The 115343-nt window shown below is 75.5% G+C and carries 47 protein-coding genes, 1 tRNA gene and 1 pseudogene (1 of these 49 cut by a window edge); 22 read left to right on the top strand and 27 right to left on the bottom strand.

Annotated elements, in window-relative coordinates:
* The 4 genes from AC27L3_RS02245 to AC27L3_RS02230 all read right to left on the bottom strand — a co-directional run.
* A protein-coding gene (locus AC27L3_RS02245; protein WP_487232305.1) for an SDR family NAD(P)-dependent oxidoreductase crosses the window boundary here: on the bottom strand, positions 1-2553 show its 5' end (the start). The gene continues 8166 nt to the left of window position 1, outside the view; only the first 2553 of its 10719 coding nucleotides appear in the window; it begins with the start codon at positions 2551-2553; the stop codon falls past the left edge of the window.
* Positions 2554-2588: 35 nt separating this feature from the next.
* A complete protein-coding gene (locus AC27L3_RS02240; protein WP_487232250.1) occupies positions 2589-19022 on the bottom strand; it encodes a type I polyketide synthase in 16434 nt (5477 codons plus the stop codon).
* Between the two features lie 122 nt (positions 19023-19144).
* Positions 19145-19780 carry a TetR/AcrR family transcriptional regulator gene (locus AC27L3_RS02235; protein WP_487232249.1) on the bottom strand — a complete coding sequence of 212 codons (636 nt, stop codon included), beginning with the start codon at positions 19778-19780 and terminating at the stop codon, positions 19145-19147.
* The gene (locus tag AC27L3_RS02230; RefSeq protein WP_487232248.1) at positions 19777-20832 is read right to left on the bottom strand and encodes a saccharopine dehydrogenase family protein; all 1056 of its coding nucleotides are present in this window, start codon (positions 20830-20832) and stop codon (positions 19777-19779) included. The genes AC27L3_RS02235 and AC27L3_RS02230 overlap by 4 nt, the downstream gene beginning before the upstream one ends.
* A gap of 128 nt (positions 20833-20960) precedes the next feature.
* On the opposite strand from AC27L3_RS02230, the gene AC27L3_RS02225 reads away from it, so the two are divergent.
* Entirely contained in the window at positions 20961-21707 is a 747-nt protein-coding gene (locus AC27L3_RS02225) for an HNH endonuclease family protein (RefSeq protein ID WP_487232247.1), read from the top strand.
* Positions 21704-21982, top strand: a complete 279-nt coding sequence (locus AC27L3_RS02220) for a hypothetical protein (RefSeq protein ID WP_487232246.1) — start codon at positions 21704-21706, stop codon at positions 21980-21982. Before AC27L3_RS02225 ends, AC27L3_RS02220 begins: the two co-directional genes overlap by 4 nt.
* Before the next feature lie 90 nt (positions 21983-22072).
* Here AC27L3_RS02220 and AC27L3_RS02215 read toward each other — a convergent pair.
* From AC27L3_RS02215 to AC27L3_RS02200, 4 genes and pseudogenes are all read right to left on the bottom strand, one after another.
* A pseudogene (locus AC27L3_RS02215) lies at positions 22073-38860 on the bottom strand (type I polyketide synthase); the annotation flags it as partial.
* Between the two features lie 55 nt (positions 38861-38915).
* The gene (locus AC27L3_RS02210; RefSeq protein ID WP_487232304.1) at positions 38916-49379 is read right to left on the bottom strand and encodes an SDR family NAD(P)-dependent oxidoreductase; all 10464 of its coding nucleotides are present in this window, start codon (positions 49377-49379) and stop codon (positions 38916-38918) included.
* The gene (locus AC27L3_RS02205; RefSeq protein WP_487232245.1) at positions 49376-77740 is read right to left on the bottom strand and encodes a type I polyketide synthase; all 28365 of its coding nucleotides are present in this window, start codon (positions 77738-77740) and stop codon (positions 49376-49378) included. Before AC27L3_RS02205 ends, AC27L3_RS02210 begins: the two co-directional genes overlap by 4 nt.
* Before the next feature lie 243 nt (positions 77741-77983).
* A complete protein-coding gene (locus AC27L3_RS02200) occupies positions 77984-79021 on the bottom strand; it encodes a GDP-mannose 4,6-dehydratase (protein WP_487232244.1) in 1038 nt (345 codons plus the stop codon).
* 159 nt (positions 79022-79180) lie between these two features.
* Between AC27L3_RS02200 and AC27L3_RS02195 the strand changes: the two genes are divergently transcribed.
* Positions 79181-79630 (top strand): RICIN domain-containing protein, encoded by a 450-nt coding sequence (locus AC27L3_RS02195; protein ID WP_487232243.1) that lies wholly within the window; start codon positions 79181-79183, stop codon positions 79628-79630.
* Between the two features lie 43 nt (positions 79631-79673).
* Here AC27L3_RS02195 and AC27L3_RS02190 read toward each other — a convergent pair whose 3' ends face one another.
* A complete protein-coding gene (locus AC27L3_RS02190) occupies positions 79674-80450 on the bottom strand; it encodes a TetR/AcrR family transcriptional regulator (protein WP_487232242.1) in 777 nt (258 codons plus the stop codon).
* A gap of 197 nt (positions 80451-80647) precedes the next feature.
* Here AC27L3_RS02190 and AC27L3_RS02185 point away from each other — a divergent pair, with 197 nt between their 5' ends.
* A complete protein-coding gene (locus tag AC27L3_RS02185; RefSeq protein WP_487232241.1) occupies positions 80648-81667 on the top strand; it encodes an alcohol dehydrogenase in 1020 nt (339 codons plus the stop codon).
* 4 nt (positions 81668-81671) lie between these two features.
* Here AC27L3_RS02185 and AC27L3_RS02180 read toward each other — a convergent pair whose 3' ends face one another.
* On the bottom strand, positions 81672-81950 hold the full coding sequence (locus tag AC27L3_RS02180; RefSeq protein ID WP_487232303.1) for a DUF1540 domain-containing protein: 279 nt from the start codon (positions 81948-81950) through the stop codon (positions 81672-81674).
* A 249-nt stretch (positions 81951-82199) separates the two neighbouring features.
* Here AC27L3_RS02180 and AC27L3_RS02175 point away from each other — a divergent pair, with 249 nt between their 5' ends.
* Complete coding sequence (locus AC27L3_RS02175) at positions 82200-82898, top strand: esterase/lipase family protein (RefSeq protein WP_487232240.1); 699 nt, start codon at positions 82200-82202, stop codon at positions 82896-82898.
* 96 nt (positions 82899-82994) lie between these two features.
* Positions 82995-83429 (top strand): SRPBCC family protein, encoded by a 435-nt coding sequence (locus AC27L3_RS02170; protein WP_487232239.1) that lies wholly within the window; start codon positions 82995-82997, stop codon positions 83427-83429.
* 71 nt (positions 83430-83500) lie between these two features.
* Here AC27L3_RS02170 and AC27L3_RS02165 read toward each other — a convergent pair whose 3' ends face one another.
* A complete protein-coding gene (locus AC27L3_RS02165; RefSeq protein ID WP_487232238.1) occupies positions 83501-84061 on the bottom strand; it encodes a hypothetical protein in 561 nt (186 codons plus the stop codon).
* Positions 84062-84167: 106 nt separating this feature from the next.
* Here AC27L3_RS02165 and AC27L3_RS02160 point away from each other — a divergent pair, with 106 nt between their 5' ends.
* Complete coding sequence (locus tag AC27L3_RS02160) at positions 84168-85319, top strand: AAA family ATPase (RefSeq protein ID WP_487232237.1); 1152 nt, start codon at positions 84168-84170, stop codon at positions 85317-85319.
* A 99-nt stretch (positions 85320-85418) separates the two neighbouring features.
* Complete coding sequence (locus AC27L3_RS02155) at positions 85419-86366, top strand: PrsW family intramembrane metalloprotease (protein ID WP_487232236.1); 948 nt, start codon at positions 85419-85421, stop codon at positions 86364-86366.
* Positions 86367-86382: 16 nt separating this feature from the next.
* On the opposite strand, the gene AC27L3_RS02150 is transcribed toward AC27L3_RS02155, so the two are convergent.
* A complete protein-coding gene (locus AC27L3_RS02150; RefSeq protein ID WP_487232235.1) occupies positions 86383-87858 on the bottom strand; it encodes an MFS transporter in 1476 nt (491 codons plus the stop codon).
* Positions 87859-88020: 162 nt separating this feature from the next.
* Here AC27L3_RS02150 and AC27L3_RS02145 point away from each other — a divergent pair, with 162 nt between their 5' ends.
* The 3 genes from AC27L3_RS02145 (at position 88021) to AC27L3_RS02135 (ending at position 89662) form a co-directional block, all read left to right on the top strand.
* The gene (locus AC27L3_RS02145) at positions 88021-89115 is read left to right on the top strand and encodes a carboxylate-amine ligase (RefSeq protein WP_487232234.1); all 1095 of its coding nucleotides are present in this window, start codon (positions 88021-88023) and stop codon (positions 89113-89115) included.
* Positions 89116-89258: 143 nt separating this feature from the next.
* Positions 89259-89420, top strand: a complete 162-nt coding sequence (locus AC27L3_RS02140) for a hypothetical protein (protein ID WP_487232233.1) — start codon at positions 89259-89261, stop codon at positions 89418-89420.
* A complete protein-coding gene (locus AC27L3_RS02135; protein ID WP_487232232.1) occupies positions 89363-89662 on the top strand; it encodes a DUF4190 domain-containing protein in 300 nt (99 codons plus the stop codon). The genes AC27L3_RS02140 and AC27L3_RS02135 overlap by 58 nt, the downstream gene beginning before the upstream one ends.
* An 11-nt stretch (positions 89663-89673) precedes the next feature.
* Here AC27L3_RS02135 and AC27L3_RS02130 read toward each other — a convergent pair whose 3' ends face one another.
* A complete protein-coding gene (locus AC27L3_RS02130; RefSeq protein WP_487232231.1) occupies positions 89674-89844 on the bottom strand; it encodes a hypothetical protein in 171 nt (56 codons plus the stop codon).
* A gap of 186 nt (positions 89845-90030) precedes the next feature.
* On the opposite strand from AC27L3_RS02130, the gene AC27L3_RS02125 reads away from it, so the two are divergent.
* From AC27L3_RS02125 to AC27L3_RS02115, 3 genes are all read left to right on the top strand, one after another.
* Positions 90031-91026 (top strand): C40 family peptidase, encoded by a 996-nt coding sequence (locus tag AC27L3_RS02125; RefSeq protein WP_487232230.1) that lies wholly within the window; start codon positions 90031-90033, stop codon positions 91024-91026.
* Positions 91027-91048: 22 nt separating this feature from the next.
* Entirely contained in the window at positions 91049-91912 is an 864-nt protein-coding gene (locus AC27L3_RS02120) for a DMT family transporter (RefSeq protein ID WP_487232229.1), read from the top strand.
* A gap of 157 nt (positions 91913-92069) precedes the next feature.
* Positions 92070-92639, top strand: a complete 570-nt coding sequence (locus AC27L3_RS02115; RefSeq protein ID WP_487232228.1) for a methyltransferase family protein — start codon at positions 92070-92072, stop codon at positions 92637-92639.
* Between the two features lie 167 nt (positions 92640-92806).
* Here AC27L3_RS02115 and AC27L3_RS02110 read toward each other — a convergent pair whose 3' ends face one another.
* On the bottom strand, positions 92807-93496 hold the full coding sequence (locus tag AC27L3_RS02110; protein WP_487232227.1) for a GntR family transcriptional regulator: 690 nt from the start codon (positions 93494-93496) through the stop codon (positions 92807-92809).
* 175 nt (positions 93497-93671) lie between these two features.
* On the opposite strand from AC27L3_RS02110, the gene AC27L3_RS02105 reads away from it, so the two are divergent.
* Positions 93672-94418 carry an AAA family ATPase gene (locus AC27L3_RS02105; protein ID WP_487232226.1) on the top strand — a complete coding sequence of 249 codons (747 nt, stop codon included), beginning with the start codon at positions 93672-93674 and terminating at the stop codon, positions 94416-94418.
* Here AC27L3_RS02105 and pqqB read toward each other — a convergent pair.
* The 6 genes from pqqB to AC27L3_RS02075 are packed head-to-tail and all read right to left on the bottom strand — an operon-like array spanning position 94405 to position 98246.
* Positions 94405-95361: a pyrroloquinoline quinone biosynthesis protein PqqB gene (gene pqqB, locus AC27L3_RS02100; RefSeq protein WP_487232225.1), complete on the bottom strand. Its 957-nt coding sequence runs from the start codon at positions 95359-95361 to the stop codon at positions 94405-94407. The two genes, AC27L3_RS02105 and pqqB, sit on opposite strands and share 14 nt — an antisense overlap.
* Before the next feature lie 34 nt (positions 95362-95395).
* Positions 95396-96466 carry a pyrroloquinoline quinone biosynthesis protein PqqE gene (gene pqqE / locus AC27L3_RS02095; protein ID WP_487232224.1) on the bottom strand — a complete coding sequence of 357 codons (1071 nt, stop codon included), beginning with the start codon at positions 96464-96466 and terminating at the stop codon, positions 95396-95398.
* Positions 96459-96755 carry a pyrroloquinoline quinone biosynthesis peptide chaperone PqqD gene (pqqD, locus tag AC27L3_RS02090; RefSeq protein WP_487232223.1) on the bottom strand — a complete coding sequence of 99 codons (297 nt, stop codon included), beginning with the start codon at positions 96753-96755 and terminating at the stop codon, positions 96459-96461. The genes pqqE and pqqD overlap by 8 nt, the downstream gene beginning before the upstream one ends.
* A complete protein-coding gene (gene pqqC, locus AC27L3_RS02085; protein WP_487232222.1) occupies positions 96752-97489 on the bottom strand; it encodes a pyrroloquinoline-quinone synthase PqqC in 738 nt (245 codons plus the stop codon). Before pqqC ends, pqqD begins: the two co-directional genes overlap by 4 nt.
* The gene (gene pqqA / locus AC27L3_RS02080) at positions 97483-97692 is read right to left on the bottom strand and encodes a pyrroloquinoline quinone precursor peptide PqqA (RefSeq protein ID WP_487232221.1); all 210 of its coding nucleotides are present in this window, start codon (positions 97690-97692) and stop codon (positions 97483-97485) included. The genes pqqC and pqqA overlap by 7 nt, the downstream gene beginning before the upstream one ends.
* A 35-nt stretch (positions 97693-97727) precedes the next feature.
* The gene (locus AC27L3_RS02075) at positions 97728-98246 is read right to left on the bottom strand and encodes a GNAT family N-acetyltransferase (RefSeq protein WP_487232220.1); all 519 of its coding nucleotides are present in this window, start codon (positions 98244-98246) and stop codon (positions 97728-97730) included.
* 149 nt (positions 98247-98395) lie between these two features.
* Between AC27L3_RS02075 and AC27L3_RS02070 the strand changes: the two genes are divergently transcribed.
* Positions 98396-98695 carry a hypothetical protein gene (locus AC27L3_RS02070; RefSeq protein WP_487232219.1) on the top strand — a complete coding sequence of 100 codons (300 nt, stop codon included), beginning with the start codon at positions 98396-98398 and terminating at the stop codon, positions 98693-98695.
* A gap of 60 nt (positions 98696-98755) precedes the next feature.
* Here AC27L3_RS02070 and AC27L3_RS02065 read toward each other — a convergent pair whose 3' ends face one another.
* Positions 98756-99904, bottom strand: a complete 1149-nt coding sequence (locus AC27L3_RS02065; protein ID WP_487232302.1) for a baeRF3 domain-containing protein — start codon at positions 99902-99904, stop codon at positions 98756-98758.
* Between the two features lie 219 nt (positions 99905-100123).
* On the opposite strand from AC27L3_RS02065, the gene AC27L3_RS02060 reads away from it, so the two are divergent.
* The 3 genes from AC27L3_RS02060 (at position 100124) to AC27L3_RS02050 (ending at position 104970) form a co-directional block, all read left to right on the top strand.
* Positions 100124-101287 carry a serine hydrolase domain-containing protein gene (locus tag AC27L3_RS02060; protein ID WP_487232218.1) on the top strand — a complete coding sequence of 388 codons (1164 nt, stop codon included), beginning with the start codon at positions 100124-100126 and terminating at the stop codon, positions 101285-101287.
* A 410-nt stretch (positions 101288-101697) separates the two neighbouring features.
* Entirely contained in the window at positions 101698-103428 is a 1731-nt protein-coding gene (gene polX / locus AC27L3_RS02055; RefSeq protein ID WP_487232217.1) for a DNA polymerase/3'-5' exonuclease PolX, read from the top strand.
* 96 nt (positions 103429-103524) lie between these two features.
* Positions 103525-104970: a glyceraldehyde-3-phosphate dehydrogenase gene (locus AC27L3_RS02050; protein WP_487232216.1), complete on the top strand. Its 1446-nt coding sequence runs from the start codon at positions 103525-103527 to the stop codon at positions 104968-104970.
* Positions 104971-105290: 320 nt separating this feature from the next.
* Here the strand turns inward: AC27L3_RS02050 and AC27L3_RS02045 are convergent, their stop codons facing one another.
* Positions 105291-106838: a hypothetical protein gene (locus tag AC27L3_RS02045; RefSeq protein ID WP_487232215.1), complete on the bottom strand. Its 1548-nt coding sequence runs from the start codon at positions 106836-106838 to the stop codon at positions 105291-105293.
* A gap of 334 nt (positions 106839-107172) precedes the next feature.
* Between AC27L3_RS02045 and AC27L3_RS02040 the strand changes: the two genes are divergently transcribed.
* A complete protein-coding gene (locus tag AC27L3_RS02040) occupies positions 107173-107418 on the top strand; it encodes a hypothetical protein (protein WP_487232214.1) in 246 nt (81 codons plus the stop codon).
* A 232-nt stretch (positions 107419-107650) separates the two neighbouring features.
* Entirely contained in the window at positions 107651-109900 is a 2250-nt protein-coding gene (locus AC27L3_RS02035; protein ID WP_487232213.1) for a terpene synthase family protein, read from the top strand.
* Between the two features lie 54 nt (positions 109901-109954).
* Here AC27L3_RS02035 and AC27L3_RS02030 read toward each other — a convergent pair.
* Positions 109955-110028: transfer RNA gene (locus AC27L3_RS02030), tRNA-Lys, on the bottom strand.
* Positions 110029-110218: 190 nt separating this feature from the next.
* On the opposite strand from AC27L3_RS02030, the gene AC27L3_RS02025 reads away from it, so the two are divergent.
* Positions 110219-111331 (top strand): WD40/YVTN/BNR-like repeat-containing protein, encoded by a 1113-nt coding sequence (locus tag AC27L3_RS02025; RefSeq protein WP_487232212.1) that lies wholly within the window; start codon positions 110219-110221, stop codon positions 111329-111331.
* A gap of 10 nt (positions 111332-111341) precedes the next feature.
* Here AC27L3_RS02025 and AC27L3_RS02020 read toward each other — a convergent pair whose 3' ends face one another.
* From AC27L3_RS02020 to AC27L3_RS02005, 4 genes are all read right to left on the bottom strand, one after another.
* Positions 111342-113048 carry a choice-of-anchor A family protein gene (locus tag AC27L3_RS02020; protein ID WP_487232211.1) on the bottom strand — a complete coding sequence of 569 codons (1707 nt, stop codon included), beginning with the start codon at positions 113046-113048 and terminating at the stop codon, positions 111342-111344.
* 80 nt (positions 113049-113128) lie between these two features.
* A complete protein-coding gene (locus tag AC27L3_RS02015; protein WP_487232210.1) occupies positions 113129-113818 on the bottom strand; it encodes a L,D-transpeptidase family protein in 690 nt (229 codons plus the stop codon).
* A 55-nt stretch (positions 113819-113873) separates the two neighbouring features.
* Positions 113874-114200 carry a putative quinol monooxygenase gene (locus AC27L3_RS02010; protein WP_487232209.1) on the bottom strand — a complete coding sequence of 109 codons (327 nt, stop codon included), beginning with the start codon at positions 114198-114200 and terminating at the stop codon, positions 113874-113876.
* A 200-nt stretch (positions 114201-114400) separates the two neighbouring features.
* On the bottom strand, positions 114401-115315 hold the full coding sequence (locus AC27L3_RS02005; protein WP_487232208.1) for a LysR family transcriptional regulator: 915 nt from the start codon (positions 115313-115315) through the stop codon (positions 114401-114403).
* Positions 115316-115343: the final 28 nt, after the last annotated feature.

Here is a 115343-nt window from a genome sequence, read left to right as displayed (position 1 = left end):
CAGGGCGGTGAGGGTGGCGTCGGGGCCGATTTCGAGGAAGCGGGTGACGCCGTCGGCGTGGAGGGCGGCGATGCCGTCGGCGAAGCGGACGGCATCGCGGACGTGGCGCACCCAGTACCGGGGCGAGGTGAGCTGGTCGTCGGTGGCAGTGGTGCCGGTGACGTCGGAGACGACGGTGAGGGCCGGCGGGTGGTAGGTCAGGCTCTCGGCGACGGTGCGGAAGTCGTCGAGGACGGGGTCCATCAGGGGTGAGTGGAAGGCGTGGGAGACGCGCAGCCGGCTCGTCCTGCGGCCGTCGGCCTCGAAGCGGGCGGCCACGGCCAGCACGGCCGCTTCCGTGCCCGAGAGGACCACGGACGACGGGCCGTTGATCGCCGCGATCGACACCTCGTCGGTCAGGTGGGGCAGGACCTCGGCCTCGGTGGCCTCGACGGCCGCCATCGCGCCGCCTGCCGGCAGGCTCTGCATCAGGCGGCCGCGGGCGGCGACCAGGGCGCAGGCGTCGGTCAGGGAGAGCACGCCGGCGACGTGGGCGGCGGTCAGTTCGCCGAGGGAGTGGCCGGCCACGTGGGTGGGTCGGATGCCGAGCGACTCCAGCAGGCGGAAGAGGGCCGTCTCGAAGGCGAAGAGGGCCGGCTGGGCGTAGCCGGTGGAGTCGAGGAGGGCCGGGTCCTCGCCCCACATCACCTCGCGCAGGGGCCGGTCGAGGTGGGCGTCCAGGCCGGCGCACACGGCGTCGAACGCCTCGGCGAAGGCGGGGAAGCGGGCGTGGAGTTCGCGGCCCATGCCCGGGCGCTGGGCGCCCTGGCCGGAGAAGAGGAACGCGGTGCCGCCGCGGCCGGTGGTCGCCGTGCCCAGGACGGTGGCGGGGTCGGTGGCGGCGTCGCCGGTGGCGAGGGCGGTCAGGGAGCGGACGAGGGCGTCCCGGTCGGTGCCCAGCAGGACGGCGCGGTGGGGCAGACGGGTGCGGCTGGTGGCGAGCGAGAGGGCGATGTCGGCCGGGCTCGGGGCGGGGTCGGCCGCGGTGAGGTGGGCCAGGAGGCGGGCGGCCTGGTCGCGCAGGGCCCCTTCGGTCTTGCCGGTCAGCAGCCAGGGGACGACGCCGGGGGTGATGCGGGCGGCCTCGGGCTCGTCGGCGGGCTCGGGTTCGTCGGCCTGTTCCAGGACCACGTGGGCGTTGGTGCCGCTGATGCCGAATGCGGAGACGGCCGCCCGGCGGGGGTGGTCGGTCGCGGGCCAGGGGGTGTCCTCGGTGAGTAGCCGTACGCTGCCCGTACTCCAGTCGACGTGCGAGGTGGGGGCGTCGACGTGCAGGGTGCGCGGGAGGCGGCCGTGGCGCAGGGCCATGACGGTCTTGATGACGCCGGCGACGCCGGCCGCGGCCTGGGCGTGGCCGATGTTGGACTTGATGGCGCCGAGCCACAGGGGCGCCTCGGCGGGGCGGTCCCGGCCGTAGGTGGCGAGGAGTGCCTGGGCCTCGATGGGGTCGCCGAGGGTGGTGCCGGTGCCGTGCGCCTCGACGGCGTCGACCTGGTCGGGGGTCAGGCGGGCGTCGGCGAGGGCGGCGCGGATGACGCGCTGCTGGGCGGGCCCGTTGGGGGCGGTGAGGCGGCTGCTGGCGCCGTCCTGGCCCACGGCGGTGCCGCGGACGACGGCGAGGACGGGGTGGCCGTTGCGGCGTGCGTCGGAGAGGCGTTCGACGAGGAGGACGCCGACGCCCTCGGCCCAGCCGGTGCCGTCGGCGGCCTCGGCGAAGGGCTTGCAGCGGCCGTCGGGGGCCAGGCCGCGCTGCCGGGAGAACTCGGTGAAGAGGCTGGGGGTGGGCATGACGGCGACGCCGCCGGCCAGGGCGAGGGAGCACTCGCCGGAGCGCAGGGCGCGCACCGCCAGGTGGAGGGCGACCAGGGAGGAGGAGCAGGCGGTGTCGACGGTGACGGCGGGGCCTTCGAGGCCGAGGGTGTAGGCGATGCGGCCGGACAGGACGCTGGTGGCGCCGCCGGTGAGCAGGTGGCCCTCGGTCTCGTCGCTCTGCCGGGCGAGAGTGCCGTAGTGGGTGTCGGCGCCGCCGACGAAGACGCCGGTGTCGGTGCCGCGCAGGGTGGCGACGTCGAGGCGGGCGCGTTCGACGGCCTCCCAGGCGGCTTCCAGCAGCAGGCGCTGCTGGGGGTCCATGGCGAGGGCCTCGCGGGGGGCGATGCCGAAGAGCTCGGGGTCGAAGTCGGCGGCGCCGGTGAGGAATCCGCCGTGGCGGACGTAGCTCTTGCCGGGCGTGCCGGGCTCGGGGTCGTAGAGGTCCTCGAGGTCCCAGCCGCGGTCGGTGGGCAGGTCGCCGACGGCGTCGGTGCCGTCGGCGACCAGGCGCCACAGGTCCTCGGGGGAGGCGACGCCGCCGGGGAAGCGGCAGGCCATGCCGATGACGGCGACGGGTTCGCTGCTGCGGGCCTCGGCGGACTCCAGCCGCTGCTTGGCCCGCCGCAGGTCGGCGGTGACCCGCTTGAGGTAGTCGCGGAGCTTGTCTTCGGTGTGGGCCATGGGTGGTGTGCTTTCTCCCAGTCGTGGAAAAGGTGCTTTTTCGTCTGACTGGGTCGTCAGGCGAGGCCGAGTTCTTTGTCGATGAGGTCGAACATCTCGTCGTCGCTGGTGGCGGCGTCGAGATCGGCGTCGAGGCCGGCGTCGTCCTCGCCGTCCTGCGCGGGGGCGCCGTCGCCGGGGGCGTCGAGCTTCCACTGCAGGGCCTTCAGGCGCTGGACGAGGCGGGCGCGGGCGTCGTCGTCGAGGTCGGCGGCGGCCAGGGCGGCCTCGAAGGTGTCGAGCCCGGTGAACAGGGGCGTGCCGGCCTCGGGCGCGTCCTCGCCGACGGCGGGGGCGAGCAGGTCGTGGATGTGGCGGACGAGCCCGAGGGGGGTGGGGTGGTCGAAGACGGCCGTGGTGGGCAGGCGCAGGCCGGTCGCGGCGTTGAGCCGGTTGCGCAGTTCCACTGCGGTCAGGGAGGTCATGCCGAGGTCGAGGAAGCCGCGTTCGGCCTCGACGGCGTCGGCCGCCGCGTGGCCGAGGACGGTGGCCACGTGCCCGCCGACCAGCTGCAGCAGCAGGGCCTCCTGACGGGCCGTGGACAGGCCGCTGAGCTGGCGGGCGAGGGAGTGCTCCGCGGCTTCGGTGCGCGCGGCGGTGCGGCGCCGGGGGCTGCGGACCAGGGCGCGCAGCAGCGGCGGTACGTCGCCGGTGGCGGCCAGGGCGCGCGGGTCGAGCCGTACGGGCACGAGGAGGGGGCTGCCGGCGGCCGCGGCGGCGTCGAGGAGGTCGAGGCCGTGGGCGGTCGGGATCGGCAGCATGCCGGAGCGGGCGAAGCGGTCGAGGTCCACGTCGTCCAGCGTGGCCGTCAATTCACTGGAATCCTCCCAGTATCCCCAGGCGAGGGAGACGGCCGGCAGGCCACTGGCGCGGCGGTGGGCGGCGAGGGCGTCCAGGGCGGCGTTGGCGGCGGCGTAGTTGGCCTGGCCCATGCCGCCGGCGACGCCGGCGAAGGAGGAGAACAGCACGAAGGCCGAGAGGTCCATGTCACGGGTGAGGTCGTGGAGGTTCCAGGCGGCATCCGTCTTGGGCCGCAGCACCCGGTCGAGGGACTGCGGGGTGAGGTTCTCCAGCAGGCCGTCGTCGAGGACTCCGGCGGCGTGGACGACGGCGGTCAGCGGGTGGCCGGCGGGGACGGTGGCGAGAAGGTGGGCGAGGGCGTCCCGGTCGGCGGTGTCGCAGGCGGCGACGGTGACGTGGGCGCCGAGGGCGGTCAGTTCCTCGCGCAGCTGCGCGGCGCCGGGGGCGTCGGGGCCGCGCCGGCCGGTGAGCAGCAGGTGGCGCACGCCGTGCCGGGTGACGAGGTGCCGGGCGACGTGGCTGCCGAGGGTGCCGGTGCCGCCGGTGATCAGGACGGTGCCCTCTCCCCCGGTCGGGTCCCACTGCGGGGCGGCGGTGCCGGTGCGCGGTGCGCGGTGCAGGCGCGGGACGGTGGGCGTGCCGCGGCGCAGGGCCAGTTGGGTCTCGCCGGCGGCGTCGGCGGCGGCCAGGGCGGTGGCGAGGGCGGCCGTGGAGCGGGGGTCGTCGTCGAGGTCGGCGAGCAGGAAGCGGCCGGGGTGTTCGGACTGCGCCGAGCGCAGCAGGCCCCAGGCGGCGGCTGCGGCCGGTGCGGGGACGGGGTCGTCGTCGCCGGCGGCGACGGCGCCGCGGGTGACGAGGACCAGGCGGCCGGCACCGGTGGTGTCGGCGGTGAGCCAGGTGCGGGCGAGCGTGAGGGCTTCGTGGGCGGCCCGGCGGGTGCCGGCGGCGGTGGCCTCGGTGGGCGTCAGGGTGGCAAGGACGGTCGTGGCGGCGGTGGCGGCCGCGGCGAGGTCGTCGTGGTGGTGCACGACGGCTCCGGCCTGTGCGAGGGCCTCGGCGAGCGGGGCGGTGGCGGTGCCGGCCGTGGCGTAGGTGCCGGCCGTCCGCGGCTCCTGCGGCGTCCGCGGAGTCCAGGGGGTCCACTGCACGAGGTGCAGGGCGTCGTGGCGGCCGCCGGTGGCGGCGAGCCGGTCGGCGGTGGGCTCGCGGAAGGTGATCGCGTCGACGGCCAGGACGGGCATGCCGGTGGTGTCGGTGGCGGTCAGGGCGAGTTCGCCGGCGGTGCCGGTGGGGGTGATGCTCACGCGCAGCCGGTCGGCGCCGGTGGCCGGCAGGCTCGCGCCGCGCCAGGTGTGCGGCGGGGCGGGGGCGGTCTGCGGCTGGTGCCCGGCGGCGAGGGTGAGGAGTTGCTGCAGCAGGGCGGGGTGGAGGTGGAATCCGGTGGCGGCGCCCTCGGGCAGGGCGACGTCGGCGAGGAGCGTGTCGTCGTGCCGCCACAGGCCGTGGACGGTGGCGAACGCCTCGGTGTGCTCGTATCCGTGGGCGGCCAGGGTGTCCAGGAGCGCTTCGGTGTCCTCCTCGGTGGCGCCGGCCGGAGGCCAGGTGCCGGAGGGGGCCCGGAGCGGGGTGGGGGCGCCGGGGGCGAGGGTGCCGGTGGCGTTGCGGGTCCAGGGGGCGTCCTCGGCGGCGTCCTGCGGCCGGGTGTGGACGGTGAGGGTGCGGCCGCCCGAGGCGTCGGCCGCCGCGGCGGTGACCTGGAGGTCAACGCCGCCCTGCGCGGGCAGGGTCAGCGGCTGGTCCTCGGCGAGCTCCTCGACGAGCGCGCAGCCGGCTTCGTCGCCGGCGCGGACGGCCCATTCGAGCAGCAGGGTGCCGGGGACGAGGGCGGTGCCGTGCAGGCGGTGCCCGGCGAGCCAGGGGTGGGTGTCCAGGCCGATGCGGCCGGTGAGGACGATGCTGTCGTCGGCGAGGCGCACGGTGCGTTCGATTCCGGCGGGGCCGGTGGCGGCGGTGGCCTCCAGCCAGTAGCGCTCGCGCTGGAAGGCGTAGGTGGGCAGGTCGGTGGGGTGGCCGCCGGTGACGGCGGGCAGCCAGTCGACGTCGACGCCGTGGACGTGGGCCTCGGCCAGTGAGGTCAGCAGGCGTTCGGTCGTGCCGTCGTCGCGGCGCAGGGAGCCCAGGACGACCGCGGTGGCCTCGGCGGAGGCGGCGGTGTCCTCGATGCCCATGGTCAGGACGGGGTGGGGGCTGGCCTCGACGAAGACGTCGTGGCCCTGGGCGAGGAGGCTGCGCAGCGCGTCCTCCAGGCGGACGGTGCGGCGCAGGTTCTCGTACCAGTAGGCGGCGTCGAGGGCGCTGCCGTCGGTCCATTCGCCGGTGACGGTGGACAGGAACGGCACGTCCGCCGTACGGGGTGCGAGGTCGGCGAGGTCCGTGAGCAGGGTGGTGCGGATGCGTTCGACCTGGGCGGAGTGGGAGGCGTAGTCGACGGGGATGCGCTTGGCACGCACGCCGTCCTCCTCGCAGGCGGCGAGGAGTTCGTCGAGGGCGGTGCCCTCGCCGGAGACGACGGTGGTGGCCGGTCCGTTGACGGCGGCGACGGAGAGCTTGTCGCCCCAGGCGGCGAGGCGTTCGCGTACGGCGTCCGCGGGTGCGGCGACGGACATCATGCCGCCGTGGCCGGACAGTTCGCGGGCGATGGCCAGGCTGCGCAGGGCGGCGACCTTGGCCGCGTCGTCGAGGGAGAGGGCGCCGGCGACGGCCGCCGCGGCGATCTCGCCCTGGGAGTGGCCGAGCACGGCCGCCGGGCGCACGCCGTGGGCGCGCCAGACTTCGGCGAGGGAGACCATCACGGCCCACAGGGCGGGCTGGGCGACGTCGACGCGGTCCAGGCCGGGGGCTCCGTCCTCGCCGCGCAGGACGGCGGTCAGGGACCAGTCGACGTACGGGGACAGGGCCTTCTCGCAGGCGGCGATGCGCTCGGCGAAGACCGGGGAGTCGTCGAGGAGTGCGCTGCCCATGCCGGCCCACTGGGAGCCCTGGCCGGGGAAGACGAGGACGACCTTGCGCTCGCGGGAGCCGGCGAATCCGCCGTGGACGACGCCCGGTGCGGGCTGTCCTTCGGCGAGGGCGCGCAGGCGCTCGGTCAGTTCGGTGCGGCCGGTGCCCACGACGACGGCGCGGTGTTCGAGGGCGGCGCGCCGGGTGACGAGGGAGAAGGCGGTGTCCAGGGGGCGGGCGGCCGGTTCGCCGGAGAGGTGGTCGAGCAGGGCGCGGGCCTGTCCGCGCAGTCCGGCCTCGCTGCGGGCCGACAGCGTCCAGGGCAGGGTGTGCCCGGGGTCCTCGGCCTCTTCTTCGACGGTGGCTCGGGCGGGGGCCTGTTCGAGGATGACGTGGACGTTGGTGCCGCTGATGCCGAAGGAGGAGACACCGGCGCGGCGGGGTCGCCCGGCGTCGGGCCAGGCGGTCTCCTCGGCGAGCAGCTCGACGGCGCCGGCGCTCCAGTCGACGTGCGGGGTGGGCTCGTCCAGGTGCAAGGTCCTGGGCAGGATGCCGTGCTGCATCGCCAGCACCATCTTCATCACGCCCGCGACACCGGCCGCGGCCTGCGTGTGACCGATGTTCGACTTCACGGAGCCCAACAGCAGCGGCCGGTCGGCGGGCCGGTCCTGGCCGTACGTGGCGAGCAGCGCCTGCGCCTCGATGGGGTCGCCCAGCGTGGTGCCCGTACCGTGTGCCTCGACCGCGTCGACGTCCGCCGCCTGCAGGCCCGCGCCCGCCAAGGCCTGGCGGATCACGCGCTGCTGGGCGGGCCCGTTCGGCGCGCTCAGACCGTTGGACGCACCGTCCTGGTTGACGGCCGAGCCGCGCACCACGGCGAGGATCTGGTGGCCGTTGCGACGTGCGTCGGAGAGCCTCTCGACCAGCAGCAGCCCGACGCCCTCGGCGAATCCGGTGCCGTCCGCGCCGGCGGCGAAGGCCTTGCAGCGGCCGTCGCCGGCCAGGCCGCGCTGCCGGGCGAAGTCGGTGAACAGGCGCGGGGAGGACATGACGGTCACGCCACCGGCCAGCGCCAGCGTGCACTCGCCCTGGCGCAGCGACTGGACGGCCATGTGCAGGGCGACCAGCGAGGAGGAGCAGGCGGTGTCGACGGTGACGGCCGGGCCCTCAAGGCCCAGGGTGTAGGCGACGCGGCCGGAGACCACGCTCATGGCGTTGCCGTTGCCGACGTGTCCGGCGAGTTCCTCGGGCACCTCGGGGACGCGGCTGAGGTAGTCGCTGGAGGCCAGGCCGGCGAAGACGCCGGTGCGCGAGCCGCGTACCGCTCGCGGGTCGATGCCGGCGGCCTCGAACGCCTCCCAGGCGGTCTCCAGCAGCAGCCGCTGCTGGGGGTCCATGGCCAGGGCCTCGCGCGGGGAGATGCCGAAGAAGCCGGCGTCGAAGTCGGCGGCGTCGCTCAGGAAGCCGCCCTCGCGGGTGCGGGAGGAGCCGGGCCCGTCCGGTACGGAGGCGTAGACGCGCTCCGCGTCCCAGCCGCGGTCGGCGGGGAAGGGGCCGATGGCGTCGGTGCCGGAGGCGAGCAGCTGCCACAGGTCGCCGGGCGAGCGGACGCCGCCGGGGAGCCGGCAGGCCATGCCGACGATGGCCACCGGCTCGTCCTCTCCCGCGGGGGCCGGGGTGGGCGCCTGGGGGGTCTCCTCGCCGGTGGCGTCGGTCAGTTCGGCGTGCAGGTGATCGGCGAGCGCGGCCGGGGAGGGGTGGTCGAAGGCCAGGGTGGCGGGCAGCCGCAGGCCGGTGGCGGCGGACAGGCGGTTGCGCAGTTCGACGGAGGACAGGGAGGTGAAGCCCAGGTCGCGGAAGGCCCGGTCGGTGGGCACCGTGTCGGTGCCGGTGTGGCCGAGGACGGCGGCGACGCAGGTGGCGACCAGGTCGAGGAGGGTGCCGCGGCGGTCGGCGGCGGGCAGGGCGGCGAGCCGGTGGCGCAGCCCGTCGCCGCCCTCCGCCCCGGCCCCGGCGGTGCGCCGGGTGGTGGCGGGCCGGTAGAGGGTGCGCAGCAGGGCGGGGAGCCGGTCGGGGGTGCGGGTGCGCAGGACGCTGCCGTCCAGGCGGACGGGCACGAGCAGGGGCCGGTGGGCGGCCAGGGCCGCGTCGAAGAGGGCGAGTCCGTCGGCGGTGGACAGTGTCAGGGCGCCGGACTGCCGCGAGCGGGCGCGGTCGCTCGCGTCGAGGTGTGCGGTCATCCCGCTGGCCTGCTCCCACAGGCCCCAGGCGAGGGAGGTGGCGGGCAGGCCGTGGGCGCGGCGGTGCTGGGCGAGGCCGTCGAGGCCGGCGTTGGCGGCCGCGTAGTTGCCCTGGCCGGGCGAGCCGAAGACGCCGGCGGCCGAGGAGAACAGCACGAAGCCGGCGAGGTCGTGGTCCGCGGTGAGCTCGTGCAGGTGGGCGGCCGCGTCGGTCTTGGGGCGGGCGACGGTGTGCAGCCGCTCGGGCGTCAGGGCGGTGACGACGCCGTCGTCGAGGACGCCCGCGGCGTGCACGACGGCCGTCAGCGGGTGCGCGGCCGGGACGGAGGCGAGGACGGCGGCGAGGGCGTCGCGGTCGGCGGCGTCGCAGGCGGCGACGGTGACGGTGGCGCCCAGGTCCTCGAGTTCGGCGCGCAGCTTGCGGGCCGCGGGGGCGTCGGGGCCGCGGCGGCCGGTGAGCAGCAGGTGCCGCATGCCGTGGCCGGTGACGAGGTGGCGGGCCAGCAGGCCGCCGAGTTCGCCGGTGCCGCCGGTGATCAGTACGGTGCCGTCGGGGTCCCAGGGGCGGGGCACGGTCAGGACGACCTTGCCGGTGTGGCGGGCCTCGGAGACGTACCGGAAGGCCTCGCGGGCGTGGTGGACGTCCCAGGCGGTGACGGGCAGCGGTTCGAGGGTGCCGTCCTCGAAGAGGGCGACGAGTTCGGCGAGCATCTGCCGGATGCGCTCGGGCCCGGCCTCGACGAGGTCGAAGGCGCGGTAGCGGGCGCCGTCGTGGGCGGCGGCCACCTCGTCCGCGTCGCGGATGTCGGTCTTGCCCATCTCGACGAGGCGGCCGCCGGGGGCGAGGAGCCGCAGGGAGGCGTCGACGAAGTCGCCGGCCAGGGAGTTGAGGACGACGTCGACGCCGCGGCCTGCGGTGGCCTCGCGGAAGGCGTCCTCGAAGTCCAGGGTGCGGGAGGAGGCGAGGCGTTCGGCGGGCCAGCCGCCGGCGCGCAGGTGCTCCTGCTTGCGGGCGGAGGCGGTGCCGTAGACCTCGGCGCCCCAGTGCCGGGCGAGCCGGGTGGCGGCCATGCCGACGCCGCCGGCGGCGGCGTGGATGAGCACGGATTCCCCGGCGCGCAGCCCGGCGAGGTCGCGCAGCGCGTAGTACGCGGTGAGGTAGACGACGGGGACGGCGGCGGCCTGGGCGAAGGTCATGCCGCGCGGGATGCGGGCCAGGACGCGGTGGTCGGCGACGGCGAGCGGGCCGAAGCCGCCGGGGACCATGCCCATCACCCGGTCGCCGACGGCGATCCCGCTCACCCCGGGGCCGGCCTCGACGACGACGCCGGCGGCCTCGGAGCCCAGGAACTCGGCGCCGCCGGGGTACATGCCGAGGCTGTTGAGGACGTCGCGGAAGTTCAGGCCGGCGGCGCGGACCGCGATGCGGACCTCGCCCTCGCCGAGCGGCCGTTCGGCGACCTCGGGGCAGGGCACGAGGGCGAGGTTGTCGAGGGTGCCCTTCGCGGTGATGTCCAGCCGCCAGGGCCCGCCGTCCGGGGCCTGCAGGGTGGCGGCGGTGTGGGTGCGGGTCAGGCGCGGTACGTGGACGGTGCCCTGGCGCACGGCGAGCTGGGGTTCGTCGGTGGCGGCGAGGTGCGGCAGCAGGGCGCGGGAGTCGGCCTGGTCGTCGAGGTCGGCGAGCACGATGCGGCCGGGGTTCTCGGACTGGGCGGAGCGCAGCAGGCCCCACACCGCCGCGCCGGGCAGGTCGGTGACGTCCTCGCCGGAGTGGGTGGCGACGGCGCCGTGGGTGAGGACCAGCAGGCGGGAGTCCGCCCAGCGGTCGTCGGCCAGCCACTGCTGCACCAGGTCCAGGGCGTCCTCGGGGGTGCGGGCGCCGGTGGCCACGACCAGGTCGGGGGTGCCGTCCAGGGAGGCGAGGTCCGGTGCGCCGGCCCGGGCCGGGTACGGGCCGGGGTCGCCGACCAGGGCCCAGGTGGCGGGCGCCGTGTCGGCCGGTGTGCCGGGCAGGGGGCTCCAGTCGAGGTGGAAGAGGGCCTCGCGGGCGACGTGGGCCGCGGGGTCGAGCAGGGCGGCGGGCACGGGCCGTACGGTCAGCCGGTCGACGGTCGCCACCGGCCGGCCGGTGCCGTCGGCGAGGACGACGGTGACGGCGTCCGGCCCGGCGGGGATCAGGCGGGCGCGCAACCGGGTGGCGCCGGCGGCGTGCAGGGTGACGCCGGTGAAGGAGAACGGCATGCCGGGCCGGTCGCCGGCGGGCAGCGCGCCGAGACCGGCGGCGTGCAGGGCGGCGTCCAGCAGGGCCGGGTGCAGCCCGAAGCGGGCGGCGTCGGCCAGGGCGGGGGCGGGCAGGGCCACGTCGGCGAAGACGTCGGCGCCGCGCCGCCAGGCGGCCCGTACGCCCTGGAAGGCGGGCCCGTAGCCGTAGCCGCGTGCGGCGAGGTCGGCGTACAGGTCGTCGACCGGCAGGGCCTCGGCGCCCGTGGGGGGCCAGGTGAGCATCTCGTCGGCGGGGGCGGCGGCCGGGGGCGCGAGGGTGCCGGTGGCGTGCTCGGTCCAGGGGCCGTCGGCGGCACCGGTGGCGGGGTCGAGGGTGCGGGCGTGGACGGTCAGCGTCCGGTGGCCGGTGGCGTCCGCGGCACCGACGACGATCTGGACGCGGGCCTCGGCGCGCTCGGGGAGCACCAGCGGGGCGTGCAGGGTCAGTTCGGCCAGGCGGCCGCAGCCGAGCTCGTCGCCGGCCCGGATCGCCGCCTCGACGAGCGCGGTGCCGGGGACGACGACGGCGCCGGAGACGGCGTGGTCGGCGAGCCAGGGCTGGGTGCGCACCGACCACACGGCGGTGGCCATGAGCCCGTCGCCGTCGGCGAGTTCGACGGTGGCGCCCAGCAGGGGGTGGCCGGGCGCGCGCAGGCCGGCGGCGGTCACGTCGGCGCTGCCGCCGCCCGGGCGCGGCCAGAACCGCTGCCGCTGGAAGGCGTACGTCGGCAGCGGCACCCGGCGGGCGGGGGTGCCGGCGAGGAAGGCGTCCTTGGCGACGGCGGCGCCGTGGCACCAGGCGTCGGCGAGGGAGGTGCGGAAGCGGGCGAGCCCGCCCTCGTCGCGGCGCAGCGTGCCGACGGCCGCCGCGGCGACGCCGGCGTCCTGCGCGGTCTCCTGCACCCCGGCGATCACCACGGGGTGCGGGCTGACCTCGGCGAAGAGCCGGTGGCCGGCGCGCAGCAGGGTGCGGGTGGCCTGCTCGAACTCCACGGTGCGGCGCAGGTTGCGGTACCAGTAGGCGGCGTCGAGCGCGGTGGTGTCGAGCAGGTCGCCGGTGACGGTGGAGCAGAAGGGGATGTCGGCGGTGCGGGGGGTGATGCCGTCGAGGAGGGTGAGCAGTTCGTCCTCGATCCGCTCGACCTGGGCGGAGTGGGAGGCGTAGTCGACGGGGATGCGCCGGGCGCGCACGCCGTCCCGCTCGCAGGCGGCGATCAGTTCGTCGAGGGCTTCGGGGGTGCCGGAGACGACGGCGGAGCCGGGGCCGTTGACGGCGGCGACGGAGATGTCCTCGCCCCAGGCGGTGATGCGGGCGCGGACGGCGTCGGCGGGCTCGGCGACGGAGACCATGCCGCCGCGGGCGGACAGTTCGCGGGCGATGGCCTGGCTGCGCAGGGCGACGACCTTGGCGGCGTCCTGCAGGCCGAGGGCGCCGGCGACGGCCGCCGCGGCGATCTCGCCCTGGGAGTGGCCGAGCACCGCGGCGGGGCGCACGCCGTGGGCGCGCCAGACTTCGGCGAGGGAGACCATCACGGCCCACAGGGCGGGCTGGACGACGTCGACGCGCTCCAGGCCGGGGGCGTTCTCCTCGCCGCGCAGGACGTCGGCCAGGGACCAGTCGGTGTACGGGGCGAGGGCGGCGGCGCACTCGGCGAGGCGTGCGGCGAAGACCGGGGAGTCGTCGAGGAGTTCGAGGGCCATGCCGGCCCACTGCGAGCCCTGGCCGGGGAAGACGAACACCACTCCCCCGTCGCCGTCGGCGGTGCCCTGCAGCACGTGGGGCGAGGGTGCGCCGGTGGCGAGGGCGTCGAGGCCGGCGAGGAGGCCGGCGCGGTCGCCCGCGGTGACGGCGGCGCGGTGGTCCATGGCGGTGCGGCCGGTCGCCAGGGCGTGGGCGGCGTCGTCGGGGGCGAGGCCGGGGTGGGTGCGCAGGTGGTCGGCGAGCAGCCGGGCCTGGTCGGCGAGGGCGGCCCCGGTGCGGGCCGACAGGGTCCAGGGCAGGGTGGGCTCGGGGGTGCCTGCCGGCTGCTGCTCGTCGGCGGTTTCGACGGGGGCCTGTTCGAGGATGATGTGGGCGTTGGTGCCGCTGATGCCGAAGGAGGAGACACCGGCGCGGCGGGGCCGTCCGGCGTCGGGCCAGGCGGTCTCCTCCGCGAGCAGCTCGACGGCGCCGGCGCTCCAGTCGACGTGCGGGGTCGGCTCGTCCAGGTGCAGGGTCCTGGGCAGGATGCCGTGCTGCATTGCCAGCACCATCTTCATCACGCCCGCGACACCTGCGGCGGCCTGCGTGTGACCGATGTTCGACTTCACCGAGCCCAGCAGCAGGGGTCGTTCGGCGGGCCGGTCCTGGCCGTACGTGGCGAGGAGTGCCTGCGCCTCGATCGGGTCGCCCAGCGTGGTGCCCGTACCGTGCGCCTCGACCGCGTCGACGTCCGCCGCCTGCAGGCCCGCGCCCGCCAGGGCCTGACGGATGACACGCTGCTGGGACGGACCGTTCGGGGCGCTCAGGCCGTTGGACGCGCCGTCCTGGTTGACGGCCGAGCCGCGCACCACGGCCAGGACGGGGTGACCGTTGCGGCGTGCGTCGGAGAGCCGCTCGACCAGCAGCAGGCCGACGCCCTCGCTCCAGCCGGTGCCGTCGGCCGCGGCGGAGAACGGCTTGCACCGCCCGTCCGCGGCCAGGCCGCGCTGGCGGGAGAATTCCACGAAGGAGTACGGGGTGGCCATCACCGTCACGCCGCCGGCGAGCGCGAGCGTGCACTCGCCCTGGCGCAACGACTGGACGGCCATGTGCAGGGCGACCAGCGAGGAGGAGCAGGCGGTGTCGACGGTGACGGCCGGGCCCTCGAAGCCGAAGGTGTAGGACAGGCGGCCGGAGACCACGCTGGCGGCGTTGCCGGTCAGCAGGTGGCCGGCGACCTCGTCGCGCGTGGCGTCGAGGATGGTCTGGTAGTCCTGCGCGTTGGTGCCGGCGAACACGCCGGTGCGCGAGCCGCGCAGCGACTCGGGGTCGATGCCGGCGCGCTCCATCGCCTCCCAGGCCGTTTCCAGCAGCAGGCGCTGCTGGGGGTCCATGGCGAGGGCCTCGCGCGGGGAGATGCCGAAGAAGGCGGCGTCGAAGGCGGCGACGTCGCTCAGGAAGCCGCCCTCGCGGGCGTAGCTGGTGCCCTGGTGGTCGGGGTCGGGGTGGTAGAGGCGGTCGAGGTCCCAGCCGCGGTCGGTGGGGAAGGCGGTGATGCCGTCGGCGCCGTCGGACAGCAGTCGCCAGAAGTCCTCGGGGGTCGCGGCGCCGCCGGGGAAGCGGCAGGCCATGGCGACGATGGCGACCGGCTCGTCGGTGCCGGCGGCCGCTGCGGCGGGCGCGGCGGGCGTGTCCTGGCCGGTGGTGCCCAGGAGTTGCTCGCGCAGGTGGTGGCCGACGGCGGCGGGCGTGGGGTGGTCGAAGAGCAGGGAGGCGGGCAGGCGCAGGCCGGTGGCGGTGGCCAGGCGGTTGCGCAGTTCGACGGCGGTCAGGGAGTCGAAGCCGAGGTCGCGGAAGGCGCGCCGGGTGCCGACGGCGTCGGTGGAGGCGTGGCCGAGGACGGCGGCGACCTCGGTGCGGACCACGTCGACCAGGGCGCGTTCGGCTTCTGCGGTGGGCAGGGCGGCCAGGCGTGCGCGCAGCGGCGACGGCGCCGCCGCGCCGGGTGCCGTGGGGGCGGTGGCGGCAGTGGGGGCGAGGGCGCGGGCGGCCTCGGGCACGTCGCCGATCAGGGCGCTGGGGCGGGCGGCGGTCAGGGCGGGGGCGTAGGCGGCCCAGTCGATGTCGGCGACGGTCAGCTGCGCGGTGCCGCCGGTCACGGCGTGCCCGAGTGCGGCGAGCGCGGGACCGGGCGTCAGGGGGCGCAGGCCGTCGCGGCTCATGCGCCCGGCGAGGTTCTCGCCGGTGGCGGCCATGCCGGACCCTGCCCAGGGTCCCCAGGCGACGGAGGTGGCCGGCAGGCCGTCCTGCCGGCGCTGTTCGGCCAAGGCGTCGAGGTAGGCGTTGGCGGCGGCGTAGTTGGCCTGGCCGGGGTTGCCGACGACGCCGGTGATGGAGGAGAACAGCACGAAGAACGACAGGTCGTGATCGCGGGTCAGCTCGTGCAGGTGCCGGGCGGCGGCGGCCTTGGGGGCCAGGACGGCCGCGAGCCGCTCGGGGGTGAGGGTCTGCAGGATCCCGTCGTCGAGGACGCCGGCGGCGTGGACGACGCCGGTGAGGTCGTCGATGCCGGCCAGGAGGGCGGCGAGCGCGTCGCGGTCGGCGGTGTCGCAGGCGGCGAGGGTGACGCGGGCGCCGCGGGCTTCCAGTTCGGTGACGAGGTCGGCGGCGCCGGGGGCGTCGGGGCCGCGGCGGCCGGCGAGGACGAGGTGGGCGGCGCCGGCCTCGGCTAGGTGGCGCGCCACGTGGGCGCCGAGGGCGCCGGTGCCGCCGGTGACCAGGACGGTGCCGTGCGCCTGCCAGTTGGTGTCGGTTGCGGCGGTGGTGCGGGTCAGGCGGCGGGCGAGGACGCCGGCGGGCCGGACGGCGACCTGGTCCTCGCGGCCGTCGGCGAGGACGTGCAGGAGTGCGGTGGCGGTGCGGGCGTCGGCCGTGGCGGGCAGGTCGGCCAGGCCGCCCCAGACGCCGGGGTGTTCGAGCGCGGCGACCCGGCCCAGGCCCCAGACCTGGGCCTGGAGGGGGCTGGTGAGCGGGGAGCGCTCGCCGGCGGCGACGGCGCCGCGGGTCGCGCACCACAGGGGTGCGCCGGCGTCGGCGGTCTCCAGGGCGCGCACGAGGGTGACGGTGGCGGCGAGGCCGAGCGGCACCGAGGGGTGGGCGGGGTGGGGGCGTTCGTCGAGGGCGAGGAGGGACAGGACGCCGGCGAACGGCGCCTCCCGGTCGAGGGTGGCGGTCAGCCGGTCGGTCAGGTCCGTCGCGTCCGCGGCGCAGTCCAGGGTGAGGCGTTCGGCGCGCAGGCCACCGTCGCGGGTGAGGGTGTCGGCGAGGCCGGCGGCCCAGGCGTCGTCGTCGGTGCCCTCGGGCAGCAGGAGCAGCCAGCGGCCGTCCGGGATGCGGGCGGTGCCGCCGGTGACGGGGGTCCAGGTGGTGCGGTAGCTGCGGGCGTCGGCGGCGGCGCGGGTGGTGCGCCGGCGCCGCCAGGCCGACAGGGTGGGCAGGATGCCGCCGAGGGTGTCCTCGGCGTCGGCGCCGTCGAGGGCCAGGACGGCCGACAGGGCCCGGGTGTCCTGGCGTTCGACGGCCTCCCAGAAGTCGGCGTCGAGGGCGTGGGTCTCGGCCGGGGAGGTCCCGGCGTCCGGGGCGTCGCCCGGGGTGAGCCAGTAGTGGGCGCGCTGGAAGGCGTAGGTGGGCAGGTCGACGCGGCGGGCGCCGGTGCCGTCGAAGAAGGCGGCCCAGTCGGTGCGCACGCCGCGGGCGGCCAGGGCGGCGACGGCCTCGGCGAGGGCGCGCGGCTCGGGGCGGTCGGCGCGCAGCAGCGGTACGAGCGCGGGGGCGTCCTCGGCGGGGGTGTCCGGAGTGAGGCAGTCCTGGACCATCGGGGTCAGCACGGCGCCGGGCCCGAGCTCGGCGTACGCGGTGACGCCCGCGGTCTGAAGGGTGCGCACGGTGTCGTGGAAGCGCACGGGTTCGCGCACCTGGCGGACCCAGTACGCGGCGGAGCACAGCTCGTCCGCGGTGGCGAGGGCGCCGGTGAGGGTGGAGACCAGGGGGATGCGCGGGGGGTGGAAGGTGATGCTCTCGGCGACGCGGCGGAAGGCGTCGAGCATGCCGTCCATGTGCGGGGAGTGGAAGGCGTGGCCGACGCGCAGCCGCTTGGTGCGGCGGCCGCGGGCCTGCCACCGGGCGGCGACGGCGGTGACGGCGTCCTCGTCGCCGGAGACGACGACGGAGGCGGGGCCGTTGACGGCGGCGAGGGCGGCGCGGTCGGTCAGGTCGGCGAGGGAGGGGGTGATCTCCTCCTCGGTGGCCTCGACGGCGACCATGGCGCCGCCTTCGGGCAGTGCCTGCATGAGGCTGCCGCGGGCGGCGACCAGGCGGGCGGCGTCGGGCAGGTCGAACACGCCGGCCACGTGGGCGGCGGCCAGTTCGCCGATGGAGTGGCCGGCCAGGAACCGGGGGGTGATGCCCCAGGAGGCGAGGAGCCGGTGGAGGGCGACCTCGACGGCGAACAGGGCCGCCTGGGTGTACACGGTGCGGTCCAGCAGCGCGGCCTCGGGGGTGCCGGGCTCGGCGAGGGCGACGTCGGCGAGCGGGTGCTCGACGTGCGGGGCGAGGTGGCGGTCGAGTTCCGCGCACACCTCGTCGAAGGCCGCGGCGAAGACCGGGTGCGCATCGTGCAGGGCGCGCCCGGCGCCGGCGCGCTGGGCGCCCTGGCCGGCGAAGAGGAAGGCGGTGGTGGCTTGGGCGGCGACGCCGGTGGCCACGCCCGCGGCGGCGCGGCCGGCGGCGAGCGCCTCCAGGGCGGCGAGGTGCTCCTCGCGGGTGCCGGCCACGACGAAGGCGCGGTGGTCGAGCAGGGGCCGGGTCAGGGCGAGGGAGCAGGCGATGTCGGCGCCGTCCTGCTCGGGGCGGGTGCGCAGGTGGGCGGCGAGGCGTGCGGCCTGGGCGCGCAGGGCGTCGGCGGAGGCGGCCGACAGGGCCCAGGGCAGGACGCGGCCGGCCGGGGCGGCGGGCCGTTCTCCCTCGTCCTCTTCCTGGGCCGGGGCCTGTTCGAGGACGACGTGGGCGTTGGTGCCGCTGACGCCGAAGGAGGAGACGGCGGCGCGGCGCGGGTGGTCGCCGGCGGGCCAGGGCTCGGCCTCGGTCAGCAGGCGGGCGTGGCCGGCGCTCCAGTCGACGTGCGGGGTGGGCTCGTCGAGGTGGAGGGTGCGGGGCAGCACGCCGTGCTGCATGGCCAGGACCATTTTGATGACGCCGGCGACGCCGGCCGCGGCCTGGGTGTGGCCGATGTTCGACTTCAGGGAGCCGAGGAGGACGGGGCGGTCGGCGGGGCGCTGCTGTCCGTAGGTGGCCAGCAGGGCGGTGGCCTCGATGGGGTCGCCGAGGGTGGTGCCGGTGCCGTGGGCCTCGACGGCGTCGACGTCGGCCGGCTGCAGGCCGGCGTTGGCGAGGGCGGCGCGGATGACGCGCTGCTGGGAGGGGCCGTTGGGGGCGGTCAGGCCGTTGGAGGCGCCGTCCTGGTTGACGGCGGAGCCCCGTACGACGGCGAGCACGGGGTGGCCGTTGCGGCGGGCGTCGGAGAGGCGTTCGACGAGCAGCAGGCCGACGCCCTCGCTCCAGCCGGTGCCGTCGGCCGCGGCGGAGAACGGCTTGCAGCGGCCGTCCGCGGCCAGGCCGCGCTGGCGGGAGAACTCGACGAACATCTGCGGCGTGGACATCACGGTGGCCCCGCCCACCAGGGCGAGGGTGCACTCGCCCTGGCGCAGCGAGTGGACGGCCAGGTGGAGGGCGACCAGGGAGGAGGAGCAGGCGGTGTCGACGGTGACGGCGGGGCCTTCGAGGCCGAGGGTGTAGGAGATGCGGCCGGAGGAGACGCTGATGGCGTTGCCGGTCAGCAGGTGTCCGCCGGCCTCGCCGGCCTGTCGCGCGGCGGCGCGGGAGCCGGCCGAGCGGGGGGTGGCCGACGTGCCCAGGGAGGCGGCGTCGTAGCCGCCGTAGCCGGTGCCGACGAAGACGCCGGTGCGGGAGCCGGCGAGGGTGGCCGGGTCGATGCCGGCGCGCTCGACGGTCTCCCACGCGGTCTCCAGCAGGAGCCGCTGCTGGGGGTCCATGGCGAGCGCCTCGCGCGGCGATATGCCGAAGAAGCCGGCGTCGAACTCCCCGGCGTCGTGGAGGAATCCGCCCTCGCGGGCGTAGGTGGTGCCCGGGTGGGCGGGGTCGGGGTCGTAGAGCGCGTCGAGGTCCCAGCCGCGGTCGGCGGGGAAGCCCGAGACGGCGTCCACGCCGCCGCCGACCAGCTCCCACAGCTCCTGCGGCGAGCGCACGCCGCCGGGGTAGCGGCAGCCCATGGCCACGATGGCGATGGGCTCGCGCCGGCGTTCCTCGCTCTCGCCCAACTGCTGGCGGGTGTCGTGGAGGTCAGCGATGGCGCGCTTGAGGTACTCGCGGAGCTTCTCCTCGTTCGACATCAGGACGTCAACCCCTCGGTGATATGCCGGAGCCGGACCGGGGCACAGACCTGCCGGCTGCCGACACTCACGTCTGACCCTTCTTCCGGGCCCATCCTCGTCAAGGTCGACTGCGGGTTTCCCTAGAGTGAGGGCGGTTCCTGCTCCGGTGGGCCGGTCAGGAGGCGGACGGCCTGGCGAACGAGGTGGCGGTCCAGGGCCGCGGAGCGGGTGCCGGCGATGCCGGAGCGCATCAGGGCGGCTCCTTCGAGCAGTGCCACGAACGTCTGGGCCCGGGCGCGCCGTTCGGTGGCCGGCAGGCCGGGGCGGGAGCGGCGTACGAAGTCCTCCACGTGGGCGACGTAGGTGTCGTAGAAGGCGCGGACGACGCGGGCGATGTCCTCGTCCCTGGCCGCCAGGGCCCAGACCTCGACGTACAGGCGGACCAGGTGCGGGTCGTCGTGTTCGGCCAGGAGCGCGGTCACCGTGGCGGCGGGGTCGGCCGCGGGGGCGTCGTCGTCCGCGGCCGGCCGGAAGCCCGTCGTCCCGGCGAGCCGGTGCAGCGAGCGGTCCAGTGCGCGGGCGAGGACGGCGTGGATCAGGTCGGCGCGGGTGGGGAAGAAGTGCTGGAGGTGGCCGATGCGTACGCCCGCCTCGGCGGCGACGGCCCGCAGCGAGGCGGCGGCGTTGCCGTTGGTGACGAGGACCTTCTCCGCGGCGTCCAGCAGGCTGGTGCGCCGTGCGGTGCCGCGCGCGGTGAGTCGTTTCTCCCCGGTCATGACAGGGTGACCTCCACGTGGGCCTGCTCCAGGGCGGGTACGACGTCGTGCGGGCGGGGTGTCATCTCGGGGAAGACCACACCGCCGGGCGGCGGTGCGCCGTCCTCGCCGAGGACGCGGCGCAGTCCCAGCAGGGCGCCCACGGCGGTGAGGTGGGCCTGGCCCGCGCCGTCGCGGACGACTGCGGTACGCGTGAGGCCGTCCTGTCCGCGGACGTCGACGCGCATCAGGGCGACGCCGCCCTCGCCCGGCGCGTACAGCAGGGACCGGCGCAGCGAGCGGAAGGCGTCGCCGCGTCCCCACCGGAAGAAGCCGGTCTTCTTCAGGGCGAGCAGCATCGAGGTGGAGGCGTTGGCGGAAAAGCCGATGCGGGTGCGGGCGGTAGCGGCGCCGAGGGCGAGCGGCAGGGTGAACTGCTCGGGGGTGTCGATGCGGGTCACCTTGGTGCGGTGTCCGCCGATGTCGACGGTTGCGCTGCCGGTCAGGGGCAGGACGGTGCGGCGGCGGCCGTCCTCGGTGACCTCGTAGTCCAGGCCGAGGCGGTCCATGAACTCCACCGAGTCGGCGCCGGCGCGGTCGTGCAGGTCGTAGCGGACGGCGACCTCGACGGCGGCGCCGGGTCCGGGGGTGAGGGCCGCGGCGGTCAGGGCGCTCACTCCGCCCATCCAGCCGGAGGACAGCAGCACCGGGGCGGTGGCGGGGGTGACGGCGGCGAGGGCGGCCGCGCGCTGCAGCCGGGACGTCCAGCGGGTGACGTCCACGTAGGGGACGCCGCCGTGCAGGGCGGCGCGCAGGACGCGGTCGTCCGGGTCGTTGACCAGGCTGACGACGGCGCGGACGGGTGCCGAGAAGGGCCGGGGGTCGGCGAGGTCCCACTGCCGGACGCTCGCGCCGGTCCCGTCGGCGAGGGCCCGTCCGCGGGCAGGGGTGCGGCCGGCGAGGAGCAGGGGCCAGGAGGGTGCGGCGAGGCGGGTCAACTCGGCGCCGACGGTGCCGTATCCGCCGACGAGGAGCACCGGTCCGGCCGGGTCTAAGAGCAGGTCGTCATTCATGTGCTCGAAACTAGGTCATGCGACCTAGGAGCTCAAGGGGATTGTGACGCGGCACCAGGAGACCTTGCGGCTGCGGATATCCTGATTTTCCTGGGCACGCAGGACGAACACTGGCAGGGAGACACGTGGTGACGTGGCGTCGGAAGCGGTCGGCCGGGATGGTGGCGGCGATATGCGCGGTGGGCATCGCGCTGAGCGGGTGCGGGAAGTCCGAGGACACACAGCAGGACAAGCAGAGCGGGGGCGCCTCCCCCGCGTCCGCGGCGTCGTCGTCGGCGCCCGCATCACCGGGGGGCGGCGGCAAGAACGGCGCCAAGGAGGTCCTGCCGCAACTGCCGTCGGTCGCGCAGGCCCGTACGGAGCTGGGGAAGCTGACCGTGGCAGCCCAGCGGTCGATGTCCGGCTACAGCCGGGCCGCGTTCCCGCACTGGGCCCAGCAGGGCGACAAGTGCGACACCCGGGAGACGGTCCTGGCGCGTGACGGCCAGGACGTGAAGAAGGACGACCAGTGCCGGGCGGTCTCCGGCACCTGGTACAGCCTGTACGACGACAAGACCTTCACCAAGGCCTCGCAGGTCGACATCGACCACATCGTGCCCCTGGCCAATGCCTGGCGTTCGGGGGCCGACCAGTGGACCACGGAGAAGCGCAAGCAGTTCGCCAACGACCTGACGCACCCGCAGCTGCTGACGGTCTCGGCCGCGTCCAACCGCTCGAAGGGCGATCAGGGCCCCGACCAGTGGCAGCCGCCGGCCAAGGACGCCTGGTGCGTCTACGGCCGTGCCTGGACGTCGGTGAAGTCGACCTACGGGCTGACCGTCACCGACGGGGAGAAGAAGATGCTCGACACGATGCTGGGTACCTGTCGCTCATGACACGACAGCACGAGCAGTACGTGGACGAGCTGCCCGCCGGGCCCGGCGGGGCGATGACCGACGAGGTCGGCGTCATCACCGGCGACCTCACCGTCGTCACCGCCCGCCGCGCGGACGGGCGGGCCGACGTCCACGTGCAGTACACCGGCGCCGAGGAGTGGTACGTCCTGACCGGCAGCCCCGCCCCCGTGCCCGCCGCCGGCCTGCACGCCCTGCACCGGGCCGTGCTGGAGGCCGTACGGGCCGGCGGCGGCGCCGAGGTGCCGAAGGAGTGAGGGGACGAGCGGGCCCGATGGCCCGCTCGTCCCCGCGCCGCCGGCGGCCGGTCAGCGACCGGCGGTCAGCGACTGCAGCCACTCCTGCATGATGCGTGCGGTCTGCTCGGAGTCCTCGCGGACCATCGACAGGTGGTCCGCGTCGACCCTGCGCACGTGGGCCGAGGGGATCAGCGGCTTGTCGTCGCCCTCGGCGGGCGCGGAGCCGGCCAGCAGGTCGCGCGCGCACTGCACCATCAGCACGGGGGCGCTGGTGTGGTGCACCTGAAGCTGGTTGAGCAGGACCATCCAGCGGCCCATGGCCGACAGCCGGGAGTTGGTCATCCGCACCGGGGAGCTCTCCTCGCCGGTGAAGTTCAGCCGCATCATGCCCGCGTAGTCGATGCCCTCGTCGCTGTTGTGCTGGATGCTGAGGGTGTCGAGGAGGATCACCGCCTCGGGGCGGATGCCCCAGGTGCTCTCCAGCAGGCCCGCCGCCGCGTAGGCGAAGGATCCGCCGGAGGAGTGACCGACCAGCACGAAGGGCTCCCCGTCGCTGGCCCGCAGGGCGCTCTCGGCGATGACCCGGGTGGCGCTCTCGGGCGTGGCGGGCAGCCGCTCGCCGGTCGCGAAGCCGATCAGCGGCAGGGCCTGGACGTCGCGCTGCCCGCGGAAGTGGGCGGCGAGCCGGGCGTACTGGTGCACGCCGCCGTTGGCGGTGGGGGCGCTGACGCAGATCAGGCGCGGCCTGCCCGGCCCCTCGGCCAGGGCGGCCGCCAGCGGCAGGTCCTCCAGTTCGGCCGTGGCCTCGAACGTCGGTCGCAGGGCGGCCACGGTCGCCAGCATCCGCTGGGCCTCCGGCAGCTTGCCGCCCGCCATCGCGTCGAGGAACAGCCGCTCCAGCGAGTCGATCTCCACCTCGCCGGACGGCACCCTCAGGCCCTCGGCGGCGCCCTCCGGGCCCGGCTGCGCGGCCAGTTCGCTGCGCAGCCAGGCGGCCAGGTCGGCGGGCGTCCGGCTGTCGAACACCAGCGTGGCCGGCAGTCGCAGACCGGTGACGGCGGCGAGGCGGTTGCGCAGCTCCACCGAGGTGAGCGAGTCGAAGCCCAGCTCGTAGAAGTCGCGCTTGGCCTCGATCTCCTTCGGCGAGGCGTGGCCGAGGACGGCCGCGGCCTCGGTGCGCACGAGGTCGACGACGTGGCGCACGCGCTCGGCCTCGCCCATCTCCAGCAGTTGCCGGGTGAAGGAGACGGGGGTACCGGCCGCGCCGGAGGCGGTGGCGGCGGCGCGCCGGCCGCCCTTGACCAGGCCGCGGAAGAGCGGCGGCACGTCGCCGACCGGGCGCATGGTGCCGGCGGCCAGGCCCAGCGGGACGATCAGCGGCTCGTCCTCGGAGAGGGCGGCGGTGAACAGACGCAGTCCGTGCTCGACCGACAGCGGCGGCATGCCGCCGGACTGCATGCGCTGGACGTCGGCCTCGCTCAGCGAGCTGGTCATGCCCGCGTCCTGCGCCCAGGGGCCCCAGGCCAGTGACGTGCCGGGCAGGCCCAGGGCGCGGCGGTGCTGGGCGAGGGCGTCGAGGAAGGCGTTGGCGGCGGCGTAGTTGCCCTGGCCGGGACTGCCCATGACACCCGCGACGGAGGAGAAGGCCAGGAAGGCGGCCAGCTCGGGCGCGTGCTCGCGGGTGAGTTCGTGCAGGTGCCAGGCGGCGTCCGCCTTCGGCCGCAGCACGCCCGACAGGCGCCCGGCGTCCAGGGAGGTGATCACACCGTCGTCGAGGACGCCGGCCGTGTGGATCACGGCGGTCAGCGGGTGCCGGGCGGGGATCGCGGCCAAGGTCGCGGCCAGCGCCTCGCGGTCGGCGGCGTCGCAGGCCACGACGGTGGGCCGGGCGCCCAGCTCCTCGAGTTCGGCGACGAGTTCGGCCGCGCCGGGCGCGGCGGGGCCGCGGCGGCTGGTCAGCAGCAGGTGCCGCAGCCCGGCGCGGGCCAGGTGCCGTGCCAGGTGCCCGCCGAGGGCGCCGGTGCCACCGGTGATCAGTACGGTGCCGTCGGGGCGCCAGGGCACCTCGCCGGCGGGCGCGCCGGGCAGGGCGGCGAGCCGGCCCACGCGCAGGACCCCGTCCCGGACGACGAACTGCGCGTCGCCGCCGGACAGCGGTCCGGACAGCCGGGCCAGCGCATCGGCCGCGGCGGCGTCCTGATCCTGGTCCTGGTCCAGGTCCAGGTCCAGGTCCAGCAGGACGAACCGGTCCGGGTGTTCGGCGTGGGCGGAGCGCACCAGGCCCCACACCGCGCCGGCGGCGAGGTCTTGGACCGTGTCCCCCGCGTCGGCACGGACGGCACCCCGGGTGAGGAGGACCAGGCGGGCGGCGGCGAAGCGGTCGTCGGCGAGCCAGGCCTGCACCAGGTCCAGGGCGTGGGCGGTCACCTCGTGGACCGCGGCCGGCACGTCGCCGCCGGCGGGCCCGGCGACGGGGACGACGACGAGCTCCTCGCCGCCGGAGAGGGCGGCCAGCTCCGCCGCCGAACCGGCGCCCAGGGCGCCGAGCGTGGCCGTGCGCGGCGCGGGGGCGGTGCTCGCCTCGGGGGCGGGCACCCAGGCGACGTGGAAGAGGGGCTCGCGCGCCCGGGCGGCGACCACTTCGTCCGACGGGGCCCGCAGGACGAGGGTGTCCGCCGACAGGACGGGGGCGCCGTCGGCGTCGACCGCGGTCAGCGAGACGCTGTCGTCACCGGTACGGGTCAGGCGCGCCCGCAGCGCCGAGGCGCCCGCGGCGTGCAGGGAGACGCCGTGGAAGGACACGGGCCGGGCGATGACGTCCTCGTCGCCGGCGCCGGTGAAGCCGGCGGCGTGCGTGAGGGCGTCCAGCAGCGCCGGGTGAATGCCGAAGTACTGGGCGTCGCCGGCGGCCTCGCCCGTCAGTTCGGCTTCGACGAACGCCTCGTCGCCGCGCACCCACACCGCGCGCAGGCCCTGGAAGGCCGGGCCGTAGGGGGTGCCGTCGTAGAAGCCGTCGAGGTCGACGGCGCTCGCGCCGGCGGGCGGCCAGGAGGCGGCGTCCAGGCCGGTGATCCTGGCGCCGGGGGCGAGCACGCCGGTGGCGTGCTCGGTCCACGGCTCCTCGGGCGCGCCTTCCGGGCGGGAGTGGAAGCGCACCTCGCGCGCCCCCGCCTCGTCGGGTGCGCCGATCCACACCTGCAGCGTCAGGGCCGTGCCGGAGCCGGCCAGGGCCAGCGGGGTGGTGACGGTGAGCTCCTCGACCCGGTCGCAGCCGACCTGGTCACCGGCGCGGACGGCCAGTTCGACGAAGCCGGCGGCCGGCAGGACGACCGCGTCGCCCACCGTGTGGTCGGTGAGCCAGCCGTGCACCTGCAGCGACAGGCGGCTGGTGAACAGCACTCCCCCGGACCCGGCCAGCTGCACGGCGGCCCCCAGCAGCGGGTGGTCCGTGGAGACCATGCCGGCGGAGGTCACATCGCCGGTGAGGGCGACGGGCCGCGGCCAGTAGCGCTCGCGCTCGAAGGGGTACGTCGGCAGGTCGACGCGCCGCGCGCCGGAACCGGCGTACCAGGCGGCCCAGTCGATGCCGATGCCGGCGACGTGCAGCGTGGCCAGGGCGGTCAGCAGGGCGGTGGTCTCCGGCCGGTCCTTGCGCTGGGCGGGGACGGCCACCGGGTTCTGCTCGGGGTCCAGGATGCGCTGCGCGAGGGCGGTCAGGACGCCGTCGGGGCCCAGTTCGAGGAAGGCGGTGACGCCTTCGGCGGCCAGGGCGCGGATGCCGTCGGCGAAGCGGACGGTCTCGCGCACATGCCGCACCCAGTACTCGGCGCAGCCCAGCTCCTCGGGCCCGGCGAGGGCGCCGGTGACGTGGGAGACGACGGGAATGGCCGGCGGGTGGTAGGTCAGGCCCTCGGCGACGGCGCGGAAGTCCTCCAGCATCGGCTCCATCAGGGGCGAGTGGAAGGCGTGGCTGACGGTCAGCCGCTGCGTCCTGCGGCCCTCGGCGGCCAGTTCGCCCGCGATGCGCAGCACGGTGGCCTCCTCGCCGGCGATCACGACGGCGTCGGGGCCGTTGACGGCGGCGATGGCGGCGCCGGCGACGAGACGGGCCGTCACCTCCTCCTCGCTCGCCTGGACGGCGACCATGGCACCGCCGGCGGGCAGCGCGTCCATCAGCCGCGCCCGGGCGGCGACCAGCGTGCAGGCGTCCTCCAGGGAGAGCACGCCCGCGACGTGGGCCGCGGCGATCTCGCCGATGGAGTGGCCTGCGACGTGGTCGGGCGTGACGCCCCAGGACTGCACCAGCCGGAAGAGGGCCACTTCGAAGGCGAACAGGGCGGGCTGGGTGCAGCCCGTCTCGTTCAGCAGCCGGCCGTCGGGGTCGAACATCACCTCGCGCAGCGGGCGCTCCAGCTCGGTGTCGAGGTGGGCGGCGACGGCGTCGAGGGCCTCGGCGAACACCGGGAAGCGGGCGTACAGTTCCCGGCCCATGCCCGGGCGCTGCGCGCCCTGGCCGGAGAAGAGGACGGCGAGCGGGCCGGTCGTCCCACCGGCGTGACCGCGGGCGACCTCGACGGTCTCCACGGTCCCGTCCTCGTCCGCCTGCGAGGCCAGCAGCACGGCACGGTGCTCGAACAGCGGGCGTCCGGCCGCGAGCGAGTAGCCCACGTCGACGGGCCGGCGGCCCGGCTCGCCGGCGGGTGCGGCGAGCTGTTCGAGCTGCCGGGCCAGGGCGGCCTCGGACCGGCCGGAGACCACCCACGGGACCGGGCCCGCAGCGGCGAGCGGCCCGGACTCGGGCCGGCTCCCGGGCTGGTCCTCGGGCTGGTCCTCGGGCTGGTTCCCGGGCTGGTTCTCGGGTTGTTCGAGGATGACGTGGGCGTTGGTGCCGGAGATGCCGAACGAGGACACGCCCGCGCGCCGCGGCCGGTCGCGCTCGGGCCACGGCCGGGCCTCCCGCAGCAGTTCGACGGCGCCCGCCGTCCAGTCGACGTGCGAGGAGGGCTCGTCGAGGTGGAGCGACTTCGGCAGGACGCCGTGCCGCAGCGCCATGACGGTCTTGATCACGCCGGCGACGCCGGCGGCCGCCTGGGCGTGGCCGATGTTCGACTTCAGCGAGCCCAGCAGCAGCGGCCGGTCCGCGTCGCGGTCCTGCCCGTAGGTGGCCATCAGGGCCTGTGCCTCGATGGGGTCGCCGAGCGGGGTGCCGGTGCCGTGGCCCTCGACCGCGTCCACGTCGCGCGCCGTGAGGCCGGCGGCGGCCAGGGCCTGGCGGATGACGCGCTGCTGGGAGGGGCCGTTGGGGGCGGTCAGGCCGTTGGAGGCGCCGTCCTGGTTGACCGCCGAGCCGCGCACGACGGCCAGGACGGGGTGCCCGTTGCGGCGGGCGTCCGACAGGCGCTCCAGGACGAGCATGCCCACGCCCTCCGACCAGGCGGTGCCGTCGGCCGCGTCGGAGTACGCCTTGCACCGGCCGTCGGGGGCGAGGCCGCCCTGGACGGTGAAGCCCGCGAAGCTCGCCGGTGTGGTCATGACGGTCACGCCGCCGGCCAGCGCCAGGTCGCACTCGCCCTCGCGCAGGGACTGCGCGGCCCAGTGCAGGGCGACCAGCGACGACGAGCAGGCCGTGTCGAGCGTGGCGGCCGGGCCCTCCAGGCCGAGGGTGTAGGAGATGCGGCCGGACATCACGCTGCTTGCCAGGCCCGTGCCGGTGTGGCCGGCGACGTCGTCGCGGGAGGTGGTCATCAACTGGGCGTAGTCGAGCCCGTTGGTGCCGACGAAGACGCCCGTGGGGCTGCCCTGCAGGCGCTGCGGGTCGATGCCGGCCCGCTCGACGGCCTCCCAGGAGGTCTCCAGCAGCAGGCGCTGCTGCGGGTCCATGGCGAGCGCCTCGCGCGGGGAGATGCCGAAGAATCCGGCGTCGAAGTCGGCGACGCCCTGCAGGAAGCCGCCCTCCAGCGTGGCGCTGCGGCCCCGGCCGCCGGGGCCGCCGGTGCGCAGGGTCTCCAGGTCCCAGCCGCGGTCGGCGGGGAAGGGGGAGATGCCGTCGCGGCCCTCGGCGACCAGGCGCCACAGGTCCTCGGGCGAACTCACCCCGCCGGGCAGCCGGCAGGCCATGCCGACGATGACGACCGGGTCGTCGGAGCGCGGGCCGGCGGCCGTGCCGCCCGCCTGTGCGGGGGCCGCGGCGTGCTGGCCGAGGAGTTCGGTGAGCAGGTGGTCGGCGAGCACCCGCGAGGTGGGGTGGTCGAAGACGGCGGTGGCGGGCAGGGCCACGCCCGTGGCCAGGCTCAGCCGGTTGGGCAGTTCGATGGCGGTCAGCGAGTCGAAGCCGAGGTCGCGGAACTTCTTGTCCGCCTCGACGGCCGCGGCGTCGGCGTACCCGAGCACCGCCGCGACGTGCGTGCGCACCAGCCCGACGACGGCCGGGCCGCGCTCGCCCGCCGGCAGCGCCAGCAGCCGTTCCCGCAGCGCGGAACCGGCCGTCCGGGCGGACTCGCCCGCGGCCTGCGCCGGCTCCTCGGCGGCCTGACCGGTACCGGTCAGCTCCCGCAGCAGCGGGCTGGTGCGCAGGGCGGCGAGGGCGTCGAGGGCCTGCTGCCGGCGCGTGTCGAGCAGGACGAGCGCGGCCTCCGGGCGCGCGGCGGCCCGACGGACGGCGGCCAGGGCGAGCTCCTGGTCCAGGGCCGGGTGGGCCGCGTGGCGCTGCGGTGCGGTGCCGGTGGCCGGCTCGCCGCCGCTCCAGGCGCCCCAGGCCAGAGCCGTCGCGGGCAGCCCGGCCGCCCGGCGCCGGGTGGCCAGCGCCTCGCTCACGGCGCCGGCGACGGCGAGGGCCGCCCGGCCGGGGGTGCCGAGCGGTCCCGCCACGGAGGTGCACAGGACGAAGGCGTCCAGGTCGTGGTCGCGGGTCAGCTCGTCGAGGTTCCGGGCGGCCCGGGCCGTGGTGGACAGGAGCGCGGTGAGGCGTTCGGGGGTCAGCTCGTCCAGCACGCCGTCGTCGACGGTTGCGGCGGCGTGGACGACGGCCGTGAGCGGGGCGTCCTCGGGGATGCCGGCCAGGACGGCCGCCAGGGCCTCGCGGTCGGCCGCGTCGCAGGCGACGAGGTCGGCGTGGGCGCCGAGGTCGCGCAGTGCGGCGGCCAGTTCGGCGGCGCCCGGCGCGTCGGGACCGCGCCGGCTCACCAGCACCAGCCGCTCGGCACCGGCCTCGGCGAGGGTGCGGGCGATGCGGCTGCCCCGGCCACCGGTGCCGCCGGTGATCAGGACGGTGCCGCGCGGCGTCCACGCGGCGTCGTCCGCGGCGGGTGCGGCCGGCACGAGCCGGCGCCCGTAGGCGGCGGAGGAGCGGACGGCGACCTGGTCCTCCCCGTCGCTGCCGGCCAGGACGGCGGCGAACCGCCGGGCCGCCCGGGCGTCCAGCTGCTCGGGCAGGTCGACCAGGCCGCCCCACCGCGCCGGATGTTCGAGCGCGGCCACGCGGCCGAGGCCCCACACCCCGGCCTGGGCGGCCGAGGCGGGGCGGTCGGAGCGGCCGACGGTCACGGCGCCGCGGGTGACGCACCACAGCGGCGCGGCGATGCCCGCGTCGCCGAGCGACTGCAACAGCACGGCCGTGGCCACGGTCGCGACGGCGGGCGCCGCGTCGGTGCCGTCGGCGAGCGCGAGGAACGAGACGACGCCGGTGAAGCCGCCGTCCGGCGTGGTGAGTTCACGCAGCCGGGCGGCGAGCGCCGGGCGGTCCGTGGCCTCGCCGGCGCGCACGTCGACGGTCAGCAGCACGGTGTCGGTGCCCACGGCCCGTACGGCGTCCTGCATCCACGCCTCGTCGGGCGCGCAGTGCGCCGGGACGACGACCAGGCGGCGGCCGGCGGGGGGCGCCGTGCGCGGGCCGCCGGTCAGCGGCTTCCACGCCTCGCGGTGGCACAGCGCGTCGAGCGCGGACCGGTCGCGCCGGTGCCGGCGCCAGGAGGTCAGGGCGGGCAGCACGGCGCCCAGGGCCTCGGCGCTGACGTCGAGGTCGGCGGCGAGGGCGGCGACGTCCAGGTCCTCGCCCTCGACGACGGACCAGAACGCGTCGTCGGCGTCGGCCGGGGCCGGCGCGGCGGCGTCGCGCGTCCGCGGCCAGAACCGCTGTCCCTGGAAGGGGTACGTGGGCAGCTCCACGCGCCGGGCGCCCGTACCGGCGTACCAAGTGGGCCACTCGACGTCGACGCCCGCGACGTGGAGGCGGGCGAGGGCGGTGAGCAGGGCCGTCTCCTCGGGGCGGTCCTTGCGCAGCGCGGAGACGGCCACCGGGTTCTGCTCGGGGTCCAGGGTGTGCCGGACGAGGGCGGTGAGGGTCGCGTCCGGGCCGAGCTCCAGGAAGACGGAGGCACCGCGGGCGGCGAGATGGCGAACGCCGTCGGCGAAGCGGACGGTCTCGCGCACGTGCCGCACCCAGTAGTCGGCCGAGCGCAGCAGGCCCGGTTCGGCCAGGGTGCCGGTGAGGTTGGAGACGACGGGGATGGCGGGGGCGGAGTAGGCGATGGCCTCGGCCACCCGCCGGAACTCCTCCAGCATCGGCTCCATCAACGCCGAGTGGAAAGCGTGACTCACGGGAAGACGCTGCGACTTCAAGCCCTCCGCGACGCGCAGAACCGCTGCCTCCTCACCGGAGACCACGACGGACTGCGGGCCGTTGACGGCAGCAATGGACACACCGTCGATCAGGCGGGAGCGGACCTCCTCCTCCGACGCCTGCACGGCCACCATCGCCCCACCGGACGGCAACGCGCTCATCAGCCGGGCGCGAGCAGCCACCAGACGACACGCGTCCTCAAGAGACAGCACACCGGCGACATGGGCTGCGGTGATCTCGCCGACGGAGTGACCCGCGACGAAGTCGGGCCTGATACCCCAGGACTCCATCAGTCGGAACAGTGCCACCTCGAAGGCGAAGAGAGCCGGCTGGGTGTAGCCGGTCTCGTCCAGGCCCTCCGCCTCGCCGGACATCACCTCGCGCAGCGGCCGCTCCAGCTCGGCATCGAGCAGAGCCGTCACCGTCTCCAGCGCCTCGGCGAACACCGGAAAACGCTCGGACAACTCGCGTCCCATGCCGGCACGCTGAGCGCCCTGGCCCGAGAACAGCACCGCAAGACCACCGGCCACATCACCGGCCACCCCACGCGCCACCTCGACCGCCTCACCGGCCTCCGACGCCAGCAGCACGGCCCGGTGGTCGAACACCGACCGTCCCGCCGCAAGGGAGAAGCCGACGTCGGCGGGTGAGAGCCCGGGGTGTTCGGCCAGCCACTGCTGCAGTTGGGCGAGCTGGTCCGCAAGGGCCGCCTCGGACTTGGCCGAGACGGGCCAGGGAAGCGTCGCCGGCGCGGTGCCGGTGGCGTCCGCGGTGCCGGGCTCGTCGGTCTGCGGCGGCGCCTGCTCCAGGATGGTGTGGGCGTTCGTACCGCTGATGCCGAAGGCCGAGACGGCCGCGCGGCGGGGCCTGCCGGTGTCGGGCCAGTCGGCCGGCTCCGTCAGCAGGGCGACGTCCCCCGCGCTCCAGTCGACGTGCGAGCTGGGGGTGTCGACGTGCAGGGTGCGCGGCAGGACGCCGTGGCGCATGGCCATGACCATCTTGATGATGCCGGCGACGCCCGCCGCCGACTGGGTGTGCCCGATGTTGGACTTCACCGAGCCGAGCAGCAGCGGCCGGTCGTCGGGGCGTCCCTGGCCGTACGTGGCCAGGACGGCCTGGGCCTCGATGGGGTCGCCGAGGGTGGTGCCCGTGCCGTGCGCCTCGACGGCATCGACGTCGGCGGTGGTCAGGCCGGCAGCCGACAGCGCCTGCCGGATCACCCGCTGCTGGGACGGGCCGTTGGGCGCCGTCAGACCGTTCGACGCACCGTCCTGGTTGACCGCACTCCCCCGCACCACGGCCAGCACCCGGTGACCGTTCCTGCGGGCATCCGACAGCCGCTCCACCACCAGGACGCCCACGCCCTCCGACCAGCCGGTGCCGTCGGCCGCGTCCGCGAAAGCCTTGCACCGGCCGTCCGTCGCCAGCCCGCCCTGCCGGGTGAAGCCGGGGAAGCCGACGGAGGTGGACATGATGGTCACACCGCCGGCCAGGGCCAGGGTGCACTCGCCGGAGCGCAGGGCCTGGGCGGCCCAGTGCAGGGCGACCAGCGACGACGAGCAGGCCGTGTCGACCGTGACCGCCGGGCCCTCGAAGCCGAAGGTGTACGAGACGCGGCCGGAGACGACGCTGGCGGCGAGACCGGTGCTGGTGTGGCCCTCGATGTCCTCGTCGGAGTTCATCACCAGCATCGTGTAGTCCTGGCCGCCGGTGCCGACGAAGACGCCGGTGCGGCTGCCGCGCAGCGACGCGGGGTCGATGCCGGCCCGCTCGATGGCCTCCCAGGAGGTCTCCAGCAGCAGGCGCTGCTGGGGGTCCATCGCCAGGGCCTCGCGGGGGGCGATGCCGAAGAAGCCGGCGTCGAACTCGGCGATGCCGTCGAGGAAGCCGCCCTTGGCGGTGGCGCTGCGGCCGCGCCCGTCCGGTCCGCCGGACAGCAGGGTCTCCAGGTCCCAGCCGCGGTCGGTCGGGAAGTCGGCGATGCCCTCGCGTCCCTCGAACACCAGCTGCCACAGGTCCTCGGGGGACCGTACGCCGCCGGGGAGCCGGCAGGCCATGCCGACGATGACCACGGGGTCGTCGGCCGCCGCGGTGGCGACCGGGGCGCCCTCGCCGGCCCGCGCCTCGTCGTCGTGCTGGTCGAGCAGGAGGGTGAGGAGATGTTCGCCGAGCGCGAGGGGGGTGGGGTAGTCGAAGACGAGGGTGGCGGACAGCCGCAGGCCGGTGGCGTTGGTCAGGCGGTTGCGCAGCTCGACGGCGGTCAGCGAGTCGAAGCCCAGGTCCTGGAAGCCGCGCCGGGCGTCGACGGCCTTGGCGGAGGCGTGGCCGAGCACGGCCGCGGCCTCCGTCCGCACCAGGTCGGTGACGAACTTCGGGCGCTCCTCGCCCTGCAGGTCCCACAGGCGCCGGGTGAGCATGCCGGCGATGCCGGCGCCCTCGGCGGTGGTGGCGGCGGTGCGCCGGCCGGGCTTGACGAGGTCGCGCAGGACGGGCGGCACGGGGCCGGGTACGCGGACGGGCCCGGAGACGGTGCCGATGGCGACGAGGTGGCCGGCGTCGCAGGTGCCGGCGGCGTCGAAGAGGGCGAGGCCCTGCTCGACGGACAGCGGGGGCACCCCGGAGGAGGCGATGCGCTGCATGTCGGTCTCGGAGAGCGAGCCGGTCATGCCGGCGGTGGCCGCCCACGCGCCCCACGACAGCGACTGGGCCGGCAGGCCGAGGGCGGTGCGGTGGCGGGCGAGGGCGTCCAGGAAGACGTTGCCGGCGGCGTAGTTGGCCTGGCCGCCGGCGCCGGTGACGCCGGAGATGGAGGAGAACAGCACGAACGCCGCGAGATCGCGGTCCTTGGTGAGCTCGTGCAGGTGCCAGGCGGCGTCCGCCTTGGGGCGCAGGACGCGGGCGAGGCGCTCGGGGGTCAGCCAGGCGAGGACGCCGTCGTCGAGGATGCCGGCGGTGTGGACGACCGCGGTGAGCGGGTGGGCGGCGGGGACGGTGGCCAGGACGGCCGCGAGCGCGTCGCGGTCCGCGACGTCGCAGGCGGCGACGGTGACCTCGGCGCCCAGGCCGGTCAGTTCGGTGTGCAGGCCGGCGGCGCCGGGCGCGTCCGCGCCCCGGCGGCTGAGCAGCAGCAGGTGCTTGACGCCGCGTTCGGTGACGAGGTGGCGGGCGAGGCGGGCGCCCAGACCGCCGGTGCCGCCGGTGATCAGGACGGTCCCCTCGGGGTCCCAGGCGCGCGGCATGGTCAGCACGATCTTGCCGGTGTGCCGGGCCTGGCTCATGTGGCGGAACGCCTCGCGGGCCCGGCGTACGTCCCAGGTGGTCACCGGCAGCGGGTGCAGCGCGCCGTCGGCGAACAGGCCGAGGAGCTCGGCGAGGAGCCCGGCGATGCGGTCGGGGCCGGCCTCGGCGAGGTCGAAGGCGCGGTAGTGCACGCCGGTGAGGCCGTGCGGATCGCGGATGTCGGTCTTGCCCATCTCCAGGAAGCGGCCGCCGGGGGCGGTCAGCCGCAGGGAGGCGTCGACGAACTCGCCGGCCAGGGCGTTGAGGACGACGTCCATGCCGCGGCCGCCGGTGACCTCGCGGAAGCGCTCCTCGAAGCCGGTGGTGCGGGAGGAGGCGATGTGGTCGTCGGCGACGCCCAGGGCCCGCAGGGTGTCCCACTTGCCCTCACTGGCGGTGGCGAAGACCTCGGCGCCCAGGTGGCGGGCGAGCTGGATCGCGGCCATGCCGACGCCGCCGGCACCGGCGTGGACGAGGATGCGCTGCCCGGCCTGCAGGCCGGCGAGGTCCTTCAGGGCGTACAGGGCGGTGAGGAAGACCAGGGGCACGGAGGCCGCCTGCTGCGCGGTCCAGTCGTCGGGCACCTTGGCGAGGACCCGGTGGTCGGCGACGGCCAGCGGGCCGAAGCCGCCGGCCACCATGCCCATGACGCGGTCGCCGGGGCGCAGGCCGGTCACGCCGGGCCCGGTCTCGACGACGGTGCCGGCGGCCTCGCCGCCCAGCAGCCCGGCCTCACCGGGGTACATGCCCAGGGCGTTGAGGACGTCGCGGAAGTTGACGCCGGCGGCCTGCACCCGGATCCGTACCCGGCCGGGGGTCAGCGGCGCGGCCGCGTCGGGGCAGGGGACGAGGGCCAGGCCGTCGAGGCTGCCCTTGGCCGGGCTGTCCAGGCGCCAGGGGCCGCCGTCCGGGGGCGGCAGCAGGCCGGCCGCCGGGCCGAGGTGGGCCAGGCGGCCGACGCGGACGGCGCCGTCGCGCACGACGAACTGGGCGTCGCCGGTGGCCGAGAGGGCCGGCAGCAGGGGCAGGAGGTGGGCGAGGTCGGCGGTGTCGTCGAGGTCGGCGATCAGCAGCCGGCCGGGGTTCTCGGACTGCGCCGAGCGCACCAGGCCCCAGGCGGCGGCCGCGGCCAGGTCGCGTACGCCCTCGCCCTCCTCGGCGGAGACGGCGCCGCGGGTGACGAACACGAGCCGCGCGTCGCCCGTGCGCTGCGGCGCGAACCACTCGTGCAGCAGCTCCAGGACACGGGCGGTGAGCGCGTGCGCGGCAGCCGGCACGTCGTCCTCGGGGCCGGCCGTGCCGGACAGCGGCACCAGCACCAGGTCCTCGTCGCCGCGCAGGTCGGCGAGGGAAGGCACGAGAGGGGCGGCCGGGCCGGCGGGTGCCTCGGTGCCCAGGACCGCGCATCGCAGGCCGGTGACGGGTTCGGCGTCGGGCGCGGGCACCCAGTCCAGGGAGAGCAGCGCGTCGTGCTCGGGGCTGCGGCGCGGGGCGCCCTGCACGGCGGCCGAGCGGGCCCGCAGCGTCAGCTTGCGGGCGGAGAGCACGGGCGCGCCCTCGACGTCGGCCACGGCGAGGGAGACGGAGTCCTCGCCGGTCTTCGCGAGGCGGGCGCGCACGACGGAGGCGCCGGCGGCGTGCAGGGAGACGCCCTGCCAGCCGAAGGGCATCAGCAGGGTGTGCTCGTCGCCGACGCCCGCGAAGCCGTGGGCGTGCAGGACGGCGTCGAGGAGGGCGGGGTGCAGCAGGAACGCGGCGGCGTCCTCGGCCGTGCCGTTCGGCAGGGCCGCCTCGACGAACGCCTCGCCCTCGCGCACCCACAGCGAGCGCAGCCCCTGGAAGGCGGGGCCGTACTCGGTGCGCTCGTAGAAGCCCTCCAGGTCCATGACGACGGCGTTGGCCGGGGGCCAGGCGGCGGCGTCGAACTCCGTCACGTGCTCGCCGGCGGCCAGCAGGCCCGAGGCGTGCTCGGTCCACGGCAGGTCGGGGGCGGCGTCCTCGGGGCGCGAGTGGACGGTGACGGTGCGGGCCCCCGACTCGTCGGGGGCGCCGGCCAGGACCTGCACCTGGACGGCACCGTCCACGGGCAGGACGAGCGGGGCCAGCAGCGTGAACTCCTCCACCCGGTCGCAGCCGACCTGGTCGCCGGTGCGCAGCGCCAGCTCCAGGAAGCCGGTGGCGGGGAAGAGGACCCGGCCACCGATGGCGTGGTCGGCCAGCCAGGGGTGGGACTGCAGGGACAGCCGACCGGTGAAGAGCACCTCGTCGGAGTCCGCGAGCGCCAGCGTCGCCCCCAGGAGCGGATGCCCGGCGGGCAGCAGACCGGCACCGGTGACGTCACCGGTGGCCGCGGCAGGGCGGGGCCAGTGGCGCTCGTGCTGGAAGGGGTACGTGGGCAGCTCGACGCGCCGGGCGCCCGTACCCGCGTACCAGGCGGCCCAGTCGATACCGACGCCCGCGACGTGGAGGCGGGCGAGGGCGGTGAGCAGGGCCGTCTCCTCGGGGCGGTCCTTGCGCAGGGCGGAGACGGCCACCGGGTTCTGCTCGGGGTCCAGGGTGTGCTGGGCGAGGGCGGTGAGCGTGGCGTCGGGGCCCAGTTCGAGGAAGACGGTGGCACCTTCGGCGGCGAGGGTACGGACACCGTCGGCGAAGCGGACGGTCTCGCGCACGTGCCGCACCCAGTACTCGGCGGAGCAGAGGTGCTCGGGGTCCGCGAGGTCACCGGTGAGGTTGGAGACGACGGGTATGACGGGGGCGGAGTAGGCGATGGCCTCGGCCACCCGCCGGAACTCCTCCAGCATCGGCTCCATCAACGCCGAGTGGAAGGCATGACTGACCGGCAGCCGCTGGGACTTCAGGCCCTCGGCGACGCGGAGAACCGCTGCTTCGTCACCGGAGACCACGACGGACTGCGGGCCGTTGACGGCAGCGATCGACACGCCGTCGATCAGGCGCGAGCGGACCTCCTCCTCCGACGCCTGCACGGCCACCATCGCCCCACCGGACGGCAACGCGCTCATCAGCCGGGCGCGAGCAGCCACCAGACGACACGCGTCCTCAAGAGACAGCACACCGGCAACGTGTGCGGCCGTGATCTCGCCGACCGAGTGACCCGCGACGAAGTCGGGCCTGATACCCCAGGACTCCACCAGTCGGAACAGTGCCACCTCGAAGGCGAAAAGGGCCGGCTGGGTGTAACCGGTCTCGTCCAAGCCCTCCGCCTCACCGGACATCACCGCACGCAGCGGCCGCTCCAGCTCGGCGTCCAGCAGACCCGTCACCGCCTCCAGCGCCTCCGCGAACACCGGGAAACGCTCGCACAACTCCCGCCCCATACCCGCACGCTGAGCGCCCTGGCCCGAGAACAGCACCGCAAGACCACCGGCCACATCACCGGCCACCCCACGCGCCACCTCGACCGCCTCACCGACCTCCGACGCCAGCAGCACGGCCCGGTGTTCCAGGTGCGAGCGCTCGGTTGCCAGCGAGAACCCCACGTCGAGCGGGGAGGACAGCGTGGTCAGCGGGGACACCTGCTGCCACTGGGCATCGAGCGCCGCCTCGGTCTTTCCGGACAGCAGCAGGGGCACCACGCCCGCCGCCACCACCGGGACCTCGGCCGACGTCTCCGCCGGCGTCTCGACCGGCTCGGGCTGCTCCAGGATGACGTGGGCGTTCGTCCCGCTGATGCCGAAGGACGAGACGCCCGCTCGCCAGGGCCGGTCGACCTCGGGCCACGGCCGCTCGTCCGTCAGCAGTTCCACCGCTCCGGCCGTCCAGTCCACGTGGGAGGACGGGGCGTCGACGTGCAGCGTGCGGGGCAGCACGCCCTCCTGCATCGCCAGCACCATTTTGATGACGCCCGCGACACCGGCGGCGGCCTGGGTGTGGCCGATGTTGGACTTCACCGAGCCCAGCAGCAGCGGCCGGTCCGCCTCGCGGTCCTGGCCGTAGGTCGACAGCAGGGCTTGCGCCTCGATGGGGTCGCCGAGGGTGGTTCCGGTGCCGTGCGCCTCCACCGCGTCGACGTCGGCCGTGGACAGACCGGCGGCGGCCAGCGCCTGCCGGATCACCCGCTGCTGGGACGGGCCGTTGGGCGCCGTCAGACCGTTGGACGCACCGTCCTGGTTGACCGCACTCCCCCGCACCACAGCCAGCACACGGTGGCCATTGCGGCGGGCATCCGACAGCCGCTCCACCACCAGAATGCCCACGCCCTCCGACCAGCCGGTGCCGTCGGCCGCATCGGCGAACGCCTTGCACCGGCCGTCCGTCGCCAGGCCGCCCTGCCGGCTGAAGCCCGAGAAGCCCATGGGGGTCGACAGCACCGTGACGCCGCCCACCAGCGCCAGCGAGCACTCCCCGTTGCGCAGGGCGTGGGCGGCCAGGTGCAGGGCGACCAGGGAGGACGAGCAGGCCGTGTCGACCGTCACCGCCGGGCCCTCCAGCCCGAAGGTGTAGGAGATGCGGCCGGAGAGGACGCTGCCGGCCAGGCTGGTGCCGCCGTGGCCCTCGATGTCCTCCCGGGAGTTCATGACCACACCGGCGTAGTCGACGCCGTTCGTCCCGACGAAGACACCGGTCCTCGTGCCCTGCAGTGCGGTGGGGTCGATGCCCGCCCGCTCGAACGCCTCCCAGGAGGTCTCCAGCAGCAGGCGCTGCTGCGGGTCCATGGTGACGGCCTCGCGGGGCGAGATGCCGAAGAAGTCGGCGTCGAAGGCGGCGGCGTCGACGAAACCGCCCTGGGCGGTCGCACTGCGGCCGCCGCCGTCGCCGGTGAGGGTGGCCAGGTCCCAGCCGCGGTCGGTCGGGAAGTCCGTGATGCCGTCGCGTCCTTCGTGCAGCAGCACCCACAGCTCCTCGGGCGAGCGCACACCGCCGGGCAGCCTGCAGGACATGCCGACGATGGCGATCGGCTCCTGCTTGCCCGACTCGGCCTCCAGCAGTCGTTGGCGGGTCTGGTGCAGATCGGCCGTGACCCACTTGAGGTAGTCAACGAGCTTGCTGTCGTTGGACATGTGACGTGGAACCTTCCCTGTGAATAGTGAGGCCGGGTCAGCGGTCGTTCAGACGGCCGAGCTCGTTGTCGATGAAGGCGAAGATCTCGTCCTCGCTGGCGGCCCCGATGCGCTCGGCGACCTCGGCGGTGCCGGCGGCCTGCGTCTCGCCGCCGCCGCGCCACTTCTCCAGCATGGTCAGCAGCCGGTTGGCGACGGCGGACCTGGTCAGGTCGTCGGGCGCGCCGACGGCCAGGGCGGAGTCGAGGCGGTCGAGTTCGGCGAGCAGTACGGTGGTGGCGTCGCCGCCCTCCGCCGGTCCGCCGTCCACGAGCTGGGAGACGAGGTGGTCGGCGAGGGCGGGGAGCGTGGGGTAGTCGAAGACGAGGGTGGCGGGCAGGCGCAGGCCGGTGACGGCGGTCAGGCGGTTGCGCAGTTCGACGGCGGTCAGCGAGTCGAAGCCCAGGTCCTGGAAGCCGCGCCGGGCGTCGACGGCCTTGGCGGAGGCGTGCCCCAGCACCCCGGCCACCTCGGTGCGTACGAGGTCGAGGGCGAAGCGGGGACGTTCGGCCGCGCGCAGGTCGCGCAGGCGCCGGGCGAGGCCGGCCGCCGCTGCTGCGCCGCCCGCCGTCCGGGCGGCCGTGCGCCGGCCGCCCTTGACCAGGCCGCGCAGCAGCGGCGGCACGTCGCCGGCGCTGCGCCGCGCCCCGGCGGCCGGGCCGATGGGGACGAGGTACGGCTCGTCGGAACCGGTGGCCGCGTCGAACAGGGCCAGGCCCTGGGCGGCGGAGAGCGGGGGCACACCGGAAGCGGCAATGCGCTGCATGTCGGCGGCGGAGAGCATGCCTGTCATACCGTCGGCCTGCGCCCACGCACCCCACGCCAACGACTGACCCGGCAGACCCAGGTGGCGACGGTGCTGGGCGAGAGCATCGAGAAAGACATTGCCGGCCGCGTAATTCGCCTGCCCGGCACTGCCCATGACACCCGAGATCGACGAGTAGACGACGAAACCCGCCAGGTCCAAGCCCTGCGTGGCCTCGTGCAGATGCCAAGCCGCATCCACCTTCGGCCGCAGCACGGTCGCCAGCCGCTCAGGCGTCAGCGACGTGACCACGCCGTCATCCAACACACCCGCCGTGTGCACCACAGCCGTCAACGGATGCTGCTGCGGAATCGCCGCCACCAGCTCCCCGACCGCACGGCGGTCGGCCGTGTCACAAGCCACGACCGTGACACGGGCGCCCGATTCCTCAAGCGCGGTTCGCAACTGCGCCGCACCCGGTGCCTCCGGGCCGCGCCGGCTGACCAGCAGCAGGTGCCGCACCCCACGCTCGGCCACCAGATGCCGCGCCAACAACCCGCCCAGACCACCCGTACCACCAGTGATGAGCACCGTGCCGTCCGGATCCCACGCCGACGCGGCCGGGTTGTCGGCGGGCGTGGTGCGGGCCAGGCGCGGAAGGTGCAGGGTGCCGTTGCGTACGGCGAACTGCGTCTCGCCGGTGGACAGCAGGGCAGGGAGCTGCGGGAGTACGTCCTCGGGCCGGCCGGTGGCATCCAGGTCGAGCAGGACGAACCGGTCCGGGTGCTCCGACTGCGCCGAGCGCACCAGGCCCCACACCGCGGCGCCGGCCAGGCCCTCGCCGCCGCCGGAGACGGCGCCGCGGGTGACGAAGACCAGGCGCGAGGCGGCGAAGCGGTTGTCGGCGAGCCATTCCTGGACGAGGCCGAGGGTCCGGGCGGCGAGGTCGTGCACGGCGGACGGCACGGAGTCGCCCTCGGCGGCCACCGGTACGACGACCAGCTCGGAGCCGGCGGGGACGTCCGCGAGCGTCGGCACGTCGTCCGCGCCGAGGGTGGCCCAGTGCAGGTCCTCGGCGGGGGCCGTGGTCCCGGAGGCCGGGACCCAGTCCAGGCGCAGCAACGACCCGTCCTCGGCGTCCGTTTCCTGTGCGGAGGACTGCGGACGCAGGCGGAGCGACTCCGCCGAGAGTACGGGGGCTCCGGCAGCGTCCACCGCGACGAGCGCGAATGCGTCGCCGGACTGGCGGGTGAGGCGCGCTCGTACGGTGGCGGCGCCTGCGGCGTGCAGGCGCACCCCGGTCCAGGACCACGGTTCGGTGGCCGTGGTGCCGTCGGCGGGTTCGGCGGCCCGGGCCAGGGTCTCCAGCAGTTCGGGGTGGATGCCGAAGTACGCGGCGTCGGCGGCCGCCTCGTCGGTGAGGGCGGCTTCGACGAAGACCTCGTCGCCGCGGATCCAGGCCGAGCGCAGGGCGTCGAGGCCGGGAAGGAGGTCGCCGGGGTCGACGGCGGTGGCGTCGCGGGGCGGCCACTCGGACAGGCCCGGGTCTGCCTGTTCCGCAGCCTGCGGCGTGAGGACGGCCTCGGCGTGCCCGGTCCAGGGCAGGTCGGCGGGTGCGTCCTCCGGGCGGGAGAAGAAGCGTACGGTCCGCGCGCCCGCCTCGTCCGGCGCGTCGAGGCGTACCTGCAGGACGCGGGCGGTGTCGCCGGCGAGGACGAGGGGGGTGGTGACGGTGAGCTCGTCGATGCCCTCGCAGCCGGCCTCGTCCCCGGCGCGGACGGCCAGTTCGACGAAGGCGGAGGCCGGGAAGGCGCCGGTCGCCGCCGACAGCCGGCTGGTGAACACCACGCCGTGGGAGTCGGCGAGGTCCATGGCCGCGCCGAGCAGCGGGTGGCGTGCGGGGACCAGTCCCAGCGAGGCGGCGTCCGTGGCGCGGTGGGCGGGGCGGGGCCAGTAGCGCTCGTGCTGGAAGGGGTACGTGGGCAGGTCGACGCGCCGCGCGCCCGTACCGGCGTACCAGGCGGCCCAGTCGACGTCGACGCCGGAGACGTGGAGGCGGGCGAGGGCGGTGAGCAGGGCCGTCTCCTCGGGGCGATCCGTGCGCAGGGCGGGGACGACGACCGGGTTCTGCTCGGGGTCCAGGGTGTGCTGGGCGAGGGCGGTGAGGGTCGCGTCGGGGCCGAGCTCCAGGAAGACGGTGGCGCCTTCGGCGGCGAGGGTACGGACGCCGTCGGCGAAGCGGACGGTCTCGCGCACGTGCCGCACCCAGTAGTCCGCGGAACCGATGAGCTCCGCCGCAGCCACCTCACCCGTCACATTCGACACCACGGGAATCCGCGGCGCCGCGTAGGCCAGCCCCTCGGCCACCCGCCGGAACTCCTCCAGCATCGGCTCCATCAACGCCGAGTGGAAAGCGTGGCTGACGGACAGCCGCCGGGACTTCAGCCCCTCCGCGGCGCGCAGTACGGCTGCCTCGTCGCCGGAGAGCACCACCGACCGCGGCCCGTTGACGGCGGCGAGGGAGACGCCCTCGGTCAGCCGCTCCCGGACCTCCTCCTCGGACGCCTGCACGGCCACCATCGCACCACCGGACGGCAGCGCATCCATCAACCGCGCCCGCGCCGCGACGAGAACACACGCATCCTCCAGCGACAACACCCCCGCCACATGAGCAGCAGCAATCTCGCCCACCGAATGACCGGCCACGAAATCCGGGACCACACCCCACGACTCCACCAACCGGAACAACGCCACCTCGAAGGCGAACAGCGCGGGCTGGGTGAAGCGGGTCTCGTCGATTCCCTCCGCCTCGCCGGACATCACCTCGCGCAGCGACTGCCCGAGCTCGGCGTCCAGCAGGCCGGTGACCTCGTCCAGGGCCCGGGCGAAGGCGGGGTAGCGGACGTACAGCTCCCGGCCCATGCCCGCGCGCTGCGCGCCCTGACCGGAGAAGAGGAAGGCCACTGCGCCGGGGGCGTCCGTGGCGACGCCGCGCGCGACCTCCAGCGCTTCCTCCTCGTCCACGAGCAGCACGGCCCGGTGGTCGAGGACCGAGCGGCCGGCCGCCAGCGAGAAGCCGGCGTCCTGCCGCGCGAACCGCCCGGAGCCGGCCCATGCCCGTGCGCGCTCGACCTGTTCGGCCAGCGCCGCCTCGGACCTGGCCGACACGGCCCACGGCACGGGACCGCTCACGACAGTCGCCCCGGCCGGCGTCTCCACCGGCTCGGGCTGCTCCAGGATGACGTGGGCGTTCGTCCCGCTGATGCCGAAGGACGAGACGCCCGCCCGCCAGGGCCGGTCCACCTCGGGCCACGGGCGCGCCTCGGTCAGCACCTCCACGGCTCCGGCCGTCCAGTCCACGTGGGAGGACGGGGAATCGACGTGGAGCGTGCGCGGCAGGACACCTTCCTGCATCGCCAGCACCATCTTGATGACGCCCGCGACGCCTGCCGCGGCCTGGGTGTGGCCGATGTTGGACTTCACCGAGCCCAGCAGCAGCGGGCAGGCGGCCGGCCGGTCCTGACCGTAGGTGGCCAGCAGCGCCTGCGCCTCGATCGGGTCGCCCAGCTTCGTGCCCGTACCGTGCGCCTCGACGGCGTCGACGTCCGCGGTGGTGAGGCCGGCGGAGGCCAGGGCCTGGCGGATGACGCGCTGCTGGGAGGGGCCGTTGGGGGCGGTCAGGCCGTTGGAGGCACCGTCCTGGTTGACCGCACTTCCTCGCACGACCGCCAGCACGCGGTGGCCGTTCCTGCGGGCGTCCGACAGCCGCTCCAGCACCAGGATGCCGGCGCCCTCGGACCAGCCGGTGCCGTCGGCCGCATCCGCGAACGCCTTGCAGTGGCCGTCGGGCGCCAGCCCGCCCTGCCGGCTGAAGCCGGCGAAGGTCATCGGCGTGCTGAGCACGGTGACGCCGCCGGCCAGGGCCAGCGCGCTCTCGCCGCTGCGCAGGGACTGGGCGGCCAGGTGCAGGGCGACCAGGGAGGACGAGCAGGCCGTGTCGACCGTCACCGCCGGGCCCTCCAGCCCGAAGGTGTACGAGATGCGGCCGGAGAGGACGGAGGTGGCGAGGCCCGTGCTGGCGTGGCCCTCGACGTCCTCGCGGGAGTTCATCACCAGCGACGCGTAATCCTGGCCGGTCGTGCCGACGAAGACACCGGTCCGCGTGCCCCGCAGTGCGGTCGCGTCGATGCCCGCCCGCTCGAACGCCTCCCACGACGTCTCCAGCAGCAGCCGCTGCTGGGGGTCCATGGCGAGGGCCTCGCGGGGCGAGATGCCGAAGAAGGCGGCGTCGAAGTCGCCGACGCCGTCGAGAAATCCGCCCCGGCGGGTGGCGCTCACGCCGCGGTTGTCGGGGCCGGCGTCGAAGAGGGCCTTCAGGTCCCAGCCGCGGTCCGTGGGGAAGCCGGTGATGCCGTCGCGGCCTGCGGTGAGCATCTCCCACAGGTCGTCGGGGGTGCGCACGCCGCCGGGCAAGCGGCACGCCATGCCGACGACGACAACCGGGTCGTCGTCGGCTGCGGCGCCCGTGCGCCGGTCGTCGCGCTCGTCGCCCTGTTCGTCGAGGAGCAGCTCCACCAGGTGCGCGGCGAGGGCGGCGGGGGTGGGGTAGTCGTAGACGAGGGTGGCGGTCAGTCGCAGACCGGTGGCGGCGGTCAGGCGGTTGCGCAGCTCGACGGCGGTCAGCGAATCGACGCCGAGCTCGCGGAACTCGCGGTCGGCTCCGATGCCCCGCGCCGAGGCGTGGCCGAGCACCGCCGCGGCTTCGGTACGGACGAGGTCGGTGGCGTGCCGCAGGGCGTCGTCGGGGCCGAGTTCCAGCAGGCGCCGGCTGAGGGCCACGGCGGTGGCCCGGCCGCCGACGGCGGTCGCGGCCGTACGACGGCCGCCGCGCAGGAGGCCGCGCAGCAGCGGCGGGACGATGCCGGGCGCACGGCCGCCGCGGGGCGCGGGGCCGATGGGGACGAGGTACGGCTCGTCGGAACCGGTGGCCGCGTCGAACAGGGCCAGGCCCTGGGCGGCGGAGAGCGGGGGCACGCCGGAGGCGGCTATGCGCTGCATGTCCGCCTGCGACAGGGCCCCTGTCATACCGTCGGCCTGCGCCCACGCACCCCACGCCAACGACTGACCCGGCAGACCCAGGTGGCGACGGTGCTGGGCGAGAGCATCGAGAAAGACATTGCCGGCCGCGTAATTCGCCTGACCCGCACTGCCCATGACACCCGAGATCGACGAATAAACGACGAAACCCGCCAGGTCCAAGCCCCGGGTCGCCTCATGCAGATGCCAAGCCGCATCCACCTTCGGCCGCAGCACGGTCGCCAGCCGCTCAGGCGTCAGCGACGTGACCACACCGTCATCCAACACACCCGCCGTATGCACCACAGCCGTCAACGGATGCTCGGACGGGACAGCGGCGAGAACCTCTTCGAGCCGGGCACGGTCGGCCGTGTCACACGCCGCGACCGTGACCTCGGCCCCCAGAGCGACCAGCTCGTCCCGCAACTGCGCCGCACCCGGGGCATCCGGGCCGCGCCGGCTGACCAGCAGCAGATGCCGCATCCCACGCTCGGCCACCAAGTGCCGCGCCAGCAACCCGCCCAGACCACCCGTACCACCGGTAATGAGCACCGTGCCGTCCGGATCCCACGCCGACGCCGCCGGGCTGTCGGCGGGCGTGGTGCGCTGGAGGCGGGCGACGTGCACGCTGCCCTCGCGGACGACGAACTGCGCGTCGCCGGCGGCCAGCAGGCCCGGCAGCTGCGGCAGTACGTCCTCGGGCCGGCCGTTCTCGTCGAGGTCGAGCAGGACGAACCGGTCGGGGTGCTCCGACTGGGCGGACCGGACCAGGCCCCACACGGCCGCGGCCGCCAGCCCCTTGCCGGCGCCGGAGACGGCGCCACGGGTGACGAACACCAGGCGCGCGGTGGCGAACCGGTCCTCGGCCAGCCAACGCTGCACCAGGTGCAGGGTGCGGGCCGTCAGTTCGTGGACGGCCGCGGGGATCGCGTCCGGTGCGGCGTGCGGGACGGGGACCACGACCGTGTCCGTGTCCGCGTCGACGACCGCGCCGAGGTCCCAGTCGTCGTCCGGGAGTGTCGCGTACCGGGCGTCGTGCTGCGCGCCGGACGCCTCGGGTGCCGGTACCCATGCGAGTGCGAGCAGTGATCCTGCGGCGTCCGGCTGCTGTCCGGCGGCGTCCAGGTCGGCGCGGTCGCCCAGTGCGAGTGCGTCGGCGGAGAGGACGGGGGCGCCCTCGGCGTCGGCCACGGCGAGGGAGACGGTGGCCTCGCCGGTGCGGGTGGCGCGGATGCGGATCACGGAGGCGCCGGTGGCGTGCAGGGACACCCCGCTCCACCGGTGGATCGCGGGGGCGTCGGTGTCCTGGTGGGCGAGGGCGGCGGTGTGCGCGACGGCGTCCAGCAGGGCCGGGTGCAGTCCGTAGGCGGTGGCGTCGTCGGTGCCCGCCGGGAGGACGGCCTCGGCGAAGACGGTCCCGCCGCGCGTCCAGGCCGCCTGCAGCGTGCCGGACGGCGGGGGCGTGACGGCGGTGGCGTCCTGCGGCGGCCAGGTGGTGGCGCCGAAGTCGGTGACGCGCTCGCCCGTGGCCAGGACGCCGGTGGCGTGCTGTGTCCAGTTCTGGTCGGGGGCGTCGGCCTGCTGGGAGTGGACGGTGACCGGGCGGGCGCCGGTGGCGTCGGCGGCGCCGACCCACACCTGCAGCAGGACCGAGCCGTCGGCGGGGAGGCGGAGGGGGGCCTCGTGGCGGAGCTCGGTGACGCGGTCGCAGCCGACCTGGTCGCCGGCGCGCAGGACCAGTTCGAGGAACGCGGCTTCGGGCAGGACGCCGGCGCCCGCGAGCTGGGGGTGGGTGAGGGTGGACAGGCGGCTGGTGCACAGCACGCCGTCGAGGCCGGCGACGGCGACCGCGGCGCCGAGCAGCGGGTGCCCGGCGGGCGTGAGGCCGGCGGCGGAGACGTCGCCCGCCTGCGGTGTGGGCCTGGGCCAGTACCGCTGGTGCTGGAAGGGATAGGTGGGGACGTCCACGCGCCGGGCGCCGGTGCCGTCGAACCAGGCGGCCCAGTCGACGGCGGTGCCGGTGACGTGCAGCCGGGCGAGGGCGGTGAGCAGGGAGCGTTCCTCGGCGCGGTTCCTGCGCAGGGCGGGGACGCACAGTGCGGTGCGGTCGAGCGCGTCGAGGTTCTGCTGGGCCATGGCGGTCAGGACGCCGTCGGGGCCCAGTTCGAGGAAGACGGTGGCGCCTTCGGCGGCGAGGGTACGGACGCCGTCGGCGAAGCGGACGGTCTCGCGCACGTGCCGCACCCAGTACTCCGCGGAACCGATGAGCTCCGCCGCAGCCACCTCACCCGTCACGTTGGACACCACGGGAATCCGCGGCGCCGCGTAGGCCAGCCCCTCGGCCACCCGCCGGAACTCCTCCAGCATCGGCTCCATCAACGCCGAGTGGAAGGCGTGGCTCACCGCGAGCCGCTGGGTGCGCCGGCCCCGGGCGGCGAAGTGTTCGGCGATGCGCGGTACGGCCGTCTCGTCGCCGGCGACGACGACGGCGTCCGGCCCGTTGACGGCGGCGAGGGAGGCGCCCTCGGTCAGCCGCTCCCGGACCTCCTCCTCGGACGCCTGCACGGCCACCATCGCACCACCGGCCGGCAGCGCATCCATCAACCGGGCCCGCGCCGCGACGAGAACACACGCATCCTCCAGCGACAACACCCCCGCCACATGAGCAGCAGCGATCTCGCCCACCGAATGACCGGCCACGAAACCCGGGACCACACCCCACGACTCCACCAACCGGAACAACGCCACCTCGAAGGCGAACAGCGCGGGCTGGGCGTAGCCGGTGCGGTCGAGCAGGGTCGCGTCGCCGTCGGCCGCGAACATCACCTCGCGCAGGGGGCGGTCGAGCCGGGCGTCGAGCAGGCCGGTGACCTCGTCCAGGGCCCGGGCGAAGGCGGGGTAGCGGGCGTACAGTTCCCGGCCCATGCCCGCGCGCTGCGCGCCCTGACCGGTGAACAGCACGGCCAGCGGGCCGGCGGGCGAGGCCGCGCGGGCCCGGGCGGCCTCGGACAGGCTCCCGTCGGGGCCCGCGAGCAGGACGGCGCGGTGGTCGAGGAGCGAGCGGCCGGAGGCGAGCGAGTGGCCGACGTCGAGGGGGCGGGCCGGGCCGTCCGCGAGCGCGGTGACGCGCTCGACCTGGGCGTCGAGGGCCTGTTCGGTCTTGGCGGAGAGGATCCAGGGCACGATGCCGGGGACGGGGGCGGCCGGTTGCGGCTCCGGGGCGGGCTCGGCCTGTTCCAGGACGACGTGGGCGTTGGTGCCGCTGATGCCGAAGGACGAGACGCCCGCTCGGCGGGGGCGGCCGGCCTCGGGCCACGGCGTGGGCTCGGTCAGCAGTTCCACCGCTCCCCCGGTCCAGTCCACGTGGGTGGACGGGCGGTCGGCGTGCAGCGTACGGGGCAGGATGCCGTGCCGCATCGCCATGACCATCTTGATGACGCCGGCGACGCCGGCGGCGGCCTGGGTGTGGCCGATGTTGGACTTGATCGAGCCGAGGTGCAGCGGCCGGCCGGCCTCGCGGCCCTGCCCGTAGGTGGCCAGCAGGGCCCGGGCCTCGATGGGGTCGCCGAGCGGGGTGCCGGTGCCGTGGCCCTCGACGGCGTCGACGTCGGCGGGCGTCAGGCCGGCGTTGTGCAGGGCGCGCCGGATGACGCGCTGCTGGGCGGCGCCGCTGGGGGCGGTGAAGCCGTTGGAGGCGCCGTCCTGGCCCACGGCCGAGCCGCGGACGACGGCGAGGACGGGGTGGCCGTTGCGGCGGGCGTCGGAGAGGCGTTCGACGAGGAGGACGCCGACGCCCTCCGCCCAGCCGGTGCCGTCGGCGTCGTCGGAGTAGGCCTTGCAGCGGCCGTCGGCCGCGAGGCCGCCCTGGCGGCTGAACTCCATGAGGGAGCCGGGCGAGGACATGACGTTGACGCCGCCGACGAGGGCCAGGGAGCATTCGCCGGCCCGCAGGGCCTGCACGGCGGAGTGCAGGGCCACGAGCGAGGAGGAGCAGGCGGTGTCGACGGTGACGGCCGGGCCCTCCAGGCCCAGGGTGTAGGACAGGCGGCCGGAGGTGGCGCTGGCGGCGATGCCGGTACCGATGTCGCCGGTGGCGTCGGCCAGGGAGCGCACGAGCAGGTACGCGTAGTCCTGGCCGTTGGTGCCGACGAAGACACCGGTCTGGGTGCCGCGCAGGCCCGCCGGGTCGATGCCGGCGCGCTCGATCGCCTCCCAGGAGGTCTCCAGCAGCAGGCGCTGCTGGGGGTCCATGGTGACGGCCTCCCGCGGGGAGATGCCGAAGAACGCGGCGTCGAAGCCGGCGGCGTCGTCCAGGAATCCGCCTTCCTGGCTGACGCTGTTGCCGCGCTTGTCGACCCCGGCCTCCTTCAGGGCGGCCAGGTCCCAGCCGCGGTCGGTGGGGAAGCCGGAGACGGCGTCGGTGCCGGTGGCGACGAGGTCCCACAGGTCCTCGGGCGAGTTCACGCCGCCGGGGTAGCGGCAGCTCATGCCGATGACGGCGACGGGCTCGGTGGCGGCGGCGAGGAGCGTGCGGTTCTGCCGGCGCAGGTGCTCGGCCTCTTTGAGCGAGGCACGGAGAGCTTCGACAACTTTTTCGCTGGGCGTGGTCATGGTCCGCTCTTTCGACTCTCGCTCCGTCAGTCCCGCGTCTCGGGGGTGGTGCCGTCCATGGCCGCGCGCACCAGGGCGTCGACGTCCATGGCGTCGATCGACTCCTCGTACGCGCCGGTGGTGTGCTGCGCCGTGGTGTCCTCGCCCGAGGCCGCCAGGTCGGCGGCGAGCTTCATCAGGGGTTCGAGGACGCCCGCCTCCCTCAGCCGGGCGAGGGGGACGGAGGCGAGCAGGGCGCGCAGGCCGGCCTGGTCGAGGTCGGCGTCGGCGGCCGTCGTCGCCTCGTCCTCGCCGTCGGCGGGCAGGAGGAGCCGCAGGACGTGTTCGGCCAGGTCCACCGGGGTGGGGTGGTCGAAGACGAGCGTGGCGGCCAGCTCCAGGCCGGTGGCGGCGCCGAGCTGGTTGCGCAGCTCGACCGCGGCGAGGGAGTCGAAGCCGAGGTCGCGGAAGGCCCGGTCGGCCCCGACGGCGTCGGCGCCGGGGTGGCCCAGGACGGCCGCGGCCCGCTCGCGCACCAGCTGCAGGACCGTCTCGCCGCGGCGGGCGGCGGGCAGGTCCGTCAGGTGCCGGCGCAGGTCGTCGCCGCCGGCGGGGCCGCTCCCCGCGTCCGCCGGCTCCGGCGTGGCCGGGGCGAGGTCGGCGAGCAGCGGGCTGGGCCGTACGGAGGTGAAGGCGGCGGCGAACCGGGCGGGTTCGACGTCGGCGACGACCTGGACCGGCCGGGTGTCGGCGACCGCGTGGCGCAGGGCCTGTGCCGCGAGGGCGGGGTCCAGCGGCCGGACGCCGGTGCGGCGGGCCGCGGCGGCGGCCCGGGGGTCGGCGGCCATGCCGCCGCCGTCCCAGGCGCCCCAGGCGATGGCGGTGGCGGCCAGGCCGCGGGCGCGGCGGTGTTCGGCGAGGGCCTCCAGGACGGCGTTGGCGGCGGCGTAGCCGCCCTGGCCGGGGTTGCCGACGGTGGCGGAGGCCGACGAGAACAGGACGAAGGCCTGCAGGTCGTGTTCGCGCGTCAGGTCGTGCAGGGCGAGGGCGGAGGCGGCCTTGGCCCGGTGGACGGCGTCCAGGCGCTCGGGGGTCAGGCCGTCGACGACGCCGTCGTCGACGATGCCGGCGGTGTGCACGACGGCGGTCAGGGGCGCGTGGGCGGGGATGTCGGCCAGGAGGGCGGCGAGCGCCGCGCGGTCGGCGACGTCGCAGGCCGCGACGGTCACCTTGGCGCCGAGCTCCAGGAGTTCGGCGCGCAGGGCCTCGGCGCCGGGGGCGTCGGGGCCGCGGCGGCCGGCGAGGAGCAGGTGGGTTGCGCCGGCCCGGGCCAGGTCGCGGGCCACGTGGGCGCCGAGGGCCCCGGTGCCGCCGGTGACCAGGACGGTGCCGGTGGGCTGCCATGCGGGGCTCTCGTCGCCGGCGGGCAGGGGGGTCAGGCGCCGGCCGTGGGCGCCGGTGGGCCGGACGGCGATCTGGTCCTCGCCCGCGGGGTCGGCCAGGACGCCGGCGAAGCGGGCGGCGGTGCGCTCGTCGAGGGCGGCGGGCAGGTCGATCAGGCCGCCCCAGCGCCGGGGGTGTTCGAGGGCGGTGACCCGGCCCAGGCCCCAGACGGCCGCCTGGGCGGTGCCGGGGACGTCCTCGGACGGGGTGACGGCGACCGCGCCGCGGGTGACGCACCACAGCGGCGCGTCGATCCCGGCGTCGCCCAGGGCCTGGACGAGGGCGGCGGTCAGGGCCAGGCCCGCGGGGGCGGCGCCGTCGGCCGCCGGCCGGTCGGCGAGGGCGAGCAGCGAGACGACGCCGGTGAAGGTGCCGTGGGTGGCGGCGTGTTCGCGCAAGGAGGCGGCGAGTTCGGCGCGTCCGGTGCCGGCGGCCGCGCTCAGGCGTACGGCCGCGGCACCCAGGGGGCGCAGGGCGTCGGCGGCCCAGGGGGCGTCGGCGTGGTCGGCCGGGAGGACGGCGAGCCAGGTGCCGGCCGGGCGGGCGGGCCCGGTCGCCGGGAGCGGCTTCCAGGTGATCTGCTGCCGCCAGCCGTCGATCGTGGCCCGGTCGCTGCTGCGGCGGCGCCAGTCGGCGAGGGCGGGCAGGACCTTGGCGAGGGCCTCGCCGTCGACGTCGAGGGTGGATTCGAGGGCGGTGAGGTCCTGGTCGCGTACGGCGCTCCAGAAGCCCTCGTCCCGGCCGCCGGTGGCGGCGGGGGCGGGGGCGGGGGCGGGCCGGTGGTCGGGCCAGAACCGCTGGTGCCGGAAGGGGTAGGTGGGCAGGTCCACGCGGCGGGCGGCGGGGCCGGCCAGGGCCTCCCAGTCCAGGGGGGCGCCGTCGACGTGGAGCCGGGCGAGGGCGGTCATCAGGGACGTCTGCTCGTCGCGGTCCTTGCGCAGGACGGGGATCGCCGGTGCCGTCGAGCCGTCGGCGTCGAGGGTCTCCCGGGCGAGGGCGCACAGCACCCCGTCGGGGCCCAGTTCGGCGAACGCGCTCACGCCGCGGCCGGCGAGTGCGGCGATGCCGGCGCCGAAGCGGACGGCCTCGCGCACGTGGCGCACCCAGTACTCGGGGCTGCACAGCTCGTCCTCGCTCGCCACGTCGCCGGTGACGTTGGACACGACGGGGATCGTGGGGGCGGCGTAGGTCACGCCGGCGGCCACGCGCCGGAAGTCCTCGAGAATGGCGTCCATGTGCAGCGAGTGAAATGCATGGCTGACCCGCAAACGCCTAGTCTTGCGGCCGTCGGCGGCGAACGCCGCGGCGAGGGCGAGGACGGCGTCCTCGTCGCCGGAGACGACCACGGACTGCGGGCCGTTGACGGCGGCGATGTCCACGCCCTCGGTGAGGGCGGCGAGGACCTCGGCCTCGGTGGCCTGCAGGGCGGCCATGGCGCCGCCGGTGGGCAGCGCCCGCATCAGGCGGGCCCGGGCGGCGACGAGGCGGCAGGCGTCCGCCAAGGACAGCACGCCGGCGACGTGGGCGGCCGCGATCTCACCGATCGAGTGGCCGGCGACGAAGTCCGGGCGCAGCCCGGCGGACTCGGCGAGGCGGAAGAGGGCCACTTCGAGGGCGAACAGCGCGGGCTGGGTGTATCCGGTGTCGTCCAGCAGCGTCCCGGCCTCCGCACTGTCGTCGAACATCACCTCGCGCAGCGGGCGTTCCAGCTCCGCGTCGAAGTGCGCGGTCACCGCGTCGAGGGCCTCGGCGAAGACCGGCTGGCGGGCGTAGAGCCCCCGTCCCGTGCCGGGGCGTTGCGAGCCCTGGCCGGAGAAGAGGAACGCCAGCTTCCCGCCGCGTGCGGCGGCCGTGCCCCGGACGACGTGGGGCGCGTCGCGCCCGTCGGCGAGCGCTTCGAGGCCCTGCAGCAGGTCGTCGCGGTCGCCCGTGACGACGGCCGCCCGGTGCTCGAAGGCCGAGCGGGTGGTGCCCAGCGACAGGGCGAGGTCGGCGGCGGTCGCCTCGGGGCGGGCCGCCGCGTGGGCGTACAGGCGGGCGGCCTGGGCGCGCAGGGCCTCCGGCGTGGCGGCCGACAGCGGTACGGGCACGGTCACCGGCTCGGCGGGAGCCTTCGGTGCGGGCTGCTCGGCGGGGTGTTCGGCGGTGTCGGGCTGTTCGATGATGACGTGGGCGTTGGTGCCGCTGGCGCCGAAGGCGGAGATGCCGGCCCGGCGCGGGCGGTCGGTCGCGGGCCACTCGGTGGGCTCGGTGAGCAGGCGCACGGCGCCGGCGCTCCAGTCGACGTGCTGCGAGGGCCGGTCGGCGTGCAGCGTACGGGGCAGCACGCCGTGCCGCATCGCCTGGACCATCTTGATGACGCCCGCGACGCCGGCGGCGGCCTGGGTGTGGCCGATGTTGGACTTCAGCGAGCCGAGCAGCAGGGGCCGCTCGGCGGGCCGGTCCTGGCCGTAGGTGGCCAGCAGCGCCTGCGCCTCGATCGGGTCGCCCAGCGTGGTGCCCGTGCCGTGGGCCTCGACGGCGTCGACGTCCGCGGCGGTCAGGCCGGCGATGGCCAGGGCGCGGCGGATGACGCGGCGCTGGGAGGGGCCGTTGGGGGCGGTCAGGCCGTTGGAGGCGCCGTCCTGGTTGACGGCGGAGCCGCGCAGGACGGCGAGGACCCGGTGGCCGTTGCGGCGCGCGTCGGAGAGGCGTTCGAGGACGAGCATGCCCACGCCCTCCGACCAGCCGGTGCCGTCGGCGGCGTCGGAGAACGCCTTGCAGCGGCCGTCCGGGGACAGGGCGCCCATCTCGCCGAACTCCACGAAGTTCACCGGTGTGGACATCACCGTCACACCGCCCGCGAGGGCGAGGGTGCACTCCCCCGCGCGCAGGGCCTGGGCGGCCAGGTGCAGTGCCACCAGCGAGGAGGAGCAGGCGGTGTCGACGCTGACGGAGGGGCCTTCCAGGCCGAAGGTGTAGGACAGGCGGCCGGAGAGGAGGCTGGCCGACTGGGCGGTCTGGGCGTGGCCGAGCTGGCCGGCCTCGGGCCGGTAGTCGCCGGTGCCGCCGCCGACGAAGACGCCGGTGTCGCCGCCGCGCAGGGCGGCCGGGTCGACGCCGGTGCGCTCCAGCGCCTCCCAGGCGGCCTCCAGGACCAGGCGCTGCTGCGGGTCCATGACCATGGCCTCGCGCGGGGAGATCCCGAAGAAGCCGGGGTCGAAGTCGGCGACGTCGTAGAGGAAGCCGCCCTCCGCGGTGACGCTGCGGCCGCGGCCGTCGCGGTCGCCGCTGCGCAGCCGTGCGAGGTCCCAGCCGCGGTCGGCGGGGAAGGCGCCGATGGCGTCGGTCCCGGCCGTCACCAGCTCCCACAGGTCCTCGGGCGAGCGGACGCCGCCCGGGTAGCGGCAGCTCATGCCGACGATGACGACGGGGTCGTCGGATGCGGCAGCGGTGTACGGGACGGGGGTGGCGTGCTCGGGGCCGGTGTCGCCGAGGAGTTCGGCCCGCAGGTGGGCGGCGAGGCCCTCGGCCGTGGGGTAGTCGAACACCAGGGTGGCCGGCAGGGTCAGGCCGGTGGCGGTGCCGAGGCGGTTGCGCAGGTCGACGGCGGTCAGCGAGTCGAAGCCGAGGTCGCGGAAGGCCAGGTGCGCGGGCACGGCGTGGGCGTCGGGGAAGCCGAGGACGCCGGCCGCCTCGGTGCGCACGATCTCCAGCAGTGCCTCGGTCTGCCCGGCGGCCGCGAGCGGCCGCAGGCGTTCGCGCAGGGCCGCGGCCGTGCCGGCCGTGGCCTCGCCGCCCTGCGGGGCGTCGGCGAGGGCCCGGTGGGCCTCGGGCAGTTCGGCGAAGAGCCGGCTGGGACGGGTACGGGTGAAGGCCGGTGCGAAGCGGTCCCACACGACGTCGGCCACGGTCACCGCCGCCTCACCGGCGCCCAGGGACCGTCCGAGGGCGGCGAGCGCCCGCTCGGCGTCCAGCGGCGGCAGGCCGTTGGCCCGCAGGTGGGCGGTCAGGCCGTCGGGGGCGGTCTGCGCCCAGGCGGCCCAGGCCACGCTCACGGCGGGCGTGCCCGTGGCACGGCGCTGCAGCGCGTGGGCGTCCAGCCAGGCGCCCGCGGCGGCGCCGGCGCCCTGGCCGCTGACGCCCCAGACGGCGGCGATGGAGGAGAACAGGACGTATGCCTGCAGGGTGTGCCCCTCGCCCAGGGCCGCGAGCAGTGCGGCGTCCAGGGCTTGGACGTCCTCGCGCACGGCAACCGGGTCGTGTGCGGCGGTGTTCTCACCGGTATGCAGCACTGCGGTCAGCGGAAGGTCGGCGGGCAGCGCCGCGAGGGCGGCGACGAGGGGTTCGTGGTCGGTGAGGGGGCAGGTCAGCAGGGTCAGTTCGGTGCCGAGCGCCGCGAGGTCCGTCCGCAGGGCGGCCGCCTCCGGCTCGGCGGGCGCGGTGGCGCCGGTCAGCAGGACGTGCCCGGCCCCGCCGCGGGCGAGCCAGCGGGCGACGTGGCCGGCGAAGCCGGTGACGGCACCCGTGACGAGCACGGTGCCGGTGGGCTGCCAGGGCGCGGCCTGCGCGTCGGCGGCGGCGCGCACGAGGCGGCGGGCGAAGGCACCGGAGGGGCGCAGCGCCACCTGGTCCTCGCCGGTGGTGCCGGTCAGGACGGCGCGGAGCCGGTCGGCGGTGCGCCGGTCCATGGTGACGGGTGCGTCGATCAGGCCGCCCCAGCGGTCGGGGTGTTCGAGGGCGGTGACCCGACCCAGGCCCCAGACGGCGGCCTGGGTGGCGTCGGTGACCGGTTCGCCGCGGCCGGTGGAGACGGCGCCGCGGGTCAGGCACCACAGGGGTGCGTCGATGCCGGCGTCGGCCAGGGCGCGGACGGCGACGTCGGGGCGGGCCGGGCCGTCGAGGGTGCCGCCGGTGGCGAGCAGGGAGAGGACACCGGCGAAGCCGCCGTGGTCCTCGGCGAGAGCCGTCAGGCGCTCGGCGAGGACCGCCGTGTCGGCGGGGTCGGTCTCGACGAGCACGGCGCCGGCGTCGAGGGCGCCGGTGACCGCGGTCGTCCAGGGGTCGTCGGCCGTGCCGGCCGGGATCAGGGCCAGCCAGGTGCCGGTCGGCGCGGCGGCGGGCGTGCCGGTCAGCGGCTTCCAGGTGACGGTGTAGCGCAGGTGGTCGGCGTCGGCCAGGGCGGTGCGCTTGCGGCGCCAGGCGGACAGGGCGGGGACGAGCGCGGACAGGGAGGTGTCGTCGAGGCCGAGGGCGTCGGCCAGGGCGGGAGTGTCCGCGCGCTCGACCGCGGCCCAGAACTCCGCGTCGGCGGGGTCGGTGCCGGCGGGCGTGGCGGGGGCCTTCTCCGGCCAGTACCACTCGTGCTGGAAGGGGTAGGTGGGCAGGTCGACGCGCCGCGCGCCCGTACCGGCGTACCAGGCGGCCCAGTCGACGCCGACGCCCGCGACGTGCAGGTGGGCGAGGGCGGTGAGCAGGGCGGTGTCCTCGTCGCGGTCCTTGCGCAGGGCGGGGACGGCCACCGGCTGCCGCTCGGGGTCGAGGGTGAGCTGGGCGAGGGCGGTGAGGGTGCCGTCGGGGCCGAGTTCCAGGAAGGCGGTGGCGCCTTCGGCGGCGAGGGTGCGGATGCCGTCGGCGAAGCGGACGGTCTCGCGCACGTGCCGCACCCAGTACTCGGGCGAGCAGACCAGGCCGGCGTCGGCGAGGCCGCCGGTGAGGTTGGAGACCAGCGGGATCCGCGGGGCGGTGTACGTCAGCTGCTCGGCCACCTGCCGGAAGCCGGCGAGCATCGGCTCCATCAGCGCCGAGTGGAAGGCGTGGCTGACCTCCAGGCGCCGGGACTTCAGTCCCTCGGCGGCCCGCAGGACGGCGGACTCCTCACCCGAGATCACCACGGAGCGGGGGCCGTTGACGGCGGCGAGGGACACGCCCTCGACGAGGCGGGCGGTCATCTCCTCCTCACTCGCCTGGACGGCGACCATGGCACCGCCGGCGGGCAGCGCGTCCATCAGCCGCGCCCGGGCGGCCACGAGCCGGCAGGCGTCCTCCAGGGACAGCACACCGGCGACGTGGGCCGCGGCGATCTCGCCGACCGAGTGGCCGGCCACGAAGCCGGGGGTGACGCCCCAGGACTCGATCAGCCGGAACAGGGCCACTTCGAGGGCGAAGAGGGCGGGCTGGGTGAAGCCCGTCTCGTCGATCCCCTCGGCCTCGCCGTTCATCACCTGCCGCAGGGGCCGGGTCAGTTCGGGGTCGAGGTGGGCCGTGACCTCGTCCAGGGCCGCGGCGAAGACCGGGTGCCGCTCGTACAGCTCCCGGCCCGCGCCGGCGCGCTGCGCGCCCTGGCCGGAGAAGAGCACCGCGGGGCCGCCGGGGATCTCCCGGGCGATGCCGCGGGCGAGTTCGGTGATCCGCTCGCCGTCGGCGAGCAGGACGGCGCGGTGGGCGAAGGCCGCCCGGCCCGTGGCCAGGGAGTGGCCCACGTCCAGCGGGGACGTGCCGGTGAGCGCGGTGATGCGCTCGGTCTGGGCGGCCAGCGCGGCCTCGGTCCTGGCGGAGACGACCCACGGCACGGCGGCCGGTGCGGGGTGGGAGGCGTCCGGTGCCTCGGGCGCGTCGGGGGCCTGTTCGACGATGACGTGGGCGTTGGTGCCGCTCACGCCGAACGCGGAGACGCCGGCCCGGCGCGGGCGGTCGGCCGCGGGCCACGCCCGCTCCTCGGTGACGAGCGCGACACTGCCCGCCGACCAGTCGACGTGCGAGGACGGCGTCCCGGCGTGCAGGGTGCGCGGCACGACGCCCCGGCGCATGGCCAGGATCATCTTGATGACGCCGGCGACACCGGCGGCGGCCTGCGTGTGGCCGAGGTTGGACTTCACCGCGCCGAGCAGCAGCGGCCGCCCGGCCTCGCGGTCCTGCCCGTAGGCGGCCATCAGGGCGTGGGCCTCGATGGGGTCGCCCAGGGTGGTGCCGGTGCCGTGCGCCTCGACGGCGTCGACGTCCGCGGGCCGCAGCCGGCCGTCGGCCAGGGCCTGGCGGATGACGCGCTGCTGGGCGCGCCCGTTGGGTGCGGTCAGGCCGTTGGAGGCGCCGTCCTGGTTGACGGCCGAGCCGCGGATCACCGCGAGGACCTCGTGGCCGTTGCGGCGCGCATCCGACAGGCGCTCCAGGACGAGCACGCCCACGCCCTCCGACCAGCTGGTGCCGTCGGCGGTGTCCGAGAAGGCCTTGCAGCGGCCGTCGGGGGCCAGGCCGCCCTGCGCGGTGAACTCGGCGAAGGCGTCCGGGCTGGACATGACGGACACGCCGCCGGCGAGCGCGAGCGAGCACTCGCCGGAGCGCAGGGAGGCGGCCGCCATGTGCAGGGCCACCAGGGACGAGGAGCAGGCGGTGTCGACGGTCACCGCGGGGCCCTCCAGGCCCAGCGTGTACGACAGGCGGCCCGACATGACGCTGGCGGTGGTGCCGGTGGCGACGTGGCCGCGCACGTCGGCGGTGCCGGTGCGCAGCACGGTGGCGTAGTCCTGGCCGTTGGTGCCGACGAAGACGCCGGTGCGGGAGCCGCGCAGCGAGGTGGGGTCGATGCCGGCGCGCTCGAAGACCTCCCACGTGGTCTCCAGCAGCAGGCGCTGCTGCGGGTCCATGGCCAGGGCCTCGCGGGGCGAGATGCCGAAGAAGGTGGCGTCGAAGAGGCCGACGCCGTCGAGGAAGCCGCCCTGGAGGGTGGCCGATCCGCCGCGGGCGAGGTGCTCCAGGTCCCAGCCGCGGTCGGCGGGGAAGGCGCCGATGGCGTCCTCGCCGCGGGCGAGCAGCTGCCAGAGGTCCTCGGGGGAGGCGATGCCGCCGGGGAAGCGGCAGCTCATGCCGACCACGACGACGGGGTCGTCGGCGGTGCCGGTCGCGGCGGCCGGGGCGGGGGCGGCCGCCTCGGGCAGCGTGCCGAGCAGCTCGGCGAGCAGGAATCCGGCGAGGGCGAGCGGGGTCGGGTAGTCGTAGACGAGGGTCGCCGGCAGGCGCAGGCCGGTGGTGGCGGTCAGGCTGTTGCGCAGTTCGACGATGGTCAGCGAGTCGAAGCCGAGGTCGGTGAAGGGCTGGTCGGCGCCGACGGTCTCGCCGCCGGAGTGGCCGAGGACGGCGGCGACGTGGCCGCGCAGCAGGTCCAGGACGAAGCGGGGCCGGGCGGACTCGGCGAGGCCGGCGAGCTGCGCGCGCAGCGCCCCGGCCGCGTCGCCGGACTGCGGGGCGTGCCCGGTGGCGGCCTGCGGTGCGGTGGGGCGGCGCAGTTCGGGCAGGTCGGCGATCAGCGGGTTCGGGCGGGTGCGGGCGAAGACGCCGGCGTACCGCTGCCAGTCGACGTCCGCGACGGTCAGGGCGGTGTCGTCGTGGTCGAGGGCGTGCCGCAGTGCGGTCAGGGCGGTGGCGGGGGCCATGGGCGTGAAGCCGCCGCGCCGTACGCGGGTGCCGACCCCGGCCGCATCGGCCATGCCGGCCTCGGCCCAGGGGCCCCACGCGAGCGCGGTGGCGGGCAGGCCGACGGCGCGGCGGTGGGCGGCGAAGGCGTCGAGGAAGGCGTTGGCGGCGGCGTAGTTGCCCTGGCCGGGTGCGCCGAGGGTGCCGGCGGTGGAGGAGAACAGGACGAAGGCGGCCAGGTCGTGGCCGTGCGTCAGCTCGTGCAGCACGCGTGTGGCGGTGACCTTGGCACGCAGGACGGCCGTGAACTTCTCCGGCGTCAGGGCGTCGACGACGCCGTCGTCGACGGTGCCGGCGGTGTGGAAGACGGCGGTGAGCGGGCGGTCCCCGGGCACGGCGGCCAGGACGGCGGCGAGGGCGTCGCGGTCGGCGACGTCGCAGGCGACCAGGGTCGCCTCGGCGCCCAGCGCGGCCAGTTCGGCGCGCAGGTCGCCGGCTCCCGGGGCGTCGGGGCCGCTGCGGCTGACGAGCAGCAGGTGCTCGGCGCCGTGCTCGGCGAGCCAGCGGGCGACGTGGCCGCCCAGGGCGCCGGTGCCGCCGGTGACCAGCACGGTGCCGGTGGGCGTGTACGGGCGGGCCGGGCGCGCCGGTACGGGGTGGTGGGCCAGGCGCCGGGCATAGACGGCGGTGCCGCGAAGCGCCAGCTGGTTCTCCTCCCCCGCCCCGGCCAGGACGCCGGTGAAGCGGCGCAGGGTGGCATCGTCGGGGTCGGCGGGCAGGTCGACGAGCCCGCCGAAGCGCTCGGGGTGTTCGAGCCCGACGACGCGGCCCAGCCCCCAGACGGCGGCCTGGACCGGCGAGGTCCCGGCCTCGGCGCGCCCGACGGGGACGGCGGCGCGGGTGGCGCACCACAGCGGCGCGTCGATCCCGGCATCGCCGAGGGCCTGGACGGCGGCGAGGGTGAGCAGCAGCCCGGAGGGCAGGTCCGTGGCGCGGGCCGGGGTCTCGTCCAGCGCCAGCAGGGAGAGCACGCCGCCGAGGCCGGCCGGCACCTCGCGCAGCTGGGCTGCGAGCTGTTCGCGGTCGTGGGTGGTGACCTCGATGCGTACCGTTTCGGTGCCCAGGGCGCCGGCGACCGTCTGTGCCCAGGCGTGGTCGGATCCGGTGAGGCCGGCGGGGGTGAGCACCAGCCAGGTGCCGGTCGGGGTGGCGGCGGGCAGGCCCGTCAGCGGCTTCCACGTGATGCGGTAGCGCCAGTCGGCCGCGGCGGTCTCCGTGCGGCGCCGGCGGCGCCAGGAGGACAGGGCGGGCACGACGGTGGTGAGCGTGGCGTCGTCGAGGTCCAGGGAGGCGCCCAGGGCGGGCAGGTCCCGGCGTTCGACGGCGGACCAGAACTCGGCGTCGGCGGCGTCGGCCGGGGCCGCGGCCGCCGGGGCGCCGGCCGGGGTCTCGGGCCAGTAGCGGCGGCGCTGGAAGGGGTAGGTGGGCAGGTCGACGCGGCGGGTGCCGGTGCCGGCGAAGACGGCCGCCCAGTCGGGGCGTACGCCGCCGTGGACGTACAGCCGGGCCAGGGCCGTCATGGCGGCCTGCGCCTCGGGCTGGTCGCGGCGCTGGAGGGGAACGGCGACGACGGGTGCCGTGTCCTCGCCGGCGCTCTCGGCGACGGTGCCGGTCAGCACGGCGTCGGGGCCGAGTTCGAGGAAGGTGCTCACGCCGTGGTCGGCGAGGTGGCGTACGGCGTCGGCGAAGCGCACGGTGGCGCGGACCTGGCGGGTCCAGTAGGCGGGGGTGGTGAGTTCGCCGGCGGCGGCGAGGGTGCCGGTGACGGTGGAGACGACGGGGACGACGGGCTCGCGGTAGGTGACGCCGGCGGCGACGCGGGCGAAGTCGTCGAGCATGGCGTCCATGCGGGGCGAGTGGAAGGCGTGACTGACCGTCAGGCGGCGGGTGCGCCGGCCCTGGTCGGCGAAGTGCGCGGCGACGGCGAGGACGGCCTCCTCGTCGCCGGCGATCACGACGGAGCCGGGGGCGTTGACGGCGGCGATGCCGGCCTCCTCCTGCCGCTGGTCGAGCAGGGGCAGGACCTCCTCCTCGGTCGCCTGGACGGCGACCATGGCCCCGCCGGGCGGGAGGGCGGCCATGAGGCGGCCCCGGGCGGCGACGAGGGTGCAGGCGTCCTCCAGGGAGAGCACGCCGGCGACATGGGCCGCGGCGTACTCGCCGATGGAGTGCCCGGCGAGGTAGTCGGGCTTCAGGCCCCACGACGTAGCGAGCCGGTAGAGGGCCACTTCGTGGGCGAAGAGGGCGGGCTGGGTGTAGGCGGTGTCGTCCAGCAGGTCCCCGCCCTCGGCCATCACCTCGCGCAGGGGGCGGTCGAGGGTGAGGTCGAAGCGGGCGAGGACGGCGTCGAGGGCCTCGGCGTAGACGGGGTGGCGCCCGTAGAGCTCGCGGCCCATGCCCGGGCGCTGGCTGCCCTGGCCGGTGAAGAGGAAGGCCAGGCGGCCGCCGGCGGGGCGGCCGGTGAGCAGGGCGGCGTCGGGGGTGGCGGTGTGCAGGGCCGCCAGGGCTCGCACGAGGGTGTCGTGGTCGGTGGTGACGACGGCGGCGCGGTGGTCGAGGGCCGCGCGGGTGGTGGCCAGGGAGCGGGCGAGGTCGGCGGGCGGCAGGGCGGGCTGCTGCCGTACGAGGTCCAGCAGCCGGGCCGCCTGCTCGCGCAGGGCGTCCTCGGTGCGGGCGGACAGCACGAGCGGCACGGCGGCGGGCGGCTGCCCGGTGGCCTCGGCGGTCGTGGTCTGCTCGTCGGGTGCCGGGAGTTCGAGGACGGTGTGGACGTTGGTGCCGCTCAGGCCGAAGGAGGACACGCCGGCGCGGCGCGGGCGGCCGGTTTCGGGCCAGGGCTGTTCCTCGGTCAGCAGCCGGATGGCGCCGGAGGCCCAGTCGACGTGGCTGGAGGGCCGGTCGACGTGCAGGGTGCGCGGGACGGTGCCGTGGCGCATGGCCATGACCATCTTGATGACGCTGGCGACGCCGGAGGCCATCTGGGTGTGGCCGATGTTGGACTTCACCGAGCCGAGCAGCAGGGGCCGTTCGGCGTCCCGGTCCTGACCGTAGGTGGCGAGCAGGGCCTGGGCCTCGATGGGGTCGCCGAGCTTCGTGCCGGTGCCGTGGCCGTCGACGACGTCCACGTCGGCGGCGGTGACGCCCGCGTTGGCCAGGGCCTGGCGGATGACGCGCTGCTGGGAGGGGCCGTTGGGGGCGGTGAGCCCGTTGGAGGCGCCGTCCTGGTTGACGGCGGAGCCTCGGACGACGGCGAGGACCTGGTGGCCGTTGCGCCGGGCGTCGGAGAGGCGCTCCAGCAGGACGAGGCCGACGCCTTCGGCCAGGCTCATGCCGTCGGCGGCCTCGGCGTACGCCTTGCAGCGGCCGTCGGCGGCCATGGCGCGCTGGCGGCTGAAGCCGACGAAGGCGCTGGGGGTGGCCATGACGGACACGCCGCCGGCGAGGGCGAGGGCGGATTCGCCGTTGCGCAGGGACTGGCAGGCCAGATGCAGGGCGACCAGGGAGGAGGAGCAGGCGGTGTCGAGGGTGACGGCGGGGCCTTCGAAGCCGAAGGTGTAGGACAGGCGGCCGGACAGGACGCTGGAGATGGTGCCGGTGATCAGGTGGCCCTCGTTGCCCTCGGGGGTGGCGGGGCCGGTGGAGTAGTCCTGGTAGCTGGCGCCGATGAAGGTGCCGGTACGGCTGCCGCGCAGGGCGGCGGGGTCGATGCCGGCGCGCTCCATCGCCTCCCAGGCGGTCTCCAGCAGCAGGCGCTGCTGGGGGTCCATGGCCAGGGCCTCGCGGGGCGAGATGCCGAAGAAGGCGGCGTCGAAGTCGGCGACGTCGTGCAGGAAGCCGCCGCGGGTGGAGTAGGTGCGGCCGGGGGCGTCGGGGTCCGGGTCGTACAGGCCCTCGGTGTCCCAGCCGCGGTCGGCGGGGAATTCGCCGATGGCGTCGCCGCCGGCGGCGACGAGGTCCCACAGCTGCTCGGGGGAGCCGATGCCGCCGGGGTAGCGGCAGCTCATGCCGACGATGGCGATGGGGTCGTCGTCGGCCGCCGCGCCGGTGTGGGCGGTGGGGGCGTCGGCGTCGGTGCCGGCGACGAGCTCGCGCAGGAAGGCCACGAGGGCGAGCGGGTTGGGGTAGTCGAAGACCATGGTGCTCGGCAGGGCGAGCCCGGTGACGTTCGACAGGCGGTTGCGCAGGTCGACGGCGGTCAGGGAGTCGAAGCCGACCTCGCGGAAGGCGCGCTGCCCGGCGAGGACGTCGGGCGAGGCGTGGCCGAGGACGGCGGCGGCCTCGCCGCGGACGAGGTCGAGCAGGACGCGTTCCTGCTCGACGGCGGGCAGGGCGGCGAGGCGGGCGGCGAACTCGCTGTCGGAGCCGGTGCCGGTGGCGCTCTCCTGCTCCAGGCGGGCGACGTCGGGGACGTCCTCGAAGAGGCGGGTGGGGCGGCCGGAGGTGAAGACGGGGTGGTAGCGCTCCCAGTCGACGTCGGCGACCGACAGCACGCCCTCCTGGTCGTCGAGGGCCTGGCGCAGACCGGTCAGGGCGGCTTGCGGGTCCATGAAGACCAGTCCGCTGCGGCGGATGGCGCCGGGGTCGACGCGGCCGAGCTTCAGGTCGTCCGCCCAGATGCCCCAGGAGACCGAGGTGGCGCGGGCGCCGCGGGCGCGGCGGTGCTCGGCGAGCGCGTTGAGGTAGGCGTTGCCGGCGACGTAGGCGGCGTGGCGGCCGCTGCCCCACATGCCGGCGGTGGAGGAGTACAGGACGAACGCGTCGAGCTCGTCGTCGTCCAGGAGTTCGTCGAGGAGTTCGTCGAGGTGGCGGGCGCCGGTGACCTTGGCGCCCATGACCTTGGCGAAGGCCTCCAGGCTCGTCTCCTCCAGGGTGGCGAGCTCGATGACGGCGGCGGTGTGCACGACGGTGCGCACGGTGTGCCCGTCGGCCTTCAGGCCGGTCAGCAGGGCGGCGAGGGCCTCGCGGTCGGTCAGGTCGCAGGCGGCGTGGACGGCGGTGCAGCCGAGCTCGGCGAGTTCGGTGACGAGGTCGCCGGCGGCGGGGGCGTCGGCGCCACGGCGGCTGACGAGCACGATGTGCTGCGCGCCCTGCCGGGCGAGCCAGCGGGCCAGGTGCGGGGCGAGGGTGCCGGTGCCGCCGGTGATGAGGGTGGTGCCGCACGGGGTCCAGGTGCCGGCGGAGCCGGTGCGGGCGGCCGCGGCGCGCACGACGCGGCGGGCGAGGACGCCGGAGGGGCGCACCGCGAGCTGGTCCTCGCCGGTGCCGCCGGACAGGACGGCGGCCAGGCGTTCGCCGGCCCGGCGGTCGAGGTGTTCGGGCAGGTCGACGACGCCGCCGACACGGTGGGGGTGTTCGAGGGCGGCGGTCCAGGTCAGACCGTGCAGCTGGGCCTGGCCGGGGCGGGCGAGGCGGTCGGCGCGCCCGGTGGAGACGGCGCCGCGGGTCAGGGCCCACAGGGGTGCGTCGGTGCCGGTGTCGCCGAGGGCCTGGATCAGGGTGACGCTCAGGGCGAGGCCGCGGGTCAGGGCCGGGTGGCTCGCGCAGGTGCTCTCGTCGTCGGCGAGGAGGGAGACCACGCCCGTGGGGGCGTCGGTGAGGTCGAGGGCCGCCAGTCGCTCGGCGAGGACGGCGCGGTCCAGGCAGGTGTCGTCGAGGACGAGGGGGTGGACGTGGGCGCCGTGGGCGGTCAGGGCCTCGGTGACGTCACCGGCGTCGGTGGCGTCGGTGGTGACGAACAGCCAGGTGCCGGTCAGGGTCGCGGCGGGCAGGCCGGTCAGGGGCTTCCAGGTGGCGCGGTAGCGCCAGGAGTCGACGGCGGATTCCTCGCGGCGGCGCTTGCGCCACTGCGACAGGGCGGGCAGGACGGGGGCCAGGGCGGCGCCGTCGAGGTGCAGCCGCGAGGCGAGGGCGTCGACGTCCTCGTCCTCGACGGCGGCCCAGAAGTCGCCGTCGGCCGCCTCGCCGTCGGCGGTCGCGGTGCGCTGGGCGGGCACGGCCCACAGGTGTTCGCGCTGGAAGGGGTAGGTGGGCAGCGCCACGGGGCGGGCGCCGGTGCCGTCGAGGAGGCGGGCGAGGCCGGTGCGCACGCCGCGGACGAAGGCTTCGGCGAGGGAGGCGAGGAAGCGGTCGGTGCCGTCCTGTTCGCGGCGCAGGGTGCCGAGGACGGCGGCGGGGCCACCGGCGGTCTCGGCGGTCTCCTGGACGGCCATGGTCAGCACGGGGTGGGAGCTGACCTCGATGAACGCCCGGTGCCCGGTGGCGAGCAGGGTGCGCACGGCCGGCTCGAACTCCACCGTCTGCCGCAGGTTGCGGTACCAGTAGGCGGCGTCCAGCGGGGTGTCGTCGGTGAGAAGTTCGCCGGTGACGGTGGACAGGAAGGGCACCTGGGCCGGGCGCGGGTCGAGGGGGGCGAGCTCGGCGAGGAGCTCGTCGTGCAGCAGCTCGACCTGGGCGGAGTGGGAGCCGTAGTCGACGGGGATGCGCTTGGCGCGCACGTCCTGGGCGACGAGTGCGGCCTGGAGGGCGTCCAGCGGCGCCACCGGCCCGGAGACGACGACGGAGCGCGGGCCGTTGACGGCGGCGACGGCCAGGCCATCGCCGTGGGCGGCCAGGCGCTCGCGTACCTCGGCGACGGGCAGGGGCACGGAGAGCATGCCGCCGGAGCCGGCCAGGACACGGCCGATGGCCCGGCTGCGCAGGGCCACGACGCGGGCGCCGTCCTGCAGGGACAGCGCGCCGGCGACGACGGCCGCCGCGATCTCGCCCTGGGAGTGGCCGACGACGGCGTCGGGGGTGACGCCGTGGGCGCGCCACAGGGCGGCGAGGGAGACCATGACGGCCCAGGAGGCGGGCTGGACGACGTCGACGCGCTCCAGGCCGGGCGCCCCCTCGGTCTGCCGCAGGACGTCGGTCAGGGACCAGTCGGTGTACGGGGCGAGGGCGGCGGCGCACTCGGCGATGCGCTCGGCGAAGACGGGCGACTCGGCGAGCAGCCGGGCGCCCATGCCGGCCCACTGGGAGCCCTGGCCGGGAAAGACGAAGACGGTCTTGCCGTCGATGTCGGCGGTGCCCTGGACGACGCCGGGTGCCGAGCGGCCCTCGGCGAGGGCCGCCAGGCCCTCGGACTGCGGCTCGTCGCCGGTGACGAGGACGACGGCGCGGTGGTCGAAGAGGGTGCGGGCGGTGATCAGGGTGTGGGCGACGTCGAGGGCGCGGACGTCGCCGGCGGTCCGCAGGTGCTCGGCCAGACCTGCGGCCCGGGCCCGCAGGGCGCCGGGCGTACGGGCGGAGAGCACCCACGGCACGGTGGCCGGGGGCGCCGTGGCGGGGGCCGGGGCCGGCTCGGGGCGGGGGGCCTCCTCCAGGACGGCGTGGGCGTTGGTGCCGGAGATGCCGAAGGAGGAGACGGCGCAGCGGCGGGGCCGCTCGCCGGGGGCCCAGTCGGTGTCCTCGTGCAGCAGGGCGACGGTGCCGGGGCTCCAGTCGACGTGCGAGGAGGGGGTGGCGGCGTGCAGGGTGCGCGGCAGGGTGCCGTGGCGCAGGGCCATGACCATCTTGATGACGCCGGCGACGCCGGCGGCCGACTGGGTGTGGCCGATGTTGGACTTCACGGAGCCGAGCAGCAGGGGCCGCCCGGGGTCGCGGTCCTTGCCGTAGGTGGCGTGCAGGGCCTGGGCCTCGATGGGGTCGCCGAGGGCGGTGCCGGTGCCGTGGGCCTCGACGGCGTCGACGTCGGCCGGCTGCAGGCCGGCGTTGGCCAGGGCCTGGCGGATGACGCGCTGCTGGGCGGGGCCGTTGGGGGCGGTCAGGCCGTTGGAGGCGCCGTCCTGGTTGATGGCGGAGCCGCGGACGACGGCGAGGACCTGGTGGCCGTTGCGCCGGGCGTCGGAGAGGCGTTCGAGGACGAGGATGCCGACGCCCTCGGCGAGGGTCATGCCGTCGGCGCCGTCGGAGAAGGCCTTGCAGCGGCCGTCGCCGGCCAGGGCGCGCTGCTTGCTGAAGGCGATGAAGGGCGCGGGGGTGGTCATGACGGTGGCGCCGCCGGCGAGGGCGAGGGCGGATTCGCCGTTGCGCAGGGACTGACAGGCCAGGTGCAGGGCGACCAGGGAGGAGGAGCAGGCGGTGTCGACGGTGACGGCCGGCCCTTCCAGGCCGAAGAGGTAGGCCAGGCGGCCGGACAGGACGCTGGGGCTGGTGCCGGTGACGGCGTGGCCGGCGGCGGTGCCGTCGTCGAGGCCGAGTCCGTACTCCTGGTAGGTGGAGCCGATGAAGGTGCCCGTCGCGCTGCCGTGGACGGTGGCCGGGTCGATGCCGGCCTGTTCGAACGCCTCCCAGGTGGTCTCCAGCAGCAGGCGCTGCTGGGGGTCCATGGACAGGGCCTCGCGCGGGGAGATGCCGAAGAAGCCGGCGTCGAACTCGCCCGCGTCGTGCAGGAATCCGCCCTGGGTGGAGTAGCTGGTGCCGGGGTGGTCGGGGTCGGGGTGGTAGAGGCCCTCGGTGTCCCAGCCGCGGCTCGTGGGGAAGTCGGTGATGGCGTCCGTGCCGTCGGCGACCATCCGCCAGAACTCCTCGGCGGAGCGCACGCCGCCGGGGAAGCGGCAGCTCATGCCGACGATGGCGATGGGCTCGTCGAAGCCGCCCGCCGCGGCTGCGGCGGGCGCGGCGGGCCCGTCGGCGGCGCCGAGGAGTTCGGCGCGCAGGAACCGGGCCAGGGCGACGGGGGTGGGGTAGTCGAAGACCATCGTGGCGGGCAGCTGCAGGCCGGTGAGGTCGGCCAGGCGCCCCCGCAGCTCGACGGCGGTCAGCGAGTCGAAGCCTGCCTCGCGGAAGGCCCGCCGTTCGGCGACGCCCTCGGCGGAGGCGTGGCCGAGGACGACGGCGGCCTCGGTGCGCACGAGGTCGGTCAGCAGGCGCTCCTGCTCGGCGTCGTCCAGGCCGCGCAGCCGGCCGGCGAATTCCGGTGCGGCGCCACTGGCGGCGTCCCGGCCGGCGGCGAGGGCCGCCACGTCGGGGAGTTCGTCGAAGAAGGCGGTGGGCCGTACGGAGGTGAAGACGGGGTGGTAGCGCTCCCAGTCGACGTCGGCGACGGTGACGGTCACGTCCTGCTGGACGACGGCGCGGCGCAGTTCGGCCAGGGCGCTGCCGGGGGCGAGGAAGCGCAGGCCGCCGGCCCGGAGCCGGTCGGCGACGGCCTCGTGGGTGGCCATGCCGGCCTCGGCCCAGGGGCCCCAGGCCAGCGAGGTGGCGGCCAGGCCGCGGGCTCGGCGGTGCTCGGCCAGGGCGTCGAGGTAGGCGTTGGCGGCGCCGTAGGCGCTCTGCCCGGCGCTGCCCCACACACCGGCGATGGAGGAGAACAGGACGAAGAAGTCCAGGTCGCGCTCGCCCAGGAGGGCGTCGAGGTGAAGGGCGCCGAGCAGTTTGGCGCTCATGGTGGCGGCCGCCTCGGCCGGGGTGGTGGCGGCCAGCGGCGCGGCCTGGCCGACGCCGGCGGCGTGGACGACGCCGGTGAGGTCGTCGATGCCGGCCAGGAGGGCGGCGAGGGCCTCGCGGTCGGCGGTGTCGCAGGCGGCGAGGGTGACGCGGGCGCCGAGGGCCTCGAGTTCGGTGACGAGGTCGGCGGCGCCGGGGGCGTCGGGGCCGCGGCGGCCGGCGAGGACGAGGTGGGCGGCGCCGCTGCGGGCGAGCCAGCGGGCCACGTCGGCGCCGAGGGCGCCGGTGCCGCCGGTGATCAGGACGGTGCCGGAGGCGGTGAAGGCACCGGCCGGGGGCAGGTCGGCGAGCGGGTGGCGCACCAGGCGGCGGGCGAGGGCGCCGCCGGGGCGCAGGGCGAGCTGGTCCTCGCCGCCGTCGGCGGCGAGGGCGCTGGCGAGCTGCTGGGTGACGGGGGCGGTGAGGTCCTGCGGAAGGTCGATCAGGCCGCCGCGGCGGTGCGGGGATTCGAGGGCGGCCACCCGGCCCAGGCCCCAGGCGGCGGCCTGCAGCGGGGCGGTGAGCGGGTCGGCGGGGCCGGTGGTGACGGCGCCGCGGGTCAGCGTCCACAGCGGGGCGGCAAGGCCGGCGTCGTCGAGGGCCTGGTGCAGCAGGATGCCGGTGGTCAGCCCGGTGGGCAGGGCGTCGCCGGGCTCGTGGCCGGGCCGGTCGGCGAGCGGCAGCAGGGAGACGATGCCGGCGGCGTGCGGGAACTGTGCGAGCCGTTCGGCGAGTGCGCTGCGGTCGGTGCCGTCGGCGAGGAGCTGTGCGAACTGGGCGCCGTGGCCGCGCAGGGCGTCGAGGATCTCCTCGGTCTCCCGGGCGAGGTCCTCGGTGGTGACGAGTAGCCAGGTGCCCTCCAGGACGGGCGCGGCGGTGGCGCGGGCGGGCTGCCAGCGGATGCGGTAGCGGGTGGAGTCCAGCAGGGCCTTCTCCTGCCGTTGCTGGCGCCAGGAGGACAGGGCCGGCAGCAGGGCGTAGAGGGAGGCGTGCTGTTCGTCGCGCAGGCCGAGCAGGCCGGCGAGCTCGCCGGCGTCGCCGCGTTCGACCGCGCCCCACAGGGCGGCGTCGGCCGGGTCGGCGGCGGGCGCTGCGGTGTGGTCGGGGGCGGTGTCGGGCCAATAGCGCTCGTGTTGGAACGCGTACGTGGGAAGGAGGGGGGCCAGGTCGGTGCTGCGGGCGCCGGTGGGCGCGAAGTAGGCGGCCCAGTCCACGGGTGTGCCGCGCACGTGCAGGCGGGCGAGGGCGGTGGTCACGGCCCGTTCCTCGTCGCGGTCGGTGCGCAGCAGCGGTACGAGGTCGGTGCCGGGCTCGTCGGCCAGGGTGTCCTGGGCGAGGGCGGTGAGGGTGCCGTCGGGGCCGAGTTCGGCGAAGGCGGCCGCGGTGGCGCGGGCGGTGCGCACGGCGTCGGCGAAGCGGACGGTGCCGCGGGCGTGGGCGACCCAGTAGGCGGCGGTGCGCAGGTCGTCCCCGGTGGCGGTGCGGCCGGTGAGGGTGGAGACGACGGGGACGGTGCAGGGCGTGTAGGTGAGGGTCTCGGCGACGCGGCGGAACTCCTCGAGCATGGGGTCCATGAGCGGGGAGTGGAAGGCGTGGCTGACGCGCAGGCGGCGGGTCTTGCGGCCCTGCGCCGCGAAGGCGGCGGCGATCTCCCGGGTGGCGGCCTCCTCGCCGGCGACGACGACGGCGGTGGGGCCGTTGACGGCGGCGAGGGAGACCTCGTGCTCGCGGCCGGCGAGGAGGGGGGCGACCTCGTCCTCGGTGGCCTGCAGGGAGATCATGGCGCCGCCGGACGGCAGGGCCTGCATCAAGCGGGCGCGGGCGGCGACGAGTCGGGCGGCGTCGGGCAGGGAGAGCACGCCGGCGACGTGGGCGGCGGCGATCTCGCCGACGGAGTGGCCGAGCAGGACGGCCGGGCGCAGGCCCCAGGAGGCGAGCAGCCGGTGGAGGGCGACTTCGAGGGCGAAGAGGGCGGGCTGGGTGAGGCCGGTGTGCTGCAGCAGTTCGGCCTCGGGGCTGTTGTCGTCGGCGAACAGCACGTCCTTCAGCGGCCGGCCGAGGAGCGGGTCGAGGACGGCGGTGACCTCGTCGAGGGCCTCGGCGAAGGCGGGGAAGCGCGTGTACAGGTCGCGGCCGGCGCCGGGGCGCTGGGAGCCCTGGCCGGCGAACATCAGGGCGAGTCCGGTGCCGGGGCCGCTCTCGCCCTCCACCAGGGCGGCGTCGGGCCGGTCGGTGGCGAGGGCGGTCAGGGCGCGCAGCAGCTCGTCGCGGTCGCCGACGACGACGGCGCGCTGGTCGAAGGCCGCGCGGGTGGTGGCCAGGGCGAGGCCGGCGTCGGCCGTGTCGAGTGCGGGGCGGTCGGTGGCGAAGGCGTGCAGGCGTGCGGCCTGGTCGCGCAGGGCGGAGCGGCTCTTGGCGGAGAGGACCCACGGCACGACGGCGGGTCGCTCCGTGGCCGTGGAGGCCGGTTCGGCGGGGGCCGGGGGTTCTTCGAGGATGAGGTGGGCGTTGGTGCCGGAGATGCCGAAGGAGGACACGCCGGCGCGGCGCGGGCGGCCGGCCCGCGGCCAGGGGGTCTCCTCGGTGAGCAGGCGGACGGCCCCGGCCTCCCAGTCGACGTGCCGGGAGGGCAGGCCGGCGTGCAGGGTGGGCGGCAGGGCCTCGTGCTGCATCGCCATGACCATCTTGATGACGCCCGCGACACCGGCGGCGGCCTGCGTGTGGCCGATGTTGGACTTGATCGAGCCCAGCAGCAGGGGCTTCTCGGCGTCCCGGTCCTGACCGTAGGTGGCGAGGAGGGCCTGGGCCTCGATCGGGTCGCCGAGGGTGGTGCCCGTGCCGTGGCCCTCGACGGCGTCCACGTCGGCCGTGGTCAGGCCGGCGCCTGCCAGGGCCTGGCGGATGACGCGCTGCTGGGACGGACCGTTGGGCGCGGTCAGACCGTTGGACGCACCGTCCTGGTTGACGGCGGAACCCCGGACGACGGCGAGAACACGGTGACCGTTGCGGCGGGCGTCGGAGAGCCGCTCGAGAACGAGCATGCCCACGCCCTCGCCCCAGCCCACACCATCGGCACCGTCGGCGAACGCCTTGCACCGGCCGTCCGGGGACAGGCCGCGCTGGCGCGAGAACTCGATCAGGGAGGTCGGGGTCGACATCACCGTCACGCCGCCGGCGAGCGCCAGGGTGCACTCCCCCGACCGCAGGGCGTGCATCGCCCAGTGCAGGGCGACCAGCGAGGAGGAGCAGGCGGTGTCGACGGTGACGGCCGGGCCCTCAAGGCCCAGGGTGTAGGCGACGCGGCCGGAGGCGATGCTGGGCGAGGTGCCGCTGCCCTGGTGGCCCTCGAAGCGGCCGCCGGTGAGGGTGGCCGCGTAGTCGTTGTACATCACGCCGGCGAACACGCCGGTCTGGCTGCCGCGCAGGGACACCGGGTCGATGCCGGCGCGCTCGATCGCCTCCCAGGACGTCTCCAGCAGCAGGCGCTGCTGGGCGTCGGTGGCCAGGGCCTCGCGGGGGCTCATGCCGAAGAAGGCGGGGTCGAACTCGGCGGCGTCGTGCAGGAATCCGCCGAAGCGGGTGTAGGTGGTGCCCAGGTGGTCGGGGTCGGGGTGGTAGAGGTTCTCCAGGTCCCAGCCGCGGTCGGCGGGCAGGCCGGTGACGGCGTCGGTGCCCTCGGCGACCAGGCGCCACAGGTCCTCCGGGGAGGCGACCCCGCCGGGGTAGCGGCAGCTCATGCCGACGATGACGACGGGGTCCCGGTCGTCGGCGGCGGCGCGCGGCAGGGGGGCCGGGCCGTCGGCTTCGGCCCCCGTGAGCTCCGCAAGGAGGTGGATGGCCAGGGCGGTGACGTTGGGGTGGTCGAAGACGAGGGTGGCCGGGGTGCGCAGGCCGGTGACGGTGCCGATGCGGTTGCGCATCTCGACGGCGGTCAGCGAGTCGAAGCCCAGGTCCTGGAAGGGGCGGGCCGGGTCGATCTCGGAGGGGTCGGTGTGGCCGAGGACGGCGGCGACCTGGGCGCGGACGAGGTCGGTCAGGAAGCGCAGGCGCTCGGGCGCCTCCAGGCGGGCCAGGCGCTGGGCGAGTCCTACGGCGGTCTCGGTGCCGGAGACGGCGCTGCGGCGCACCGGCGTGCGGATCAGGCCGCGCAGCAGCGGGGGCACCTCGCCCTGCAGGCGCAGGACGGACAGCTCCAGGCGCACGGGCAGCAGGACGGGGGTGCGGGCGGCGAGGGCGGCGTCGAAGAGGGCGAGGCCCTGCTCCTCGGTGAGGGCGGGCGTGCCCCGGCGGGCCAGGCGCTCGAGCGCGTCGTCGCCCATGGCGCCGGTCATGCCGGCGCCGGCGGGCGCCCAGGGGCCCCAGCCGAGGGAGAGGGCGGGCAGGCCGGCGGCGTGCCGGTGGGCGGCGAGGGCGTCGAGGAAGGCGTTGGCGGCGGCGTAGTTGCCCTGGCCGGGTGCGCCGACGGTGCCGGAGAAGGAGGACAGGACGACGAAGGCGGCGAGGTCGGCCTCGCGGGTGGCCTGGTGCAGGTGCCAGACGGCGTCGGCCTTGGGCCGCAGGACGGCGGCGAGCCGGTCGGGGGTCAGGGCCTCCACGACGCCGTCGTCGAGGACGCCGGCGGCGTGCACGACGGCGGTGAGCGGGTGGGCGGCGGGCACGGCGGCCAGGAGGCGGTCGACGGCGGCGCGGTCGGCGAGGTCGCATGCCTCTGCGGTGACGTGGGCGCCCAGGGCCGCAAGTTCGGCGACCAGTTCGGCCGCGCCGGGTGCGTCGGCGCCCCGGCGGCCGGCCAGCAGCAGGTGGCGTACGCCGTGTTCGGTGACCAGGTGCCGGGCCAGGGCACTGCCGAGCTGGCCGGTGCCGCCGGTGAGCAGGACGGTGCCCTCGGGGTTCCAGGCGGGGGCGTCGGCGGGCAGCGGGGCGGTGGCGCGGGCCAGGCGGGCGGCGAGCAGGGCGGTGCCGCGCACGGCGCTCTGGGGCTCGTCGGTGGTCAGCGCCGCCGCGGGCGGGGGCGTGGTGGGGTCGGCGGGGTCGAGGTCCAGCAGCCGGAAGCGGCCGGGGTGTTCGCTCTGCGCGGAGCGCACCAGGCCCCATACGGCGGCGGCCGCCGGGTCGGTGGGGGTGCGGCCGTCGGCGGTGACGGCGCCGCGGGTGACGAACACGAGCCGGGCGTCGGCGGGGCGTTCCCGGCCGAGCCATGCCTGCAGGTGGGCGAGGGCGCCGGTGGCCAGGGCGCGGGCCGAGGCGGCGGCGTCGTCGCCGTCCGCGGCGAGCGGTACGAGGACGAGGTCGGGGGTGTCGCCGTCGAGGGTGGCGAGGGTGGGTGCCCCGAGGGCGGCGGCGAGGCCGAGGGGGTCGGGGCCGAGGACGGCGACGTCGGCGGGCCGGGTGGGGGTGGTGGTCTCGCGCGCGGGGGTCCAGCGCAGTTCGAACAGCGCGTCGCGCACGAGCGGGTCGCCGGCGGTCGCGGTGCCGGGCAGGGTGCGCAGCACGAGGGTGCCGACGGAGGCGACGGGGGCGCCGGTGGTGTCGGCGACGGCAAGGGAGAGCGCGTCGTCGCCGGTGCGGGTGAGGGCGATGCGGACGGTGGTGGCGCCGGTGGCGTGCAGGGAGACGTCCTGCCAGGCGAAGGGCACGCCGGCGACGCCCAGCAGGGCGCAGGAGTGCAGGGCGGCGTCGAGGAGGGCGGGGTGGATGCCGAAGGCACCGGCGTCGGCGCCGGCCTCCTGGGGCAGGGTCACCTCGGCGAGGAGGGTGTCCTCGCCGGTGCGCCAGGCGCCGCGCAGGCCCCGGAAGAGGGGCCCGTAGGCGTATCCGGCGGCGGCGAGGCGCTCGTAGAAGCCGTCGAGGTCCAGGGCTTCGGCGCCGGCGGGCGGCCAGGAGGTGGGGTCGGCGGTGGCGCCGGGGGCGGCGCGGTGCTCTCCGGGGGCGAGGGTGCCGGTGGCGTGCTGGGTCCAGGGCAGTTCCTCGTCGCCCTCGGGGCGGGAGTGCAGGCTCACTTCGCGGCGGCCGGTGCCGTCGGGGCTGCCGACCCACACCTGCACCTGGACGCCGCCCTGTTCGGGCAGGACGAGGGGGGCGGCGAGGGTGAGGTCCTCGATGCGGTCGCAGCCGGCCTCGTCTCCGGCGCGCACGGCCAGTTCGACGAAGGCGGTGCCGGGCAGCAGGACGGTGCCGTCGACGGTGTGCTCGGCGAGCCAGGGGTGGGTGCGGCGGGAGAGGCGGCCGGTGAGCAGCAGGCCGTCGGAGTTGGCGATGGACACGGCGGCGGCCAGCAGCGGGTGGCCGGCAGCGCCGAGCCCGGCGGCGCGCACGTCGCCGCCGTGGGTGATGCCCTTGGGCCAGTAGTGGCGCCGCTGGAAGGGGTACGTGGGCAGGGCGGCCGGGTCGCAGGGGCGCACGCCGGTGCCGGCGAAGTACGGCTGCCACTGCACGGGCACGCCGCGCACGTACAGCCGGGCCAGGGCGGCGGTGGCGCTGTCCTGCTCGGGGCGGCCGGGGCGCAGCAGGGGGACGGCGGCGACGTCGGCGGCGTCCTCCAGGCAGGTGCGGGTCAGGGCGCTGAGGACGGCGTCGGGGCCGAGTTCGAGGAAGGTGGTGGTGCCGTGGCCGGCGAGCCAGGCGAGGGCGTCGGCGAAGCGGACGGCGTGGCGGGCGTGGTCGGCCCAGTAGCCGGCGGAGGTGAGCTGTTCGACGGTGGCGAGGGTGCCGGTGAGGGTGGAGACGATGGGGATGGCCGGGGCCTGGGCGTCGAGGCCGGCGACGACGGCGCGGAACTCCTCCAGCACCGGGTCCATGAGCGGGGAGTGGAAGGCGTGGGAGACCTGCAGCCGGCGGGTACGGCGGCCGTCGGCCGCGAAGCGGGCGGCGAGCGCCTCGACGGCGTCCTCGGCGCCGGAGAGCACCACCGCCGTGGGGCCGTTGACGGCCGCGAGGGAGACGTCCTCGGTCAGGTGCGGCAGGACCTCGGCCTCGGTCGCCTCGACGGCGACCATCGCGCCGCCGGCGGGCAGCGCCTGCATCAGCCGGGCGCGGGCGAGGACGAGGGTGGCGGCGTCGGCGAGGGAGAACACGCCGGCGGCGTGGGCGGCGGCGATCTCGCCGACGGAGTGGCCGGCGAGGTGGTCGGGCCTGATGCCCCAGGAGGTCACGAGGCGGAACAGCGCCACTTCGAGGGCGAACAGCGCGGGCTGGGCGTAGCCGGTCTGCTGCAGCAGGGCCGCCTCGGGCGTGTCCTCTTCGGCGAAGAGCACGTCCTTGAGCGGCGTGTCGAGGCCGGGGTCGAGGTGGGCCGCGGCCTCGTCGAAGGCGTGGGCGAAGACGGGGAAGCGGGCGTAGAGCTCGCCGCCGGCGGCGGCGCGCTGGGAGCCCTGGCCGGCGAAGAGCAGGGCGAGCCGGGTGCGGCCGGCGGCGCTGCCGTGGACGTACGGGCCGGGCTCGCCGGCGGCCAGGGCGCGCAGCGCCGCGGCGGCCTCGGTGCCGTCGGCGGCGGTGATCACGGCGCGGTGTTCGAGGCCGGAGCGGGTGGTGGCCAGGCTGTGGGCGATGCCTGCGGCGTCGGCCGGGTGCGCGTCGAGGTGGTCGGCCAGGCGTGCGGCCTGGGCGCGCAGGGCCTCGCGGGTGCGGCCGGACAGCGGCCAGGGCAGGACGCCGGCGGGCACCGCCGCGCCCGGCTCGTCCTCGGCGGGCTCCTCGGCCGCCGGGGCGGGCGGGGCCTCCTCGATGATGGTGTGGGCGTTGGTGCCGCTCAGGCCGAAGGAGGACACGCCGGCCCGGCGGGGCCGCTCGCCCTGCGGCCAAGGCTGCTCCTCGGTGAGCAGGCGCACCGCTCCGGAGGACCAGTCGACGTGGGTGGAGGGGGCATCGACGTGCAGGGTGCGCGGCAGCATGCGGTGCTGCAGGGCGAGCACCATCTTGATGACGCCGGCCATGCCGGCGGCGGCCTGGGTGTGGCTGATGTTGGACTTCACCGAGCCGAGCAGCAGCGGCCGGTCCTCGGCGCGGCCCCGGCCGTAGGTGGCCAGCAGGGCCTGGGCCTCGACGGGGTCGCCGAGGGCGGTGCCGGTGCCGTGGGCCTCGACGACGTCGATCTCGTCGGCGGACAGGCGGGCGTTGACCAGGGCCTGTTCGATGACGCGCTGCTGGGAGGGGCCGTTGGGGGCGGTGAGCCCGTTGGAGGCGCCGTCCTGGTTGACGGCGGAGCCGCGGACGACGGCGAGGACCTGGTGGCCGTTGCGCCGGGCGTCGGACAGCCGCTCCAGGACGAGCACGCCGACACCCTCCGACCAGCCGGTGCCGGCGGCGGAATCGGCGAAGGAGCGGCAGCGCCCGTCGGCGGCGAGCCCGCCCTGGCGGGCGAACTCGATGAAGGTGGTGGGGCTGGACATCACCGTCACGCCCGCCGCCAGTGCCAGCGAGCACTCGCCCTGGCGCAGCGCGTGGGCGGCCAGGTGGAGGGCGACCAGCGAGGAGGAGCAGGCGGTGTCGACGGTGACGGCGGGGCCGACGGCGCCGTAGAAGTAGGACAGGCGGCCGGAGAGGACGCTGGTGGCGTTGCCGGTCAGGGTGAAGCCCTGGACGTCGTCGTCGGGGCCGATGCGGTAGTCCTGCGGCATGGCGCCGACGAAGACGCCGGTCCTGCTGCCGCGCACGCCGGCCGGGTCGATGCCGGCCCGCTCGAACGCCTCCCAGGAGGTCTCCAGCAGCACGCGCTGCTGGGGGTCCATGGCCAGGGCCTCGCGCGGGGAGATGCCGAAGAAGCCGGCGTCGAAGCGTGCCGCGTCGTGCAGGAACCCGCCGGCGAACTCCTCGCCGTCGGTGAGCTGTTCCCAGCCGCGGTCGGCGGGGAATCCCGTGATGCCGTCCCGGCCTTCGCTGAGCAGGCTCCAGAGCTCTTCGGGGCTGCCCACGCCGCCGGGGAAGCGGCAGCTCATGCCCACGATCGCGATGGGCTCGCGGGCGGCCGCCTCCAGTTCGCTCACCTTCTGCCGCGAGCGCTTGAGGTCGGCACTGGCCCGCTTGAGGTAGTCCCGGAGCTTCTGTTCCTTGTCCATTGTCAACTCAACCCATCTCAAGACCGGCGGACAGCAGAGGATTCGGTGTGGACATCCGGCACTCGGGAGGGCTGATCCACAGCGACTCGACGTCATCCGGGCGCCCCGCCCGGGGCACGGCCCGGCTTCCCGCACGCCACGCGCCCAGTGTCGGCGGGCACGGCTCGAAAAATCCCTAGAGTCGGGCATCGCCGCAGGCGGGGCGCACGGGCGGGCGGGCGAGGACGCCCTGATGGCGGGGGGTTACCAGATGGCGGCGGCGAGCACCTCGCCGTGGTCGCGCTCGCGGGCGGCCTGGCGCAGGTCGGACTCGACCATCATCTGCATCAGTTCGGGGAAGCCGACCTCCGGCTCCCAGCCCAGCGCCTCGCGGGCGCAGGTGTAGTCGGCGCACAGCGTCTCGACCTCGGCGGGGCGCACGAGGGCGGGGTCGACGACGACGTGCTCCTCCCAGTCCAGGCCGACGCACTCGAAGGCCAGGCGCGCGGCCTCCCGTACGGAGTGCATCTGCCCGGTGCCGACGACGTATTCGCCGGGCTCGTCCTGCTGCAGCATCAGGTGCATGGCGCGGACGTAGTCGCCGGCGAAGCCCCAGTCGCGCACGGCGTCGAGGTTGCCGAGGGAGAGCTTGTCCTGCAGGCCCAGCTTGATCTGGGCCACGGCCAGGGAGATCTTGCGGGTGACGAACTCGGCGCCGCGGCGGGGCGATTCGTGGTTGAAGAGGATCCCGGAGACCCCGTACATCCCGAAGGACTCGCGGTAGTTGCGGGTGATGTAGTGCCCGTAGGTCTTGGCGACGCCGTAGGGGCTGCGGGGGTGGAAGGAGGTCTGCTCGTTCTGCGGGGTCTCGACGACCTTGCCGAACATCTCCGAGGAGGACGCCTGGTAGAAGCGGATCTGCCCGGAGCCGTGCCCGCTGCCGGAGGACCTGCCCAGGCCGCTGACCATGCGGATGGCCTCCAGCATCCGCAGCACGCCGGTGCCGTTGACCTCGGTGACGAGCTCGGCCTGTTCCCAGGACATGGGGACGAAGGAGATGGCTCCGAGGTTGTAGACCTCGTCGGGCTGGACGAGGTCGACGGCGGCGACCAGGCTGGCCTGGTCCATCAGGTCGCCGTTGACGAACGACAGCTCCGGTATGAGCCGGCCCACCCGCTCCTTGCGGGGGTTGGCCTGGCCCCGGGTCAGGCCCCAGACCTGGTAGCCCTCGGCGAGGAGGTGCTCGGCCAGGTAGGAGCCGTCCTGCCCCGTGATTCCGGTGATCAGCGCGCGCTTGGACATCAGTCCCCTTTCGCAGTGCTCGGCGAGCTCACCGAATCACGCAAGGGGCTAAGGAATTTCCGAGACTTCGCGCCGCGGCGGGCACCCGACCCATGGCACAGAGGTCAGTACAATCAGGCGTTCGCAGGATCGCGTGACAAGCGGGTGAGGAGCGGGAACGTGAGCGGCTGGCACGGGCTGTACCGGGTGCGCAACGTCCACAGCGGGCTGCTGCTGGAGGTGGCGGGCGGCCGCAAGGGCAGTGGTGCCAATGTGCAGCAGGGCAAGGAGGACGGCTCGCCGGCCCAGGCGTGGCAGGTGAGCCCGGTGCACGAGGGCAGCGCCGAGTACCACTTCGTCAACGCGGGCAGCGGCAAGCGCCTGGACGTCACCGGCGCCTCCGTGGAGAACGGCGCCAACGTCCAGCAGTGGAAGGCCAACAACTACGGCGCCCAGGAGTGGCTCGTCGAGCGCCATCTGGACGACGCGGGGACGGTCAGCCTGATCAACCACGTCAGCGGCCTGCTGCTGGAGGTGGCCGACGCGGGCACCTCCCCCGGTGACAACGTCCAGCAGTGGGAGGACCGGGACCACCCGGCGCAGTGGTGGCGCCTGGAGCCGGTGGACTGATCCCGCGGCTCGATCCGGGGGGCCGATCCGGCGGGGCGATCCGTCAGCCGGCCGGGCCGTCGGTGATGCGGCGGAGCCAGTCGCGCAGCAGCAGCGTCTCGTTGGGGGTCAGTCCGGGCGCCCGGTCGCCGGTGAGCGCGGCGGCCAGGGTGGCCGCGGCGGCGTGCGGGTCGACTCCCGGGTGCTCCGCCCGGCCGTTCTCCTCGCCGGCGGCCCCATCCGTGGCCTCGGCAGCGGCTTTGCCGGTGGTTTTGTCGCTGGCTTTGTCGGCGACTCCGGTGGTGATCGCGTCGACGACCGCGTCCCGGGTGCGCCGGCAGACCTGCTCGGCCTCCTCCCCCGGGTCGGCGATCAGGGCGAGGGTGACGCCGCTGTTGGCGGCCAGGACCATGCGCGCGGCGAGCTCCGGGGCGGTGCGCAGCCGCCCGGCCAGTGCGATGCGGCGGCACAGTTCCAGCAGTGCGCCGTGGGCCTCGCGGGCGGCGGCGGGCGGGGGGCCGGTGCGCGGGGTGCCGTACATCAGGGCGTAGAAGGCCGGGTGCGTACGGCCGAACTCCACGTGGGCGTCCCAGCCGCGGCGCAGGTCCTCCACGGGGTCGCCGGTGGAGCCCGCGGCCTTCTTGCCGGCCAGGTACTGCTCGAAGCCGTGGGCGACGACCGCGTCGAGGAGCCCCTGCTTGTCGCCGAAGTGGTGGTAGAGCGTGGGCGCTCCCACGCCGGCGGCCTCGCAGACCGCCCGGGTGGAGACGGGGGCGCCGCCGGATGCGGCGAGCAGGCGGGCGGCGGCCTGGAGGATGCGGTCCCGGGGGCTGGCGGTCATGTAGCAACGATATAGGGCTCGGGGTCGGACCGATAAAGAAACCCGCCTGGCGATATAGCGGCGATACATTCTCGGGTGTATCGTCGATAGCGAGGCACGTCCGGCCGGCCTGCGGCCCCGGCGCCCGGTGGCGCCCGGCCCACGCGCGGCGGACCGGTCCCTCACCCCCTGCTCTCCCGACGAAAGAGACCCGTGTCATGACGTCCATGCGTGTTGCCCAGGTGGCCGCCCCCGGAGGGGACCTCGAGATCGTCGAGCGCGCACTCCCCGAGCCCGGCCCCGGCCACGTCCGCATCGCCGTCGAGGCGTGCGGCATCTGCCACACCGACGCCGCCTTCGTGCACAACGCCTTCCCCGACGTCCGCTTCCCGCTGGTCACCGGTCACGAGGTGGCCGGCCGCATCGACGCCCTCGGCGAGGGCGTGACCGGCTGGCAGGTCGGCGACCGGGTGGCGGTGGGCTGGTTCGGCGGACACTGCGGCCACTGCCGCCCCTGCCGCGAGGGCGACTTCATCCACTGCACCTCGCTGCAGGTGCCCGGCTGGGCCTACCCCGGCGGCTTCGCCGAGGCCATGGTCGCGCCCGTCGGCGCGCTGGCCCGCATCCCCGAGGAGCTCTCCGCCGCCGAGGCGGCGCCGCTCGGCTGCGCCGGCGTGACCACCTTCAACGCCCTGCGGCACAGCGGCGCCGGCCCCGGCGACCTGGTCGCCGTCCTGGGCCTGGGCGGCCTGGGTCACCTCGGCGTGCAGTACGCGGCGGCTCTCGGGTTCGACACCGTCGCCATCGCGCGCGGCGCCGGGAAGAAGGACCTCGCCCACAAGCTCGGGGCCCGCCACTACATCGACAGCAAGGCCACCGACGTGGCCGCGGCCCTGCAGGACCTCGGCGGCGCCAAGGTCGTCCTGGCCACGGCGGCGAACTCCGACGCGATGAGCGCCACCGTCGACGGCCTCGCCCACCGCGGCCGGCTCGTGGTGCTCGGCGCCACCCCGGAGCCGCTCACCGTCACCCCGCTGCAGCTGATCATGGGCGGCCGCACCGTGCACGGTCACCCCTCCGGCACCGCGCAGGACGTCGAGGAGACCATGGCGTTCAGTGCCCGCAACGGCATCCGCCCGATGGTGGAGACCGTGCCGCTGGAGGAGGCGGGCGCCGCGTTCGCGCGCATGCTCTCCGGCGAGGCGCGCTTCCGGATGGTCCTGACGACCGGCCGGTAGACGGTCAGCGGGAGGTGTAGGTCAGGCAGTCGGCCGCGTCCTGCAGCGCGGCCACCGTGATGCCGGGGGCCTGGCACTCCAGCCCCACGTTGTGCAGGCACCCGGACATCTTGCACGCGCCCACCCGGCCCGTGGCGGCCAGGTCGCCGCCCTTGGTGGAGTGCACGAAGAAGGTGTCGCAGCGGGCTTGCGTCGAGTCGCCCACGGTGATGGCCAGGGCGTGGCAGGCACTGTCCTGGTTGTACGCGCAGTCGGCGACCTGGCACACGGCCACCTGAGGCATCTCCACGGCGCTCTCCTCGCACGGCGGTACCGGGTTCGCACGATGCCTTCCTCGCCCGCCGCGCCACGACACCGGCGGGCGGGCCCGTTCACCCGGAAGCCGGTTCGAAGCCGGTGCGAAGCCTGTGCGAAACCGGTTCGAGGTCGCTGCGAAGCCGGTGCGAAGCCGCTGCGAAACCGGTTTGAGCAGCACGGCGACAGCCGAGAATCCTTGCGTCCCGACCCGCGCGAGTGCCTCGGAGGTCGCTCCATGCGCCGCTGTGTCGCAGCCGTCCTGACAGCTCTGCTCTCGACTGCGGCCCTGGCCGCCTCACCCGGCGGCGCCGCGCAGGCGCACGGGCCGGCCGACGCCCGTCCGGTGGTCTTCGTGCACGGCCGCAACGCCGACGCCGGCGCGTGGGACAGCATGATCACCCGGTTCAGAGCGGCGGGCACGCCCGGGGACCGGCTGTTCGCCTGGACCTACGACACCACCCGGTCGACGAACGAGGTGACCGCCGGCCTCCTGGCGCAGTACGTCGACGTGGTGCTGCGGCAAACCGGCGCCTCCCAGGTGGACATCGTCTCCCACAGCCTCGGCAGCCTCCCGAGCCGCTGGTACGTGAAGTTCGACCGGGGGCGGTCCACGGTCCGCCACTGGGTGTCCCTGGCCGGCCCCAACCACGGCACGGGCATCGCCGCGCTGTGCGCCCTGTGGGACCAGGGCTGCAAGGACATGACGCCCGGGTCGTACGTGCTGAGGAACCTCAACACCGGGGACGAGTCCCCCGGTTCCGTCGACTACACGGTCCTGTGGTCGCCCTGCGACGAGGTGATGCTCCCGCAGAACAGCCCGCAGCTGCAGGGCGCGCGCAACGTGCGCACCACCTGCCTGAGGCACAACGACCTGCTGACGGACGCCGCGGTGGCCGCGAAGGTGCGCGCGACCCTGGGGGCCGCGCACATGTGACGCGCATCACCGACGACGGCGGCACGCGTTCCGTCACACTTTCGCCGCGCGCACGGTCTACCCGGTGAACCCGCTTCCCACAGGAAGGTGACCACCATGGAGACCGTGACGGTGCGCCGCGTCATCGCCGCCCCGATTGCCGAGGTGTTCGCGTGGTGCGCCACGACCACCAACTACACCCGCAGCCCCTTCGTCCTGCGGGCGCGTCTGGCCCGGCCGGGCACGGACGCGCCCTACGGGGTGGGCGCCGTACGGCTGCACACCTGGCTGATCGGCTGGTTCCGCGAGCGGATCACCGCCTACAACGCGCCGTACGGCTTCGACTACACCGTCGAGCGCAGCTTCCCGCCCGCCCGGCACGAGCTGGGCCGCATGACCTTCACCGAGGTCGCGGACGGCACCCTGGTGGAGTGGACGACGAGCTTCCAGGCCCCGCTCGGCGCCCGGGCGACCCGCCTGCTGGCGCCCGTCGTCGGCCACGTCTTCGGCCGGATCCTCGACGCGGCGGACACGGCCCTCGCCCGGAAGTGAGGGCCGGGGGTGAGGACAGGGGGTGAGGGCCGGGGGTGAGGGCCGTGCACCGGATGCGCGCTCCCCGGCGGTCAGCGCACCGTCACGTCCCCGTCCGGCAGGTCCTCGACGCTCACCTCGGCCTGCGGCACACCCAGGCCGCGCGCCACGGCGGCGGCGATGCCCGCGGGGTCGGGCTGCGTGGGGTAGGGCACCTGCTCGTCGGGGCCGTAGGCCTCGACGGCCTTGGCGAAGTAGCCGGGGTGCCAGGCGCCGACGGCGCCCTTGACCTCCACCGAGGTCACGCGCCGCGCCCCGGCGGCCCGGCGCAGGGCGGGCAGGATCGCGTCCGAGCGGTACTCGCCCGGCACCTGGAACAGGCTGGCGTGGGCGCCCGCCTTGGCCCCGCCCGCCAGGCGGACGGTCACCGTCAGACAGCTGGTCACCGAGGGGTAGAGGATGGCCTGTCCGGGGGCGGCCTCGCGCACCTGACCCTCCGTGATGCGCACCGGATCGGTCGCCTTCGCACGCGCCGGGGCGGCGGCCGCGGCGTGGTCGTACGAGGGGGCGGGCGCGGCGGCGGCCGCGGGCGCCGTCAGCCCGGCGAGCAGGGCGACGGCGGCGAGGGTGTGGGGTATGGCGGCTGCGGGCACGGGTGTTTCCTTCACGTCTCGGTCGGTGGTCGGGCGCGCGGGCCGGTGATGTCGGACCCCCTTGGCAGACTCGGTGGCAGGTCCACCCCCTGCACCGAAGGACGCCATGCTCACCACCCTCGCAGTCGAAAACTACCGTTCCCTGCGGCGCCTGATCGTTCCGCTGGAGCGGCTCACCGTGGTCTCGGGCGCGAACGGCACGGGCAAGTCCAGCCTGTACCGGGCGCTGCGGCTGCTGGCCGACGCCGCCGACGGCGGTGCGGTAGCGGCCCTCGCGCGCGAGGGCGGGCTGCCGTCGGCCCTGTGGGCGGGCGACCGGCGCGGCAGCGGCCGCTCCCCGGTGGTGAGTCTGAAACTGGGCTTCTCCGGCGAGGAGTTCGGCTATGCGGTCGACTTCGGCCACCCCATCGGCGCGGGGGCGCCGTCGATGTTCGGCCGCGATCCCGAGATCAAACGGGAGTGCACCTGGGCCGGTCCCGTGCTGCGGCCCTCGGCCCTGCTGTCGGACCGTTCCGGCCCGTCCGTGCGCACCCGCACCGCCGACGGCAGCTGGCACCGGTCGGTGAACGCCCTGCGCCCGTACGACAGCATGCTCGGCGAGCTCGCCGACCCCCGCCTCGCCCCCGATCTGCTGCGGCTGCGCGAGCACATGCGCTCCTGGCGGTTCTACGACCACGTGCGCACCGATGCCCACGCGCCCGCCCGCGCCGCCCGGGTCGGCACCCGCACCCCGGTGCTCGGCCACGACGGTGCCGACCTCGCCGCGGCGCTGCAGACGATCCGGGAGATCGGCGACCACGAGGCCCTGGCCGCGGCCGTGGACGCCGCGTTCCCGGGCAGCACCGTGCAGATCGCCGACCAGGGCGGGCGTTTCGAGCTGCTGCTGCACCAGCGCGGGATGCTGCGCCCGCTGGGCGCGGCCGAGCTCTCCGACGGCACCCTGCGCTACCTGCTGTGGACGGCGGCGCTGCTCACCCCGCGCCCGCCGGCGCTGCTCGTGCTCAACGAGCCCGAGTCGAGCCTGCACCCCGATCTGCTGCCTCCGCTGGCGGACCTGATCCTCACGGCGGCCCGGGACACCCAGATCGTGGTGGTCACCCATGCGCAGGAGCTGGCCGCGGCCCTCGCCCGCGGCGCGCGCAGCCACCGCATCGGCACCGCCTCGCTCACCCTGGTCAAGGACGCCTCGGGGCGTACGGAGGTCGCCGGGCGCGAGGGTCCGCTGGACGAGCCGCTGTGGCACTGGCCCAAGCGCTGACGTCGCGGCGGGCGCGGGCGCATACCGGCGGCCGTACGGGGTACCCGATTCCACCGTAGGTGTGCGCTTGAGGACCGACGAAGCGGACCGGGAGCACGCATGACGATGTGGCAGGCGCCTGCGGCGCCGGGCCCCGGTCACCGGCGGCCCTGGCTGCGGATCTTCTTCTCGGGGCTGGTGCTGTGGCTGCTGACGGTGGCGGTCACCTTCGTGACCGGCAACCCCAACCTCGTCCCGACCCTGGTGCTGCTGGGCAGTTTCCTGGTGCCGGTCACCTTCGTGGCCTGGGCCTTCGAGCGCAGGGACACCGGTGAGCTGACGCCGACCCTCGTCTTCGGCACGTTCCTGACGGGCGGGGTGCTGGGGGTGCTGGCCGCGTCGGTCCTGGAGACGTACCTGCTGCATCCCTCGCCGTGGCTGTTCGCCGGGGTCGGGCTGATCGAGGAAGCGGTCAAGCTGTGCACCCTGGCGTTCCTCACCCGGCACCTGGCCACCAAGTCCGTCCGCGACGGCATGGTGCTGGGCGCGGCGGTGGGCTTCGGCTTCGCCGCACTGGAGTCGGCCGGCTACGCCTTCACGGCCCTGTTCACCGTCCGCGGCCTGTCGTTGATGCAGCTGGTGCAGACCGAGGTCCTGCGGGGCCTGCTGTCCCCGGTCGGTCACGGGCTGTGGACCGCGATCCTGGGCGGTGTGCTGTTCTCCCCCAGCACCCGGGACCACGTCGTCGTCACCGGGCGCCTGGTCCTGGCCTACCTGGGCGTCTCCGCGCTGCACGCCCTGTGGGACTCGATGCACGACATCGCCCTGATCGTGACCCTGCTGCTGACCGGTACGCCCGGCCAGTACGAGCTGCTGCGCAACGGCTGGCTGCCCCGGCCCACCCAGGAGCAGATCGACGTGTTCACGGTGCTCTCCTGGGGCGGCCTGGCGCTCGTCGGCGCCGTGGGCGTGGCCTGGCTGCTGGCCGAGGCCCGTGCGGCCCGCCGGGCCCCGGCCGGCCGGGCGGGGCCCGGCGGGTGGCGCATCCCCGTCCGTCCGGGGCCGTGAGCCGCCGGGTCCGGTGTCAGCCGTTGCCGGGGGCCGTGGCCGAGAGCGGGGCGGCGATGTCCTCCAGGGAGCGGCGTTCGGCGGGCATGGCGAGGAAGGCCGCGACGAGGCCGGCGGCCGTCATCAGGGCGGCGCCGATGCAGAAGGCGAGCACCGTGTCGCCGACGGCGCCGGTGCCGGTCAGCCGGGAGAACAGCAGCGGCCCGGTGATCCCGCCGGCGGCCGTGCCGACGGCGTAGAAGAAGGCGATGGCCAGGGCGCGGGTCTCCATGGGGAAGACCTCGCTGACCGTCAGGTACGCGCTGCTGGCGCCGGCGGAGGCGAAGAAGAGCACCGCGCACCAGCAGGCCGTCAGGCCGGCGGCGTTCAGGGTGCCACGGCCGAAGAGCCAGGCGGTGGCGAACAGCAGCAGCCCGCTGACCACGTACGTCCCGGTGATCATCGGGCGGCGGCCGAGGGTGTCGAAGAGCCGGCCCAGCAGCAGCGGCCCGAGGAAGTTGCCGAAGGCGATGACGGCGAAGTAGTAGCCGGTGTGCCCGGAGGGCACCGCGAAGAAGCGGGTGAGGATCGCCCCGAACCCGAAGGTGATGGAGTTGTACAGGAACGCCTGGCCGATGAAGAGGGCGAGGCCCAGCGCGGCCCGGCGCGGGTAGGAGCGGAAGACGGTGCGGGCGACGGTGCCGAAGCCGGTGGCGTCGCGCTGGTGGACGGTGATGCTGCCCCGCGCGGGCGGGAGGGGGCGTCCGGTGTCGTCGGCGACGCGCCGCTCGATGGACGCCACGAGTTCCTCGGCCTCCTCGCCGCGGCCGTGGATGAACAGCCAGCGCGGTGACTCGGGGACGTGCCGGCGCACCAGCAGGATCACCAGTCCCAGGACGAGGCCGAGGCCGAAGGTGAGCCGCCAGCCGAGGTCGGCGGGCAGGACGTCGGTGTCCAGCATGACGATCGACAACAGCGATCCGCCGACCGCGCCGATCCAGAAGCTGCCGTTGATCAGCAGGTCGACACGGCCGCGGTGGGCGGCCGGGATCAGCTCGTCCACCGCGGAGTTGATGGCCGCGTACTCGCCGCCGATGCCGCAGCCCGTCAGGAACCGGAAGAGGAAGAACCACCAGGACTGGAAGGACAGCCCGGTCAGTGCGGTGGCCGCCAGGTACAGGGCCAGGGTGAGCAGGAAGAGCCTCTTGCGGCCGTGACGGTCGGTCAGCCAGCCGAAGAACAGCGCCCCGGTGCAGGCGCCGGCCACGTACAGGGCCGCCGCGAGGCCGGTGACCTCGGCGCTGGTGATCGGCAGTCCGCTGCCGGGTTCCGCCAGCCGGGAGGCGATGTTGCCGACGACGGTCACCTCCAGCCCGTCGAGTATCCACACCGTCCCGAGCCCGATCACCACCGTCCAGTGCCAGCGGGACCAGGGCAGCCGGTCCAGGCGCGCCGGGATCGACGTCGTGAGCGTCCCGTCCCGGCCCCCGGACCGCTGATCGGCCATTGCCATGAGCACCCCCTTCTGCCTGGGTCCTCGCCTTCCCCGGGGGTGCGGTGGGCATGCCCTTGCCGGACGGCTCCGCCGCGCAGCGCCGCCACCGGCCTTGGAGAGTAAAATGCCCCCTGTGCGAGCCATGCGCGGTGCATCCCGCGAAGGGATGCGTGCAGCTTCGTGATCACGCTGGGCGTCGAGGAGGAATACCTCCTGCTGGACCCGGACCGGGCACTGCCGGTGCCCCTGTCCGAGCAGGTCCAGGAGATCGCCGGCTTCGGGACCATCGCGGAGGAGGGCGAACTGCGCCCCGAGCTGCTGCAGGCGCAGCTGGAGGTCGCCACCCCCGTCTGCCGGGAGCTCTCCGAGCTCGGCGGGCACCTGCTGCGGCTGCGGCACGCCGCCGGGGCCGCGGCCGAGCGGGCCGGCTGCCGGGCCGTCGCCTCCGGAGCCGCGCCGCTGTGCGACAGCCTCGCCCCCGAGGTCACCCCCAAGCCGCGCTATCTGCGCCTGCGCGAGCAGGGCGCGCGCCTGGTCGACGAGCAGCTCGTCAACGGCATGCACGTGCACGTGGCCGTGGCGGACCGCGCCCGGGGCGTCTCCGCCCTGAACCGGCTGCGCCCCTGGCTGCCCCTGCTGGTGGCGATGAGCGCCAACTCCCCCCTGTGGCAGGGGCAGGACACCGGGTTCGCCAGCTGGCGCACCGTCGTCTACGGGCGCTGGCCCGTCTCCGGTCCGCCGCCCCGGTTCGCCGGCCGCACCGACTACAACCGCCGGGTGCAGGCCCTGGTCGCGGCGGGAGCCATCGCCGACACCGGGCAGGTCTACTGGCAGGCGCGCCTGTCCGACCGCTATCCCACGCTGGAGGTCCGCTGCTTCGACGTCCAGCTCACGGCGGACGAGGCCGTGATGTTCGCCGGCCTCGTCCGTGCCCTGGTGGCCACCGGCCTGCGCCAGGAACGCGAGGGCGCGCCGGTGCCCCCGTGCGCCCACGAGATGCTGTGCGCCGCGAACTGGCACGCCGCCCGCTACGGCCTGCAGGGCAGGCTCATCGACACGCGGGGCCGGCAGCGTCCCGCCGGCGACCTCGTGTGCGAGCTCGTCGAGCACATCACGCCCGCCCTCGACGAGTACGGCGACACCCGCGAGGTCACCTCCCTCCTGCACCGCTTCCTGCAGCGGGGCAACCCCGCCGGCCGACAGCGCCAGGCCCTGGCGGAGGGCGGCTTCCCGGCCCTGCTCGACCTCATCACCCTCGAAGGCAGCGCCGGTTGAGGCGCATGTGAGTCCGGACACCTCGCGGGCGCATCCCGCGTGGGAGCCGGGGCCCGGGGCACACGTCCGGTCGGACGGCCTCGCCGCAAGGGGAAGTTCCGGAGGACGTCCAGGAGGAAGGAGGAAAAGGAGGATGGAACGTCATGCTGTTCCTCGTCGTGGCTCTCTTCCTGCTCGGTCTGCTGTGCGGCACCGCCGCGCACGTACCGCTACCGGTCACGCTCGCGTCCGCGGCGGTGATCTGCGCGTGGATCGCGCTGTTCGCCCTGCGGGAGCGCCGCCGGACGCACCGGCACAGGAGCTGACGGCGCGCCGGGACGCCGACCTGATGGCCGTGTGGTCGTTCGTCACCGGCCTGGTCGGACTCCTGGTGTTCAACGTCGTCCTGGGCCCGTGCGCCCTCGTCCTGGGCGGGACCGCGCTGACCCGCGGCACCGCGCGGCGCTTCCGCGCCGTGCTGGGCATGGTCCTGGGCGCGGCCGGGCTGCTGCTGTTCGTCGTGCTGTCCTTCGTGCAGGGCACGCCCAGCTGGTTCACGGAGGGCTGAGGGCCCTCGGGTCACCGGCTCGCGTTGTTGCCCTCGTTCTCCTCCCGTTCGCCCTCGGCCTGCGACGGCGTGGTGCGCGTGGTCATGGGGTGCGTCTCGTGCAGGGGCTTGCCGTGCGCGTCCTCCATGTCCTCCTCGTCACGCTCGCCCTCGGCCTGCGACGGCGTCGTGTACTCGCTCATCACGTACTCCTTGAGGTCCTGACGTGGCGGGGGCTCACGCACACTCGTAGCCGCACGGGGCCCGCTCCAAAGAGGTCGGGGGATGCGTTCACCCGTTCGGCTCAACACGGAGGGAAGTCCGCTTGCCGTGCGCGACGGGCGGGAACCGCACGAGAGTCCCCCGCCGCACGCAGCGAAAGGTCCCCCATGGCCCTCCCCGAGCCCATCGAGCCCGGCGACGTCGTCCTGACCCGAGGGACCGGATGGGTCTCGCGGGCGATCTGCCTCGTGGACGACAGCGAGGTCAGCCACGCCGCGCTCGCCCTGGACGCCGACACCGTCGCCGAGGCCGTCGGCAAGGGTCTGCGCACGGTCACCTTCGAGCAGGCCATGGACGAGCACGACCTGGCCGTCGGGCGCACCCTGGCCACGCCCGCCGACATGTCCCCGGTCCTGGAGGTGGCACGCGGCTACCTCGCCCGTCCGGTCTCCTACGCCCATCAGCAGATCGTGCTGCTCGCGGTCCTGTGCACGACCCGGCGGGTGCCGCTGCCCCCGGGCGGGCGCCGCATGGTGCGCACCGTTCTCGACCAGGCCGCCTGCGCCGTCAACGCCATGGCCGAGCGCGGCCGGCAGCCCATGATCTGCTCCGAGTTCGTCGCCCGCTGCCACGGCGAGGCCCGGCCCTGCGAGCCGTACATGCTCAAGATCGGCGGCGACGAGGCCGCGGCCGAGGGGCGCACGCTCCTGGAGTGGGCGCACTCCCACCCGGGGCTGTCCCGCCTGCCCGTGCCGGAGGCCGCCGGCGCCTTCGATGCGGCCGCCGCGGAGAAGGCGCTCGCTCCCCTGGTCTCCGCCTATGCCACCGCCGTCGGGCGCACCGACTTCCTGCCGCTCGGGCACGCCCTGCCGGTCTCGGCTCCCCCGGCCGAGCCGGGCGAGAGCGAGCTCCTGGCCTCCATGACGGCCTTCGGCAACGCCCTGCACCGCGCCGCGCGGCCGCGGGAGCACCACGGGCCCGTCCCGCCCGGCGAGGCGCTGGAGCAGATCCGGGCCATGGCGGCCGCGCCGGACTTCGTCACCCCCGGGGACCTGATGCGCACCGCCTCGCTGACCGAGCACTTCCGGCTGTCGGTGCCCGTGCCCGGCAGGGCCGGGGGCACGCCCGGCACGCCGCTCGGCAGCCTGCTGCGCCGCCGCTGACGCGCGCCCCGGGGCCCGGACCGTGTCCGCGCCGGCGCTGGCCGTGCTCTTCGCCCTCCTGGCGGCGGTGAGCAACGCCCTGGCGACGGTGCTGCAGCGCAAGGCCGCCCAGGACGTGCCGCAGGCCCACGCCTTCAGCTTCCGGCTGATGCTCGACCTGCTGCACACCCCGGTGTGGCTGGGCGGCATCGCGGCGGTGATCTGCGCCGCCGCCTGCCAGGCCCTCGCCCTGACCTTCGGCAGCCTCGCGCTCGTGCAGCCCCTGTTCGTCAGCGAACTGCCCTTCGCCCTGGTCATCGCCTCGTTCGTGCTGCATCGCCGGCTGCCCGGGTACGGCTGGGCCGCCGTGGTCATGGTCGCCGCCGGACTCGCGCTGGCACTGGCGGCGGCCGCTCCGCACGGCGGCCGGGCGCAGGTCCCCGCGGACGTGTGGGCGTACACCCTGATCGCCGCGACCGCGGTGACCGGCGGGTGCGTGGGGGTGGCCCTGCGCCGTCCCGGCGGCCGGGCGCGGGCCGCGCTGTTCGGTGCGGCGGCGGCCATCGGGTACGCGGTCACGGCGGCGCTGATGAAGGCGGCGGCCATCACGTTCGAGCAGGACGGCACCGCGGCGTTCTTCACCGACTGGCAGACGTACGGCTTCTTCGCGACCGGCGCCTGTGCGCTGTTCCTGCTGTCGAACGCGATGCAGTCGGGCCCGCTGGTCGCCTCCCAGCCCGCGCTCACCCTGGGCGACGCGACCGTCAGCCTGATCCTGGGGATGCTCGTCTTCCACGAGCACATCCGCACCGGCTGGTGGCTGCTGCCCGAGGCCGTGGGCGTGCTGCTGATCGTCATCGGTACCACGATCCTGCCCCGGGTGCCGTACGCGCAGACCCTCCGGTGAGCGCTGACGCGTCGGGGGCATGGGACGGTGGCGCTCGGGTGTGCGCCGGGGAGCGCGGAGGCGGGCATGCCGCCTGGCGCGGCCGGCCGCGTGCGGGGAGCATGCGCAGCAGACGCTGCGGTGAGTCGCCCCGCAGGCCCGGGCGAAAGGACACCCGATGGCGCTACCCAATCTGCTGGTCGTCCTCGCCGTGCTGCTGTGGGCGGCCTACGAGCTGATCCTGCGCCGCCGGGAGGAGGCCGGTACGGCCAGCTGGCAGGCCGGGGCCGACGACCGCGGCAGCACCCGGCTGCTGCTCGGCTCCTACCTGGTGGCCGTGGTCGTCGTGGCCGGGCTGTCGGCCGCCTCGGTCGCCCAACTGCCGGTGAGGTGGCGGTGGGCGGGCGTCGTGCTGGCGGTGGCGGGCCTCGCGGTCCGGGCCTGGGGCATGCGGACGCTGGGCCGGTACTACACGCGCACCCTGCGCACGGACGAGGGCCAGCGCCTGGTCCAGGAGGGCCCGTACCGCCTGGTCCGCCACCCCGGCTACTGCGGCAGCCTGCTGGTGTGGGCGGGCTACGCGCTGGCGGTCGGCGGCTGGCTCGCCTTCGTCCTGGTCACGGGCCTGCTGCTGGTGGCGTACGGCTGGCGGATCCGCGCGGAGGAGGAGCTGCTGCTGGCCTCGTTCGGCGAGGAGTACGCCGACTACCGGCGCCGCACCAAACGGCTGGTGCCGTACGTGTACTGACCGGCTGTAGGGAGCGGGCGGCCCTTGGACCCGGTCCGGCGATCTTCGTCACGCGGCACCACTGCGCCCCGTAAGGGGCGCGGGGAACTGCGTGACAAGCCACAATGCGCCCGCAGATGCGAAGATGGAGTGCCGCGACGACACTGCCCCGCGCCCCCTACGGGGCGCTAAGCGTGCCGCTGGTCGGGCACCGTCGCCTCGGCCGCCCACAGGGACCTTATTTTGCCCAGGTGCCGGGTCATGCACGCCTCCGAGCCGTCGGCGTCGCCGGCCAGCATCAGATCGAGCAGCTCCAGGTGCTCCTCGGCCGAGGGCAGCAGCTCGCCGCGCTCGTCCAGGCCCGTCAGCCCGTACAGGCGCGAGCGCTTGCGCAGGTCGCCGACGGTCTCGACGAGGCGCTCGTTGCCGGCCAGGCCCAGCAGGGTGAGGTGGAAGCGGCGGTCGGCCTCCAGGTAGCCGATGAGGTCGTGGGCGCGGGCGGCCTCGACGATCTCCACCGCCACCGGCCGCAGGGCCTCCAGCTCCTCGCGGGCCGCCGTGCCGACGAGGCCGCGGACGGTGGGCACCTCGATGAGGAGGCGGATCTCGGTGAACTGGTCGAGGTCGCGCTCGTTGACCTCGGTGACGCGGAAGCCCTTGTTGCGCACGGGCTCGACGAGCCCCTCGCGGGCCAGGTCCAGCATGGCCTCGCGCACGGGTGTGGCGGAGATGCCGAAGTCGGCCGCGAGGCCGGGCGCGGAGTAGACCTCGCCGGGGCGCAGTTCGCCGGAGATGAGGGCGGCGCGCAGGGCGTTGGCCACCTGGTCGCGCAGCCGCTCGCGCGCGGTGACGAGGTTGCGCTGCTTCAGGTGCCCCATGCTGTCCATCCTCCGTACTGCTGCGGGTACCCAGCGTACAATGTCACGTTGCTCCATCTGACGGTAGGTCCGGTCCAATCTGCGAGAACACTGCCGAGAACCGGCCGACCTGTGCGGACGTCTCCTTGGCTGTCCCGCTCCTTCGGCGGGCGACCGGTTCGAGCAGGGGACGACAGTGGACGACATACGCAGCCCGGCCGCGACGGGCACGGCGACCGGTGCGGCCGCCCCGCCGCAGGCGAGCCCCCTGCGGCCGCGGGGGCTGGTGGACCTGCGGGGGCTGCCCGGCGAGCCGTTCGTCCTGTCCTACCCGGCCGGTGCCGTGGTCGTCGTCTCGGGCCTGCCCGGGAGCGGCAAGAGCACCCTGCTGCACCGGCTGTCGGCGGCGGCTCCGGCCGTCGACCCGCGGACGGTGCACGTGGCCTGCGAGGCGGTGATGCCCGCCTGGCTGCCGTACGCGGTCTACCGGCCCTGGGCACGCGTCGAGCACGTCCGCTGGTTGCGGGCCCAGGTGCGCGCCGGCGGCCCGTTCCTGGTGCACGACTGCGGCAGCCGGCCGTGGCTGCGCCGGTGGCTTGCCCGCGCGGCCGGGCGTCAGGGGCGCGCGCTGCACCTGGTGCTGCTGGCCGTCACGCCGGACGAGGCGCTGGCCGGGCAGCGGGCGCGCGGGCGCCGGGCGTCCCGGCGGGTCTTCCTGAGGCACCGCCAGGGGCTGGAGCGCCTGCTGGGACGGCTGCCGGGGCCGGGCGCCGTCCCCGAGGGGCGGGCGGTGCCCTCGCCGGTGGCGGAGGCGGCCTCGGTGGTGCTGCTGGACGGTGTCTCCCGGGAGCGCGTGGTGACCGCCGCGTTCGGCGACGACGGGGCGCGGGCGGTGGCCCGGCCGCCGGCCGGGCCGGTGCGCCGGTGGCTCAGCGGCCGCTGACCCCGCGCCGCGCGGCGCGGGCACCCGGCAGCACGATCTCCGTCCCGTCCTCGGCGACCTCCACGCCTGCCGCGGCCAGGAGCGCGCGTTCGGGCGAGGCCGGATCCGCCACGGGATTGGTGTTGTTCAGGTGGGTGTACAGGCGCCGGACGCCGGGGTGGCGCCGCAGGTGCGCGAGCGTCCCCGAGGGGCCGCCGATGGGCAGGTGGCCCATGCCGCGGGCCGTGGCGGCCCGGCCGGTCGCCGGCGTCCGCTCCCCCATCTCGTCCTCACCGAAGAAGGTGCCGTCCAGGATCAGGCAGTCCACGCCGGCCACCGCCGCGTCGAGGGCGTCCGGCCAGTGGGCGAGGGAGGGCGCGTAGAGGGCCGAGGCTCCGGTCGCGGGCTCCTCGAAGCGGTAGGCCACCACCCAGGGGCCCGGCCGGGCCGGACCGGCCGCGTAGCGCGGGCGCTTGTCGCCGACGGGTACGGCCGTCACCCGCAGCCGGCCGCCGTCGAGCGTCCACCGGCGCCCGGCGGCGGGGACGTCGAGGGCATGCCAGCGGGCCGCTCCGTAGGGGGCGAGCAGGCTGCGCAGCGGGAACTGCTCGTCCAGCGCCGCCGCCACGGCCGCCGGGGCGTAGATGTCCAGGGCGGCGCCCTCGCGCAGGGCCAGCAGGCCGGCGGTGTGGTCGAGTTCCCCGTCGGTCAGCAGGACGCCCCGCAGCGGGGTGTCGCGGGTGCCGTCGGGCGGGGTGAGGCCGGGGGCGGCCAGGATCTGGGTGCGCAGGTCGGGCGAGGCGTTGACCAGGTACCAGACGTGGGGCGAGACGCTCACCGCCAGGCATTCCTGGGTGCGCCGGGCGCGGTGCCCGGCGGTGCGCGCCCGTGTGCAGCCGGGGCAGGCGCAGTTCCACTGCGGCAGTCCGCCACCGGCCGCGGTGCCCAGGATGCGCAGCCGCATGCGGTGTCCCTTCTGTCCGGTGACGTGGTGGGGATCAGCGGCGGTACGGCAGGCCGCCGGGTGCGGCGCGGGCCTCGTCGACGGCGGCGCGGACGAGGCCGTGGTGCGGGGAGAGCCGGCATGCCGGGTCGGTGGCGGCGGCGTCGCCGGTCAGCTCGAACGCCTGGCAGCGGCAGCCCCCGTGGTCCTTCTCCTTGAGCGGGCAGCTGCGGCAGGGCTCGGGCATCCAGTCGGTGCCGCGGAAGCGGTTGAACGCCTCCGAGCGGTACCAGATGTCGGCGAGAGGGGTGTCGCGCACGGTGCGTACGCCCAGGCCCGGGATCCGGGCGGCGGCCGGGCACGGCAGCACCTCGCCGCCGGGGGCCACCGTGAACTGGCGGCTGCCCCAGCCGTGCATGCAGGGCTTGGGTACGCCGTCGTGGTAGTCGGCCCGTACGTAGACGATGTCCGGCCGGCCCCCGTACCGGGCCCGCGCGGCGCGCACCACCGCCTCGGCCGCATCCAGCTGTTCCCGCGTCGGCAGCAGCGAACGGCGGTTGAGCAGGGCGGAGCCGTAGTACTGGGCGTTGGCGAGCTCGAGCCGGTCGGCGCCGAGACCTGCGGCGAGGTCGACGAGCGCGGCGGTGCGGTCGATGTTGGCGCGGTGGAGGACGACGTTGAGGGTGAGGGGCAGGCCGTACTCCGTGACGAGCGCGGCGGCGGCCAGCTTGCGGCGGTGCGCGGGGCGGCCGGCGATCGCGTCGGCGGGGGCCGCCGTGGCGTCCTGCAGGCTGATCTGCACGTGGTCCAGCCCCGCGGCGGCGAGGGCGGACAGGCGCACCGGGGTGAGACCCTGGCCGCCGGTGACGAGGCCGGTGTACAGGCCGAGGGTGTGGGCGTGGGCGACGAGGCGCGGCAGGTCGCGGCGCAGCAGGGGTTCGCCGCCGGAGAAGTGCACCTGCAGGACGCCCAGGTCGCGGGCCTGGTCGAGGGTGCGGCACCACTGGGCCGGGGTCAGCTCGCCGGCGCGCGCGGCGGGGCCGGCGGGGTTGGAGCAGTATCCGCAGCGCAGCGGGCAGCGGTGGGTGAGCTCGGCGAGCATGCCGAGGGGACGGGGCTCAGCCATCGCCGGTCCCCGGCCGGCCGGGAACGGGCTCGATCAGCTGCCGGGCGGCGAGGCGGCCGAGGAAGGAGCGGACGTCCCGGGCGCGCACGCCGGTGTACGTCCGGGTCAGCGCGGCCGCCAGGTCGGCCTCGCCGGTGGCGCCGTCGCACAGGGCGAGGACGGCGGTGGCGGTGGCGTTGAGGAGCAGGACGCCGTCGGGGTGCAGCAGGACGCCGGTGCCGCGCACGGGGTCGTGGGCGAGCCGTACGCCGGTGCGCAGTCGCCAGCGCGCGGGGGGTGGGCCGGTCACGGCCCGTCCGTCCGCCGCGCTTGGTCGAGGGCGTCGAGGATGCTCCAGAGCACGTCGCACTTGAAGGCCAGGGCGGCGAGGGCGGCGTCCTGCCGGCCGCGGGTGGTGCAGTGGGCGGTGACGACGGCGAGGGCGTGCTCGGCGTCGGCGGTGGCGGCCTCGGGGCGGGCGAGGTGGTAGCGGTGGCCGGCGGGACCGATCCAGGGATAGTGGGTGCGCAGGGCGGCCAGCCGTTCGCGCATCAGGGCCGGGGAGAACAGCTCGGTGAGGGAGGCGGCGACGGCCTCCGGCCACGGCCGGGTCCGGGCGAAATTCACGTAGGCGTCGGTGGCGAAGCGCACGCCGGGCAGGACGTGGCGCTCGTCGAGCACTTCGGCGCGGTCGAGCCCGGCGGCCTCGGCGAGGTCGAGCCAGGCGGCGTTGCCGCCGGGCCGGTCGCCGTCGCCGTCCTGGTCGAGGATGCGGCGCACCCAGCGGCGGCGGACGTCGGCGACGGGGCAGTTGGCGACGATCGCGGCGTCCTTCTGGGGCAGGGACTTCTGGTAGTACCAGCGGTTGGCGATCCACTGCTGCAGCTCGCGGCGGCCGAGGCCGCCTCGGTGCAGGCGCACGTGCAGCGGATGCCGGTCCCAGTAGCGGTCGGCGTGGGCGTGCAGCGCGGCTCCGAACTCCGCCGGGCTGCGGGGCTCCGGGCAGCGGTCGGCGAGCGCCGCCCGGCCGGGGATCACTACCACCGGCCCGCGTAGGCGGTGACCTCTTGGCCCAGTTCGACATCGGTGAAGTCGGGCGGCTCCCAGGCCCGTCGGGCCGCGTCACCCGCGTCGTGCGCGGGCGGCACCCCGGTGAGCGCGGCGGTGTGCGTGCGCGGTGCGGTGTGCATGTGCGGTGCGGTGTGCGTGCGCCGCGTGGTTTCCGTGCGCAGTGCGGTCTCCGGCATGGCCCCTCCCCCTGGTGCCCGAACACGCCTTCCCTTCAGCGTCCTTCACCTGCCGGCGGACCGCAATCGCCGGATCGGGTGACGGCCCAGTACCGCAGCCCGGGGCGGCCGTCGAGGCGGACGTCGCCGACGACGGTGAAGCCGTTGCGCTCCAGCACGGCCCTGGAGGCCGCGTTGTCGAGGGTGGTGCGCGCCGTGAGCGCGGACAGTCCGTACGCCGTGCCGGCGAGGTGGCGCGCCTGCGCCACGGCGGCCGTCGCCACGCCCCGCCCCGCGGCGCGCTCGGCGACGCGGTAGCCCAGTTCGGCCGTGCCCTCGGCGGCGTCGAGGAGGTTGACGCGGCCCACGAGGTCGCCCCGGTCGTCCACGACGACGTGGAAGTGGCAGATGCCGGCGTCCTGTTCGGCGAGCAGGGCCCGGTGCCGGGCGGCGAAGTCGTCGAAGTAGGCGTCCCCGCGGTCGGGTACGGACCGCGCGAAGTAGGAGCGGTTCTCCCGCTCGAAGGCCAGCAGCGCCGTGGCGTGTCCGGCGTGCAGCCGCTCCAGTCGGATCATGCCCGGCAGCATAGGCACGCCCGCACCGGGAGTGCCGGAACATTTCCTCGCCCACGGACGGGTGATGCCGCGACTACTCCGACGGGTCCACGGGCAGGACAGGCCGCGAAGCCATGGGTACCGGACGGGCACGAGAAGGAGAGCGGGCAATGCGCTGGAAGAGGATGACCGCCGTGGCGGCGCTGCTGGCCGGAGCCACCGTCCTGGGCCTCTGCGGCCCGGTCGCGGCCGCCCCGCCGGCCGACGGTACGGCACCGGGTCCGCAGGTGGGCGCCCCTGCGGACCGGGACACGCCCCCGCAGCAGCAGGCGGTCAGGACCCTGCCTGCGCCGGTGGAGGACGCCTCGCAGGAGCCCGGTGCCGCAGCCCTGTTGGGCGGCCTGCGCCCCGACGCCGTGACCGCCCTCCTCCCGGGCGGTCGGGCCCTCGGCGGGGTGCTCGGCGGCTGACGGGCGGCCGGTCGGGGCGTCGCGCCGGGGCGCTGCGCGTCGCGTCGGGGCCGGCCGGCCTCAGTAGCGCAGGACGGCCGCCAGGCGGTCCTCCTGCGCGAGGGTGTCGTCGGGGACGAATTCGACCTCGGCGCCGTTGTCGAGGGCGGCCTCGACGATCTCGTCGACGACGTCCTCGCGGATGGCCGGGTCGGCCGTCAGGGGTTCGACGGGTTCCTCCAGCCGTACGGGATGGCCGCCGTTGCCGTCGACGCGGGCGGTGACCTGGTAGTGGTCCTCGACGGCGAGGAGGGCGACGCGGCCCTGGCGCACCGTCTGCCAGATCTCGTCGAGCCCGGAGGTGAACAGCTTCTGGCCGCGGGCGTCGCTGAGGCGGCGCAGGACGTCGCCGCGGCGCGAGGTGCGGCGCTCGTGGAAGGCGGGCTGCAGGACGTCGAGGAGTTCGTGGGCCGTCTTGGCGACGGCGCCGCCGCTCTCCACGCGGGCGGTGACGGCCGCCGGGCTGGGGTACAGCTTCTCGAACAGGGCGATGTGTTCGCGCAGTCCGACGACGTACAGGGGCCGTGGTTCGCGGGTCAGGACGGGGGTGAGGGCGCCGACGACCGAGCGCATGTACTGCCGGGTGCGCTCGACGGGCTTCTCCTCGCGCACGGTCAGGGGGTGGTTGCCGACCTTGTCGAAGTGGGCGCCGGGCAGGGCGTCCTGGTGGTCGGGGATGGCGGGGCGCACGGGGAAGCCCCGGTCGGTGGCCTCGATGAGGGTCTCCCCCGCCCCGTCCCACAGCCGGGTCTCGCCCTCGGAGAGCACCAGGGCCCAGTAGGGCTCCTCGACGAGCCGGGCGGCGACCAGGTTGCGGGTGAGGAAGGAGTCGGAGACGACGACGCGCTGCGGCACCGAGCGCGGCAGGTACCAGACGTGGTGCTCACCGGGGGCGGCGAGCAGGAGCAGGCCGTCGCTCGAGTGGGTGAGGTCGACCTCGTCGCACGCGGCGTCGAGCTGCTTGTCGACGTCGATGCGCGCCGCGCGGCTCACGCGCGGGTCCTCCTCCAGCCGGCGCTTGGCCTCGGCGACGGTGACGCGCAGCCGCAGGGGGTCCTCGGGGTTGTACGGGGTGCGGCGGTTGGTGGGCAGGAGCACCGACACGGCCGGGTATTCACGCGGCCGCCGCAGGTCTCGCAGGGTTGCGTCGGTCAGCTCGCCGATGTCCATCGTCAAGGTCCTCCTCCGGGCCTGCGGGGTGTCTTCCAGGTGACCAGAGCTTCGGGCGCACGGCCAATCGAGCGGGGCCACACGGATCACCTGCCCTGCGTCCGCGGCGGTACTCGTACGGATGACGTGCAGCCGGCCCGGCGCGTACCGGCCGGGCGGGGGCGGTAGCGATGGTGCCGGGGCCGATCGTTTCCGGTGCCGGGGAGCAGGAGTGGTGTGGTGGTGCGTGCCGTCCGCGGGGCCGTCGGCAGGCGGCTGCCGGCCGTGCTCGCGTCGCTGACGCTGGCGGGGCAGGCATGGGCCGCCGGTCCGGCTCCCCTGCCGGCGGAGGCGCCCCGCGCGGCGACGCGGGCCGCCATGGCGGCTGTGGTGCGGGCGGGCGTGCCCGGGGTGGTGGCGCGGACGCGGACGGACGGGCGGGTGCGGGCTGCCGCGGCGGGGGCGGCCGCGCTCGCGCCGTCGGGGCCGCCGCGGCAGCGGGGCCGGTTCCGCGTCGGGAGCATCACCAAGACGTTCGTGGCGACGGTGGTGCTGCAGCTGGAGGCCGAGCACCGGCTGCGGTTGTCGGATCCGGTGGAGCTCCGGCTGCCGGGGGTCGTGCACGGGAACGGCTACGACGGCCGCCGGATCACCGTGCGCCAGTTGCTGAACCACACCAGCGGCATCGTCGACTACACGGACGACCCGGCGCTGCGGCGGCGGCTCTCCGAGCGGGAGTTCCCGGCCCGCCGGTTCGCCGTCCGCACGCCGTCCTCGCTGGTCGCGACGGCGCTGGCGCACCGACCGCTGTTCGCGCCGGGCCGCGGGTGGAGCTATTCCAACACCAACTACCTCCTCGCCGGGATGATCGTCGAGCGGGTGACCGGGCACCCGTACGCGCAGGAGATCGAGCGCCGCATCCTGCGGCCGCTGCGCCTGCGCGCCACCTCGGTGCCCGGGCGCTCGACCGCCCTGCCGCGGCCGATGGGCCGCGGGTACGTGCGGCTGCCGGGCGAGGGCGGCGGATCGGCTCTGCACGACGTGACGGCGCTGTCTCCCACGGCCGCGGGGGCGGCCGGGGAGATGATCTCGACGACCGGTGACCTCGACGCCTTCCTGCGGGCGCTGCTCGGTGGCCGGCTGCTGCCGCGGCGGCAGTTGGCGGAGATGCTCACCACGGTCGACACGTCCACCGAGGGCACCGGCCGCTACGGGCTCGGCATCGGTGAGCGGACGCTCTCGTGCGGGGTGACGCTGTGGGGGCACGACGGGGCGGTGCCGGGCTGGGTGTCGGCGGTGGGCGTCACGCGCGACGGCCGGCGCTCGGCCGTCTTCGTGCTCGACGCCCTGGGGGTGGTGCGGGGTACGCGCCCGCTGTTCGAGGCGGAGTTCTGCGGCGGCTGACGGCTCGCGGGGTGCACGGCGACTCGTACGCACCACCGAGAAAGCGTTTCTGCAGCCGGCGTCCCATCCTCCGTACGGGCGACCACGCGCGTGTCGGGGCCGCTGCGGGGCAGATGCCGTATGTCCGAGCGGATGACCGGATGAGAGGTGCACCATGCGTCGTACCGCCGTCATGACCCTTGGCACCGCCGCCGTACTGGGCCTGCTCTCGGGCCCGCCCACCCCTGCCGTCGGGTCCTGTCCGGGCCGCGACGAGGGGCGGGAGCCCACCCCGTCCCCACGGCCCGGCGCCGAGCGCAGCGCCTGCTGCCGCCCCTCCGCCACCGCGTCGCGGCCCTCCGGCTCCTGAGAGGGCCGCCCGCGACCCGGGCGGGGTTGCGGGGGCGGGGCCCGGTGGCGAGGCTGGAGCCATGGTCCGGCCCAACGAGGAGGTGGAGGCGCTCCTGCAGGAGTACGCCGACCTCGTCGCGATCACCGGCGGCGACGCCTACAAGGCCCGTGCCTACGAGAAGGCCGCCCGCGCGATCGGCGGCCACCCGACCGACGTCTCCCGGCTCGACGCCAAGGGGCTGCAGGAGATCCCCAACGTCGGGAAGTCCATCGCCGAGAAGGTCGAGGAGTACCTGCGCACCGGGCGGGTCTCGGCCGTCGAGGAGACCCGGGCGGCGATCCCGGCCGGGGTCCGGGAGCTGATCTCGATCCCCACCCTGGGCCCGAAGAAGGCCCTGACCCTCTACGAGGAGCTGCACGTCTCCTCCGTGGCGGAGCTCCTGGACGCCCTTCACGAGGGACGCCTGCGCGACCTGAAGGGTTTCGGGGAGAAGACGCAGGCCAACATCCTGCACGGCATCGAGCTCATGCAGAAGGCCGGCGGGCGCATCCTGCTCGGCTCCGCGATGGACGTAGCGGAGCAGGTCGTCGCCGAGCTCTCGACCGTCAGCGGCTGCGAGCGGTGCGGGTACGCGGGGTCGCTGCGCCGCATGCGGGAGACCATCGGCGACATCGACGTGCTCGTCGCGGCGGCGGACTCGGCCCCCTCCATGGAGGCGTTCTGCGCGCTGCCGCACACCGCCGAGGTCATCGCGCGCGGGGAGAAGAAGACGTCCGTCCGGACGACGAAGGGCCTGCAGGTCGACCTCCGGGTCCTGCCCCTGGATTCCTGGGGCGCCGGGCTGCTGTACTTCACGGGCTCGAAGGCGCACAACATCCGCATCCGCGAGATGGCCATCAAGCAGGGCTACAAGCTCTCCGAATACGGGCTCTTCCACGCCAAGAGCGGCAGGAAGGCGGTGTCCGCGACCGAAGAGGAGATCTACGCGAAGCTCGGTCTCCCGTGGATTCCGCCGACACTGAGGGAAGACCGCGGCGAGATCGCCGCAGCCCTGAAGGGTGAGCTGCCCGACGTGGTCGGGGAAGGCGACATCCGCGGGGATCTCCACACGCACACCGACCTCACCGACGGTGTGTCGACGCTGGAGCAGATGGTGAGCGCTGCGGCGGAACGCGGGTACGCGTACTACGCGATCACCGACCATGCGCCGAACCTGTACATGCAGCGGATGACGGACGAGAAGATCCTCGCCCAGCGGGAGCGCGTGCAGGCGCTGGACGGCAAGCACCGGAAGATGCGGCTGCTGCACGGCACCGAGCTCAACATCGGCCCCGACGGCGACCTGGACTGGCCCGACGAGTTCCTGGCCGGCTTCGACCTGTGCGTGGCCTCGGTCCACTCGCACTTCAACCAGACCCGCGAGGAGCTGACCCGCCGGCTCGTACGGGCCTGCGAGAACCCGCATGTGGCGATCATCGGCCACCCCACCACGCGCCAGATCGGCAGGCGTCCGGGCATCGACGCGGACTTCGACGAGGTCTTCGCCGCCTGCGCCCGCACGGGCACCGCCCTGGAGATCAACTCGCACCCCGAGCGCCTGGACCTGGGCGACGAGGAGATCCTGCGCGCCAAGCGGTACGGCGTGAAGTTCGCGGTGAACACCGATGCGCACTCCGTCGTGCACCTGCCCTACATGCGCTACGGGGTGGGCACGGCCCAGCGCGGCTGGCTGACGAAGGACGACGTGATCAACACCTGGCCGCTGCAGCGGCTGCGCCGCTTCCTGCGGCCGGGCGGACGAGCCGGCTGACGAGGGATGAGTCACACCTGAGGGGCATCGCTTGATCGATCACAGCATCGGGTTAGCATATGAGCGCTGCCTAGCTCGAAAGAGAAGCCTGTGTCTGTGATAGTCAATGACGACTCGTTCACGAACTGGAAGAACCGCGAGGAGATCGCGGAGTCGATGATCCCGCTCATCGGGAAGCTGCACCGGGAGCGGGACGTCACGGTCCTGGTGCACAGCCGTTCCCTGGTGAACAAGTCGGTGATCAGCATCCTCAAGACCCACCGGTTCGCCCGGCAGATCGCCGGTGAGGAGCTGTCGGTCACCGAGACCATGCCCTTCCTGCAGGCTCTCACCACGCTCGACCTCGGTCCCTCGCAGATCGACATCGGCATGCTCGCCGCGACGTACAAGGCCGACGACAGCGGTCTGTCGGTGGAGGAGTTCACGGCCCGCGCCGTCGCCGGCGCCACGGGTGCCAACAAGATCGAGTGCCGCGAGCCGCGCGACGTCGTCCTGTACGGCTTCGGCCGCATCGGCCGCCTCGTGACCCGCCTGCTCATCGAGAAGTCCGGCTCCGGCAACGGCCTGCGGCTGCGCGCCATCGTCGTGCGCCGGGGCGGCGAGCAGGACATCGTCAAGCGCGCCTCGCTGCTGCGGCGCGACTCCATCCACGGCCAGTTCCAGGGCACGATCACCGTGGACGAGGCGAACGGCACGATCGTCGCCAACGGCAACACCATCAAGATGATCTACGCCAACGACCCGGCGGAGATCGACTACACGGCGTACGGCATCAAGAACGCCATCCTCATCGACAGCACCGGCAAGTGGCGCGACCGCGAGGGCCTCTCGCAGCACCTGCGCCCCGGCATCGAGAAGGTGGTCCTGACCGCGCCGGGCAAGGGCGACGTCCCCAACATCGTCCACGGCGTCAACCACGACACGATCAAGCCGGACGAGCGGATCCTGTCCTGCGCCTCCTGCACCACCAACGCGATCGTCCCGCCGCTGAAGGCGATGGCCGACGAGTACGGCGTGCTGCGCGGCCACGTGGAGACCGTCCACTCCTTCACCAACGACCAGAACCTGCTGGACAACTTCCACAAGGCCGACCGCCGCGGCCGCTCGGCGGCGCTCAACATGGTCATCACGGAGACCGGCGCGGCCTCCGCCGTCGCCAAGGCGCTGCCCGACCTCAACGCCAAGATCACCGGCAGCTCGATCCGCGTCCCCGTGCCGGACGTCTCGATCGCGATCCTCAGCCTGCAGCTCGGGCGCGAGACCACCCGCGAGGAGGTCCTCGACTACCTGCGCAACGTCTCGCTGACCTCGCCGCTCAAGCGCCAGATCGACTTCACCACCGCGCCCGACGCCGTCTCCAGCGACTTCATCGGCTCGCGCCACGCCTCGATCATCGACGCCGGCCCCACCAAGGTCGACGGCGACAACGCCATCCTGTACCTGTGGTACGACAACGAGTTCGGCTACTCGTGCCAGGTCATCCGGGTCGTCCAGCACGTCTCCGGCGTGGAGTACCCGACCTACCCGGCCCCGGTGGCCTAAGGCCCCCGCCGCGCCCCGCGCCCCCGGCCGCCCCGCACCCCGTCAGGGGTGCGGGGCGGTCTCGGTCTGCGGCTGCCCGCCGCGTGGACGCGGCACGGCACCCCGTCTGCGGGCACGTTGTGGCTTGTCGCGCAGTTCCCCGCGCCCCTACGGGGCGCCCCGTAGGGGCGCGGGGAACTGCGCGATCGGCCACCGACGACCCGCAGTCGACGCACCGCCCCAGGGGCCGCTTGTCGCGCCCACGCGGCGGCAGCCGCAGATCGTGCACCGCACCGCGCCCCTTGCGGGGCGCCGCATGATCCGTCGGGCGGCCCCCCAATTCAGGGCTGCCGAGGGCGGGCGTGGCGGCCGGCGCGGGTGCGGAAGACGGCCTGGAGGCGCCGGAGCGGGCCCTTGGGGAGCACCACCGGCTCGACGGCTGTCACAGGCGGGGCATCGAGTGCCTCTGACAGCGGGCTGAGGCCGCAGTGCCATGTAAGGGACGTGTCCAGGGCGGACAGATCGCCCGGGGCAGGCGGCGCCGCGGGGGCCTGGAGCGGGCCCGGGGGCGTCGTCGCGTACGGCTCGTACCCCGGGTGTCCGGTCGGCGGCACGTGGTACCAGGAGTGGCCGGCGTGGTCCGGCGACGACGCGGTCGTCAGGTCGAGGACCGACGGGTCGAACGCGCCGTCCCATGCGCCGTTCCACGGGCTCTGCGGCAGGACGGGGACGACGGGCGCGGCGAGCTGCTCGGCGGCGGACGCCACGGTGGTCGCGGCCTCCTGGAGCGCCGCCTGCTCGGCGAGTTTGCGTTCGGAGGCGTCGCGCTCGCTGCGCATGTCGAGCAGCAGGCTCCTGGCGTCCGCGGCCGCCTTGCATGCCTGTCCGGCCTCCCGCTCGGCCGCTGCCAGCCGGTCCTGCAGCATGCGCACGTACTGCTCCCGTCCGGCGGCGGGCCGGGTGTGCTCCCGCAGCAGTCCCACCAGGCCCTGCAGGGCCCGGACATGGGCCTGGGCGGTGTCCTTGAGCCAGCGTTCGCGGCGCAGTTGCCGCTCCAGCCGCTCGGTGCGGCGGACCGCCGCACCGAGCCGGTTGCGGGCGCCGGCGGCCTGGTCGGCGGCGTGCGTCTGCGCGTCGTGCAGCGCCGTCAGAAGGCCGTCGAGCTGTGCGGCGTGCCGGATCGCGTCCTGCTGCCGCCGCTGCTCGTCGCGGTGCAGGCGCTGCTCCAGGATCCGGCGGTACTCGCGCTGGGCCTCGCACTCCTCGCGCAGCATGGCGTCCGCGTACCGGTCGGGGGCGCAGGCGCGGAGCATGTCGTAGTAGGCCACCATCAGGTGCCGGCGGACCGCGGGCGCAAGCGGCGGCCGGTCGTCGCCCGACAGGGCCAGCAGCGCTTCGACTTCGTGCGGTTCGGGCAGGCGCGTGCCGTCGGAAAGGGTCTTGAGGTCGTCCTCGGACAGCCCGGCCCGGGCGGCGAGCGCGCCGGTGTCGTCGCCGAGCGGGGCGAGGACCTCGTCCTGCAGCGCGGTGAGGAAGTGCCGGAAGGGCTCGGGGAGCGTGCGGTGGCGTCGTTCCTTGTCGGCGGCGAACCACAGTTCCTCGTAGGCGGGCCAGACCGATGCGAACGGTCTGGGGTCCGCGCTGTCCTCGTGCAGCTGGCGCACCACGAGTTGGAGGGTCTCCCGGCGGGTGAGCCGCTTGCCTGTCAGAATGTCGCCCACCGTGTTGTGGGACGCGGTGGCGATGCGCTTGTGGTCGTCGACCTCGAAGTTCTTGGCGATGGCACGGTAGGAGGGATTGCCGGCCTGCGCGTGCAGTGCCTGCACGGCGTCGCGCAGCCTCAGCAGAGCGCCGCCTGGCCCCTGCTCATCCGGAGTCGGAGCGGGCATGGCCGGGGGCTCCCTGCTGTCAGATCTGTCAGAGAACCGTGATCCTGCCGTCATGGGCGGTCGCGTTCGCTCGATCCGACAATCATTCACTCGTAAGAAGGCGTAACCCACTCTTCCGCACGGTGTGCACTGGAGGGGCCGGGCGGTGATCCGCCGCCGGCCTCCGCACGACCGGGCCGCCCCGGCACCAGCAGGGCAGCAGGGAGGGACGGCCCGGTCCTCACCCCGAGGGGCTTCGTTGCATCCTAGGAAGCAGCACGCTCGGCCCGTACTTCCCCGCCAAACCCGCCACAAGGCGGCGCGCGTACGCTACCGTGCACGCCGCATCTTTCTGGTGGCACCGCTCACGGCCGCGGTCGTGGCCCTGGCACCCGCCGCCGCGGCAGGGGCGGACTCCCCGCCCCCGGCCACGGCACCCGCGCAGCCCGGCGCCTCCTCGCCGGGGGCCGTTCCGCTGTCCCCCGGCACCGTCGTGCACGCGGCGCTGCCCGCGTTCGTCGCGGGGCTGGGATCCGGCAGCGTGCTGGCCGTCACCGGGTGGGCGATCCGGCGGCTGGCCGCGCGCCGCGCGAGGGGCTGAGCGACGGCGCCGCACGGACTCCGGCCCGTGCGGCGCTCCCTCGGCGTCCACCGCCGATACGTCCACCGCCGATACGGAGATCCTTAATCAAGCACCGCCCCGTTTCACCATATTGAGCGGAAATCCTACAGTCGCAGGCCCGCCGACCCGGCCCGCCCTTTACCGTGCGGAACGATCGCCGACCCCTGGCGCTCGCCCGACCCGGAAACCGGATGGAAAGGCCGCGCGCGCGATGCCCAATCCCTTCGAGCTGCCCCGCTTCTACACGCCGTACCCGGCCCGCCTCAATTCCCGTCTCGAAGGCGCCCGGCAGCACTCGAAGGCATGGGCCCGACGGATGGGCATGATCGAGGGGTCCGGCGTGTGGGACGAGCACGACTTCGACTCCCACGACTACGCACTGCTGTGCTCCTACACCCACCCCGACGCCCCGGGGCCCGAGCTGGACCTGGTCACCGACTGGTACGTGTGGGTGTTCTTCTTCGACGACGACTTCCTGGAGCGGTTCAAGCGCACCGGCGACACCGAGGGGGCCCGGGCCTACCTGGACCGGCTGGCGCTGTTCATGCCGATGGACGACGCCGGGCCCGCCGAGGAGCCGGCGAACCAGGTGGAGGCGGGGCTGGCCGACCTGTGGGCGCGCACGGTGCCGACGATGTCGGCCGACTGGCGCCGGCGGTTCCGCGAGAGCACGTGGAACCTGCTGGAGGAGTCGATGTGGGAGCTGTCCAACATCAACGACGGCAGGGTCGCCAATCCCGTCGAGTACATCGAGATGCGCCGCAAGGTGGGCGGCGCCCCCTGGTCGGCCAACCTCGTCGAGCACGCGGCGGGGGCGGAGGTGCCCGCCGCCGTCGCCGCGAGCCGGCCGATGCGGGTGCTGCGGGACACCTTCGCCGACGCGGTGCACCTGCGCAACGACCTGTTCTCGTACCAGCGGGAGGTCGAGGCCGAGGGCGAGCTGTCCAACGCGGTGCTGGTCCTGGAGCGGTTCCTGGAGTGCGGCACCCAGGAGGCGGCGGATGCGGTCAACGACCTGCTGACCTCGCGCCTGCAGCAGTTCGAGCACACGGTGGCCACCGAGCTCGGGCCGCTGTTCGCCGAGCACGGGCTGACGCCCGGGCAGTGCGCCGACGTCTTCGCGTACATCAAGGGCCTGCAGGACTGGCAGTCCGGCGGCCACGAGTGGCACATGCGCTCCAGCCGCTACATGAAGGGCGCCGCCGGCGGGCTGCCGGAGGGGGCGGGCGCCCTGCTCGGCGGTCCGCTGGGGCTCGGCACCTCCGCCGCGCTGATCGTGCCCTCCCTCGTCGCCTCGCTGCCGGCCCGGCTGCGCAGCCATGCGCACGTGCCCTTCGAGCAGGTGGGACCTTTGCCGCGGCCGCACCTGGACATGCCCTTCGAGACGCGGCTGAGCCCCCACCTCGACACCGCCCGCCGCAACACCCTCGCCTGGGCGCACCGCATGGGCTTCCTCGCCCACTCCCCCGGCGACCCGCTGTCGGGTGTGTGGACGGAAGAGAAGATGGAGGACTACGACCTCGCCCTGTGCGCGGCCGGCATCCATCCCTCGGCCACCGCGGAGGAGCTCGACCTGGGCACGGACTGGCTGGCCTGGGGCACGTACGGCGACGACGCCTACCCCGCGGTCTTCGGCCGCGGCGGCGATCTGGCCGGTGCCCGGGCGTGCCACGACCGGCTGGTGCGCTTCATGCCGCTGGAGGGCGGGACGGGCGAGGTACCGCTCAACCCCTTGGAGCGGGCCCTGGCCGACCTGTGGGCGCGAACGGCGGGGCCGATGCCGCCGCAGGGGCGGCAGGCGCTGCGCGAGGCGGTCGTGGCGATGCTGGAGAGCTGGTTGTGGGAGCTGGCCAATCAGCGGATGAACCGGATCCCCGAGCCCGTGGACTACATCGAGATGCGCCGCAGGACCTTCGGCTCGGACCTGACCATGGCCCTGTCCCGGCTGCGCACGGCGGACAGCCTGCCTGCGGCGGTCCGGGACTCGCGCCCGGTGCGGGCGATGGAGGCCGCGGCATCCGACTACGGCATGCTCGTCAACGACGTCTTCTCCTACCAGAAGGAGATCCAGTTCGAGGGCGAGGTGCACAACGCCGTTCTCGTCGTGCAGAACTTCTTCGCCTGCGACCGCGAGCAGGCCGTGCGGATCGTCGCCGACCTGATCAACTCCCGGATGCGCGAGTTCCGGCACATCGTCTCCCGGCAGTTGCCGGCGCTGTGCGACGAGCTGGGCCTGGACGCCGGGGCGCGCCGGGCGCTGCAGGCCCATGCCGAGGAGCTGCAGGACTGGATGGCGGCGATCGTCACCTGGCATCACGCCTGCCGTCGCTACGACGAGCCGCACCTGATCCGGCACCACGCACCGGCGGCCGCGCCCGCCGTGGCCGTTCCCCCGCTCGGCGCCCCCACGGGCCTGGGCACCGCGGGTGCCCGCGTGCGGGAGCTGCTGGGCGCCGGCTGACGGGCCGGGATGCACGGAAGGCCCTCGCCGCGTGCGGCGAGGGCCTTCCTCGTGTGCGCCGCCAGGGACTCGAACCCCGGACCCGCTGATTAAGAGTCAGCTGCTCTAACCAACTGAGCTAGCGGCGCGCAGAAGAAATATTACCCCGGTCCGCGGGGTGCTTCCGACCGGCCGGCATGTCCCGCCACGGCCGGACTTTCATGGCCGAAAGACCCCTCTTGATCATCTGCGCCCAGGGCCCGTAGCTTCGCCGTCACCGAACTCACTCGCCCGAACACGGACAGTTTCCGATTAAAGCTTCCTAGAAAGGAAGACACCGTGAAGCGCATCGGTACGGCCGTCACCGCGGCAACCGCTGCCCTCCTCCTGGCCCAGGCACCCGCCGCCACCGCGGCCGGGACGACCGGCTGGACCGCGCCCTCCTGCACCCGCGTCACCGGTGACGGCTCCGTCACCTTCACCACCGACGAGGGCCGCACGCTGGCGCCCACCACGGGGACCCTGCACACGACCGGCTACACCCACGGCCTGGTCGCCCTCGACACCCCGAACGTGCTCCTGGCCACGCACAACACCCAGCTGCTGCGCTCGGCCGACGCCGGCTGCACCTGGACGCCCCTGGCCACCCTCGGCACCGGCACCACGCGCCTGACGGCGGCCCCCGCAGGCCGGGCGTACGCCTGGCAGGTCAACGGCGGCTACCTGGCCCGTATCGACGGCACGACCGTCACCCGCCTGACCGCCCCGACGGCGAACATCACCGGTCTGGGCACCGACCGGGCCCACCCCGGCCACCTGCGCCTGGCCGACCACGCCGGGCAGCTGTTCGACTCCACGGACGGCGGCGCCACCTGGACCCGTACGGGCGCCCCGGCGTTCCCCGCCGGCAGCAGCGTCTACTCGGTGGCCTTCGACCCGGCCGACGTGCGGCACGCCGTCGCCGGCGCCATGGTGCGCGGCGGCGCGGTGACCACCGACGGCGGCGCCACCTGGACTCCCGCCAAGGGCCTCGCGACCAAGGGCGACAAGGCCAACCTCTTCTCCTCCGCCGTCTCCCCCGCCGACCCCTCCGTGGTCTACGGGCTGGGCATCGACCTCGACGAGGCCGCGCCGGGCTCCTCCTCCGAGGGACGCCACCTGTACCGGTCGGCCGACGGCGGCCGGACGTTCGTCAAGGTGGTCGACGACTCCGCGGAGACCAAGCTGACCAACGGCACCCTGCTGGCCCCCAGCCCGGTCGACGCCGGCGTCCTGCACTTCGTCTTCGGCACCTACTTCCAGAACTACGGCACCGACCTCTTCCGCCTCGACGCCCGCACGGGGCGGGTCACCAAAACCCACAACGCCTACGACGGGATCTCGGCCATCGCCTTCAACCCGGCGCGGCCGCAGGTGATGTACCTGGGGGCCGACGAGGTGCGGGTGGACTGACCGCAAGGGCTCACTTCTTGCCCTTGCCGGGCTCCCCGCGCGGGTTGCGGATGGTCACCGTGACGCCGGCCGAGGCGTTGCGCGTGGTCAGGCGGTACGGGCCGTAGACGCGCCGTGCGGAGAGCAGGTAGCCCTCGGGCACGGCCGTCTCCCGCAGGTAGTAGGTGCCCAGCGGCAGTCCGGGGTAGGTGCAGCGGCCCTGCGGGTCGGTGGCGCAGCCGCTGTCGACCCGGCGGTCGGCGCCGGCCCCGGAGGTCTGCAGGCCGGCGCGGCCGTTGGTCTCGCGCCACAGCTCGAAGACGGCGCCCTGGAGCAGCCGGCCGGTCCGCGCGTCCCGTTTGATCAGGCGCAGCGTGCCGCAGGTGGGGGTGTTGGCCACGGCGACGGTCACGCCGCGGGCGGCGTTGGCGGCGGTCAGGACGAGCCCCGTCACGCGTTGGGCGGGCGCGGCGTAGCAGGCGGGGGGCTGCAGCTCCTGCCAGTAGTAGGTGCCGGTGTCCACGGCCCTGCGGCACAGGCCGCGCCCGTCGGTGACGCACACGCCGCCGACCCGGGCGTCGGCGGCGCCACCGGTCTGCAGGCCGGCGCGGCCGTTGGACTCCCGCCACAGCTGGAAGCGGGCCCCCGGCAGCGGCCGGCCGGTCACCGCGTCCCGCTTGAGCACCGTCACGGTGCCCGCCTGGGCGGCGCTGACGCAGTCGGGCAGGTCACCGGTGAAGGGGTAGGCGTGGAATCCGGCGGGTCCGCCGGAGGCGGTGTGGGTGAGGGAACCGGCGGTCAGGAAGCGCCCGTTGAAGCCCGGTACGGAGACGACCGACTCGCTCTCGCGCTCGCCGGCCAGCACGCTGCCCTGGAACTGCCCGGTGCCGCGGAACTCCAGGCGCCGGGCGTCGGCGGCGTTCCACAGCAGCCGCTCGCGCAGCCCGGCCGGTCCGCTCACGCCGCCGGCGTCGATCAACCGTGCGGTGCCGGCGAGGTTGACCAGGACGGTCGCCCCGGACGGGATGCCGGTGAAGCGCAGGTTCTGGTGGGCGCCTCCGGGGCCGGCCACGTCCGAGCCGACGGTGAACACCTGCAGCCGGGAGCTGCCGTCGCCGGTGAAGACCGTCTCCGTGCCGGTGGTGCGCACCGTGCCGGTCGCCGGCCGGCCGTGGCCGTCGGCCCCGTGCGCGTAGCAGCGGCTCGCGGCGCCGAGTTCGTCGCGCAGCCGCACGTACGGCTCCGCCGCGGCCGCGTCGGTGACACTGCGGCCGGTGACCGTACCGCTGACCGGGCCCGCGTGGCGGACCGTGCCGCGGTCGGCGACCAGCCGCTGGCCGGCCGCCACGGTCACGTCCGCGCCGGCGGTCAGGAAGTCGCTGCCGTCCGCCGGGGGGACGCGGGAACCGGTGCCCGCCACGCCCACGGCGTACCCGCCGCCGCCCGACCGGTGCACGTCCACGCGGCCGAGGGCGACCACGCGCCCCTCGGCCTCGGCGGCCGTGCCCCGGATGCGGAAGTCGCCGCCGACAAAAACGTTGACGTTGTTGTCGCGGCCGGTCGGCGGGCCCGAGCCGGGACCGCGGTAGCTGCGCGGGCAACTGCCGGGCAGGCACGGGCCCAGGCCACCGGGCAGCGGTGCCGCCGCCGCGGGCGGGGCCAGGCCGCCGACCGTGGCGGCGCAGACGACGCCCACCGCGAGCCGTCGCAGCCATCCCTCGGTGAAGTTCCGTCGCACGATCCGACTATGACCATCGGCATCTCGTCGGATATTCCGCCGCGCCGGGGCGCCGCCGCGAACGTGCTCCGAACGGCCGATCAAGTGCCCGGCTTGCGCCCCCAGACGCGCACGCCGTCGCCGACCTGCAGCACGTCCCACAGCCGGCGCGCGTCGGCGACCGTGAGGTTGACGCAGCCGGCGGAACCACCGCCGTCGAAGAGGTTGCCCGGGTGGCCGTGCAGGGCCTGGCCGCCGGAGAAGAACTGCGAGTAGGGCATCGGGGCGTTGGCGTAGAGCGTGGAGACGTGGTTCTTGTGCTTCCAGTACACCTTGAACGACCCCGTACGGGTCGTCTGCCCGGCCCGGCCCGAGCGCACCGGCACCGGGGCGAAGATCACCCGGCGGCGCTGCTGCACCCACATCAGCTGCCGGTCGAGGTCCACGCAGGCCATGCGGCCCGCCACCACCGGGCAACGGCCGGCGGCATTGGGGTTGGGCCGGGCCTGGGCGACGAGCATCTGCCGGTAGGTGGCCAGCCCCGCGTACCCGTCGGCCGGCCGGATGCCCTCCCGGCGCTGGAAGGCGGCGATGGCCGCGCAGTCCGCCGGTGACTGGCGGCCGTCCACGGGCCGCTTGAGGTACGCCTCCAGCTGCCGCTGGTACGGTCCGGTGCCCGCCGTACAGGCGGCCGCCCGCGCCGCGTGGGCGGTGCCCGGCGCGGCGCCGAGGGCGGCCGCGCCGGCGAGCGCCGTCAGCAGACAGGCCGCCCGTACGCGTCGGTTGCTCATGGACGACGGTCTACCGGCCGGCCGCCGGGCGGGCACCCGCAGGGACCCGAACGGGTCAGTCGCGCGGCGACAGCTCGGCCATCGCCGACCAGCCGCGGCCCGGGACCTCGACGTTGACGATCTCCGGGGTGCGCTCGATCAGGCCGGGCATCCAGGCCATGGCCGTCTTGAAGTGCTCCGAGTTCACGTGCGCCTCGCCCGCGGCCGCGTCCTCGAACGCCTCGACAAGGACGAACTGGTGCGGGTTGTCCACGCTGCGCGACCACTCGTAGAACAGGTTGCCCGGCTCCTCGCGGGTGGCGCGGGTGAAGTCCTGGACCAGGTCCAGCCACTCCCCGCTGCGCTCGGGGCGGATGGTGAACTTGACGACGATGAAGATCATGCGTGCTCCCGGAAGGACCGCGTTCGAATGAGGACCGGTCCATCGTGACGTGCGCGGCGGGGGCCCGCGAACGCGATACGGCCGTTTTCCGGCTGTGCCGGAAAACGGGCGGGGTGGCGCCTGCGGCGGGCTGCTCCCCGGCCCCGCCGCCCCCAGCTACCGCTGGGAGGTGTCCCCGGACGGGCTGGATGTGCACCTGGTCAGCTCGTGAGTGCCGCCGCCCGTTCGCGGAGCTCCGCGAGCGCCAGCTTCAGCAGCGGGTGGCCTTCGCTTCCGCTGCGCACCGCGGTCAGCACCCGCCGCGTCGGCCCCGGCCCGCGCAGCGGCCGTACGGCGGGGGTGAGCGCGGGCCGGATGCCGTGCAGGGCCGAGCGGGGGACGAGGGCGACTCCCGCGCCGACCGCGACCAGGGCACACACGGCCGAGAAGTCGTCCGACAGGCATTCGACGCGCGGCTGGAAGCGGGCCTGCTCGCAGGCGCGCAGCACGGCCTCGTGCACGGGGTTGCCGGGCCAGGGCGTGATCCAGGGGTCCCGGGCCAGATCCTTCAGGTCCACTTCCCCCGCCCCCGCGAGCCGGTGCCCGGGCGGCAGGACGGCGTCGAACGGCTCCTCGTACAGCGGTGCGTGCAGCAGCCGGCCCGTGCCCGGCGCCAGCGAGTCGCGGTGTTCGACGGCGATGGCGATGTCGACCTCGCCGTCGGCGAGCAGGCGGGCGCTGGTGTGCCCCTCGGCGTCCTTGACCCGCACCTGCACCTGCGGGGCGCGCCGGCGCAGTGCGGCCACCGCGGGGGCGACGACCTCGGTGATGGCGGTGGCGAAGGCGGCGACGGCGACCTCGCCGACCAGTCCGGTGGAGCAGGCGGCGAGGTCGGCCTCGGCCCGCTCCAGCTGGGCGGAGATCTCGCCGGCGTGCCGGGCGAGGACGCTGCCCGCGGCGGTGAGGCGGACGGTGCGGCCACGCCGTTCGAGCAGGGTGTGCCCGGTCTCCGCCTCCAGGGCGGCGAGCTGCTGGGAGACGGCGGAGGGCGAGAGGTACAGGGCGTGGGCGGCGGCCGTGACGGTGCCGTGGTCGGCGAGGGCGCGCAGCACCTTCAGGCGGCGGGGGTCGATCACCTGTTCATCATCCCATGATCGTGAAGGT

The sequence above is a fragment of the Streptomyces sp. PKA51 genome, assembly GCF_057552455.1.
Note: the sequence above shows the minus strand (reverse complement) of the source record. Positions and strands in the feature narration are given on the sequence as shown.

Excerpts from the sequence above, each read along its gene's own strand:
- AC27L3_RS02070 (WP_487232219.1), top strand. The coding sequence starts at position 98,396 with ATGCGCTGGAAGAGGATGACCGCCGTGGCGGCGCTGCTGGCCGGAGCC.
- AC27L3_RS02240 (WP_487232250.1), bottom strand. The coding sequence starts at position 19,022 with ATGTCGAACGAGGAGAAGCTCCGCGAGTACCTCAAGCGCGCCATCGCT.
- AC27L3_RS02035 (WP_487232213.1), top strand. The coding sequence starts at position 107,651 with ATGCCCAATCCCTTCGAGCTGCCCCGCTTCTACACGCCGTACCCGGCC.
- polX (WP_487232217.1), top strand. The coding sequence starts at position 101,698 with ATGGTCCGGCCCAACGAGGAGGTGGAGGCGCTCCTGCAGGAGTACGCC.
- pqqA (WP_487232221.1), bottom strand. The coding sequence starts at position 97,692 with ATGCCGGAGACCGCACTGCGCACGGAAACCACGCGGCGCACGCACACC.
- AC27L3_RS02075 (WP_487232220.1), bottom strand. The coding sequence starts at position 98,246 with ATGATCCGACTGGAGCGGCTGCACGCCGGACACGCCACGGCGCTGCTG.
- AC27L3_RS02200 (WP_487232244.1), bottom strand. The coding sequence starts at position 79,021 with ATGTCCAAGCGCGCGCTGATCACCGGAATCACGGGGCAGGACGGCTCC.
- AC27L3_RS02140 (WP_487232233.1), top strand. The coding sequence starts at position 89,259 with ATGCTGTTCCTCGTCGTGGCTCTCTTCCTGCTCGGTCTGCTGTGCGGC.
- AC27L3_RS02175 (WP_487232240.1), top strand. The coding sequence starts at position 82,200 with ATGCGCCGCTGTGTCGCAGCCGTCCTGACAGCTCTGCTCTCGACTGCG.
- AC27L3_RS02125 (WP_487232230.1), top strand. The coding sequence starts at position 90,031 with ATGGCCCTCCCCGAGCCCATCGAGCCCGGCGACGTCGTCCTGACCCGA.
- AC27L3_RS02115 (WP_487232228.1), top strand. The coding sequence starts at position 92,070 with ATGGCGCTACCCAATCTGCTGGTCGTCCTCGCCGTGCTGCTGTGGGCG.
- AC27L3_RS02205 (WP_487232245.1), bottom strand. The coding sequence starts at position 77,740 with ATGGACAAGGAACAGAAGCTCCGGGACTACCTCAAGCGGGCCAGTGCC.
- AC27L3_RS02065 (WP_487232302.1), bottom strand. The coding sequence starts at position 99,904 with ATGGACATCGGCGAGCTGACCGACGCAACCCTGCGAGACCTGCGGCGG.
- AC27L3_RS02130 (WP_487232231.1), bottom strand. The coding sequence starts at position 89,844 with ATGAGCGAGTACACGACGCCGTCGCAGGCCGAGGGCGAGCGTGACGAG.
- AC27L3_RS02220 (WP_487232246.1), top strand. The coding sequence starts at position 21,704 with ATGACACGACAGCACGAGCAGTACGTGGACGAGCTGCCCGCCGGGCCC.
- pqqE (WP_487232224.1), bottom strand. The coding sequence starts at position 96,466 with ATGGCTGAGCCCCGTCCCCTCGGCATGCTCGCCGAGCTCACCCACCGC.
- AC27L3_RS02170 (WP_487232239.1), top strand. The coding sequence starts at position 82,995 with ATGGAGACCGTGACGGTGCGCCGCGTCATCGCCGCCCCGATTGCCGAG.
- AC27L3_RS02235 (WP_487232249.1), bottom strand. The coding sequence starts at position 19,780 with ATGACCGGGGAGAAACGACTCACCGCGCGCGGCACCGCACGGCGCACC.
- AC27L3_RS02110 (WP_487232227.1), bottom strand. The coding sequence starts at position 93,496 with ATGGGGCACCTGAAGCAGCGCAACCTCGTCACCGCGCGCGAGCGGCTG.
- AC27L3_RS02160 (WP_487232237.1), top strand. The coding sequence starts at position 84,168 with ATGCTCACCACCCTCGCAGTCGAAAACTACCGTTCCCTGCGGCGCCTG.
- AC27L3_RS02185 (WP_487232241.1), top strand. The coding sequence starts at position 80,648 with ATGACGTCCATGCGTGTTGCCCAGGTGGCCGCCCCCGGAGGGGACCTC.
- AC27L3_RS02010 (WP_487232209.1), bottom strand. The coding sequence starts at position 114,200 with ATGATCTTCATCGTCGTCAAGTTCACCATCCGCCCCGAGCGCAGCGGG.
- AC27L3_RS02155 (WP_487232236.1), top strand. The coding sequence starts at position 85,419 with ATGACGATGTGGCAGGCGCCTGCGGCGCCGGGCCCCGGTCACCGGCGG.
- AC27L3_RS02180 (WP_487232303.1), bottom strand. The coding sequence starts at position 81,950 with ATGCCTCAGGTGGCCGTGTGCCAGGTCGCCGACTGCGCGTACAACCAG.
- AC27L3_RS02150 (WP_487232235.1), bottom strand. The coding sequence starts at position 87,858 with ATGGCAATGGCCGATCAGCGGTCCGGGGGCCGGGACGGGACGCTCACG.
- AC27L3_RS02015 (WP_487232210.1), bottom strand. The coding sequence starts at position 113,818 with ATGAGCAACCGACGCGTACGGGCGGCCTGTCTGCTGACGGCGCTCGCC.
- AC27L3_RS02190 (WP_487232242.1), bottom strand. The coding sequence starts at position 80,450 with ATGACCGCCAGCCCCCGGGACCGCATCCTCCAGGCCGCCGCCCGCCTG.
- AC27L3_RS02045 (WP_487232215.1), bottom strand. The coding sequence starts at position 106,838 with ATGCCCGCTCCGACTCCGGATGAGCAGGGGCCAGGCGGCGCTCTGCTG.
- AC27L3_RS02230 (WP_487232248.1), bottom strand. The coding sequence starts at position 20,832 with ATGAATGACGACCTGCTCTTAGACCCGGCCGGACCGGTGCTCCTCGTC.
- pqqB (WP_487232225.1), bottom strand. The coding sequence starts at position 95,361 with ATGCGGCTGCGCATCCTGGGCACCGCGGCCGGTGGCGGACTGCCGCAG.